Here is a 115,343-nt window from a genome sequence, read left to right on the forward strand (position 1 = left end):
CTCGTGTTGAGCAAATGCCCTACAACGTGGATTACAATACTATTCTGGCAACATCGGGTGCGGCAATTACCAGCGACCCGGCCGCCTCGGGAGGGAATTCAACCCATCTCGGAACGGTTGCCATTAATTTTGTGGATTATGAAGAACGCCAAAAAGGCGTGTTTGAAGCCATGGAATACATGCGGAATGATTTGTCCGGGCTTGTTGCCGGCGCAAAAATCACCGTAGAAAAACCACAGGACGGCCCGCCCACCGGACCTCCGATTAACCTTGAAATCTCCGGTCCTCAAATGGATCAGCTAACACGCATCTCAAACCGTGTGCTGGAGATTATGGAAGAAGATTCCATCTTCGCTAAATTGGATGGACTTGAAACCGATTTACCGGAAGCCAGACCGGAAGTGAAAGTCGAAGTGGACCGTGAAAAAGCAGCACTTTTCGATTTAAATACCAATGAAGTTGGGATGACGGTGCGACAGGCCATCAACGGTGTAGAGGCTTCAAAGTTCCGGGATGGAAAAGAAGAATACGAAATTATTGTCCGCCTTTCGGATGAGTACAGAGATGATCTCAGCACCCTGGCAGATCTGACTATATTCCAGGAAGGAATTCAGGTCCCTCTTTCAGAAGTGGCCACCTGGGAAGTGAGTGATGGCTTCGGCGGAATCCGTCATAAAGAGTCAGAGCGGGTTATTACCGTTAGTGCGGATGTTCGCTCCGGTTACCAGTCAAATGCCGTGTTAGCCGAAGCGCAGGTGCTGTTACAGGATTACCTGGATGGACTTCCCGGCGGCTACTCGTACGAATGGACAGGGCAGCAACAGGATCAGCAGGAGTCGTTTGAGTTCCTGGGCAAAGCCTTCTTGATAGCTTTATTCCTTATTGCGTTTATTTTGGTTTCACAGTTCAATTCAGTAGCCAAGCCGGTCATTATTTTAAGTTCGGTGATTATGTCCACCGCCGGAGTATTTTATGGATTGGTGACCTTCCAGATGGCCCTTGGTCTGATGGCTATACTTGGAATTATATCGCTGGCCGGGGTAGTGGTGAATAACGCCATTGTACTTATTGACTATGTTGATATTCTGCGAACCCGGGACGGACTCGACTTACGCAGCGCCTTGATTGAAGGCGGGAAAGTTCGTTTCCGGCCGGTAATTTTAACGGCTATCACAACAACTCTTGGCTTGGTACCGCTGGCAATCGGTTTCAACTTTGACTTCATAACCTTAGTCAGCAGCCCGATTACCTTCTTTTCAAACCTCAGTGAGTACATTTTCTGGGGTGGTGAACAAGCAGCCTGGTGGGGCCCTATGGCTATCGCCGTTATTGTTGGGTTGATTTTCGCCACTGCCTTAACGCTTATCCTTGTGCCTGTACTTTACAGCGTCATTGAGCGAGGCAGAAGAAAAGTGAATACCATTATGTTCGGAACAACCGAGCCGGGTATTATAAAAGACCAAAGTGAGTTGAATGGCGAATCTAAAGGCAAACCTGCTTTAGAACCTTCAGCCGGCTAAAGCTCGAAAAACGAATAGTTAAAGCCCGTCATCTTTTTAAAAGGAAGACGGGCTTTTTTGTTTGTGAAAACTTTTATCTTATAAGAAAAATTAAAAACAACATTCTGTGATACAACGACTACAAACGGTATTTTTGGCACTGGCATCCATACTTAATCTTTCGGTTTATTTTACCCCTATTTACGAGAAAGCTATGAACGATCCCCAGCTCTGGATTGGCATTGGCCTGGCAAGTTCGTTGTTAGTGGCTTTGATCATAAATGTCTTTTCCATCTTCCTCTATAATAACCGGAAAAATCAGATAGCTTGGGTGAAACGAGCTGCGCTGCTGCAGGTAATCGGACTTGGGTTTTGTGTGGGGGTTTTATTTTCGTTGGGAGGAATCGGAACCTACCTTTGGGATGAAGCGCTTGGAACCGGGCTTGTAATTGCAGGACTCCTGTTTCAGATTTTAGCACTTCGTTTTATTAAAAAAGATGAGGAATTAGTCCGTTCAATGGATCGAATCCGATAGGAGTATTTTGAGTCAGGATTATTCAAAAGCTAAAGTTTATCTGATCCTTATAGTTGGGCTCACCACCTTTGGCTTTGCCCCCATTTTAGTGAAGTTTGCTACCGAACATTCGGCCCTTTTGTTAGTGGCCATACGTACGGTAGGCGCTTTTCTGATGCTGCTCCCGTTCTATATCTATCAAAAAAAGAGCGACAAATACGATGTAAAACCGGTGGGCAATGAAACCAAATGGATGGCCTTTGCCGGTATCGCTTTAGGACTCCACTTCATACTTTGGATCAGCTCACTTTATTACACCTCGGTGGCTTCAGCTTCGGTGCTGGTTACCATCCACCCCATTATGTTGATTGTAGCAGAACGGGTATTGTACAAAATGGAGTTTGCTCCCACCGTTTGGATTGGAGTGTTTATTGCTTTTGCCGGATCCGTTCTTCTGGGAATCTCTGATTACAATACGGAGTCAACCTTTGCCAACCCCTTGCTTGGAAATGCGATGGCTTTCGGGGCAGCGGCCATCTTTGCCGTTTATTTTCTGATCGGGAGAAAAATCCGGCAAAATCGATCCTGGCTTGGGTATGTATTCCCGGTGTATGGTTATGCGGCAGCAACCTGTGTGGTCATTTTGCTGATTGTGGAAGGAATTCCCCAGCACATTTCCCCGGTGGTGATTTGGGTAGGGCTGGGATTAGCCATAGGCCCGCAGCTGATGGGCCACGGTTCCCTGAATTATGCCGTTAAATTCGTTTCGCCGACACTACTTTCCACCTTAATTCTGACCGAACCCGTATTTGCGACCGTACTTGCGTTTTTTATCCTCGGAGAACTTCCGGCGATTCTTTCTTTTGTGGCCATTTTTGTGACCTTAGTCGGGGTAGTGCTTACCTGGAAAAAGAAGCCGAAGCATAAGAGAGAGATCGAAGAATAACCCGGCTATTTCAACTCATTTTATCCAATAAGAAGAGTTAGTTTGTAGAAATTTGATATAGAGAATATCGGTAAGTCAATACAAATCAGTGGTAAAAGACATTTCGCGAACCTTTTCGGTTATTTCAACGTTAGAAATGCTGAATTAGATTAAACATTACTAAGAATTCAGGAATTCAGCTTAAATAGGTGTATCATTACTTCCGGCAGATGGAATTGTGACTTCATTATAGAATTGATTTCAAACAATAATGAAACCAACATCACTTAATGCTATTTGAAAGAGACAACATTATTGGAGTGTCTAAGTATCTGCTCCTCACCGGCTGTGGAGCTATGCTTTTCTTAAGCTGTTCGCAATCTTCAGACACACGCGAGAACAGCGAAACCCTCCCTGTTTCTGTAAGTGAACCCGTTGAGAGAGATTTTGCAGAGATTAAAAGGAATGGCGTACTCCGTATGATTACCAGCTACAGTTCGGGCTCCTATTTTCTGTATAAAGGAGTTCAGGTTGGTTTTGAATACGAGCTGCTGAAAGCCTTCACAAAAGAAAATGACCTTGCCCTTGAGGTTGTGATTACCGGCCCCGATGAAAGTCCCTATGACCTGCTCAATAGCGGTCGCGGAGATATTATAGCGGCCAATTACACCATCACCCCCGAAAGAAAGCAGGTGGTAGAGTTTACCCGTCCGTACAACATGGTTGATCAGCTTATTGTCGTTTCGGATGATCTGGGTTTTAAACCGGAAAGTATTTCGGATATGGAGGGAATTCCCATCAGCGTTCGCCGAAACAGCTCGTATTACGTTCGCTTAAAAGAGCTTAAAGATGAAGGCTTCCCGGTGAACATCAACATTATTCCTGAAGATATGGACACCGAGTCGGTATTATTTCAGGTAGCCGATGGTACGTATGAAGCTACCGTTGCCGACGACAATATTTTTGATGCGGCCGATAAATACATGAATGGCCTTATAAAAGGACCACTAATTGCCGAAAGTGATACCATTGCCTGGGCAGTCCGCAAAAATGCCCCCGATCTCGAATATCAGCTAAACCGTTTCCTGTACAAGCATTTTCGTTTTGATGAGGATGGGGTTCCCAAACGCTCTGCATTTCTGAATGTATTAAGGAAAAAATACTTTGAGTCGGGCAACCAAATAGCTGATTATTACAGCCCTAATTATCAGGGAGAGCAATATGGCACCATTTCTCCCTATGATAATATGATTCGTGAGGTAGCCGATGAAATGGATGTCGACTGGGTGATGCTTACCGCTATAGCTGCGCAGGAATCGAAATTTAATCCAAGCTCGGTGAGCTGGGCAGGAGCTGTCGGGATTATGCAGGTGTTGCCAAGGTTCTCAGAAATCTCATCCGACTCATTGTACATCCCGGAAGTGAATATTCGTGAAGGGGCTAAAATTCTGGCTTCTCATCTTGATCACTATGCTTATATGGATTCTACCAATAAATGGTCGTTTGCCCTGGCTGCATACAATGCCGGTTCCGGCCACCTGGCTGATGCCCGCCGGCTCACTATCGATCACAATAAAAACCCGAATGAGTGGGAAGATGTGTCGGAGTCTTTACTAAAGCTGATGCAGCGCAAGTACTACCAGAATGCACGCTATGGCTTTTGCAGGGGTATCGAAACGGTTCGGTATGTAAATGAAATTATGAACCGGTACAGTACCTATCAAACCATATTGGCGCATAACAGAGAAAAGACCGCAACGGGAACCGGAGTGCTGGGTTTAAAAACCTTTAATTAACCTTCAGCACCAGTATGGTGATGTCATCGTACTGAATGCCATCCGAAAAGTCCATAATGTCATCGATAACAGCATTCATTATTTCGCTTGATGATTTTTCAAGATGGGATTGAATGCATTGAATAAGCCTTTCTTCTTCGTACTCTTCGGTTTGCTCGGGGTTCATCGCTTCGGTAACGCCATCTGTATAAAAAATCAATGTATCGCCGGCTTGCAGGTCAATGGAGGCAGAATCATAAGGCATCATGGAAGGCATTGCGCCTAAAATCACGCCACCCGCATCAAGTTCAACCGGTTCTTTACTGCCTTTTTTGAATAGCATTGGGTTGTTATGGCCCGCATTCACATAATCAAATTGCTTGCCATCAGCTGATATTTTTCCCCAGAAGAAAGTAATGAATTTGTCAGCCGGTGTGTTTTTATGGATGATATCATTAATGCTTCCGGTTGCTTCAGCCAGCGTTATGTCAATGGGGGCTAAGGCATGTAACATCGATTGCAGGTTGGCCATCAACAAAGAAGCCGGCACACCTTTGCCGGTTACATCGGCAATGGCGAGTATATGTCCGTTGTCAGGAGTTTCAAGCACATCGAAATAGTCGCCACCCACCTGACGGGAAGAAATGTTTGTGGCCTCTAAATCAAAGCCTTCGATAGTTGGAATTGGGGAAGGAAGCAGCCCTTGCTGAATGGTTTTGGCAAGGTTGAGTTCCTCTTCCATTCGCTGTTTTTCTATCCGCTCTTCGAGCAATAATGTCTTTTGGATGGTAAGTAATGCCAGGTTCCCCAGCGACTGTAAAAAGTTGACCTGCTCTTTACCATAAGGCTCTTTATTGGCAGGAGCTCCAACCCCTACAACACCAATTTTTTCATTCTGAAAGCGGAGCGCAATTAGCAGTTTGATGCCGTTTTTCTCCAAAAAGGGGCAGTCATGTTCTTCATCACAATAGAAAACATCTTCGAGTTCAAAAAGGGTATTCAGCTCTTTATCAGTAGGCTGTTCCTTCAACCCGCTGCTGGATACGATAGATTTTTCTCCGTCAATATCCAGCACAAAAAAGAATGTTCGGATCAACATTTGCCCCAGCATGGCAAACTTAAAGGTTCGGGCAATTTCATCCCGGTCCACCATCAAATTGAAATCTTTACTGAGTTCCAGAAGGGTGTTCAGGTCGTGTACTTTACGATCGAGCTTCCGGTTTATCAGTCGAAGCTCCTGGAACATTCTGGAGTTAGCTATGGCAACCGAAGAAATAATAGTCAGGCTTTCGATGAACTCCAGTTCGCTGGCTGTAAGCGGCTGCTTATTTCCCTTTGGCCCCAGACACAAAAAACCAAGGTGATGGTTGGTGGTTCTCAGGTTAAAAAAGATACTGCCTTCAGCCAGGCCCAGTTTTTTTGAAATCTCAGGAAATTCTTCCGCTTTAAGTACCGTACGATCCAGCTCGGCCTCAGGAAATTCAAGCTGAACTGAATCATCCTCATCAAGATTACTCTTTCCCTTAATCTTGCTTACCAGGTAAAAATGGTTCGAGCCTTTGTTGATGAGAATCATACCCTTGGGTACCAGTAGCTTCCCCATGGTAATCAGCAAAAGATTGTTCAGTACAAAATCCGGTTCCTGAGACTCGATGAGCATCCGGCTGGTTTCCAGCAGGGTGCGAAGCTCAAATCGGCTTTGACGTTCTTCAGTATTCGAAAGAGAGGTTTTAGTATCCACGATGCGTCAAAGGTTTTTGACCATACGTATTTCGTTGGTATGTCCTTTGCGGTTATACTGTACCTGATCCATGAGCTTACGGATCAGGTAAACGCCCATGCCGCCGCGTTTCTTTTCTTTGATGCGTTGCATAAGGTCGGGTTCACTGTAAGTGCTGGGGTCAAAACTATTCCCTTCATCCATCAATGAAATCCATAGCTGGTTGGCGTTGGAGCCAATTTCTATATTCACTTTTTCGGTGGGGGAGTTTTTATAGGCGTGTTTAATAATATTTGTGTAGGCTTCATCCACTGCCAGCCTTATTTCTGAAATATCTTTTTGGCTGAGCCCGATATTCTCGGCATGGGCAGCTACAAAATCCCGCACTTTGGCGAGATGCTCTGTAGAAGCTTCAACAGAAAGGGTTTGTATGTTATTATTTCCAGCCACTCTCTTGGTTATTTAATTGTCAAAGCTTTCTAAGGCTTCTTTTTCATCTTCCAGGATATCATACAAAGTTGGAAAGCCCAACAGATCGAATACGTTATAAACGCGGTCGTTCATATTTGTTAGTTTGATGTCGCCGCCTAAACTTCTCACATCTTCGATGTAAGCCATAAAAACACCTAAACCGGCACTGGCTATATAATCCAGGCCGGAGCAGTTGACGATGATAGCATAGCTTTCTTCATCAATTAACGATTTTAGTGCGTTCTCAAGCTGAGAAGCAGTATGCGCATCAAGCTCTCCACTGATATCCAGTATACTTACGTGATCATGTTGGCGTGTAGCAATACTGAAATTTTTCATTCCACTTTTATTGAGGTTGGTGAATGATGTTGAAGCTGCATAATAACGTAAACCGTAGAATTAGGAAAGTTTTTCGGAGTGGAAGGTTACGAAGTTGGAATAAAAAAGATGCAAAAAAATAGCCCCGCACATTTATCTAATGTGCGGGGCTGACTATTCATCAAGAGAGACGCTACTTGAGCGCATCTGTAATTAAGCAAATGCTTGGGAGAGATACAACTATAAATTATTTAAGCTTAAAATAGTATCAGCTTCCTGATCTCTGGACTTTAGAAACCCAGTAGCCGGTATTCAATTCACTACCAAGTTCAGCCCCAAATTCTTCAGCTTCAGCTTTCTCAGCGAAAAAGCCAACCCGAAGCCGGAACCAAACATCACCGGTTTCTTCTTTCCCTATTTTAACCGTATATACATGAGGATAATCACGATCGGTTAAGGTATTTTTATATTCGTTAGCCTCTTCTTCCGACCGGAAAGCTCCAACCTGAACTACATATGTTCCGTCTTCAGCAAACTGAGGACCCTGTTGCTCTTCCACCATTTCCTGTTGTTGCTGGGCTTGTGCAATACTGTCTTCCCGGGCCTGCATCATCTCAGCGATTCTTTGTTCCTGTACTTGTCTCAGAGAATCAAGCCGGGCTTGTTCAGCGGCTCTTCGTTCTTCTTCGCTTGGTCCGCACGCCTGGAAACTCACCAAAGCCACTGCCAACAACAATGTGTAGATGCTTACTTTTTTCATAAGAATAGTAGTTAGTTGATAATTATCTGTAAATGGTATTCCCGAAACGAATTAAACTTACATTATCCCAACCTGTTTCACAAATATTCACGGGGCAAAACTTTCAGAAGTATCAGATTAGTCCGTATCTTATATAGACTGAATCTAAATGAATATATTTTGGTTCAGCAACTACATGAAAAACTCTCTGTTAAAAATATCCGGATTAACGAAGTCATTCGACCAAAGCGGGCCCGTTGTAAACGATGTCAGTTTTGAAGTTGGTAAGAATGAAATATTCGCACTTTTAGGCCCCAGCGGGTGCGGGAAGACTACAACCCTGCGCCTAATCGCAGGTTTTGAACAATGCGAAGCCGGCGAAGTACACATCGAAAATGAGCTGGTTGAAAGTACCCGGAAACGCCTTTCTCCACAGAAAAGAGAGATAGGTTTTGTGTTTCAGGACTACGCACTTTTCCCACACATGAACGCGCTCGAGAATGTGGCTTTTGGCCTTCGGGAAGTAGAGAAAAAGAAGCGTCCGGTGTTAGCTGAAGAAGTGCTTTGCCGAACGGGTATGGAAAAGTACAAACACCGTATGCCTGATGAACTCTCCGGTGGGCAGCAGCAGCGCGTAGCGCTGGCCCGGGCTATCGCCCCCAAGCCGAGGCTCGTGCTAATGGATGAGCCTTTTTCAGGACTCGATGCCATGCTCCGCGACACCACCCGAAAAGAAGTTCGTGCTATTCTGAAGAAATCAGGGATGAGTGCAATTCTTGTAACTCATGATCAGGAGGAAGCCCTTTCTTTTGCCGACCGGATCGCAGTTATGAATAACGGGCAGATTGAGCAAATCGGGACTCCGGAAGAGGTGTACTATCATCCCAAAACACAATTTGTAGCCCAGTTTTTAGGCCGAACGAACTTATTCCGAGCTCATGCTGACGGATCTGATAATGTAGAAACCCGGCTGGGTCCGGTTAAAATAAACAAAGAAGCTGAAGGCCTGATTTTATGTTCCATCCGCCCGGAGCACCTGACCATTGAGCGGTGCAAAGAAAATGGAAATGAAAGCGGCATCATTGTTGGGCGGGAGTTTCGCGGGCACGATATTACCTACCACGTACTTTTTAAGGGAGATAAGTACATTGTTCATACCGATAACCGGCTTCTGTTTGATGTGGACGAGCATGTAATTGTGAAACCTCTGGAGCCGGCTGTAGTATTAGAACAGAAAGCCTGAACCGAAATTAAAATCTAACCGAAGTATTATGTCATTTTTTGGATTTCTTTTGTTACTGCTGATCGCCGCTATTTGTGGAGGTATAGGGCAAAGCATCAGCGGATATAGTTTTGGAGGCTGCCTGATCTCAGCCGGGGTTGGTTTTATTGGTGCCATTATTGGCAAGTGGATTGCCAGCGAACTGGGCCTTCCTGAACTTTGGACTATTGAAATCAGCGGAAGTCCCTTCCCCGTTATTTGGTCTATCATCGGGGCCGCATTATTCACCGCTATTCTCGGCGCTATCATGAGGGGCAAGGAAAAAGCAATCTGACGTTTTCACTCTTATCATAATTGATAAGATTTGTGAAGCCCCTTCCATTTGCCGCAGGTATTTCGTAATTAGCAGCTTCTTATTAATGCTAAAATCGGGATATATGTATAAGTCATTTATTTATGCGGTGATTCTTTTTCTAAACATAAGCGGGTTTACAGCCTTAGCTCAGGTAAACGATGAACTGCCAAAGCGGAGTGATAATCTTGAGGTGCTTTCTCATGTGCCACTGGGAGCTCCTTTAAGTGTTACGGATATTGTAATTGAACAGGAATTAAGCCGCCCATATGCTTACGTGGGAAGGATGCAGGCCGAGAAAGGCTTCGACATCATTGACTTATCAAATCCTGAAAAAGCAGAGGTAATTTACCGCTGGCGAATGCCAAATGAAGAGCTGCATGTTGGGCTGGGCGGAATGGATCCCAAATACTTCAAGCATAAAAACCGCTACTATGTGGTACAGTCGCTGCAGTTTTTTCAGGGCGGACCAAATACCGATGCCGGCGCCGTTGTCGTTGATGTAACCGGATTACCGGATGTGAGCAAAGTGAAAACGGTGGGTTATGTTCGGAATGCAGAACACCCGGGTGGCTTCCACAATATATTTATGTACAAGCATTCTGATGGCCGGCCCCTGCTGTTTGCCACCACCTCTGGAGATGATGCCTATGTATATGACCTTGGGAAATTTGTTGAAGGGAAAGAAGATATCCTTGCCGGAACCATTCCCAACCCGGACACTCCTGCTCGCATGGCCGGTGCTTCTTTAGGGTATCATGATTTTTATGTAGGATATCATCCCGATAGCCAGCAAGATCGCTTTTATGGCGGTGGAGCCGGCGGTTATTTTGTATTTGATGTGACTGAGATGGATTCGGTCAGCTTGCTGGCTTCAGTGACCGGCGTGAGCGGAGTTGTTTGGGGACACACGGTTACCCCATCACCGGATGGCCGTTATATTGTCGGGGAAACAGAATACATGCACGCCCCGCTGCGCATTTTTGACCTGAAGCCCGCTCTTGACGGTGACGTTCAGAACATCAGCGATCCCATAAGTTCCTGGAATTTTGACTATGAAAACCTGGTGCACAATCACGAAGTAAGGTGGCCGTATCTATTCGTGTCCGGTTATGAAGATGGCTTACTGGTTGTGGATTTATTCAGCCCGGATGAACCGAAAACGGTTGCCTATTATGATACCTTTCTTGGGAAGCATCAGTCCGGAATGTGTGGGGATAATACCTGTAACGGAGCTTTTGGAGTAGATGTGCGCAATGAAGACGGCCTCATCGTAGTTAGCGATATGGGAACCGGATTCTGGGCATTCCGGCTGGACGACTTCCAGGGCTGGAACGGCCGCGGCTGGGGACTCCCGAATATCTCCAGTGCTCAGAACTGGGATGATGGTCCTACAGAGAACTAATTTCTCAAAGTAAAAGTATTAGATCGGTTATGATCAGGAAAAGAAACCTCATTATTGCCTTACTGCTTATTGGTTCGGCTTTAAATGCAGAACTTAAAGCCGGTACCGACGCAGGAGATATGTACCCACCTTTGGTATGTGCAGAGCGTGGCTCTGAATATTACACCATCGACCTGGTAACCACCAAGAATGTACCCGGTACAGGTTTGGCCAAGGGCAAGGCCGTCATGAAGTTCAATCCTAATCCATTTGGTATTTCCATCACTAAAGACGGCTCCTACCAACACCGGCTGGATATAAAACTGAACAAAGTGAACAAACCCCAAAAAGGAACCTTTGTGGCCTGGGTCACAACTCCCAACTTAGATAACATTAAGACGCTGGGTACCTTGGATAAAAACCTGGAAACAAGCGGCACAGTGAACTGGAATAAATACATTGTGGTAATCACATTGGAAGAAGGTGTTCCGAAAAGCGATTCTTCTATGTGGTCGGGGCCTATTGCCTTTCGCGGACTATCCCGGAGTGGACTTATGCACACCATGGCCGGCCACGGCCCATTTGCCCAGGAACCCTGTGCTAAGTACGGATATTATTAATGCAGAAGTTATACCCTAAGATTTCATTCCTGCTCATGCTGTTTGCAGGGCTTTCCTTTTCAATACAGGCACAGCACGAGCATCATAATATGGCAGGTCATTCCATGAATATGGATACTTCCAAAGCCGTATGGCGCATGCCTCCGATGAACATGGAAATGCCCATGCTGCCCGGAATGCACAATGAGTTGCCACCAGTTGAACCTTTTATCGCCGGTTTGGGCCTTGCCAAAGAAGATATTCCCTTCGCAAAGCCCCGTGAAATTCTGGAGCTGGCCGATGGAGATACCGTTGCCTTACAGGCTTCTATTGTCCGACGGAATTTAGAAGGAAAAGATTACGTGATGTATGGCTACAACGGTCAATATCCGGGGCCGCTGCTGAAAGCACCTCAGAACAGCACCGTGGTGGTAGAATTCAATAACCAGATTGAATTTCCGACTACGGTTCACTGGCACGGGTTAAGGCACGATTACCGGTTTGACGGAACCATGTTTTCACAAGATCCGGTGATGATAGGTGAGTCTTTCACTTACGAGTTGTTTTTCAGGGATGCAGGGGTGTACTGGTATCATCCTCATGTGCTGGAATATATTCAGCAGGATCTTGGTCTGTATGGGAATATGCTGGTGGCTCCGCCCGAGGAAGATTATTACAATCCGGTGAACCGGGAAGAAATGCTGATCCTGGATGATATCCTGATTGATGATCAGGGGATGATACCCTGGGGGAAGTCGAGTCCTACTCACGCTCTGATGGGCCGTTTTGGAAATGTGATGCTGGTGAACGGAAAAACGGATTACAAGCTAAATGTTGACAGAAATGAAGTGCTGCGGTTTTACATCACCAATGTGGCCAACACCCGAACCTTTAATATGGTATTTGAAGGGGCGAAAGTAAAAGTGGTCGGCTCTGACGTCAGCAAGTTTGAGGAGGAAGTGTACACCGAGAACGTGCCAATTGCCGTGGCCGAGCGCTACATTGTAGAGGTGTTGTATGAGGAGCCAGGGACTTACCCGATCCTGAATTCCATTCAGGCCATCAATCACTTTCGGGGAGAGTTTTATCCTCATAAGGATACCCTTGGGATGGTGACAGTTTCCAACAAAAAAGCAGAAGAGTCTTTTACCGAAGCGTTCAACACTTTGCGGGTAAATGAAGATGTGAAAAAAGACATCGCCGAGTTTGAGCCTTATTTTGACAAGCCGGTGGACAAAGAGCTGGAGCTTACCGTAGCCGTTAAAAACCTGCCGATCCCCATCATGCAGTCTATGCAGCTGGACACCGCCTATGTGCCCCACGTGGAATGGAATGACACCATGCCGATGATGAACTGGCTTTCTACCGGGAAACAGGTGGAATGGATTTTACGTGACCCTGCAACCGGCAAAAAGAACATGGATATCTACTGGGATTTCAAGAAAGGGGATGTCATCAAGCTTCGCATTTTTAATAACCCGGATACTTTTCATCCCATGAATCACCCCTTTCACATTCACGGTCAGCGCCACCTGGTGTTGAGTATGGATGGCGTGGAAAACCCCAATATGGTCTGGAAAGACACCTCGATAATCCCCGTCGGTTCTACGGTGGATTTACTGGTAGAAATGTCGAATCCCGGAAAATGGATGATGCACTGCCATATCGGCGAACACCTGGATGCCGGAATGATGCTGGGTTTTGAAGTAGGAGAAACTCCCTGATAAATCGAGCGGAATGCAAAATAGGCTACACTTGAACATTCAATGTTGAATGTTCGATATTCAATGTTCAAGTGACCCGCGATGCCTAAAAAATCGAAGCTCAAAGCCAATACCCGATTTGAGAATGAAAATCATTGAAGATCCCAATGATAAGCGGATTTACATCCTCAGAACTAAGGAGTTATTTGAGCATGAAGCTGTTTATCAGGCGCAAGTAGCAGAGAAGAATAAAGAGTCGGATAGAGTCTTAGAATTGCATGCTGAGGGTAAAAGCTACCGAGATATTGAAGAAATAACAGGAGTCTCAAAGTCCAAGGTGGGTAACATTGTTAAAAGTAACAGTTCATAGCTGTCCATGCCTATTTAGGTATGGGCATTTGGACGTGGACAGTAAGGTTTAAGGGTCAATTAAGTTGTATAAACTTGTTTTTATTTAAATAGGGTTTATATTATATGTTAGTTTTTAAATGCTTACATACTTTTATTGTAATTAGCTAGCGGAGAAAAAATGAGTGATGCTAAATCGGGGGATGCTAAATCGGGGGATGCTAAATCGGGGGATGCTAAATCGGGGGATGCTAAATCGGGGGATGCTAAATCGGGGGATGCTAAATCGGAGGAGGCAAAATCGGGTGAGTCTTCCTTTAAAGGAATGTTTAGTCGTCTTAGTGTTAATGACAAGCTATCAGAATCATTAAAATTTCAAATTAGTTTACTGGAAAATAGGTTTCTTAGGATTGTTATAAGTATTGGATTAGCTTTTTTAATATTAAAAACTATTGATACCTCATACGAGACATCTTACTTGAAAGGAAGGCAAGAGTCTTTTGAGCAGGCAGTTCAAGTGCTTCTTGATGATAGAGACGTTTTAATAGAAGAATTAAATGACGAAAATTTTCAATTAAAAGAGGAGATTCTTAGCCTTAAAAAACTAAGATTAGAGAACGATAGCCTAAAATTAGAATTGAAAACATATAAAAATAAACATCATGGGAATTAAAATTGGAAACATCGACATCGCTAATGCTATAATTGAGCTAGAATTTCAAACAAAGATCAATACAATAATTATTGAAAATATTTTGAATCAAACTCAACATAATATGACATCAGGTGATATTAAAGATATTAGAAGAAAGGCTGCTGATGCTATTAATGAAAAGTATGGAGCTAATACTATCACTTTAAATGATTAGCTTTAGTTATGCTTAAAGAGCATTTAGAAGCAGTAGAAAAGGCTATACAGTTTAAAGCAAAGATTGCTTCAAATGCTGGGCACTCTTTACATAAAGGTACGCCTAGAGAAATTTTTATTCGAGAATTTTTGGAGGAACATCTAGGTAGTAATATAAATATTGGTACAGGTGAGATTATAGATGCGAATTCATATTCAGGCGAGATAAGAAATCAAGTAGATATACTATTATATCGAAGTGATTATCCAAAATTATCCTTTGGTGGAGGCATTAATGCATTTCTTATTGAATCCATTATCTCTACAATCGAAGTAAAATCTATAATAACCAAGGAAGGTCTTGAGCAGGCAATAAAAGCTACCAAAAGACATAAACAACTTGAAAGGAATTTAAATTTCAATATAAAAGCCGGATATATACCTCCATCATGCTTTAGTTATTTAGTCGCTTATGACGGTCCTAAAAACCTAAGTACTATATATAATTGGTTAATTGATATTAATAAAGATTACAATGTAGCCTACAATCAAAATTTACCAATTGATATAAAAGACAGAACAAAAATTATAAACCCAAGTATTGATGGGATATTTGTTCTTGGTAAGGGGTTTATATATTTCAACAACTCATTGATATCAGTGCTTAGGGATGAGCAATTAGAAAAGAACAAAGATAAAAAGTGGGTTATAGTTGAGCAAGAATCTAATAATTTACTTCCTCTATTTCTCTTCTTAACGAGTGCTATAAGTGGGTTTGAAAAATCAAGCTTTAGCGCTTATAAGTATTTAAAGCACTTAAGAATTGATAATATAGAATTAGGTGATGGTAGCTCTGAGAAACTTAAATTATTATCTAAAAGTAAACTGGATCCAACAAAAGTAACTATAGATCTTGCGAATTGCTTTGGACTTTGGAATCAAGACTACTTAGTAGACGAAAAAAGTATTAATTTAAATATAGATAGACTTAAAGAGGCAGAATCTGGTGCGTTTTTAGTAGAGTTACCTCTGCACCCTTTTAATGTAAATAGAGATTTAAAATTTCTTATTCCAGAATTAGAGAGAAAGGAGGTTATTGAGGTTGAGGGTTTTTATTTACAAAATAGAATCGAGGTAAATTTAGTAGCTAAACTAATCTCAAAAAAAGTACCTAGTACTCACTCTCAACTTGCTTCTAAAGAATTAGAGCCACCTTTTTATTCAATAATCTTGAATAAATTATAATGGAAAATTTTACTTATACCTGTACCCATACAGCATAAATTTTCTTAAGTCATTTATTAATAATTACATATTATATTAATAAGTAACCCCGCCGGGAATCGAACCCAGATCTAGGACTTAGGAGGTCCCTATTCTATCCAATTGAACTACAGGGTCGGTTTAGCCTGAACAATCATTCCTGAAAATATACGTACCTAAACGTAACTAATCAGCTTCAGGCAAGTAGAAGTTCACCGATAGTTTACACAAAATATAATTCGATAGGGATGCAAAAGATTTCCGTTCTTTTTCTATTTATGGTACTGGCCGGTACTGTTCAGAGTCAGGCACAAACACAAATTACAGGTAAAATAGTGGATGCGGAAACCGGAGATCCGCTTCCGGCTGCACACATTATTGTGAAGGATACCTACCGGGGAACCATTTCAAACCGGGATGGGGAATTCAGCATCATCGTTCGGGAGTTTCCGGTCACACTGGTTGCCCGTTTTATCGGTTTCGAAAGCCAGGAGAAAGTGGTGAACCAGGATTCCGGTCCGGTTGATTTTCTTTTAAAGCCCTCTGTTGCAACGATGGGAGAAATTGTGGTAACCGGCGAAGACCCGGCCATCGCAATAATGAGGGAAGTCATCCGTAGAAAGAAAACCTGGAGGGCGAGTCTTGAAACTTATAAGGCCGAAGCTTACACCCGCCAGCAGGTTAAAAATGATACCTCCATTGTCTCCATTTCGGAGAGTATATCCGTGGCGTATTGGGATAAGGAGCGTGGCTCCCGCGAGGTGCTCAAATCCAAGCGGCAAACAGCCAACATTGACGCCGCTGATAACTTTGCCGGGGTCAGTTACCTTCCCAACTTTTATGATGATAATCTGGATATAGCCGGCTTTGACATGGTGGGCGTCACTAACCCGGATGCGTTAAAGTATTATGAGTTTCAGCTTGAAGATATTCAGTCGCTGGATGGACAGGTTGTGTATGAGCTGTCTGTGACTTCAGATCGAAAACTGCAGCCACTTTTTGAAGGAACCATTTTTGTGTTGGGTGAAGAGTATGCTTTGCTTGAAGTAGATTTAAAACCGAACTCCGTTGTGGTGTTCCCCCCGCCGGTGCAGGATTTCAACCTTACCTATTCTCAGCAGTTCAGCAATTTTGGCGGAGATTATTGGCTCCCGGTTGATGTACGCATTGAAGGGTTGATTGAAGTGGGACTGGTCGGCTTACGATTTCCCCCCATTGGGTTTAAGCAGGTGGCGAAGATGAATAATTACGAGGTGAATTTAGATCTTCCGGATTCGCTATTCAAAAAAGAGAACAGGTTCACTGTTGATTCTACCACCATCAATTCCGGCGATTCTCTTTTTGTGAATGAAATTGACATCATCCCGCTGGATACCCAGGAAGAAATGGCTTATGAAAAAGTGGACAGCAACGCCACCCTTGAAAAAGCATTTAAGCCCACCGGTTTCTTTACCCGCTTTATTGACTGGGAAGAGGAAACGGAATCAGATGGATCATCAACCACGGTAAGTGCCGGCAGTTCGGGCAACTCAGGCGGTAATAATGGTTCCTTCTTTACTAAACTGACTCGTAATCTGAGTCCACAGGCGAGGTTTAACCGTGTGGATGTTTTTTACGGCGGTATCAAACATGAAAGACGATATGCAGATAACCGGCTGTCATCAGAAGTTTTTGGCGGGTACAGTACCGGGTATGGCGATGGCACTTTCTCGTACGGGGCAAAAATGGGATGGTGGCCGCTTAAGAAAACCCGAAGGTTTGCGATGTCGCTGGCCTATAGCGCAACCACAAAAACCCGCTACAACTCCGACATGTACATGCCTTTAATGACCAGCATCCCCAATCTATTCGGCTACGCTGATTATTTTGATTATTACAGGAATGAAGGAATTGATTTCGTGGCTGCATATCGCCCAAGCGGAGTGAATGGTTCCATCCGCCTTAATTATATGTATGAAAATCACGAAGCCATTAATTACAGCAACAGTTATGATATAGTCGGAAGAGACTTAATACAACGCCCCAACAGCTATATCGATGAAGGAACGTTGAGTGCAGTCAGGCTGACTTTCAGTAATGGAGAGGATAGAAAAGCGTTGGGTGCTATCGGGGCAGATGATTTCTCCATTAGTGTAGAACAGTCGGCGAAAGCAATCGGAAGCAGTTGGGATTATACCCGGTTCAAGATTGATCTGTATCGCAGGTATGAAACCTTTTATCAACGCCGGTTCTTCCCGAATACGCTGGACATGAGATTGAACGCCGGAACCTATATCGGAGATTTGCCCATCCAAAAAAATGAGGCGCTTGATGTAGCCCTGGGCGTTGTCACTCCATTTGGGGCATTCCGGGCCAAGCGATTTATTCCTTATGAGGGAGCGAGCTATGTATCGCTTAATGCCGAGCACAACTTTAAGAGCGTACCGCTGGAAATGCTGGGGTGGAGAAAGGCCACTCAAACCGGGCTTAGCATTATCGCTTTTGGAGGAATCGGACGAACGTGGGTGCAGCAGGAGCAGGTGGATGAATTCAATACCCGTTACGGATTCCCTCCGGTTACTACCGACGACTGGCACATGGAAGCAGGACTTTCCCTGAGTAATATATTTAATCTCTTCCGCGCCGATGTTGCCTATCGTATTGACAACCCTGGAGTGTATGTGGGCATAAGCGTTGCAAGGTTCTTCTAATACAAGTTTTGGTTTTTGTTTTCAGTGGGTTGTCTGATTTCAAGAACCTCCAAGCTTCCGGAGGACCTTGGAGCGTTCGCTGGCTTGATAGAAGCTTACATCAATCTAACCCCTTACCCGCAACGCTTCCAGGACCTGCGGACGCTGAAAGGTTGCTCCCGGAGCTATTTGTGTAAAAATCACCCCAATAAAAAAAGGCTCGCTGCATAAGCAACGAGCCTTAAATTTGTTGTCTGAAAATCAGCTCAGATTACATTCCCGGCTGGTATTTCAGGGTGCTGACAGGATGTGATTCTGCACGTCGGTTTCTTTCGCAACCGGGTGTGTTGGCATCCATTTCAGCTTCGGTACACTCAACAGGAGCTTTTCCTAAACCACGAGATTCGATGCGGTCTTCAGAAATGCCGTTTTCTGTGTAGAAGTCTACAACAGAAGTTGCACGTCGAAGGCTGAGTCGTAAGTTATACTGATCGCCACCCACGTGGTCAGTGTAAGCGTCAACGCGTACACGGAAGGCAGGAGCGTCTTTAAGAACTTCAACATTATCCATCAGTGCTTCAGCTGCATCAGCTCGGATGTTAGAGCGGTCAAAGTCGAAGTTGATAGTAGTGAAAGAATCTTCAGTCAGGTAAACAGGGTCGCTGTCGTCGGTAGGGTTGGTACCCATATCGATTTCCTGCATGTCAGTAAATCCGTCGCCGTCAGAATCTGCGTTGTTAGGATTCGTGCCATGAGTCATTACTTCATCATAGTCATTGAGTCCGTCACCGTCAGAGTCGGCATTGTTAGGATCTGTTTCGTGCTCGTTGATTTCATCGCCATCGCTGAGCCCGTCGCCGTCAGAATCTGTACTGTTAGGATCGGTGTTATAAGAGTTAACTTCGTCACCGTCACTCAGGCCATCGCCGTCAGTGTCAGAGTTCAGAGGGTCTGTTTCGTAAGTGTTGATTTCGTCCGCATCAGTAAGTCCGTCGCCATCAGAATCTGCTGAATTAGAATCAGTACCTAATTCTGCTTCTTCGGCATCGGTAAGTCCGTCGCCGTCAGTGTCTACTGGTTCCTGGACAACTGGTTCGTCAGAACCACAGCCATACTGTACTACGGTACCACCTACTAAGAAAAGTGTGAGAACGAGAAGATGGATAGTTCGCTTCATATTAAGATTTCTCCAATTCAATTAATTATTAGGGTTATAATATACACTATTTTGAATGAAAATAATGATACTGGGGTGTGTATCAAAAGAAAAATTAGCTAAAAAAAGTTAGCATAAGTTTCATACTACCGGTATCTTTGATATTCGTTTGGGGCTATAGCTCAGCTGGCTAGAGCGTCGCGCTGGCAGCGCGAAGGTCCGGGGTTCGAATCCCCGTAGCTCCACATAAGCCTTTTTCGCTTTGGAAAAGGCTTTTTTTATGCAACTCAGTAAATTATTTGGGTTTTTAATCAGCAGGTTCATAAATATTAGAGTTAACCGGATCGCTTGTTTGTATGCTGCTTATACTTTAAAATGAGCATGATTTATAAAAACGGGAGTTACAATGAAAATGAACAAGAGATCATTAAAAATTTGTCTTGCACTTTTTGTACTTGCACTCATAGGTGTTGTTCCCAATAAATTTGCATCCGCACAGGACATCACCTTAAATGTTGAGCCGGGTCCAATTCTGGATAATGCCCAAACACTAAGCCTTACCGGTTTAGGTATTGATACCGAAGGTCAGGGGCCGGTGTTGATATCTGCTACCATGGAAAATCTCTCCGATGAAACCATAGACAATCTGTATTTTGAACTGATTGTATCGGCCGGCAAAATAGGGAACATCGTTGAAGTAACTCAAAATGCCTCCCGTCCGTTTTCCCTGAAGCCATTTCAGTCGGTTTACTTCACTAATAATGATTTAGCGAACGAACGCATTCCCGGCATTGACCAAACTTTTTCTTTCACGGGCGGACTAACAACAGAAGGGGAAGATTTTCTGAGTGATTTATCCGGCTCTACTACGCTACCACGTGATACATATACGCTGGAACTGATTTTGTTCAGAGTAACAGATGCGCAGGGAAGACAGAACCTGGCCAGGGATATAGCCGAAATTGGCGGGGGCAGTATGACCGCAGCTTCTTTTGAAGAAGGAAACATCTACCTGAAAACACCGGGCGATGTGGTGGGGACGGAAAGCGAAATCACCAATCCTTTTCCTCAATTCAGCTGGGAAGGAGAGAATAATGTTTCTTACCGGCTGCTGGTGGTAGAGCAACGCGGGCAGGATAGCCCCGAGTCGTTGCTTGCCAGTGCCAAAAGTTCGGCTCCGGTAGGAAATGGCGGCTCACTGCTTTCCTTTGAAAATCTGGATGTAATCGTACAGGCCAATTCTTTTCAGTTTCCTTCATCGGGCGTGCAGCCATTAGAGAAAGGTAAAACCTATTACTGGCAGGTTGTAACCACGGTGCAATCCAGTGGTGACACCGAGGAAGTATCATCAGAAATATGGAGTTTTGTATTGAAAGATGCCGGCCAAGCTACAGCAACAGCGCCTATTTCCGCAGAAGTACGACGCGCAATTGAGCGATTAATCGGGCAGGATGCGTATCAAAGGTTGAAAGACAGAGGGTTTACCCTGGAATCGATACAGTACGACGGACAGGAATTTACCGGTCCGGCCGCCTCATTAAAACTGGAAGAGTTGCTCCAGAAAATAAGAGATGAAGAAATTATCGTGGAAGGAAACTGAGGGATCACATGAGTATCATTAAAAAGAAATTGTATGCTTTTATCGTACTGCTTGTTGTAGCAGGGTTTGCACTGCCGGAAATTGTCCGGGCTCAATCGGAACGACCAATTGCAATTGTAAAACGGTTCAAACCTGATGTTACACTTAAAAACCTTGAAGTTGATAAGTACATTGAGCTTAACCTCGAAGAGAACAAAGGTGAGAGACTGTTTAACGGTGATTCTCTCATTACGGATGAAGAAGGTTTTGCCCTGGTCGTATTTATGGATGCCAGCGTGGCTAAGGTGAAACCCAGTTCATTGTTGATTCTGAACGGTTCCGTAGCCACGGCTTCGAAGGCCATGAATACCCGGATTAATTTGAAGAACGGGGAAATATTCTTGAATGTGGAACCACAGGGAGGCAATGATTTTGAAGTGGCCACCAGCCGCTCGCTCGCTTCGGTTCAGGGAACTGATTTCGGTAGCCGTTTTGATGGTTTTGTATGGGTGGAAGAAGGGCAAGTTGATGTGACAGCTCTTAATTCCGGCCAAACGGTATCTTTGTTTGAGCAAATGTATGCCCAGGTAGATGAGCAGGGCAACAGTGTTGAGTCGGGTACACTGACACCGGAAGAATTGAATGACCTGGGAGAAGGGTACGATGAAATGGAGAACGATCTCGTTCAAAAAGAAATCATCCTCAGGTTCAGAGACCAAAACGGACAGCTTCGGGAAGTAAGAATCGATGTGTTTGAGGAAAGTGATAATTAAATAGATTCGTGCGTAGGTTTCGGATAGTTTAAGATTAATAAATACATATACAGTGATTGGGGTAGTAAAAAAAGGACTAATGCTATTGCTGTTTTTAACAGCATCAGGGGACGTGTGGGCACAATTCACCATTCAGCACCAGGCGCCGGTAGCCCTTGAAAGAAATGAACAGAATAGGCTGGAGTTTCGGGTTCCCGGGATTTCGGAAGCTGATTTTCAACAGGTAAATCTATTTTATAGGTATGATGGTGATTTTGGGTATCAGCAGCAGGAAGTGGAGTACAGAAACGGGGTTTTTCAGGCCTTGTTCACTGTCCAAAATTCCAATGCCAGTTCACTGGAATACTATTTTGAGCTGACACTTAATTCCGGAGAGCAACTTTACTATCCCAACAACCTGCCGTCAGAAAACCCGGTTGAGGTAGAAATTGTTGAAAGCCTGGAGGAGCAAAAGCCAAAGCTGGAAGGGGTCGATTATACGATTCTTTCTCCCCGGCCGGGTAATGGTGTTACAAGAGATGATGTAGTAATAGCCATCGCCCTTTTTTATGAGAAGTCGGACCTGGAGCCCGGAGAATTTCAGTTGCTGATAGACGGGCAAGACGAAACCTCAGAAGCTGACACCTCCGCATATTATATATCCTATGTACCGGATGATTTATCGCCCGGTCCGCATACCATATCTCTTGAATATAAAACGGAAGATCAGAGCTATTCAGTTACCGACTGGAGGTTTGCAGTGGTTGCACCGGGGCAGGCTTCCTTTCGGGGATTTGGCCCGAGCCGTGTTCCGCAAGGGCAGGTTGAGCTGACGGCCAGAAATCAGGTGATAGCCGGTGATATAAATAATGCCTACACCGGAAGGACAAGCATTTCCGGCGCGTATGGAAAATTCCGGTATTCGGTAAATGGGTACCTGACTTCGCAGGAATCGGTGCGACTTCAACCCCAAAACCGATATGGTATTGATTTAGCCTATGGGGACTGGTGGGACTTTGAAGCCGGGCATGTATATCCGGTATTGAGTCAGTTTACAATTTCTGGCCGGCGGGTTCATGGGCTGAATACATCACTGCATTTACTGAATGATAAACTGAATCTGCAATTTATCTACGGGGAACTGGATCGGGAAATCACCAATCAGTACGACAGTCTTATTGTTGAAGAGGTAACCATAGGGGCTGATTCTGTGGTTGACCGTAATTATTTGCTGACCTATCAGGATGGTGGAAGAGGAACGTTTCAGCGAAGGGTTATGGGGGGAAGAATAGGAATTGGAAACGAAGAAAAGTTCCAGCTTGGCTTCCACCTGTTGAAGGCACAGGATGACACCACATCCATATTTAATGTGCGGGATTATATGGATCTTGTAAACTCAAATGTGATTCTGAACAGCAATCTCGATCAGCCTGCAAGGGATACACTGCTGGCTAACCCTGATCGGCTGGATGTACGAGGTGGAAATATCAAACCTCGCGATAACCTTGTGGCCGGTACTGATTTAAAGTTGGGCTTCAATAACAACCGAATTCGGTTTGAGTCGGAAGCGGTGATCAGCGCACTGAATAACAATATTTATGACGGTCCGCTTACCGTGGAACGAGCGGAGGAATTAGGTTTTGATGTTGACCAGGGTATGGCAGATTTACTGGAACAGTTGTCCTGGCTTATCATCGTCAATGAGAATATGAACACGCTGCCCTTCAGAATTTCCGAAGATGAAAACGGGGATATTTCAGGAGATGCTTTTTTCCCGACCAGTATTTTAGCGGGTAACAGCGAGCTTTCATTCCGGTATCCCAATAACAATTTCAGAGCGCAATACCGCTGGATTGGTCCCGGTTTTAATTCCCTGGCTAATTCCACCATCCGAAAAGATGTGGCGGGGTTCACCCTCACCGACCGGATGAACTTTTTGGCTAACCGCTTGTACCTGACGCTGGGATATGAAAACCTGAACGATAACGTGAGTGGCACCCGCGATGCCACCACCAATACCATCACCTATCGAACCAATGTAAGCTGGTACCCGGTTGACCGTAAACTGCCGAGGGTTAGTGCCGGCGTACGGTATAGAACACGAGACAATGGCATTGAACGCCAGAATTTCTTACTCCCCGATGATTTAGTGAAAGCAGCTGTGCAAAATATCCGTCAGGAAACCAGAACCATTAACGGGCAGGATACCCTGATCACCCTGGTTACTCCAACCCCGCGATCAAATTATACCGTGAATATCAATACGTCGGTGACGCAGCAGTTTAACTGGATGAATGCCCGAAATGATGTATCTCTAAGCTTTTCGAACCTCAAAACCACGGACGAAGTATTTGCCTACGGAGATGTATTAAGTACGTCCTTTTCGTTGAGCCTTAATTCCCGCTTTTCTGAATTGCCGCTGGAAACACAGTTTGGCATCACCACTAACAGTACGGAAGCAGGCAGTGGCCAAAATGATATAAATATATTCGGAATTTATACCTCCGGTAACTACCGGCTGATGGAAGACAATCTGATTTTGAACGGCCGGCTGGCCATCACTCAGAATAAAACAGCATCACGAATGATTGAAATTCGGGATGATCCTAATTCCGAAGTCCTCAACGACAATCCGCGAGACAACTATTTTGTGCTGAGTGATGAGGTTACCAAGAACACCTATTCTACATTTGTTTTACAGGCTGGAGCACGCTATAATTTCAATGAGTATCATGCTTTGGTTTTTGATGCCAATCTTACCAATGTAAGCGGCCAAAACCGGGCAAACGATCGCATTGTTCAGCTCAGATATGTATTCAGCTTTTAACTAAATGGCCCCCAAGAAGAAAAGACTTACTTCCGTTGCTCTTATTGCCATTGCTGCGTTTGTTGTGTCTTTTGTGCTCATGCTGATCAGGCCTATTCAGGTAACAGAGCTCAAGTATTATGATCAGCTTTTTGAGTGGCGCGGCCCTCTGGATGTATCGGACTCTCCCATCGTTTTGGTAGCTATTAGTCAGAAAGCCGATGAGGATATCCCCCAGAAATTTCCCTGGCCTACCAACCTTCATGCCCGGCTGGTTGAGAACCTGAACCGTGCCGGAGCCAAAGTGATCGCCTTTGATGTGGTATTTAATAATCGGGACCTATACGAATATAAAAATGATACCACCTTTGCGGAGGCTATCAAAAAGCATGGCAATGTGATTCTGGCCGGCGACCTTCAGCGAACGGTTTCTCAGTATTCGAATGAAATATCCACCTTATTCCCAACACCGGTGCTGCGTGTCAACAACCCAAACCGGGTAGCGCTGGTGAAAGTGCATCCGGACATAGACGGCGCTATCCGTTCTTATCGCTTCGGGCAAGAGCACCAGGAACAAGACTATTACCGGTTGGGACTTGAAGCACTGAGGTTGTACCACGAAATTCCCTATGAAGAAATTGACCCCATCGGGCCAAACCCTGGCAGCGATTACTTTACACTTGGTCCTTACGAAATTCTGAAAGACCGGCCGAACTCTTTTCTCATCAATTACTATGGGCCGGAAAGTACCTTCCCGGAAGTGTCATATGAAGAAGTGATTGACGATTCGGGCTACACTACTGTATTTGAATCGGAGTTAGGTGGGGTGAATACCTTTGATGATCCCGATATCGGTCATTTGGCAAAAGGTACTTTTGAAGATAAGATTGTGATTGTTGGCGCCACCATGCCCTTATTGAAAGATTTCTATACCACTCCTTTTGCAAACGAAGGCAACAATCCGCGGCCGGGATACCAGGTTCATGCCAACGCTATTCAAACCGTTTTAGATGGCAACTATATCGAGCGGTTTCGAGGATGGTACACGCTGCTAATTATGTTTTTTCTGTGCCTTGGAATTACTTCTGTGAACAGGGTTGTGGGAGCTTCCTGGGGCATTACGGCTTCGGTGGTTTTGGCGGCCGGTTATTTTGGGATTACGTACTGGGCATTTATGAGCCACAATGTGTTGATGATGATCACCGGTCCGCTGATTGCCATCATTATAACCCAGGGCGGTATGGTAAGTTATGAGTATTACATTGAGCAGAAGGAAAAGCGGCGGATTAAAGGCATGTTTGCTTCCTATGTTTCTCCAGAGTTGGTGGACCGTATGATTGCTTCGGGTGAAGAGCCTCAGCTTGGGGGTGAAGAAACACACATGACCGCCTTTTTCAGCGATGTGGTAGCCTTCTCCACCTTTTCCGAGCAGCTGGAAGCCAAAGAGCTGGTAACCCTGATTAATGAGTACCTGAGCACTATGACAGACATCCTGAACAGTCGCGGAGGTACGCTTGATAAATATATCGGGGATGCCATTGTGGCCTTTTTTGGCTCGCCCGTCCCGATGAAAGATCATGCATACCAGGCGTGTGTGGCCTCTCAGCTCATGCAAAAAGAACTGAGTGAACTGCGTATGAAGTGGGAGAAAGAGGGATGGTCGGATTTAGTTGCGAATATGCATCAGCGTATTGGTATGAATACCGGGGTGATGGTAACCGGAAATATGGGGTCGTCCCGGCGCTTTAATTATACCATGATGGGAGATAACGTAAACCTTGCTGCCCGTTGCGAAAGCGGGGCCAAGCAATACGGAGTGTACACCATGGTAACGGAATCGACCAAAAAAGAAGCCGAAGAGTACGGGGATGATTGCCTGTTCCGCCTGCTGGATAACATTGTAGTGAAGGGGAGAACTAAACCGGTGAAAGTGTATGAAATTGCCGGCTTACGCGCTGATGCCGGTCAGGAGCAGCACGATTGTATAGGGTTGTATGAACAAGGATTGGAGTACTACTTTAATCAGGAATGGGATGAAGCAATAGAGAAGTTCAAAGAGTCCCAACCGCTGGAGCGCTATGAGAGAAATCCGTCGGGGATATTTATTCGGCGTTGCGAATTGATGAAGGAAGAATCGCCGGGCGATGACTGGAATGGCGTGTTTATTATGAAGAGAAAATAGACAAGCAAAAAATGCGGAGAGGGAGGGATTCGAACCCTCGATACCTCGTTAGAGGTATACTCCCTTAGCAGGGGAGCGCTTTCAGCCACTCAGCCACCTCTCCGTTTTTGAAGGGCAACAAATATAGCGACCTTTCCACACTAATAGCAACCCTGATAAAGCTTTAATCTGAGTGTTTTCGGGAAAGGTTTTTTTGCTTTTGAAGCCTTGTTTTAAAGTTGAAATATGATGATAACTGTTCTACTTCTCGTCAGAATCTAACACATAAATTTGAGAGAGATTTCGTCCTTCCTGTGCATAATCGAGTCCATATCCCAACACAAAAGCATTTGGAATCTCAAAGCCCACATAATCGAGCTGAACATCGTGATGGGTGGCTTCTTTTTTGTGCAGAAGCGTACAGACAGCCACCGAAGCCGGGTTGTTTTCTTTAATCCGCTTCACCATATAATTCATGGAAAGACCGGTATCCACAATGTCTTCTACCAGGATCACATGCCGCCCTTCGATTTTGGCATCAATGTGCTTCAGCTCCGTTACCTGTCCGGATGAAACCTTCTTATCGCCATAGCTGCTGAGCTTCATGAAATCCACCTCACAGTCGATGCTCACATGTCTCATGACATCAGCAAGGAAAATAAAAGCCCCGTTCAGGATGCCGATAAAAATAGGCTTCTTACCCTCATAGTCCTTATCCAGCTGATTGCCAAGTTGGTTCAGGCGCTCGTCGATCTGGTCTTTGGTAATAAAAATTTTGAATTTTTCACCGTTACAAGTCACTGTATCCGGTTGGTAAAAAGTAGAACTCATACTAACTGAAATTTATCGTCAAAAAAGTAGTTGATGTGGATTCGCATTTAGCCAATTCAGAGATGGCTCCCTGCTCATTATTAGTTGCGGGAACAGGATATAGAATAGCATAAATAGTACTATCTGATCCGCACAATACCAAAGCTTTTTCTTTAAAATGTGAGGGGATTTTTCGGTTTGTCAGATGGTCGGATACTTTCTGATGCCCGGCCATCCCCAAAGGCTGTAAGGCATCGCCATCGCTCCAGCTTCTCAGCGTCAACGGCCAGGAAAGTTTGGACGCATCCAGCTTCAGCGCGGATTTGCCGGAAGGCTTCTTTGTTCTTTTCAGGGTGACGCCATTCAGGCTATAGCCTTCTTGCGCAATTTTTTTTGAGATCTTTTGGGAGATTTCGTCAATACTTTCATCTTGCTGAAGGTGAATCCCGTTCCGTTCGCGCGTCAAAACGAGGTCTCCTACTTTCATGCTTTTTCCGGGTTGCAGAAATTCAAGTTCGGTTAAGGCTTCAAGCTGACCTTTGGAATAGGCGCCTTCCAGCCCGAATTGATCGAGCATTGTTTTGAGTACAGCTGGTTTCAGGATTTGCGGAAGCTGAGCGTATTTCTTCAGGTTGATGCTGTTGTTATTCGTCACCTGCTCAGTGATTTCCGTGATACTCGCTTCAAATAATTTGCCCTGTTCCGGGAGGTTCAGAATGTTTTGCTTCCAGCCGGGGAGCAGGTTGTCTATTTGTTGGGCGAATTCATTCCGGATGAAATTTCGCGCATAATCAGAACTTTTATTGCTTTCATCGGTGCGGTAGGGAATAGCTTCTGCTTCGCAAAAAGCGAGAATATCTTCTTTATCAAACTTGAGCAGGGGACGAAATAGCTTGCCATCCCACTCTCTCATTCCCTGCCATGCAGCCGGTCCGCTTCCCCGAAACAGCTTCTGCAAAATAGTCTCCACCTGGTCGTCCTGATGATGAGCGGTTACGATCGCCTCTGCACCGGAATCACTTTTCAAATCCCGAAAAAACTGATACCGTTGTCTGCGCGCCCAGTTCTGAAAGTTCTCACCTTCTGCCTCCTTTGGATTCAGCCGAATGGAACAGCATTCAAACCCCCATTGAAAAGCCAGCTGCTCCACCAGTTCCTGATCCTTATCCGCCTGCTTCCCTCGCTTGCCATAATTCACATGAACCACCAGCGCCTCCTGCTCCAGCAGATGAAAAAGATAGAGCAAAGCCATCGAATCGGGACCGCCGCTTACACCCAGAATGAAAAAAGCATCCGGATCAAAATAATCAGCCAGGCTCTGAGAAAGGTGTTTCTGAATTTTTTTGGAAATGGATTTTGCCATAGAAAAAAGTAGGAAGAAATTAGGAAAGATGAACACCCAACAAGGAACACCCAACTTTGAACTTTGAATGGGTGGTTGAAGTACTTTCCTCATTAAACGTTCAATGTTCCTTGTTGCATGTCCCTTTGGTCATTATGATTTGGTACTTGGAATTTGAAGCTTGGAATTTGGATATTCATCCCCTTGAAATAAACGAAGTAATAAAACCTCACTTCATGTACCCCAACCGCTCCTGGATTTACCATCACGATGAACCACTGACCCGTTATTCGCTGGGGCAGGAAGGCGATAATCCGCTGATTTGTTTTGGGGTGAATCCCTCCACGGCCAAGCCGGGAGATTTGGATCCCACCGTGGCATCTGTAGCCCGATTTGCGATGGAAAACGATTACGACGGCTGGCTCATGTTCAACCTCTATCCGCAGCGGGCCACCAATCCGGATAAAATGCACAAAAACTTCCAGAAGAAAATTCACGAGAAGAATGTGGAAGTGATTGCGGAACTAACCAACCATCTTTCTGCCGACATCTGGTGTGCCTGGGGTACGCTGATCGAAAAACGACCGTACCTGTCGCGCTGCCTGCAAGATATTTATGATGCCATCTCAGGCAACGGCAACCGGTTCTATACCCGCGGACGCATCTCCAAAGCCGGACACCCTCACCATCCGTTGTACCTGAGGAAAACGGCTCCCATGGATGAATTTGATGTGCAGCGTTATGTGGAAGAAGTGATTTAGAGGGAATTCTAAATTCCAAGCACCAAATCCCAATGACCAGATTTGATTAATCAATTCACATGGGAAGTCTATAAGCCATGGGTACAAGTAGCTGGTCTCTTACTATAGTTCGCTCGCATCCACCAAACAGATCTCGGCTTTCGCCGCGGGGTGATGATATACTTTAATATTCCCTGTTAGATGTTCTAAGAATCATCGTCGGCGAAGTTTAACGAAGATCCGGGATATCCTTGTTCTATCTGTATATCAAAAAAAGCGTCCTTTCCCCTTAACCAAAGGGGAAAGACAGAAAGGGGTCCTATAGCGAAGGGTAACACTGCCAGAATAACCAGATCTTTCGCTACTTGAGGATTATAGATGTCAGGTAATTAAAAATTCGATATTCGCTAAGCGAGGGGTTAAAGCTCATTCGCTTGTCCATAAGACAGATCTGCCTCACTTCAACATTGAATGTTGAATATTCCTTATTCAATGTTCCGCAGGCAGATCGTTCTTGCAAAAACGGTTATAATTGCTTCAATTCCATGCATTCAACACTAATCTAATCCGGGGATCATGGGAAAGAAAACAATACTGCTGCTTTGTCTGCTAACAGCGGGCAGTGGACTATATGCACAGGAAAAACAAAACGGGGAAAAAGAGTCCAAAACAGACTACACAGAGGCCATTGTTTTGGTGGAAGTGTGGATGGACGCCATGCAGAAGTTTGATGAAATACCCGGCATCAGTGCCATAGCGCTGGAAGACCAGGAAGTGATTTGGAAAGGGGCCTACGGAGAAGCAAATCCGGATGAGGATGTGAAAATGGAAACCAACACCATTTGCAGCGTGTGTTCCATATCCAAGCTATTTACGTCTATCGCAATTATGAATTTATATGAAGATGGAAAACTGCGGCTGGATGACCGGCTGGAAGATGTGATGCCCGGTTATGACCTTGAACAGCAATTCGAGCTGAGTGGCCCTATTACCATTCGTAATCTGCTTACCCATTCTTCCGGTTTACCGCGCGAAAATGCCTATTCGCACTGGACTGACACCAGCCTTGAATTCCCGACCAAAGAGGAAATTCTGAAATCCCTGAATGAACAGGAGACGCTGTATCCTTCGTCCACTTACTTTCAGTACAGTAACCTGGCAATGACTTTGCTGGGATATATTGTGGAAGAAGTATCCGGGCAGACTTATGATGAATATGTAAGAGAACACATCCTGGAACCATTGGAGCTGGACGATACCCGTCCCGATATGCCGGAAGATTTATGGGGCGGTCAGCTCGCCGTAGGCTATACCGTTGAAACCATAGAAGGCAAACAGCATAAATTGGATTTGTTTGATCCCAATGGGGTAACCCCGGCAGCGGGATTCAGCTCTACAGTAGAAGACCTGGCGGATTTTGCTGCATGGCAGTTTCGGCTTTATGATGCGGAAGAAGAGGAGATCCTGCATCCCTCCACCATTAAAAACATGCACAACATTCACTGGATGGATAGCGATTTTGGAACCAGCTGGGGACTGGGATTTTCAGTGTATAAAGGTCCCGGCGATAAGAAATGGGTCGGCCATGGAGGCTATTGCCCCGGTTACCGAAGCACGCTGATGATGAATCCGGAATCAAAAAGAGCCTACTCGGTGATGACTAACAGTAATAATCCCAGTCCCGGAAAATACGCACGGGGCATCCATGCTATTTTATCCAAAGCCGGGAGTATTGAAGAGGCCGATGAAGAACTGGCTATGGAGCTGAAAGCATATGCCGGTTATTATGAGGGACAGGTTGGTCGAGGCATCAGCTATGTAGGCACCTGGGGTGATAAGCTGGTGAGGATGGGGCTTCCGGCCGATAACCCGGGAGATTTTTCCAAATACCGCCGGGTGGATAAAGACCATTTTGTACGTATCCGCGATAACGGAGAAGATGGCGAAAGCATGCGGTTCATCCGCAATGACAAAGGTGAAGTCATCCATATGAAGTACTACGATAATTATATGTCAAACAAAATAGAGCTGGAGTAAATCCCGGACTCAAAAAGTCTAATTTAGCCCCCCTACGTCATTCCGGGCCCACCTGTTTTACCCGAATATCAATAAAGGCGTCCTTTCCCCTTAACCAAAGGGGAAAGACAGAAAGGGGTCTGCCTGCTAAGGACAACACCGTTACATTTACTCCGATTTGCAAAAACTTCGACATTCAATGTTGGATGTTCAATATTCCACCGGCAGATCCTTCACTCCGCTCAGGTTTGTAGATAAATGGGTGTTGTTAAACTTACCCACTCGTCATCTCTATGATTTGCGAATGATCGATAGACCGAATAACCGATTTACGATTTCAATGTTGGATGTTCCTTGTTGGATGTTCATATTCCCTCATTCTTCAACAATCTCAAACTCTATAACACAAGCCATGCTCCGCTATTTCTGTGCTCTTCTGATTATTACAACTGCCTGTACTTCTGAAACCAAGCCGCCGATTGAGTGGGGCGAGTCGCCATGGCCGGAAATACGGAAGGAGCGGATATCTACCCTGTTACCGCAGGCCATGGAAGCAGCCGGAGTAGATGCCTGGATTGTGATCTGCCGGGAGAATAACAACGACCCCATCGCGGATCACATTGGGGGGGAGAATGCCGGAGGTACGGCGGCCTTTCTATTCTATCGGGATGAAGACGGTTTTCATTCGCGGGTATATTCGCCCGTTGGGGAAGCTACCGCCCTGGATGAACTGGATATTCATGATGAGGTAATTCCGGTAGAGCGGGGCCGGTCCGCTATGGAGCAGGCAGCAGATTTCATCCGTCAGAAGGATTTCGAAACCATTGCGGTAAACTCATCTGCCTCCAACGCCCAGGCTGACGGACTCAGTTTCACTCAGCGGCAGTCACTGGAAAAAGCATTAGGTGCTGAGCTTTCCAGCCGGCTTGTATCATCGGATGAGCTGATTTATGAGTGGCTGTCGGTGAAAACGCCCCGTGAGGTAGAGATCATGACCAAAGCTGCAGAGCTGACAGCCCAATGGCAGCTTGAAGCTTATGAAATCATTGAGCCCGGGGTAACCACCGATGCCGAAGTAGCGGCCTTCATGGATGCAAAAATGGAAGAGTACGGAGTGGGCGAGGCCTGGAATCCCACGCAGAATCCAAATGTGAACTCCGGCGCCGACCGCGGACACTCCCACGCCACTGACAAAGTGATTATGCCCGGCGATGTAATCCAAACCGATTTCGGGATTAAATTGTATGACCGGTGGGTGAGTGACATCCAGCGTTTTGCCTATGTATTAAAAGAAGGAGAAACCGAAGCCCCGGAAGACATTCAGTTTTACTGGGAGTCGGCCAAAGCCGGAAACCGTGCGGCTTTCAACGCTATGAAACCCGGCATGCGCGGGGAAGATGTAGATGCCGCCCAGCGAAAGCTCATGGAAGAAAACGGATCGGAATATGTGATGTGGAGTACTGGTCACCCGGTGGGGTATGTAGCTCACGACACCGGACCCAATTTAGGCGGTTCCCATATCCCGGGGCAGCGCCCCTCAGCCCAGAAGTTCCTTAAGCCCGGGATGGTGTTTGCTTTCGACGGTTTCCACAGCTGGCCGCTCACCGACAGCACCTATAAAACGATTTCGGTAGAGGAAATGGCGGTGATAACCGAAGATGGCGCCGAGTTTTTGATTCCTCCTCAGGAAGAGTGGATTTTGGTGGAGTGAGTTCAAGTTCCAAATTTCAATGACCAGTGATCAGTGATCAGGATCGAGGTTTATGGGTTTTATAAGACCAGTCATTGCGAGGAGGCTGTTGGGTATGATTGGTTTGGGATGTATAACGACGAAGCAATCTCCCTGATTAGGATCAAAGTTCGTTACAGTCCCTTTGCATTAAACCCATTCGCAAATCGCAAATCGGTCCATCGATCATTCGCACATCAAAGAGATTCTTCGTCAACTGCTATGTTCTCGTTCCGAAGGTCCACCTTCGGAACGCCATCCCGGAAGCTCCTGCTTCCCTTCCCTTGATTTGAGCTAAGACTTGGCCTGCAGGAGAATACCTTTCTTCTCTTTTATTTTAAGACCCTACCATAACGCAGAAAATGTGATTTCCCACAAGCCGGAATATTATAGCCTCCTCCGGGGGGTGACCGAACAACAGGATTGGGAACCCTGGCTCATTTTCATGTTAAAGGCCGTGGAAGTAACCGCCGAAAAAACCATGAAGCGGATCGATGACATACGCATCCTGCTGGATGAAATCCTGGAAGAAGCCAAACACAAGCTGCCCGACCGGGTGTATTCCAAGGAGTTGATTGAGTTGCTCTTTGAACAGCCTTATTGCAAAGTTAAATTCCTGGTAGACCGAAACCTGGCCAAGCGACAGACCGCAGCCGACTATTTAAAAGAACTGGAGAGGGCCGGAATTTTGAAGAGCAAACAGGTGGGACGCGAAATGTTATACCTGAATACGCGTCTCTACGAGCTGCTTTCCTCCTGATATGTCGATGATTTCGACACGTTTTGAGGATGTGTCGATGTAGTTGAATTCCCGCATCTTTTAAACCACCGTGCCCGAGCAGGTCGGTTGGCAATCCGCCGGTGGGCGGATTTCTTGATGTGCTTATATTTTAAAAAACTTCCTAAACATTTATCTATTTTAATTTTAGATTATTTACTGTTTGGAATAAACAATTATCAGAATGACTTTTAAAAGGTGGATTAAAAAGATAGGACTTTCAGAAGGATCGGCTAGAAATTATTCAGGAGCCATATTTGGTTCCATTTCAAATTGGGCAAGAGAAGCCGGGTTGATAGATTCAGATTCTTCTTTAATTGAAATTTCTGACCCAACAGAGTTTGAAAAGTTATCAGAAAGAATTCAGCGTCTTTCCATTTTTCAAGAGCGAAATGCTAAGGGCAATAATATGTACAGCAATGCTCTGGATAAATATTCAGAATATTTGAGAGAAGCCTCAAACGAATTGGCACAAGACCTCGAGAACATAATTACGGATATTTCTTATAGTGAGACTGATAAAATAGCTCTTGTCAAATACCGTATCGGACAAGGTGCGTTTAGAGACAACCTTATATCGTATTGGAAGGGGTGTGCTGTGACCGGATATAAAAAACATTCGATGTTGATAGCCTCTCATATTAAACCTTGGAGAGAGTCAAATAACCAAGAAAGACTGGATAAATATAACGGCTTATTGCTTACCCCAAATTTGGATAAGGCTTTCGATACCGGGTTTATTTCATTTGATGGGAAAGGTAAAATTTTAATTTCGGAGTTTTTTGAAAGTCCAAAAATTTTAGGGATTGAGGACGATATGAAGATAAGGTTTGAAAAGTCGCATCAGCCGTATTTGGAGTATCACCGAGATGTGGTGTTTTTCAATCTTTGAGTTGAGGCTCCTTTTCAATTCCCAGAGCAATTATCTATGGAAGTGAAAAAAGAAAAAATTGAATTCTTCCAAGATAAAATTCTTGAGTGGTATGAGGAAAATGGCCGCCATTTCCCATGGAGAAATAAATCTGCTACAAATTATGAAAAGATTATTTCTGAAGTTTTATTGCAAAGAACCAGGGCAGAAACGGTAGCTAATTTTTTTCCCAAATTCATTAAGAAATACCCCTCTTGGAAGAAATTAGGTGAAGCAACAAAAGAAGAATTACAAGAAACGTTAAAACCGACTGGCCTGTACAAACAGCGAGGCACACGACTTTATAAATTAGCTCAAGAAATGAAAGAGAGAAAAGGTCGATTTCCAGTAAAAAGGGATAGGGTTGAAGAAATGCCGATGATGGGACAATACAATGCCAATGCGTACGAGCTTTTCATTTTGAAAAAGCCATCTCCTCTTTTAGATGTAAATATGGCCAGAGTTCTGGAACGTTTTTTTGGTGAAAGAAAGCTGGCTGATATTAGGTATGATCCTTATTTGCAGGAACTCTCCCAAGAAGTGGTTGAAAATCCTCAGTCAAAAGAGATTAATTGGGGTATTCTAGATTTTGGGAGCCTAGTATGTGAAGCAAAATCTCCCCTTTGTGAAAAATGTTTGCTTTCTGAGCAGTGTATCTATTTTGATAAATTATCAAAATAGCATTTTTAAGATGACATGCTTTGACACTGTTAGACGTTAAATTATTACGCACAAATTTTAGTTCCCAATAGGGAGAAAGCCTTTATAATGCTTATTTTAGAAGGTTTTGCTAATTGCTCCTTTCTTTATATTTAAAGTAAAAGCCCAAAGTATGTCATCTAAAAAGGTTTACATAGATTTGTTTGCAGGATGTGGGGGAATGTCGCTTGGCCTTTATAATTCTGGTAAGTGGGAAGGGTTGTTTGCTATTGAAAAAGACCCGATGGCCTTTGAAACTCTTAAGCATAACCTTATTGATAAAGTCGATCATTTTAGGTGGCCTGAATGGTTGAAACGAAGGCATTATAGCATTACAACTATACTGAATAATTATCGAGATGAACTAGAAAGCTTGCAAGGTCAGGTTGACTTAGTTGTAGGAGGACCACCATGCCAAGGCTTTTCTAATGCAGGAAGAAGAAAAGAAGATGACAAGCGAAATGACCTTATAAAGGATTATGTGAGGTTTGTAAAGCTTGTGAGGCCAAAAGTGATCTTTTTCGAAAACGTGAAAGGTTTTACCCAAGAATTCCAAAAAAATAAATCAAAAGGCAAGAAGTACTCCAACTATGTTTTAAAAAGGCTCAATGCACTAGGGTATGATGTAAAAGGCAAGATGATAGATTTCTCTAAGTTTGGAGTGCCTCAAAAAAGAACAAGATTTATTCTTGTTGGAGTGGATAAAAAATTGAATAAAAGTTCTAAGAAATTCTTTAGCCAAATTGAAGCTAATGTAGATAGTTTTTTAGCTTCTAAGGATCTTTCTGTTCCAGTAAAACTTGAGGATGCTATTAGCGATCTTTTGATGGAGCATGGAACTGAACAATCCCCTGATACGAAAAGCTTTCAGGCAGGTGTTTATGATAAACCCAATTCTGACTACCAAAGATTATTAAGAAAAAGCAAACGGCTTAAAGGAAAAGTTGCCGATAGCCATCGCTTTGTTAATCACAGATCAAGTACAGTGGAGCGGTTCAAGGTTATTCTCAGTAAAGCTGAGAAAGGAAAAGATTTGGATGAGGATATCCGAAAACAATATTCAATAAAAAAACATACGATTATTCCTTTAGATAAAGATGATGTAAGCCCTACCCTAACAACTTTACCTGATGATTATATTCATTATTCGGAGCCAAGAGTACTTACTGTTAGAGAGTATGCACGAGTTCAATCCTTTGATGATTGGTATGAAATAAAAGGAAAATACACTACTGGGGGAAAGAGAAGAACAAAAGAAGTTCCTCGATATTCTCAAATTGGAAATGCAATACCACCCCTTTTTGCCGAACAAGCAGCTAATTCTTTAGCCAAATTAATTTAGTCCAAATGGAAGAACTAGAATTTAGGATAAGCTCCGGTTTAAAAGATATAATTGGCAAAGACTTAATTACTGATGATTACATAGCTGTATTTGAGCTTGTGAAAAATTCATTCGATGCCTATGCAACTGAAGTAACTGTACGATTCGAAAACATCGAGGATGGGAATGGAAAAATTACCATTATTGATAATGGTAAAGGGATGAATTATGATGATCTTTTAAATAAATGGCTATTTGTTGCTTATTCTGCAAAAAAAGAGGGGACGGAAGATGAAAACTATGACTATAGAGATAGAATAAGTGACAATAATTTTTTTGCTGGAGCTAAAGGTATAGGTCGTTTTTCTTGTGACAAGCTGGGTTCGGAATTGATGCTTGAGACTACTAAGCAAGAAAAAAATCCTAAAACTGAAGTTTTAATAACCAATTGGGAGAAATTCGAAGAAAATAGTCAAGAAGAATTTATTAATGTCAGTGTTTTACATGAAACGAAGGATCAGAATAGTTTTGGGTTAGATCACGGAACAGTATTAGTAATAGAGAATCTTAGAAGTAACTGGGACAGAGATAAATACCTAAAATTAAAAGACTCACTAGCCAAATTAATAAACCCAAAAGAAGCAAGAGGAGATCAAAAATTTAAAATTACTCTGGAAGTTCCTGAAGAAGAAGAGAGAGATAAGGATTACGATGATTACTATGAAATTGTAAATGGTGAAATTAAAAACTTCATTTTTGAAACATTAGAACTAAAGACCTCAAAAATTCGGTCAAGAATAATAGATGATGGAACAAAAATCGAAACAGAATTATTTGATGGGGGATCACTGATATATCGTATTATAGAGGAAAATAAATTCACTAGATTAGATAATATAGCTTGTAATTTATATTACTTAAATCGTTCTGCTAAATATACTTTCACTTCTAAGATGGGGGTACAGTCAGTAAACTATGGACATGTTTTTCTTTATAAAAATGGCTTTAGAGTATACCCATATGGTGAACCTGGTGAAGATCCTTTTAAGGTTGATGTAAGAAAAGCCCAAGGATATAAGCGCTTTCTAGGAAACAGGGAGCTTATGGGTAGTATTGAGGTTTATAGTGAGAGTGAAGAAATAAAAGAAACCTCTAGCAGAGGCGATGGACTCAAGAAGACAGATACTTATGAAGAGTTAGAAGAATTTTTTTGGTTGAACCTTAGAAGACTTGAAAAATATGTAGTAGAAGTCCAAAAGTGGGGATTAAGTATTGAAGATGAAGAAATTAATGATTTAGATTTTAAATCAAGAGTTACCGATTTAATTGCTAGATTAACTAGCAGTGATGAAATTATTAATTTTCATGTGCCCGACAATTTTTTAGAAATTCTAGAAGTAAGTCAGGAAGGAAGTGCCGAATCTGTTGTTAAGAATCTCAATAAAATTGCCTTTGAATCTGGAGATGAATCCTTAATTGAACAGGCTGAAAAAGCTTCAAGTAAGTTAGAAGAAATACAAGAAGCAAGAAGAGAAGCTGAAAAACAAGCTGACAAAGAAAAGAAAAAGGCTGAAGAGGCAACTAAGAAATTAAGAGATCAAATCTCTGAAAACCTTTTTCTTAAATCAATCAACACTTCCGAATATGAAGAGGTTATAAGTTTACTTCATCATGTTGGTATTTATGCTGGAACAATAGACAATAATTTAAAAGGCATTTCACTAAGAATTCAAAATGATATTGAGTTATCAAGTTCTGAGTTAAAGGATATAATTAGACTAATAAGTTTTGAGACAAAAAAAATACTTAATGTTGTAGCTTTTGCAACAAAGGCTAATTTTAAACTAAAGACAGAAACTATAGAAGTCGATTTGAATAATTATATTCAAGAGTATATAAGTAATATAATTCCAACGGTTACAGATAAGACTCTAAATATAAAAATTGATTCAAAGACCAGCGATCAATTCAAGAAAAAGCTTAAGCCAATTGAACTTAATATTGTAATCGACAATATCGTAAGTAATGCTAAAAAAGCAGATGCCGATAATTTGACTGTGTCCATTGACAAAAAAGAAAGTAATTTAGTTATTAAATTTATTGATGATGGAACAGGGATTGATAAATCAATAATTAATCAAATATATAACCAAGGATTTACTACAACTGACGGATCAGGGATTGGTTTATATCATGTCAAACAGATTATAAATGATATGAAAGGAACAATTTCGGCAACAAATAACCCAGATAGCGGGGCTTGCTTCACACTAACCTTTAAATAGTTAGAAATGAAAATAATAAAACTTTTTTGGATTGATGATATGGCTCCTTGGGCTAAGAGTGCTCAAGACAACCTAATTATTGTAGCTAATAAATATAAAATTAACTTAAAGGTTATCCCAGCTTTAAATGGTGAGGATATGGATATCACATGGAAAGCAGAAAATTATGATTTTGATTGTATCGTTATGGACTATCATATGGAACCGTACAATGGGGATAAATACATTAAGGAAATTAGAGAGGAGGAGCATCTTGAACACATCCCCATCATTTTTTATAGTCAAGATAATTCGACAGATTTGGATGAATTAGTTGAAGGTCTGCCAAATATTATAACTGTCTTTCGTCCAAATTTAGAAGATAAAATTAAAGAAATGTTTTTTTAATTCGGTACGCATTTCAATAATCTCCTATCTCTGGAATAACATTTCTAATCCCACCCTGTGGATTTTCCACATCTCCTTTATATCTCGGAATAACGTCAATTTGTGTATGGAAGACATTTTGTACGGCTGCTTCATCCATATTGAAACCATTTGAATCCAGAAATTTGCTCACAATTATTCCAGACTTGGTGTCTTTAGCCTTAATCTGACTCATATTATAACTGCGCGTTTCCGGTTCATGAACGTCTGCCATAATCAAAAACTCTCCTGAAATTCCTCAAACTTCTCATTGTGATATTCCAAAGCTTGTCCTGAGGGACGAAATGATTCTTCAGGCAGTAGAATGGATTCATTGCTCAGCTCCCAAAGTTCTCCGATTTCATTTTTCTGGTCTTTCAGCCAGCGGGAAAATTGAATTTTAAAATTCGGATTCACAGTAAACATAAAGGTATCAAACATCCAGTGATGTGAACGGCATAGAGAAATGCCGTTTCTTGGATCGTCATTTCTGCTTTTGCTCCAGGGAATGATGTGAGCTCCTTCAACCAGTGTTTTTCCTCCCGGCGTAACAACCCGGTTTCTGCAGAGGGCACAAGTATAGTTATAATTACTTCTTACAATTCTTGAAAATCCCTGTTCTCGGACCTGATATTTACCCGTCCGGTATTTCTGTTTATCGGTTTTATCTCCATGGAACTTTACGAAAGGCTCGGCGGCAATTTCAACCAGTCTTCTCGTGTATTGATATGACTGAACGTTGGCTGAACTAATCTCTAAAACTTCTTTGGCTATCTCATCAGAAAAATAGGTGTGGGCAAGAAAAGAATGCAGCTGATGGTTCGTCTCTGAATTTAGGAATAACTCAAAAAAGCTTGGGTCAATCACGGCATGGGAAACACGTTCCTGAAGTCCGCCAAGCGACGGGGCATTTGAATATTCAGGATAACCCTGATTGTATTCAAGCTTCCAGAAATCCTCACTTTTCATATAAAAGAAAGGCAAAGCGATTGTTGTTGACCGTTCTTCTCCCATAATGGCATTCCAGTACGTGAAAAAGGTTTCAACCAGCTCCTGAGTCAATGTTATCTGATTGCTTGCAATCCATCCCTGTTCTGCTCCATCCAGAATACTAAGCAGTAAAAAAGGTTTATGTGGAGCTCTGCCTTTGGTACGTTCATCCCAGTATTTAGGGTTTTTATCGCTGTTGAGATTTCTAAACAGCTCCAATATGTGAGCAGGGATTTTTTCCATGTGCCCAATGATAGCTTACTGTTTTCAAAAAGGCTAAATCTTATCTGAAAAAATCATCAAGACTTTTGAAAATTTCTATTTAGAAGAAAATTCCAAAACGTATAGACGAAAATATTTTTTCACATAGATGCCTTTTTAAAAGCATCTAAGAGTTTTTGAAAAGAGTATAGATTGAACTGCATGTATCCCATCACCCCCATAAGCAAAGCCTATGACACGGCTGGAACCATTCTCTCCCGAATACTTTTATACCCATCAACTAAATGAATGAAGAATACCAAACGAACCCCGGATTTACCAGATGAAAAAGTTAATACTGCTTGCACCTGTTTTATTTTTAATCACAGCGTGTGGCGATAGCAAATACAGCACCAATGATAAAAATGTAGTGGGGCAGGAGATCAGCTACTCCACCGATGAGATTACCATGAACGGGTATATCAGTCAGGACGAAAACAACTTTGCCAAGCGCCCGGGGGTGCTGGTGGTGCATGAGTGGTGGGGCCACGATGAGCATGCACGCCGGGCAGCGGATGAACTGGCCAAGCTCGGCTATGTAGCCCTTGCCGTGGATATGTACGGAAACGGCAAGCAGGCTTCCCATCCTGATGATGCCATGAAGTTCTCCAACAACGTGATGAGCAATTTCGACACGGCCAAAGCACGGTTTAATGCGGCCCTGGAAACCCTCAAAAACCGGGGTAATGTGGATTCCACTAAAATCGGGGCTATCGGCTATTGTTTTGGAGGAAGTGTGATCCTGGCCATGGCCAACTCCGGCTCCGATCTGGATGGCGTGGCTGCTTTTCATGCCGGTCTCCAACTCCCTGTGATGCCTCAGGACAGCCTCTCCTCCCGCATCCTGATCTTAAATGGCGCCGATGATCCCTTTGTGACGGAAGAGCAGGTGGCCAACCTGACCGGTGCTTATGAAGAACTGGGCGCAGACTATCAATACATCAATTACGACGGCGCCCAACATGCCTACACTAACCCCGCCGCCGATTCCCTCGGCCAGAAGTTTGACCTCCCGCTGGCCTACAACGCCCAGGCCGACAGCCTGAGTTGGGAGGAGATGAAGGGCTTTTTGAATGAGACCTTTTCCGGCGACGAGGCGGAGAAGTAATCAAACATTTACTTAAAGAGTAAGGCCCGTCCGCCAGCCGGGGACGGATAAGATAGTATAACAACGCCCCTGTCATCTTGAACGTAGCGAAGGATCTGCCGGTGGAATATCGAATATTCAACATTCAACATTAAATGTTGAAGTTTTTGTAAAGGCAGGCCAGGGATGACGGGTGATGAGGGTAGGTTGTATTCCTTTACACAAGCGAACGGGTTTCAACCCTTCGCGGTGGTTGATCGTTGGGTAAAGTCTTAAAAACCAAATCGAAATCGGTCGTTCGGTCTATCGATCATTCGCAAATGAGGGGCGTTTTGGGGTCTTTAATTGTGGGGTGTTGTCCTTAGCTGGCAGACCCCTTTCTGTCTTTCCCCTTGGTAAGGGGAAAGGACTCCTTGGTTAGTTGGTGGCCGGGAATGGGAGGTCACGGATCAGCCGGTGGAATATTGAACATTCAACATCGAACATTGAATGGTGAAGTTTTTTTCAAAGGCAGGTCCGGGATGACAGGTGATGAGGGCAGGATGTATTCCTTTACGCAAGCGAATGGGTTTCAACCCTTCGCGGTGGTTGATGGTGGTTATGGTCGTAGAAAACCAAATCGCAAATCGGTCATTCGGTCTATCGATCATTCGCAAATCAGGGGCGTTTTGGGGTCTTTAATTGAAGGGTGTTGTCCTTAGCTGGCGGACCCCTTTCTGTCTTTCCCCTTGGTAAGGGGAAAGGACTCCTTGGTTAGTTGGTGGCCGGGAATAGAAGGTCACGGATATGCCGGTGGAATGTTGAAGTTTTTGTAAAGGCAGGCCAGGGATGACGGGTGATCAGGGCAGGATGTATTCCTTTACACAAGCGAATGGGTTTCAACCCTTGCGGTGGTTGATGGTGGTTATGGTCGTTGAATACCAAATCGCAAATCGGTCGTTCGGTCTATCGATCGTTCGCGAATCAGGGGCGTTTGGGGGCTTTAATTGATGAGCGTTGTCCTTAGCTACCAGACCCCTTTCTGTCTTTCCCCTTGGTAAGGGGAAAGGACTCCTTTAATGGTTGGTTGCCATAAAAAAGAGATCCCGGATCTTCGCTACACTTCGCCTGCCTGCCGGCATAGGCAGGTCTGGGATGGCGCGTGATGAGGGTAGGTTCTATTCCTTTACACAAGCGAATGGGTTTCAACCCTTTGCGGTGGTAGATGCCGGAACAGGTGGTTTCACACAAATAGTAGCACCATGGCGGCGTAGGAGATGACGGCGAGGGTTCCGGCGAGGATGGCCAGGGGGAATTGGGTTTGCACGTGGTCCATCAAATCACAGCCGGTGGCGAGGGAGGAGAGGATGGTGGTGTCCGAAATGGGGGAACACTGGTCTCCGAATACGGATCCGCCGATTACCGCTGAAAAGCATAGGGTGAGGAAAAATACGTCCGGTACCACGGCCCAGGCCAGCGGGATGGCGACCGGAAATACCACCGCATAAGTTCCCCAGGAAGTGCCGGTTGAAAAGGCGATCAGCATGCAGAGAATCATCAACAGTCCGGGCAGAAGGAAGGCCGGGATTACATCGCCGACGGTATCGACCACATAAGCGGCGGTTCCGACGGCATCAGCCACTTCTTTAAGGGTGACGGCCAGGGCCAGGATGATTGCCCCGATGGTGACGCCTTTACATCCGTCAATAAATCCATCAACGACCTCTTGAAGGTTCATGCCTTTGGCTAAAGCGATTCCAAATCCAACCAGTACCGCAAGCACAAAAGCCTCTGCAATTAACAGCACAGAATCTTCGCCCATGTCCAGGAAAAAATAGGTGACAACATAGGGGATGATGGCAACACCAAGCAATGTTCCAATCGGGCCAAAAAAGTCGATGAGTCCGGGGTTGTAGTCTTCGGGAACAGCACTTTTGGTAAGCTCATCGGCAGCCATGGGGGTAGCACCTTCACGATCGAGGCCTTGTCCTGAGCGGGCGCGTTTGATGGCGGCTCTCATTTTCTTTCCGGGTACGAAAGGGAACTTGTCCCACGCAAAAGCAAGGGTGAGCAGGATGGCGAAAATCGCATAAAAGTTATAGGGCAGGGCAGTGAAGAAAAAGGCGATACTCTGCTGAGTCGTTTCCAGAAAAGGGAGGGTTCCGATGATGAGTCCGCCCACGTAAAACGGCCAAACGTTGAATGGAATCAGGGTTGCGGCCGGGGAAGCTGTGGAATCGACCATATACGCCAGCTCTTCGTGCGACACATTGTGTTTGTCGGCAACGGGACGAACCGTAGCTCCAGTCAATACGGTACTGATGGTTCCTCCCTGGTGGAAAATGAGTCCCATCAGCCAGGTGAAGAACTTGGCGGTTTGAGGTCCGCGCACCATTTTCTTGCTGGCCCATACGGCAAATTTCTCCGCACCGCCGGTTCGCGTCCAGATGCCAATTAATCCTCCCAAAGCCCATAAGTAAACGATGATAATCAGGGCAAAACTTTCAGTTCCAACGGAGGGAATCAGGAAATCCTGTACGATATTGAGCTTGCCGGAAATCACACCGCCCAAACAAATCCCGATGAACAGCGAGCTAACCACTTCGCGTGTATAAAATGCCAGAACAATAGCTACCAGCGGCGGCATGATGGACCAAAATCCGTAATGTCCGCTTTGCTCAGGAAAAACCTGGTTCACTCCGGCATACACCCCGGCGATAATCAGCGCGATGAATGCACCAACGCCTATCTTGCGGCGGGTTTTGGGATCTTTCCACTTCTCTTTGGTTCCGGCAAAATCATTACTCATAGGTTGGGCTGTTTGATTAATATCGCAATGGATGGTAGCGAATGAACACTGAACATTCAATAAAGAACATAAGAACATAAGAACATCGAACAAGGAACAAGGAACAAGGAACAAGGAACAAGGAATATTCAACATTGAATGTTGAATGTTGAAGTTTTTGCAAAGGCAGGGCAGGATGTTTTCCTTTACGCGAGCGAATGGGTTTCAACCCTTCGCGGTGGTTGATCGTGGTTATGATCGTTGAAAACCAAATCGCAAATCGGTCATTCGGTCCATCGATCATTCGCAAATCAGAATAACTGTTGCTGTTGTGGTGTAACGGAGGCTTTAATTGTGGGGTGTTGTCCTTAGCCGGCGGACCCTATCTCTGTCTCTTTCCCTCCGGCGAGTGTGTAAAAGATTTTGTACTTGTCTACCGCCGCAGGGAAAGAGGACTCCTTGGTTAGTTGGTTGCTGGGAATAGTAGATCCCGGATTTGCCGGTGGAATATTGAACATTCAACATCGAACATTGAATGTTGAAGTTTTTGCAAAGGCAGGGCAGGATGTATTCCTTTACGCAAGCGAATGGGTTTCAACCCTTTGCGGTGGTTGATGGTGGCTATGATCGTTGAAAACCAAATCGCAAATCGGTCGTTCGGTCCATCGATCATTCGCAAATCAGAATAACTGTTGCTGTTGTAGTGTAGCGGAGACTCTAATTATGGGGTGTTGTCCTTCGCTGGCGGACCCTTTTCTGTCTTTCCCCTTGGTAAGGGGAAAGGACTCCTTTAATGGTTAGTTGCCATAAAAAAAGGCGCACCTGATAATCAGATGCGCCTTAAATTTGTGGTACTAATAAATCACAAAAGCTCTGTGATCATTAGTTGAACAGCTTCTTAATCCAGCCGAAGGCTCCGTCGGATTTGCTTGGGCTTGGACGTTTACCGTTGCTATCTCCTTCTTTTCCACCGGAAAGCCCGTCATAACTTGGACGGGGAAGTCCGTTGGCGGATTTCTTCTCTTTCGGCTTTTTACGTCGCTTGCGGTCGCGGTCGTCGTTTTTGCTTTTCTTATTTTTGTTGCTGCTCTTTTTCTTGGAGCTTTTATCTTTCTTATCCGACTTCTTGCTGCGGCCTTTTTTCTCCTTCACTTCTTCAGGAAGGGGAATTTCAGTGGGGGCATAGCCTACTTTCTTCACAATCTCGTCGATGTCATCTTTATCCATTTTGGATACCAGTGACACCATACGGGCGGCTTTCCCATTTCCGACCAGCTCCGCGCGATATTTATATTCTTCCACTTCGTTAGGCACGTCATAATTGATGACCTGCTTCACTTCATTCAGTTCTATTTCAGTGGCAGAAAGTCCGCCAACCAGCAGAATCTTCATGTCGCCGGAAGTAAACTTCCCGAAGCGTTCGTCATAATACTCCTGCTTCAGTCCTTCGTTGATGCTGACCACACCCCATCCTTTTTTACGGATGATGCGGAACAGTCGGTCGGTAGTGCGCTTGGAAGCAGCAAATACCACGATTTTGTCTGTCAGTGTATCTTCAAGGTGAGCAAGCAGGGTAGAGATTTTCGCTCTTGGAGGAACATAAATGTATGCCTGGGTCAGGTCTTCAGGAACGGTAGGCTCTTTCTCATTATCGGAATCAGCCTTAGCTTCCTGCTCGTCCTCTTTTTCCTCTTCCTCTTTATTTTCTTCCGGGTTGAGCACGACGCTTACACTGGCCTCGGCCAGTTTGCGGTTCACTTCTTCCTGATCCAGCTCAAAATCTTCCGCTTCTTGTTCCTGTTGATCGGATGTCTGCTCTTTAGACTCTTCTTTTGCTTCGGACTTCTGTCCGGAGTCGGAATCAGAGTCAGATGTAGCTTCCTTGACGTTGGATTCATCAAACCCATGAACCACCGGATCTTTCAGGAAAGCAGAGGATAGCTGTTGGGTAGCTTTGTTGTTGGATTCAGAGAAAATAAGCGTTTGTGGCTCACCCTCGGTTAACTGCATGATGTCCTTCACCCGGTTCACCAGGTTATAGTTCTCCATGCCGTGGGCTTCGTCAATAATGACGAGATCCACTTTGGGAAGCTTCAGCTTATTCTTATCCAGTATTTCAATCAGCCGGCCGGGGTTTGCCACCACAACCGGTGCTCCATCTTTAATAGCTTCTTCCTGAGCGGTGCGAATTCCTTTCATGGAAAGCGCTGCACTACTTATTTGAGCATGGTAGCCCATGGCCCAAACTTTTTCGTCTATTTCCTTAACTCGCTCAATAGATGGTGTTAGTATTAAAACTCGTATGCCAGAAACCTCTCCGTTGCTTGTCAGTTTTTGCAATGCAGGTATCAAAAATACACCGTCATCACCAGCTTCATGTTTTACAAGCATATGTCTGCCTTGTAGTGCCGGTGGAATAACTTCAGTTTGGAGAGGTGTGGGTTCTTCAATTCGTACGTCGGCCAGCCCACTCATTAATTCGGGGCTAAGGCCAAATTCTTCAAAAGACAATGGTTACACCTCTTTCAATTTTGGCGTTATAGTTCAATTTTCAAAGATCGTGTCTTTAATCAAAAGACTTCACAATATACAAAAAATGTACATGAAGCTCAGGGATTTTGAACATCGAACAAGGAACATCGAATTTTGAACGTTTTAAGGGTGATTCTTTAGCGATGGTTGTTGATGAAAACGAAATCACAATTCGGTTAATCGGTCGTTTGCAATTCAGGGAGATCCCTCAGTCATTCGCTATGCTCATTTCTTCGGGATGACAGGTGGTAATTATAGGTTACTTACGCTCCGTGCCCGGGGGGCGATGCCGCCTCAGACGGCATATAAAATGCCTATATGTTTGTGTCATGCTACACAATGAAATGATCAATAAAACCATGCACTCGCTCCTGACGCTCTGCGTCGGAGCGAAGGTTGTGGGTGGATAAAATAGTGCTACCTTCACTGCAAGACCCTATCTCTGTCTCTTTCCCTCCTGCGTGCAATTCGTGCATTGGATTTGATTCAACCGCAGCAGGGAAAGAGGACTCCTTGGTTATTGTATGAGTAAGAAAGGGAGATCCCGGATCAGGTCCGGGTTGACAGGTGGTAGAGTGATGCTGGGTTGAGGCAGGTTGTAATCAATTATCCAAGCGAATGGGTTTTAACCCTTCGCGATGGTTGGTCGTGGTTACTACAGAATACCATTTCGCAAATCGGTTAATCGGTCCATCGATCATTCGCAATTCAGGGAGCTTCTTCCGCGATTGTCTTCTGCTCTGTAAAAGTATTCGAAAAAAGATCAGCATAACCTATTCTAACACCGCTTTGTTTAAGATAAAGAACGGTCAACCCTAAAATCAGAAGGATGCCCAGCACTCCTATAAGTCCGGCTTCGGGGCCAAAGGAGGCTCCGGTCCACCAATCAGGGCCGCTTTGCTGAATTTGTATCAGTGAGTTACGCACTTCCATTCCGCTTACCCGAAAGCCAAATATCCCGCCCTGGAAAAAATTCCATGAAAAGTGAATACCGATGGACAATCCCAATCGTCCTGTTATAATAAAAGGCACAGCCAGCATCACCCCGGCCAAAACGATGTTAACAACGGCCGTGATGTTGGCGTTGGGGTTCCCGGCATGACCAAGCCCAAAAATACCCGAACTGATAATGACAGCGATTATAGCGGCTTTTTGAGGGGTGATATTGCCAAAAGTGAATCCTTCAGTGATGTTGGGCAGCAAATACCCTCGTGCCATGACTTCTTCATAAAATCCTACTGATGCCATTTGCACAAAAAATATCAAAAGCGGGATAAGCCAAAAAGTTTCTCCACTGCGGTTCCAGCTAAAGCTGGTGATTTCAAGTCCGCCGGTTTGCCACAGGGTAAGAAATATAAGTCCCATTGCCACCGCAGCAATAACAATCCCGGCTGCACATTCCATAAACCAGGTTCTATCTAAGTTTAATCCCGAGAAGCTCCAGGGCCGCCCATCCACATAGCGGAACATGATGTAAAACAGCCCAAGGGTAAGTATGGATCTTCCAATGTAATCCAGAGCTGTATAGGGGATCAGGGATGGAATTACCATCATAAAAACAAACAAGAAGATAAACAGGAGTACCCGAAATAAAGATCGAAGCCGGTTTTCTTCCGAATTAAAAAATGGATTTTGCATGGGTAATGATTGATATAGTGTTTTGGAGGAAGGTAATAAAAATAAGGTGGGAATTGACGGGGGAATAAACGCAGAGGGAATCGCAAAGGACGCGGAGGGAGTCGCAAAGTTCGCAGAGTTGACTATTTCACTAATTAATAGTTACATCTGGAGTGATTGAGAATGAATTGTCAAATATCATAATAGGAACGTCTATAGAAATTCATAAAGAACTTGGGCCGGGGTTGCTTGAGTCTATTTATGAAGAGGTACTATTCTTTGAGCTTGTTCAGAAGGGATTGCATGTTCAAAGACAACTCCCGGTACCACTGCAATACAAGGATAAGCGTTTCGATACGGCATTCAGATTAGATTTGCTGGTGAATAATAAGGTGGTTGTCGAGTTAAAAGCAGTAGAAAGCATAGCGCCAGTACATTACGCCCAACTGCTTTCATATTTAAGGTTATCGAATAAAAAGTTAGGCCTGCTGATTAATTTCAACGTTAAACTTTTAAAAGACGGAATTCACAGAGTTGTAAATAACTTATAATACTCAGCGATCTTTGCGTTAACATAGCGAACTCTGCGATTAAATAAGATATCATGAAGAGATACGTATTAGAAGCCGATAAATTTATCATTGAGGAAGCATTTGGTGGGCAGACCGATGCTGAAAGCCTCTTCAATCCAAATTATAACGTCATCCCCGGTAATACGATGCCTATTGTTGTGAAGGACGGGGATAACAGGGCGGTGGTTAGTTCGGTATGGGGACTGAAGCAGGAAGAGGCTGATGATGACTTTTTTGAAATAGGGCAGGAAGAATTTGCTGTAAATGAAAACCTGAAGCAGCTAGCTAAAACCTCCCCCTGCATCATTCCGGTATCCGGGTTTTATAAGTGGAAGGAAACCGTGGACGACCCGCTGCCTTTCTACCTGCGGGTGCTTACAACAGAGGTAACCGGTTTTGCAGGAATCTACACTTCCTTTGAGCAGGAAGACGGCCGACTTATCCACTCATTTGCAGTAATCACCATGCCGGCGAACGCCTTGGTTGAACCGTTGGATGACCGTATGCCCGTTATACTTGAAGAAAAAGATTACGGACGCTGGTTGAATGGAAATGCTCCTGAAATGTTAGAAAATGGGTTCTCAGGAAATCACCTGCTGCCGGATATGTCCGTTTTTCGAGTTCCTGAGTTAGTGAATGACCCTTCCAACAACTCCAAAGAGCTGGTGCAGCCAATCCCAAAACTCCGCAACTACGACGGGCCGGAAGACGACTGAAGAATTAAAAATGTTAAATTCAAAATGAAAAATGAGTTCAGGCTATTCTCAATTTTTCATTTTGAATTTTTAATTCCCTGAAGAAGTTGTGCCGGGTTTGCCTTCGGTGGGGTTGTCGTAGTAGCGGATGGTTGGGTAGGCAAAATCGATGTCGTCGTGCTCATCAAAGCGGTCGAGAATGGATTCCCAGATTGCCTGTGAAACGCCCCTTCTTCGTCTTGGATCCGATAAATACCGTATGGAAAGGTTGATGCCGCTGTCTTTAACACTGGTGTACACAATGGGCGTGAGGTACCGATACTGAATGAGGTAGGATTTTTCAGCTTTTTTGACTTCCTCCCGGGCCTGTTCCACAAATTCATGCATATTCTCCTCAACCACTTCTTCCAGGATTTTCTTGGCTTTTTTCCAGTCGCTTTCAAAGGTGACGAGTACGCCCATCTCATTCCAGATAAACTCAAAGTCGCTGGTATAGTTGGCGAGGTCTTCGGTAAATACTTTGTGATTGGGAATATGAATGACCCGTCCCGTGCTTTGGTCGGCATCCACCCAGTTTCCTATTTCCAGAATAGTGAATTTAAACACCCGAATATCAATGACATCCCCTTTGGAATTCCCTACCTGAATGCGGTCGCCGATATCAAAAGGCTTTCGCCATATTAAAAACATCCAGGCTGCGATGTCGGTTACCGGATCTTTAAGGGCAATGGCGATACCTGCAGAAAGCAGCCCCAGAAAAGTCCCCAGGGAGCCCAGCGCCAGAAACCAGATTTGCCCGATAATAAGCACGCCGATAAAAAAAGCGATGTAGGTAATGTTCTTCCGCCATTTATAGATGGCTTTCTTGTCTTCTACATTTCGCTGGAGAACACGGACGGCAATAATACGGATAACCCAGAGGATGAGGATGATGGCAACGGTTTCCACAAGTTGTACCGCTATACTGGGTGAGCTTGCAATGAAATCGGCGATTTGATCTGTGAAGTCTTGCATCCGTGTTATTTAATTAATTTTGATGTCCCAATGCTTGGGATAGTATGTAAAAATGGATATCTTTGCACCCTTCTCAAAAAGTTAAGAATCTAATTACATGCTTTATAATATTATTGTAGGAGTTATTGCTGTTATTTGCTTCCTGTTAATCGTGGTTGTTTTACTGCAACCGGGACAGGGACAAGGAATTTCCGGAATGGGTGGCGGAGGCGGCCTCGGTGGAGGCGGTGGTCTCGGAGCCCGAAGAACAGCTGACTTACTGTCGAAATCAACATCGGTACTTGCAGCCCTTTTTCTGGCACTTTGTGTGCTCGCTAACTTCGCGATTGATCGCGGGGAAGTAGAACGGAGTATTTTACAGGAAGGCGGAGGTGTAAATGCACCTATTGAATCTCCTTCTCAATCAGCTCCGGCTATTCCTCAGCAACAGCAGCAGGATAATAGCCAGGACAATTCCGAAGACAACGGCGACAACTAACAGCCGGTTACTTCAAGAAATTTAAAGCCTCGTTCTTAGTTGAGCGAGGCTTTTTTTTTATTGGCACGATTACAGGGCGTGATCGCTTTCCTCCCCTCAAAAAAAGTCTTGCTTTGTGTGGCAGATTTGATCCTTTTTTCTATTTTATTTCGCATTGTAAAACAGAGGCAGCTCTTAAATTTGAAAATAAACGGAGATAGATAATGAGACGGGTTTTAGGAATAGCGTGTGTGGTATCAACAATGATAATTACAGGTTGTATGATGCCGGGGGCAGAAATGCTAAACAAAGTGCCCATCAATTCAGTGAGTGTGGAAGTACTGGATCAGGAAGGTAATCCTATTCAGGGAGCACAAGTAGAAGCTTCAAATGGCCGGAAAACCACCACAGGTGCAGACGGTACCGCAAAAATCAGGTTCGGTTCGTTGGGTATTCACAATATTGCAGTATATGCCGACAATTATATGCCGAATAATATGATTGTGACCATGCCTGCTGATAACAAGAAAACGGTTACCGCCCGGCTGACCGGAGAGGTGCAAATGGCATCCCTGAATTTCGGGATTAACATGAACGTGAATATGTACCCGATGATGTTTAACTACTTGTTTACAGGATACGGGTATGAGCTGGAGGTAGAAGATTACCCGGAAGGCGGTTGGACTCAGTGGCAGATTTCGGATGGTGAAGGTGAAATTGGCACCATCATGAAGAAGGGTTTCCTGAAAGAACTGGATAATGGCCAACAGTGGTGGCAAATTGTGATGTTTGAGGAAGATGAGGACGAACCGGTTTACATAGCGGAAGTACTGTTTTCGGAAGAAAGACAGCAAATTGTACGTTTGCGTGAGAAAATGGGAGACTCCGAACCCCAGGAGAAGCCGGTGTCGGAAGGCTGGTATTCGCAGCCTCAAAAGCTGACGCAGGAATCTATTGAGGGAGCCGTTGCAGCAAAAGGAGTTTCAGTTCAGGTACCCAAAGGCACCTTTACGGCCGACCTTATTGATTTTGGCGTAGCTCCGGAGATTTCCCTGAAATTGTGGAGAGTGACTTCAGAATCCGTGCCGGGAGGTGTGGTTAAATCTTCAACCATGGAAGGTGAAGAAGTGATTTCCTCACTGGAATTAATTGACTACGGAACCAACGCCGAAAGTATGCTGAATAGCTTCTGAAAAACTTGTTTGAGATAGTTTGGTGAATCAGTCCTGTGTTAGCGCACAGGACTTTTTTTATTCAGCTTTTTTTAACACAAAACTGTTCCGAATGACCGGTTAATTTTCTTTATTAGGCTAAAGGTGCCAATTTAATTCAAGCAATGATGTTTGAATGCTAAAGGAGAGCGGTATGAAAGTCACTATACAAGCTACGGTTGATGCGGATATTCGCAAGGTGTGGGACTGCTGGACCTTACCGGAACACATCATAAACTGGAATTTTGCTTCTGATGACTGGCACTGTCCAAGCGCTGAGAACGACTTGCGCCCCGGCGGTACGTATAACGCCAGGATGGAAGCTAAAGATGGTACCATTGGCTTTGACTTTGAAGGAGTTTATGATGAAGTGATCGACCAAAAGAAAATCAGCTATACGCTTGGAGATGGCCGAAAAGTAGTCACCGACTTTGACCAGGAAGAAGGCAAAACGAAAATAACGACGGTTTTTGAGGCTGAAACCGAACTTCCTGTTGATATGCAAAAGGAGGGCTGGCAATCTATTCTGAATAACTTTAAAAAATATACCGAGGCCGGATAGCTTCAGAGTTAAAAATTAAAGTCCAGTTCGATCTGCCATTCCCCGGATTCCTGTTTTTCCCACAAAATCACATATAACCCGCCATTTCCTCTGCGTTCAGCACCGGTAAAATACCGGCCAATTTCGAGCACGTTGCTTTCAGAGATTCTCCAAAGCCGTTCCTTTTCAAGATCTACCTGGTAATTCGGATTTTCCATGTAGGAATATCGCTCGGCAATTTCCTGGCGTCCTTCTGATTTTCGCCCGTTCCCAAAATAGGTAGCGTCTTCGGTATAGCTGACTTTGATGTGAGCTTCCGGATTGTGTTGGTTAGCAAGTTCGACCCATTTCTTACGTTCCTGGTCAAATAACCGGTCTGATACAGAGCTAATCTGAGTAGTTTCACTTTCTAAAGTCAGGATAACATCAGTTTCCTTTAGCCAGCTTCCCTCCACTTCGCGCCAGCCGGTTAGCAGCATTAAAGAATCCGCTGAGGTGAAGAGCTTGCCAACGGTTATATATCTGAATGTATCATGTTGAAAGCTTTGAATAGGAGAATATCCCTGAAGGTTATGAATCTCTTCCTTTTTGAAGACTTGCATTATGCTTTCAGCATCACCGGTTTTTATTTTTGAATAGATAAGGCTCCGGTCATCCCAATAAAAGCCGGATGTTGAGTCACCCATTTTGATCGCATCTACCCATTCTTGCTGAAGAGATTGAAGGTCGGGCTGGGCTTTCGCAGTTATTCCTGCCAATAAAAACAATAGAAACAGAAAGAGTGCTTTTTTCATCACGGAGTAGGTTAATTATACTATCTGATTAGTATAGTCACCCGTTTTTTAAATACCAAATGACTTCAAACTGGCAGAAACTCTCAATTTCGGTTATTTACAATGATCCTGAAGCAGCGCATCAGCAGATTCACTTCCCAGCTGTTTTGCCGTGGTGAAATTAGAACAGGCGCTGACATTTTCATTAAGCTGAAGGAAGGTTTTGCCCCGGTTGATGAATACTTCGGTATTGCCGGAATCCAATCTTGTTGAAAAATTATAATCAGAAATGGCTTCGTTGTAATTGCCCAAACTGTCGTTGGCCTGTGCCCGCATATAAAATGATTGGGACAGAGTAGAATCGAGCCCGATAGCATAAGAAAGCGTATTGATGGCTCCCTGAAAATCTCCGCTTTCAAACTTGGCCTTGCCCAAAAAGAAGAAACCTCCGGGATTGGCAGGTGCCATGGTTACCAGCTTCTCATAATCACGGATAGCTCCTTTGTAGTCATAAGAATATAACTTGGCTTCTCCTCTAAGCGCATATCCGTATGGATTGTTGGGGTCGGCTTCAATGGCATTATCCAGCAATGGAATAGCGTCTTTAAAGTTCTGCACATAATAGGCTGCACTGTCTTCGGGAAAACTGCGGGTCATGGTCAGGCTTAACCCAATGTAGGCTTTGTTGTAATCATACCCATATTCCAAAGCGTTTGTAAAAGCCGTTTCGGCTTCCTGAAACTTATCCTTATCCAAAAGCTTATAGCCCTGACGTAAATAATTAACCCGGTCTTTTTCTTTAGCACAACCGAAAGTTACGGTAAGCGCCAGCAGCAGTATGACTAATCTCATTGATCTATTATTGAATGGATGAACAGTGGATGATAATACGGAATAGCTGAAAGGTTGGATGTTAGAAAGGGCTTACTTGATCTGAAAAAATGTGAACCAAATTATCGGTTCTTTTCTATTTCAATATCACCGTGAGCTTCTTTAATAGGCAAGCCGAAAAAAGTTACTTTGTTATTGAAAACAGAAATTCTCAAAGCATCTCTCGCACATCCTTGTGAACAGAATTCTGAAGAAAGTTTAAAATCTAACGCTATCTCATTTTTATCTCTTCCATCAGGATAGAAATACAATTTAAGATTCTTTCCAACTTCAAGATTGGGAGTAGTAGTAGATACTGAACCAAACTTATTAATCTGGTCATTAGAATCATATTTATTATTCAAGTACCATGAACCCATGCTCTTTATCCAAATTTCAGCTCTTTCACCCACTGTTGCATCTTCTCTTAATTCAACCATAAGATTCAATCTTATTGACTCGTTTGTTTGAGTAAATGTTGTTCTCTTTTCAGGGAGTTCATTATTAGCAGCCTGAATTTTTGGATCTTGGGATTCAGTATTATCACTTTGAAATTTTGATACACCCCAAAACAAAAGTATCAGACCCAATACGACTAAGTAAGCATTTCTCCTTCGATCTTTAAAAACTCTTTCACTTCTCATAATTGCACGATTTATATGATGGTTTTATAAGATAAACAAGTTAATTAAATATGGATAAGTATATGTAAAATAGATCATTGTCGTTGTAACAATCTGCTCTGGGTGTGAGTTGAGTTAAAAGAAAGCATTTACTACTTCCCGATACAAAACCGGGAGAAAATAGAATCCAGCACATCTTCATTGGTGATTTCTCCGGTAATGGTTCCAAGTTCTTTCAAAGCTGCTCTTAAATCTATGGACAAAAAGTCGCCGGTCATGCCCTGATCCAAAGCTCGCAAAGCTGATTGAACATGATCCTTCGTTTTTTGGAGGGCATCGCGGTGGCGGGTAGAGGTGACCAACAGGCTGGAGGCATCGTAATGCTTGTTCTCCAACGCGCGGTCTTTAAGCAGCTGCTTCAGCTCTTTGATTCGTTCGTCCTCAAGGGCCGAAATCTTTAAATCAAATTCGGTGCGCCATTCCTGCTCTGCTTCAATATCTGCTTTGGTACCAATGAGGATAAAGGGAGTATCTTTTGCCCGCGATTGAAAATCCGCAATTTCCTTCCGCTCAGTTTCTGAGAAAGGTTGAGATAAATCTTTCAGGTAAATCACTAAATCAGCCTGTTCAAAAGCCTTTTGAGACCGTTTCACCCCTTCTGCCTCCACAATGTCTTCGGTTTCCCGGAGTCCGGCGGTGTCAATAAGCTTGAATAGTAATCCGTCGTAACTCCAGTCGGCATCGATGGTGTCGCGGGTGGTTCCGGCTATTTCGGTTACAATCGCGCGGTCACTTCCCACCAGGGTATTCAGTAAGGTGGACTTCCCGGCATTGGGCCGGCCAATGAGTACTGTTCTAACCCCGTCTTTCACCAATCGACCGGTTTCATAGGTCTCAAGCAGTTCTGTGATTTCGGCATCCAACTCCTCCAGTAGCTTTTGAAGCTGTTCCTTGTTGGCAAACTCTACATCCTCCTCTATAAAGTCGAGCTCGAGTTCCACCATGGCGGTGGCATCAATAATTTGCTGCCGGAAACTTTTGATATGTTCGCCCAAGCGCCCTTCCAGCTGCTGGTGGGCGGCATCCACCGCTTTCGAGCTTTTGGCATGAATGAGGTCGGCAACGGCTTCGGCCTGATCCAGATCCAGTTTGCCATTCAGAAAAGCGCGTTGGGTAAATTCTCCGGGCTCGGCCGACTTCACCCCGAGAGCTAAAATGGTTTCGAGTACCGACTGCGTAACCAACACACCGCCGTGGCAGGATATTTCTACCGTCTCCTCACCGGTGTATGATTTTGGGGAATGAAACAGAGTCACCAGTACCTCATCCACAGGCAGTCCTTTACTGTTCATGATCTTCCCGAAATGAACGGTGTGGGAGTCCGGTTTTGTTAGGTCTTTGCCTTTAAAAGCCTTATTTACCAATGCAATAGCATCTTTGCCGGAAACCCGGATGACAGCAATTCCGCCTTCTCCAACCGGTGTAGCTATAGCAGCTATTGGTGTTTTTTCTGTAATTTCATTCATATTTAAAGATATTCATCTGAACAAAAATAATTCTATGAAATATACACATCTCATCACAGCCTTTTGTTTTGTTCTCATTTCTAATCACGCAATTGCCCAGGAAAATTACACCCCCGACAGGCCGGGTATTGGCAATGGCTCTTATGTGGTAGAAGCCGGTATTTTTGGCCTGGAAACGGGCGTTCAGCTTTCAACGGGGAATGCCGTTAATCAGTTTGATATCGGGCAAATGCTGTTGCGCTTTGGGGTGATGGAGAACCTTGAACTTAGAGCCCTGCTGAATTCCTATTCCACCCAATACTTCGACCAGACCGATGCCGTCAATTCAGGTTTTCAGGATTTAGGCCTCGCTGCGAAGTATAAGTTATATGAGACTGAGGATGGACAGACGAGGATTTCAACCATCGGTAAAATCAGCGTGCCGGTGGGGGCGTCTGCATTTACGAATGATGAAATAGTACCCACCTTGTTTTTGGTGGGCGACCAATCCTTAACAAATAATCTGAGTCTTTCATCGAACCTGGGTTATACTTTTGGGGTTGGAGACCTCAGCGATAATTGGTTGTTTACATTGACCCCGGGATTTAGCTTCCCAAATCAACAAAACTTAAGTGCATATGCGGGTTATGCCGGAATCTATGACGGGAATAATGTCAACTTACATTATGCAGAAGCCGGGTTGGCGCTTGTGGTAAATGATGGAGCCCAGCTGGACCTAAACGCCGGCTATGAGCTTGAACAGGAGTCGTTTTTTATCGGGATTGGTTTTGCCCAGGGCTTTGCCACCGCTCGTAACTAATTAACAACCGGTATCGGAATGGAGCAATTTGTATTAGCATTGGATCAGGGCACCACCAGTTCAAGGGCTATGCTTTTTAACAAGAAAGGAGAGATTGTTTCCGTAGCCCAAAAAGAATTCAGGCAGATTTATCCTGAACCGGGCTGGGTTGAGCATGATGCTTTGGAAATTTGGTCAACACAGGCGGGCGTGGCAGCTGAAGCGGTTGCTTCAGCGGGAGTGAATGGAAAAGCTATAGCCGGAATCGGGATTACCAATCAGCGGGAAACGACGGTGGTTTGGGACCGTGAAAGCGGAAAGCCGATCTACAATGCGATTGTGTGGCAAGACCGCCGGACCTCCGATTACTGCGACAGCCTGGTCGAAGCCGGCCACGCAGATATGATACAGAAGAAAACCGGCCTGATCGTCGATTCCTATTTCTCAGCCACCAAAATAAAGTGGATACTTGACCATGTTGAAGGAGCCCGCGATAAAGCAGAACGTGGAGAACTCGCATTCGGAACCATCGACACCTGGCTGATTTGGAAATTTACCCAGGGAGCTTTGCATATCACCGATGTCAGCAATGCTTCCAGAACCATGCTGTTCAATATTCATTCCATGCAGTGGGATGAAGAATTGCTGGAACTCATGAACATCCCCAAAAACATGCTGCCGGAAGTGAGGGAATCGAGTGAAGTGTATGGGGAGACTAAAGCCAGTCTATTTTCAAGCACTATTCCGATAGCCGGCATAGCGGGGGATCAGCAAGCGGCTCTGTTCGGGCAAATGTGTACAGAACCAGGAATGGTCAAAAATACCTATGGAACGGGTTGTTTTATGCTCATGAACGTGGGAGAAGAACCGGTGAAGTCCGAGAATAACCTGCTTACCACCATAGCCTGGAAAGTGAATGGGGAAATTAATTATGCGCTGGAAGGCTCGGTATTTATTGGCGGAGCAGTAGTGCAATGGTTGCGGGATGAGCTGGGCATTATTCAGGAATCCAAAGACATTGAGTACCTGGCGAATAAAGTGGAAGATTCCGGTGGAGTATATCTGGTGCCTGCTTTTGCCGGACTTGGCGCTCCATACTGGAAACAACATGCCCGGGGTATGATGGTAGGGATGACCCGTGGCACCAACCGTTCTCATCTGGCACGGGCCGCCCAGGATGCGATCGCTTATCAGGTATTGGATTTGTTACATGCCATGAAAGCCGATTCAGGAATCGAGGTAAAGGAATTGCGGGTTGATGGAGGAGCCACCGCCAATAATACTCTGATGCAATTTCAAAGTGATCTTCTGGAAGGGGTTCCCGTTATCCGACCGGAGGTAACAGAGACAACCGCATTAGGAGCAGCATATCTTGCAGGACTGGCCGTAGGATTTTGGGAAGACATCGGAGAAATCCGTGAGCTTTGGAAGGCAGATAAAGAATTCAATCGGCAGAAAGACCCGGCTGAGGTTGAAAAATTAACCAGGGGCTGGAAGAGAGCAGTAAAAGCAGCTATTGCATGGGCCGATGATCGCTAAATAAAAAAGGCTTCCTCGATTGAAGAAGCCTTTTTGTTAAAGGAGTCGAGATTTCAGTTACCTCACATTACCCATCAATTTACGAATAGGCTTGCTGAGTAACAGCATCACAAGTCCACCACCCACTGTAGTTATCACAATGATCCAGAATAAATCCGGCAACAAAGATGGGTCGGCCGCAATGTCTTCCTGATTAAATTGTCCCGCAACCCGACCAGCAATCAGGTTTCCAAAAGCGATGGACATAAACCAAATACCCATCATTTGTCCTACTAATTTTTTTGGAGCTAACTTAGTTACAGCACTCAACCCTACCGGACTCAAGCACAATTCACCGATAGTATGGAAGAGGTAAGTCATAATCAGCCATGTTGGAAGCACCTGATTTCCTTCCACTACATAATAAGAGGCAAACATCATCACCAGAAATCCTACTCCAAGAAAAATCAATCCTAAAGCAAACTTAACGGGTGTGGAAGGTTCAAGACTGCGTTTTGCGAGCCATACCCACAGCCATCCGAAAACCGGAGCCAGTGTGATAATAAAGAATGCATTCACCGACTGAAGCCAACTTGCCGGCATAAGCCATCCAAACATCTCACGATCAGTATAGCGCTCAGCAAAAAGGTTTAAAGATGAGCCTGCCTGTTCAAAGCCCGACCAAAAGATGGCAGAAAAGACAAACAATGCAGCAATCACGCCAATCTTCTTTTTCTGGTCTGTGGTTAGTTCTTCAGCTACAAATACATAAACGAAGTAGGCGATTACAAGTCCAAATATGGTTACGCCTGAAGCATCGGCAATGGCGACAGGGTCAATGGTTATAACACCACTCATTACAAGGCCTATAAATAAAGTCAATGCAGTACCGATTATCCAGAGGGCATACTTAATACGAGAATGCCTTTTAGCCTGTTTTTCAGGATCATCGAGTTGCTCCGGCTTTGTGCCAATATCGCCAAGATAATTCTCAGTAAGTTTGTACTGAACTAATCCAAGCACCATTCCTACTCCGGCAAGGCCAAATCCATAATGCCAATTAATGCCTTCTCCTAACCATCCTGTTGCAATAGGGGCAATAAAGGCACCAATATTAATACCCATATAGAATATGGAAAACCCGGCATCTCTCCGGGCAGGTTCGTCATCGGAATATAATCCACCGACAATAGAACTGATATTGGGTTTTAGAAAACCCGTTCCAATTACAATTAAAACTAAACCGAGGTAGAACGTTTGATCTGTTGGGATGGCCATGGAAAAGTGTCCGGCTGCGATAATGATACCACCGTACCAGATAGCGTTTCTTAGCCCCATGAACTTGTCAGCTAACCAGCCACCGGGAAGAGCTAACAGGTAAACGAACATAGTATAGAGTCCATAAATAGCGGTTGCCGTTTTGTCATCGAGTCCAAGTCCGCCGGTATTTATTGCGTCAACCATAAAGAGCACAAGGATTGCACGCATGCCGTAGTAACTGAATCTTTCCCACATTTCAGTGAAAAAGAGGGTTGCGAGTCCACGAGGATGTCCGAAAAAAGAAGTTGAGTGACTGTCTTGTTCGTTTGCCATAAAATGGAAATTAGGTTAGTGTGAAAGCATAAAGTGCGTGATGATACCTAAAGAGCTACTCGGTTGCAAGAATGGATTGAATTCAATGTGATATCTAACGACTTTGGGACTCTAAATTATCTGTTAACTTTTCCAAAGTTATTAAGGAGACAAAACTCCAAACATTTTCCCTATCTAACTTTGGAAAAGTTACGATCAGGAAAAGGTAAAAAGGGAATCTAAAAAGGAAGACATGCATAAAATTAAGATCAGCAGCTTATACGAGGATATTGAACGGTCTTTAAATCAGCTGAAGAAAGATCCTTCTCCTGTATTGGATGCACGGGCGGTGGTGGATGATGCCCTCACCAAAAATGAGGCGTTTTACGGTATTAACACCGGTTTTGGAATCCTCGCCTCTAAACGAATTGGAGACGACCAACTTAAACAGCTGCAACGAAACCTGATTTTATCTCATGCGGTGGGAACCGGAGACCTGATCCCCAAAGAGGTTTCCCGGTTGATGCTTCAGCTCAAAATTCATGCGTTGGGAATAGGGTTTTCCGGAATTTCTAAAGAAACCTTTGACCGACTCATGTATTTCATTGATCATGATTTAATCCCGGTGATACCTGAGAAGGGCAGCGTGGGGGCATCGGGTGATTTAGCTCCGCTTGCTCATATGTCGCTGCCGCTGTTGGGTTTTGGTTCTTTCTGGAATGAGGATGGAACCGATACGATTCCTGCAGATCAAGTTTTGAAAAAGCATACCCTGCAACCGATTGAGCTTCAGCCCAAAGATGGACTATCCTTAATAAACGGTACGCAGTTGATGAGCGCTTATGGGGCATTTGTGCTGGAGAAAGCTCTAAAACTATTGAAAAGTGCGGATCTGTTGGGAGCCATGAGCCTGGAAGCATTGCAAGGCAGCATCAAACCTTTTGATGAGCGCATTCATGAAATTCGCCCCCATACCGGACAGCAAACCGTAGCCCGGAATGTTCGTCATTTGCTTCAGAATAGTGAGATTTTGGAATCGCACCGAAATTGTGGGAAAGTGCAGGACCCATATTCCCTTCGGTGTATTCCACAGGTTCATGGAGCCAGCCGGGATGCCATCGCTCATTGTATTTCCACGGTTCAAACCGAAATAAACTCGGTAACGGATAATCCGCTGGTTTTTCAGAACGGGGATATTATCAGCGGGGGTAATTTCCACGGACAGCCATTGGCACTGGTGTTGGATTACGCCGCTATTGCATTGGCTGAACTGGCAAGTATTTCAGAGCGGAGAACCTATTTACTGCTTGAAGGACACGATGGGTTGCCTACCCTGCTTATGGAAGAAACCGGGATAAATTCCGGCTTTATGATTCCTCAATATACATCTGCGGCGCTGGTGTCGGAGAATAAGGTACTGTGTCATCCTGCATCCGTTGACTCTATTCCGACCAGCCTCGGACAGGAAGATCATGTAAGTATGGGAAGCATCGGGGCACTGAAGTTGCTGAATGTATTCAAAAATGTAGAGCAGGTGCTGGCTATCGAGTTGTTTACGGCATCCCAGGCCCTTGATTTCCGAAAACCGCTGAAACCGGGAGCTGGCGTAGATCGTGCGCACAAATATATACGTGAGCAGATTCCGCATGCGCAGGAAGATCATTTTTTTAAGGATGAGATTAACGAAGCGGTGCAACTGCTCATGCAATCTGATTTACTGAATCCGCTTGGGCTGGAATGATGAAACTTAAAGGCTTCAGAATCGTGTAGCTCCCATGGAACTTATCATACTAATTATCGGCGCACTGTTAATGCTAATTGGTTTGGCCGGAGCTTTTCTTCCGGTCGTACCCGGACTTCCTTTCAGCTATGTGGGATTACTGATCCTGCAGTTTTTATATGCTCCTTTTTCTCTCACATTTCTACTGGTGTGGGCGGTGATCGTAATCGTAGTGGGGTTTGTGTTGGATAACGTGATCCCGGCTTGGGCAACCAAAAAATTCGGCGGATCTCCCTATGGTGTCACCGGCTCTGTAGTAGGCCTGATTGCCGGACTCTTCTTTCCTCCCATTGGTTTCGTGCTGGGACCTCTGGTTGGTGCTTTTCTTGGAGAACTTATCGCCGGAAATAAATCCGATAAAGCCTTGAAGTCGGCCTTAGGTTCATTTGTAGGATTTATGGCCGCAACCGGTTTAAAAGTGATGGCAGCCGGAGTAATGGCGTATCACTACTTTGCGAACGTATCCATTTAAAGATTAACTGGTCCACGAACGAGTAGAAAAGCTCTACTTCGAGTTCTCTTTTCTCGTAAACTGTTGTTTAAGTGCATAGCCTGCAATCAGGAAACATAGAAATCCTCCAAAGCCAAACAAGAGGCGAGCCAGAGATAGGTTGAAATCTGCACTTAATAAGGGAATTCCTCCCGAAAAACCTGGGTCAATCCCAAATAATGCTACCCAGCTGCCTACGGTTCCCATCGCTGCTACCATGATTGCAGCAAGCAGATTGTTGTAGCGCGACTTTTCTCCTAAATAAATCAGCACTCCGGTCAGAAAAAATATCAGGCCACAAATCCCGATCACCCATAAAGGAGCATTCACAGATGAATCATCTACAAGAATCACCTCAAAGGAAATAAGGATAATGCCAATTCCTGTTCCCATGAAAACCCATGAAAATGCTCTTGGCGGTTTTCTGTTTTGATCTGCCATAAGTATCTGTATTGTGGTAGCTGAATATCGCTAAAAAAAGAAAAGGCTTTCACATTTCTGTAAAAGCCTTTAATAAAGGAGATATTATGTAAGGAAATTAGTTTTCGATCGTCATTTTCTCTACTTCCAGTTCGGTGTCAGGACGCTGATTTTCATCCCCTTTCAGGTACTCATTAAACCACCGCATCGCCCGCAGGTTATAATCAAATCGGGCGGTTGCATGACGGTTACCATGTCCTTCTCCCGGATAAAGTACCAATCGAACGGGAGTATCAGTCCGTGTTTTGATGTGGCGGTAGAGCTCATAAGACTGTCCGGGATCAACCCTTGTATCTTCTTTCCCGTGCATAATCAGCAGCGGGGTTTTTGCATTGTCCACATGGTAGATTGGGCTGCGCTCAAGGTATCCCATATAATCTTCCCAGATTCGCTTACGGGCATGCACGTAATACAGCTCTTCAGGAATATCACTGGTTCCCCATTTAGACAGGTTGTTGCTGATACCAACAAACATCACTCCGGCAGCAAAACGATCGCTGTATTTGGTGCTCATCCATGCAGTGGCATAACCGCCATAGGAACCGCCGGTTACACCGACTTTAGCTTCATCCGTCACGCCTTCTGCAATCAGGTAATCAACCCCTTCTACGATGTCATCGAACTCGGCTCCGGCTAAATCGCCCTGGCTGCTCATGGCGTACTCAATCCCGCGTCCGGTACTTCCGCGATAATTGGGATAGAATACAACAAAGCCTTCTGCAGCACCCATTTGTCCGGCCATGGAGTAGGAGGTCAGCCAGCCGTTATCGTAGTGAGCTTCAGGTCCGCCATGCACCACAGTGATGGTTGGGTAACGCATTCCTTCTTCATAATCCAGCGGGTAAATAACAATTCCCTCTACTTTCATACCATCTTTGGTGGTGTAAGTAACCGCTTCTTGGTTTCCTTTTGGAACTTCGTCAAGCCAAGGGTTGCTGTTGGTTACTCTTTGGGGCTGATTATCTCCTTTCTTCATCAGGTACAATTCACCGGGATGATCCGGAGTGTTGGCGTTGAAAACATGAGTTCCGTTTCCGGCATGGGCAAATGAATTCAGAATAGCTCCGCCGGTAGGGACAATCGCTTTCATCTGGCTGCCGTCACTTTTAATGCTTCCAAATTCTGACCAAACTCCTTTGCTGGCTAAATAGTGAATGGTGTTGGCGTTCGCCCATTCTATTTGTTCGAAGCTGCCCTTGAAGTCTTCTTTAAGTAAAGTAGTTTCGCCGGTGGCAGCATCGGCAATCTTCAGTCGGCCGGCAATAGGATCGTTGATGGTGGCAGCGGCAATCATAGCCAGTTTCTTGCTGTCTGGGCTCCAGGTAATTTGCCCGAGCTTCCCTTCGTGGTCAACTTCGGCAACTACATCACGCGTTTTGTGATCAATAATTACCACTTTCTGGCTCATGTAGAAATCATCAACCAAAGGAGTAGGAGCAACGGCTACGGCAAGTTTTTGCTGGTCCGGACTCCACACGGCATCATATACAGAACCTTCAACCGGAATGCGGTGGGGCTCATGTTCTGCCATGGCAACATTTTGGATGTAGGCCCAGGTGTTCGTCAAATTCTCTTCATAAACTTCCGGGCTGTAGGGAAGCGGTGACTCGCTTTCATCTTGAGGTTCTGCAGACCTGAATACGATGTGATTACCATCAGCTGCCCAGCTGTATCCGGCAATATTTCGTTCAAAGGAATACAGCTTCTTAGACTCTCCGGATTCAGCGTTCAACTCATACAATGAATTAGTTTCATCTCCTTCTTTTTTCGCCAGGTAGGTAATATTAGTGCTACCGGGCCTGAAGGCAATGCCACTCACGTTCATGTCGGTTATTAAGGGTGAAGTCTCCCGGCTCGAAACATCCATTATGTACAGATGAGTACTGGGCAAGGCGTTTTCTTTCATGGGGTCGGCCGGTACGGAAAGCGTGTAGGCGGCAGTGCTTCCGTCAGCTGATAAGTAAACAGAGCCGACATTTTTAATTTTGGCAACTTGTGTTGGGGTGAGGCCGTTCTGGGCCAGCCCAAGCTGCATAAATCCAACCGTAAACGCCAGAATAAGCGTTGTTAGATAGCTCGATTTTCGGAATGAAGAACAAGTCATTGGTTTCCTCCTGATTATGATTGATTGAGTTGAGGGAATATACTTAATAAGCCCACTCATCTAAAGACTTAGGTGAAAATTGAGTGCAATTTGTAAAGCTGATTTTAAATGCTTAAATCCGGTCATAATTCAATTTTGGAGACCGTATGAAATACAATACATGGATTAATGTAGCATTAATAATAGCAGCCATTGGGGTTTCCGGGTGCACCGAAACAGACCCCGATAAAAAAGTAACGGTAATTTCGGGAGCAACTTTATTTGACGGAACCGGAGCTGAAGCCATTCAGAACAGTATGGTGGTAATAAGGGGAGGAGAAATCGACTGTGTGGGTAAAGATGGAGATTGCTCAGTACCGCTGGGGGCAGAAGTTATAAATGCAGAAGGGAAATACATCACTCCCGGACTTGTGGATGCACACATGCATTTTTTCCAAACCGGTTTTTTTGACAGCAGGCCAGACGCGATGGATATCACCAACGAATATCCATTTGCAGAAGTAGCGGCCTATCAGAAGCAAAACCCTCAGCGCTACTACAATTCATACCTCTGTTCAGGAATTACGGCGGTGTATGATGTAGGTGGAATGAGCTGGTCCATCGATTTGCAGGAGGCGGCGGAGAATAACCCCAAATCCCCTCATGTAGCGGCAGCAGGTCCATTGATTACTCCGGTTCCCGGCGCTCCTTTCGATCTTCCTTCAGACAAAGTATTGGTCACTCTTGATTCGGAGGAAGCAGGAGTGAAAACGGTTCAGTATTTATCTGCTTTGGGAAGTACAGGTATTAAATTCTGGACCTTTGATGAAGATAGCGATGAATATATGAAGCGTGTTAAGGCCACAGCTGATGAAATTCGGCGGCAGGGAAACCAAATGATCTCCCATGCCACAACGCTTGATCAGGCCAAAGCGGCATTGCGTAATGGTACCAAGCTGTTGGTACATAGCGTGCAGAATACGGAGGTTGATGACGAGTTCATCAAATTGGCGAAAGAAAATGGTACGTACTACAACCCAACCCTGATTGTAAGTGCCGGGTATATGCTTGCATTTCGTGCAGCAGCAGATATTGCCCCGATTCCGGTTACAGATCCCAATGGCTGTGTGGATTCTAAAACCATGGAGCTCATTACTTCAGCAAGTCAGTTTCAGAACCATCCGCGACTATCCGGAAATATGAAAAACCGGCTTCAGTCTTTTAACCCTGAAACGGACATGACCCGGGAGATGCTTTTAACGAATCTTAGGAAAGTGTATGAGGCCGGCATCCCCATTGTTGTTGGTACTGATGCGGGTAACCCGGGAACTCTCCACGGAATTTCTATTTATGATGAAATGGAATACATGCAGCAAGCCGGGATTCCGGCCAAAGACTTGATTGTGATGGCCACAAAAAACGGGGCCGAATCTATGCGTCGCGGAGATGATTTCGGAACACTTGAATCCGGGAAGCTGGCTAACCTGATTTTACTTGAAGAAAACCCCGCCGATGACATCTCGAATATGCGGTCATTAACCCACGTGATGATCAAAGGAAAGCTGATGGATGTTGGGGAAGTTCAGACGGAATAGCCTCCGAAAGTAACTTTTCCAAAGTTGTAAGGAGAAGTTGTTGTATCGATATAGTAGTTTAACTTTGGAAAGGTTAACTAAGGGCTTTAATTCGGAAAGGTTAAAAAGTTAGAGAGAACGATGATTAAGCTTGAACCAAATAGATATTATCATATTTATAATCGGGGAAACAATCGGGAAAAGCTTTTTTATACCGAGGCCAATTATAGATATTTTTTGACCAAATTTCGCCAACATTGTTTTCATGTATTAGAAACATATGCCTATTGTTTGATGGGGAATCACTTTCATGTATTAGTTAGTGTCAGGCCGGTAAATGAGCAACAAGCTTTATTTGAAGAAAGAAGCTTGAACACGCGAAAGTTGCGCTCACCATCAAAGCATATTGCGCATTTCTTTAGTTCTTATACCCAATCAATAAATAAGCAAGAAGGCCGGGTAGGGAGTTTGTTTCAAAAGAACTTTAAACGAAAAGAGATTGATCCCGAAGATTACTTTAGGCAAACAATTGTTTATATACACCTGAACCCCTTAAAACACGGATTTTCAGATGATATTAAAGCTTATCCGTATTCTTCATATCCCGTTTATCTGAACTCAGAAGAAACATTTCTAAACCGGGAAAAGACGTTAGATTTATTCGGAGGGATTAAAAACTTTTATGTTGCTCATAAAATGGGATAGCCCTCCTCTGACTAACTTATCCAAAGTTAGAAGGAGAAGTTGTTGTATTGATATAATGGTTTAACTTTGGAAAAGTTATTACGGGGCTCATACCCTAACCTTTCCAAAGTTGTTTAAGGTATAATGTAATTCCAGAATATTAGCTTAACTTTGGAAAGGTTAACTAAGGGCAGCATCTTTTGTATATCAATAATAGCAGTTCACCAAATAGTAGAACCATGAAAAGCCATCTTTCTTTACTTCTGATTATTCCCCTGTTCCTTTTTTCGTTTGACGCAATAGCTCAGGATAAGCTGTTGGGTAAAATCGACTTTCCTAATTCCGGAGCGGAAGCAGCGCAGGCTGATTTTACTGAAGGGGTGAAGTTTCTGCATAATTTTGAATACGGGGATGCCGCCCGTGCTTTCAGGCGAGCTCAGGAAAAGGACGCCGACTTTGTAATGGCTTACTATGGGGAGGCCAAGTCTCACAACCATCCTATCTGGATGCAGCAGGATCGGGTAGCGGCGATGGCCATTCTGAGCAAACTTGGAGAAACCGTTGAAGAGCGGCAGAAAAAAGCGACTACCCAAAGAGAAAAAGATTTATTGATGTCGCTGGAAGTGCTTTATGGTAATACCGAGGAAGCAAAAAACCTCTCCAAGGAAGAGCGTGATGATTTGTACATGGAATTCATGAAGGAACTACATGAGAAATATCCCGATGATCATGAGATTACTGCATTTTACGGGTTGTCGATTTTGGGAACCGCACATGAAGGGCGCGATTTTGCCATTTACATGGAAGCCGCCGCTGAGCTGTTTGACGTATGGAACGCTAATAAGGAACATCCCGGTGCCGCTCATTATCTCATTCATTCTTTTGACGATCCTGTTCATGCTCCGCTTGGCTTACCGATGGCAAAGGCCTACTCCGAGATTGCTCCTGCAGCCGCACATGCCCAACATATGACCTCACACATTTTCCTTGCTTTGGGAATGTGGGAAGAAACCATTGATGCAAATATCGTGGCGAGAGATGTTCAGCAAACTCGCCAAAAAGAACTCGGGGAAAACTTAACCGTTTGCGGTCATTATACCTGGTGGTTACAATATGGATACCTTCAAACCGGAGAAGAAGAAAAAGCCCGTCAGGTTCTGTTAAAATGCTACGACCGAATTCAAAAAGAACCGACAGGTGGAGAAAAATGGCACTTTTCTGTGATGCGCGGTCACTTTATTGTTGATAGTGAAAGCTGGGTGGAGGTCGCGGAATGGACGGCAGATTATGATGAAGGAAACAGAGCCGGTCAAAACTATTTCTTCACATCTGCGCTGGCAGCTATAAAAATGGGTAATCTTGAAAAAGCACATCAAAACCTGGATAAATTAAAGGAAGTACCTGAAAGTCCGGATCGAAATATTCAGATGAATCAGATAAAGAGTTTACTGCTGATTGAAGAAGGAAAGAATGAGCAGGGACTTCAATTGTTGAAAGAAACGGCTGTGGCCGAGTCTGAATTACCCATCGACTTTGGCCCGCCAACTATTGTAAAGCCATCCTATGAGTTATTAGGTGATGTGTTGCTGGACATGAATAAATACGAAGAAGCCATTGCCGCTTACGAAAAACAATTGGAGCGTACACCTAAACGTAGGAGGTCGGTGCTCGGCAAGGAGAAGGCTAAGGGGCTGGCTTCGCGATAAATCTACGCAAAACACCTTTCTAACTTGAAATTTTGCCGCATTATTATACCTTAGAGTAAGGGTTAACAAATGGAGTGCGGTATGAAAAAGGTTGCTTTGCTTACGTTCGTAGTAGTTTGTATAACGGCAGTGTCCGGTTATTCTCAGACTGAAGAAGGGGCTTATCTAAACATAGACTACCTGAAAGTTGAGACGGAGAAACTGGCCGAGTTCGAGAAATTCGTTAAGTCAAAGTGGATGCCTATTTTAGATTCAGAAGTGTCATCCGGAGATTTGACCGCTTGTTATTTTTATAAGGTTGTCTATCCTGGTGGAAGCCTGAGTAAATACAATTATGTTTTGGTTCGTACCTATCAGGATCTGGATGCTATTATGGCTAAAGGAGAGAGGTTTAATGAATTACTTTCAGCCGGAGGAAATAAAGTATTGTCAGAGTCACTGGTTCTGGCTGATTTTCAGTATTCTGAACTTTGGAGAACGGAGGCAGGCGTGATGAATATCATGGACGCCGCACCCGGCAGATATGCCGTTGTAAACTTTATGCGGGTGAAGCCCGGGATGGAAAATCAGTATCTCGCGCTCGAAAATGATATTGCCCGACCGTTACATGAAGAGCGAATTAATCAGGACAAGATGCATAACTGGCGAACCTATTCGTTAATGAAGCCCGGCGGAGCTAATTATGAGTTTAATTTTATTACGGCTGATTTTTACGATAAAGTCAGCAATATAGAATATGGTTTCACCAACGAGATTATGCAAAGTGTGATGCCACGTGCTAATTTCACCGAGACAATGAATGCTATCATCAACACCCGTGAAATCATGAATAGTGAACTGTGGAAGTTAATATCTTATCAGGAAAAGTAGGGAACTGCGGTACATGACGGACTCCGAAAAGGCGAAGCTCAAAGAAATCATCAGCTCAAGAATAGAAGAAACAAAAGAAGAGATCACTGAGCTTCAGGAGCTGGTGAAACCCATTCCATTGGACGCCTCCATCGGCAGGGTTTCGAGGATGGATGCCATTAATAATAAGACCATAAATGAGTCGTCGCTGAGAGAGAAAACCCAACAGCTCAAAAAGCTGGAACGTGCTAAAGAGAATGCAGAAGCCGATAATTTTGGCCTTTGTTCGCGATGTGGAGAGGAAATTCCATTCGGCCGTTTAGAGTACATGCCTCATACTACCCGATGCGTGAAGTGTGTAGGTTAGCCGTTCGGCTTTCTTACAATTTTTGAGAGATACTATTGCTAAATATTAGCCGGTTAAGTAACATCGGCAGCTTTGAAAAATGTAATTCTATATCTCATACCGGCCCTGATCTGGGGCTCCACCTGGTTTGCCATCACCTTTCAGGTTGGGGAGGTTGACCCTATTGTTTCGGTAAGCTACCGGTTTTTGTTGGCCGGATTGATACTGCTGGGATATGCTATAATCAGGAGATTAAATCTTCGCTACAGCCTGTCCGAACATAAGTTCATATTTCTTCAGGGTGTGTTCTTGTTTGGGTTTAACTACTGGATGGTATATCTCGCTGAGCAGACACTTACAAGTGGATTGGTGGCTCTTGTTTTTTCTACTATGCTGTTCATGAATATTTTCAACAGTCGTATTTTTCTGAAGAATGTTATCCCCTGGAAGGTGTATGGCGGGGCAGTTCTTGGGTTAACGGGTATCGTGATGATTTTCTACCGTGACCTGCTGAGCTTTTCTTTCTCTGATGCTGCTTCCATTGCGCTGTTGCAAGCGGTTGGTGCAGCATACATTGCATCTTTGGGTAATATCATTTCGGCAAGGAATCAGTCAGCCGGTTTGCCCGTAATCCAAACTAATGCTATAGGGATGACTTATGGCGCAATTGCAATGGCTGTGGTCGCTTTGTTGGCTGGATATGAATTTTCATACAGTGTAGCGTTCTCCTATAGTCTTTCCCTGCTGTACTTGGGCGTGTTTGGGTCCGTTTTTGCATTCGGGGCTTACCTGAGTTTAATAGGTCGAATTGGCGCCAGCCGGGCGGGATATGTTCAGCTGGTAGTTCCCATCATCGCCCTCATATTATCCACCATATTTGAAAACTATAGCTGGACGATAACAGCCATGGTGGGGGTGGCTTTCATTATCTCCGGTAACTTTATTGTACTGGAACGTGGTAAAACAAAGCAGGCGCCTCTTTCACAAAGAACTTGAGTCTCTTTTGTTAAATATTGTGACAATGGTAATGCCTGAGATTACCGCGTTGATCTATTCAAAGGGATGTAAACAGTATTATTGGTAACTTCACACAAAATTTATATTTGGTAGGTAGATTTTAGATACAATTTTAGTAATGCATTTAGTTTTAAGATAAAAAGGTATTAAAACCTACTAACTAACCTTCAAAACCATGTTTAAGAAAACGTTTAATCCCGTACTGCTCTTCACAATAATTGGATTTTTAGCTTTTGCCTGTACGAATAAGAATCAACAATCCAGCTCAAGTAATGTGTCTTCAAATACTCTTGGGCAGGCCGGAGTTGTTGATGAAGTGTCTGAGCCTAATATTCTTCAAATTGCCCAAAGCTCTGAAGACCATACAACCTTGGCAGCAGCTATTGAGGCAGCAGGAATTCAAAAAGTATTGGTTAATGCCGGCCCTCTTACAGTTTTTGCCCCTGTAAATGAAGCCTTTGATGCTCTTCCTGAAGGTACAGTGGAAGAACTGCTAAAGCCTGAAAACAAGAAAAAATTAGCTAACATTCTAACCTCACATGCCTCGCCTTCTTCTTTGAAAATGAGTCAGTTAACCGATGGGTTTCAAATTTACCTTGCCACGGGCCAATATGTACAGGTAGAAAAGAAGGATGGGGAAACCTATGTAAACGGGGCTAAAATCTTAGGTACCGTAAGTGCTACCAATGGAATTATTCACGTAGTTGACAAGGTCTTTTTATTCTAAACAAGTTCACCATGATTGATATGCTGAATCCGGTAAAGCGGGTTCGGCATTTTTTATGTGGTTCTGTCTAACAACAAAAGGAGAACCTTAAGGGCCCGATTCCCAAGTAAAAGAAGAGAATCGATATTGTGCGTTTGAACATTGATGTTCAGACATTATATTGAGCGCAATCATATCATCTGCAAAAAAACCTGATCTAATGGATGCTAACGCTACTGCAACGGCTCAAAAAAATGTATGGCGGGAACTGAGAACGAACATCTTTGAAACGGAAGTCTGGCTTCGGGCGGCCATAAAGGAGTTCCTGGATGAATTCGATTTAACACCGCAGCAGCTTTCAATACTCAGAATATTGAAGGCAGCCAATAACGAACCGATGTCCACCAAGCAAATCCAGGAGGAAATGATGGACAAAAGCTCGGATACTTCCCGCCTTGTGGACAGGCTTATAAAAAAAGACCTCGTTCGAAAAAGAAAGGATCCTAATGACGGTCGCTTGATTCAGGTGTTCATCAAATACGAAGGCCTTCGTTTATTGGCACAGATCGAAGATCGTATTCATACCCTCGATGAAAAGTTCACGCTGCTTTCCGAAGAAGAAGCCGAGCAGCTGAACTGGCTGCTCGAAAAAGCGCGTTCTTGAATTTAACCCCTCTATCCTGTACTATCGGTCAATTATTTTAAAATTCAGGCGGAGGAATGTATTAGATGAATAATGCGATAAACTGGTTCGAGATACCGGCCAACGATATTGGCCGGGCAAAAAAATTCTACGAAACAATCTTTGAGTTTGAAATGCCGGAACTTGACATAGGAGATGGTTTACGTATGGCACTTTTCCCGGCTACTACCGGAACTGTGGGTGGCACTATCATTGAGAATAAGGAATGGTACTTTCCGAGTGAAAGTCACGGCCCGCTTTTATACCTGAATGCCAATCCCAATTTACAACACATTCTTGACCGGGTGGAAGAGGCCGGGGGGAAAGTCATGATCCCAAAAAGACTTATCACCGAAGATAATGGCTATATGGCCGTGATACTGGATAGCGAAGGAAACCGAATAGCGCTCCATTCCAACGAATAACACCTACCGGTAGAACTCTTTATTCTTAAGCTGAACCGAGGCCGCGTAATAAGCCGCGCCCACAATACTTGCATTATTAAGCAGGCTGGCAGCCTTAAACTTGGTCTTTATTTTGATGTAAGGAAAGGTTTTATCAGCTTTTTTGGAAAGCTGCCCGCCAAGGATGAAAAGATCGGGATGAAAAAGCCGCTCATACTGCTCTAATACCAGCTGTAGGCGTTTGCCCCAGGTTTTCTTTCGGATTCCTTCTTCTTTCCGGACCCGGTTCGAGGCTCTTTCTTCAATGCTAATTCCCTTTATTTCAACCTGACCTAATTCAGTGTTGGGAACCAACGTGCCATCCACAAAAATGGATGAGCCAATTCCGGTGCCCACCGTCAATACAATTACGGTTCCGCGCTGTTCTTTGCCAACGCCAAATTTCATTTCCGCTAAGCCAACAGCATCTGTATCGTTAATTACGCTGACATTGCAGCCGGTGATTTCAGTAAACAGGTGGTCGGCATCGGCATCCACCCAGCCTTGATCCATCCGGGTTGTGGAGAGTACGATTCCTTTGCTGGTCGCTGCCGGGAAGGCGCATCCGATCGGGCCATCCCAGTCAAACTTCTTAACCACCTTGTGCAGTTTTGAGATGAGCTTATGCGGGCGGGTATCATCAATTTTGTCGGTTGTTCGTTTCTTGGATACAATCTCTCCTTTGTCTGTATCCACGATGGCACCTTTGATGCCGTAACTTCCAATATCGATCCCTAAAACTTCCACAAATCCGGTGTTTAATTAGTTCGGGACAAACATAGCGAAAAAATGTTTAGGTACATAGCAGGGACGCAAAATCTTGTGACCTGCTATGTGCCTGTGAAAAAGGTGAATGAATTACTTCTCGACTACTACCCAGCCTTCTTCATCTACCATCCGTTTGGCGTATTTCCATTTGATCTCTTTGGTTTCGCCGCTGCTCATATTCTGGACGGTTACATAATCATTTCGTCCGGGTTCATCAGCAACTTCAACCGGCTGACGTTTTGCATTTCCACCCTGTGGTTTCTGCCCTCCATTTTGCTGAGGCTGAGCCGGCGCCTTGAGTCCCATACCGGTAGAGTCGGCGTGCTGGGTTTCCATCGAGGAAGTGTCGAAACGTGATTTCTGCTTCTGAGCTTTCTCAAGTTTGGAATCCTCGGCCTGCACTTCTGGTACTGCCTTCCATATCAATGAAATAGCTTCCTGGTTGATGTCGTCAAGTAACATCTTAAACATGTCAAATGCTTCACGTTTGTATTCCAGCAACGGATCTTTCTGAGCAAACGAACGCAATCCGATACCTTCTTTAACGGAATCCAGCTCGCGCAGGTGTTCCATCCATTTTTGATCGATAATGGAAAGGATGGCACTTTTCTCCAGAGATCGTGCAACTTCACGTCCTTCATTTTCAAGAGCTGATTCTACATCCACCACAATGCGCATGCGGCGAATTCCGTCGGTGAAAATAACCTGAACTTTATCGGGACGATTTTCCGGATTGGCTTCCGTAATTCGCTTCATTACCTCATAAAGCGGTTTGGCCATTCGTTCTTCTTTCTTACGATAAGCAGCAATAGCTTTGTCGATAATGTGATCGGCCAGATCCCGCTCGTTCATGTTGAACCACTTCTCACGATCATAGTCCACATCTACAGCAAGGTGGCGTAAAACAGACTCATGAAGTCCGTCATAATCGCCGGCAGCTACATGTTCTTCCACCGTCGACTCGATCAGGTCATCCAGCATGTCCATGATGTCTGTTCGCAGCTGATCCCCGGAAAGAGCGTGCTTTCTTCGGGCATAAATCACGTTACGCTGATTGTTCAGTACGTCATCATATTCCAGCTGTCGTTTACGGATGCTGAAGTTATTTTGCTCTACTTTACTTTGAGCTCTCTCCAGCGACTTGGTAATCCATGGATGAGTAATAACCTCGCCTTCTTCAAAGCTGAGTTTATCCATCACATTGGCTACCCGGTCGCTCATAAACAACGCCATCAGGTCATCTTCCAGCGATACATAAAACTGTGATTCACCGGGATCACCCTGACGACCAGCACGTCCGCGAAGCTGTAAGTCAATACGGCGCGATTCGTGACGCTCGGTACCTAAAATAGCCAGTCCGCCTTTTTCCTTCACGCCCTTGGCAAGCTTGATATCGGTACCACGACCGGCCATGTTGGTAGCTACGGTTACGGCTCCGATTTCACCGGCTTGTTTTACAATTTCACTTTCCTTGGCGTGCTGTTTCGCGTTCAAAACATTATGCGGTATGCCGGCGCGTTGCAGCATACGGCTCAGCTTTTCAGATACATCAACACTGGTAGTACCCACCAATACCGGCTGACCTTTTTTATGGTACTCGCGGATTTTCTCAACCGATGCGTTAAATTTCTCCCGCTTGGTTTTAAAAACAAGATCCTCTTTGTCATCGCGGGCAATAGGCTTGTTGGTGGGGATGACAACCACATCAAGTTCATAAATCTCGTTAAACTCACCTTCTTCTGTTTCCGCAGTACCGGTCATACCGGCCAGTTTGTTATACATTCGGAAATAATTCTGAAGGGTAATGGTAGCATAGGTCTGTGTGGAAGCCTCAACTTTTACTTCCTCTTTAGCCTCAATCGCCTGGTGCAAGCCATCGGAATATCGACGTCCGGAAAGTACACGTCCGGTGTGCTCATCCACGATGTTTACCTTGCCATCCTGAACGATGTATTCCTCTTCCCGTTCAAAGTTAGTGTAAGCCTTTAGCAGCTGATTTACGGTGTGGATACGGTCTCCGCGCTCAGCAAATAACCGGTGCAGATCGTTGAACTTGCGCTCTCGTTCCTGCCGGACTTCCTGCTTGGCCTCTGCTATTTTCTTCTCTTTATACTCTTCACTGAAGTCGTCATTTTTTTTGATTTCATTCAGCTTCTCTTCTTCGAGCTCTTCAATTTCTTTTTCGATGACGGCCGTTTCTTCCCCTAAATCCGGGATTACGAAAAAGTCTTCATCTTCTCCTTTTTTGGTGATGAACTCCCGGCCTTTTTCGGTCATTTCAATGGAATTCATCTTTGGATCCACCGCGTAAAACAAGTACTCATCCACCACAGGCATGTTTTTGGCGTTATCCTGCAGGTAGAAAGACTCGGTACTCTGAATCAGTTTCTGAATTTTAGGATCCTGCTGAAGTTTTCGCAGTTGTGAGTTTTTCGGGAAACCGCGAACGGCACGGAAGAGGGCGAGCCCGGCTTTTTCTTCATCGCCTTCATCGAGCAGCTCTTTTCCTTCTTTCACAAGATTGGCAACCAATTTCTTCTGGGCATTAACCAGCGATTCTACACGAGGCTTCATTTCCACGTATTTCCCGGACTTGTTGTCCTGCGGTACCGGACCAGAAATGATAAGTGGAGTACGGGCCTCATCAATCAGGATGGAGTCAACCTCATCAATAATGGTGTAGTGATGTTCGCGCTGAACCAACTGCTCCTGTTCAACTACCATGTTATCGCGGAGGTAGTCGAAGCCAAATTCGTTATTCGTTCCGTAGGTAATATCAGCTTTGTAGGCTTTTCGTCGCTGCTCGGTACTGGGTTGGTAGCGGTCCACACAATCCACATGCAAGCCGTGGAAATTAAAAATAGGTTCATTCCACTCGGCATCACGCATGGCCAGGTAGTTGTTCACCGTCACAACATGTACGCCTTTTCCGGCAAGGGCATTCAGGTAAGCCGGGAATATGGCGACCAGTGTTTTACCTTCACCGGTTTTCATCTCAGCAATGCGGCCCTGGTGCAGTACAATCGCACCTATTAGCTGTACATCATAGGGCACCATTTCCCAGGTAATTTCATTGCCACCCACTTTCCAGGATTTTCCGACAAATCGTCGGCAGGTATCTTTAAGCACGGCAAAGGCCTCGGGCAAAATGTCATCCATAACCTCTTCGATGATGTCCAGCTCCTGCTGTTCCAGCTCTTCCAGGTGCTCCGCCATTTCGCGGTGTTCGCCAGGCCCGATGTTCTCAATATCATCAAGCTGCTTCTTAATCTCTTTTATCTCGGCAATCGTTTCGGCCGTAGCATCTTTTATTTTTTGCTTAAACTCTTCCGTTTTGCCTTTAAGCTCATCATCGCTGAGCTGCTTCATTTGCTCTTCGTAGCTCTTGATTTCATCTACGATAGGCTGAATCTTTTTAATGTCCTTCTCACTCTTGGAACCAAAGACTTTGGTAATCACCTTACCAACTTTATCTAATATATCCATAATGGGGTACTCGTACTCTGCGAATAATTTTTAATGTGAAGGTTGAAGTTAACCTTATATAAAGGGCGGTTCAACTGTTTGCACGTTAATGATTACAAATATCCTGCCATAATTTATTTTGGCAGAACTATTCAGGTAAAACAGCCTATCTGTTCGGTGTAAGTTTGACCTCGTACCCGATGCCCCGTTGGGAATGCCTGGTTGAACCTCTGGTTCAGAGGGGTTGCTATAGGTAAGACATTGCCATAAACAAGGAACCAGAGGTTCTGTCATGCATTACGAACCGGAAGTTCGTAACGAGGAAAAGATTAACAAAAAGTCCTTCCGGTGATTTTATTTTCTTAATCTAAACATCATATGATGAACAATTGCTTAGTTATAGAATCGCTTCCAATATTTTATTATTTATATAATTTTATAATTTTTACTAAATAATTAATGTTTATTAAAATAATAGCGTTCAAAAATATTGCATTAGTATTGTATAGATTAAATTTTATAAATAAATTTGAGTATTGTTAATCTTCATAAAACTCACTTGTCATGATTTCAAAAGAATTCACTCCTAAAAGAACGGTATGTAAAGTAAGGCTTACGATCCCCGCCGAATGGGCCGAAAAGGAAGTGGCCGTTGCCGGCGACTTTAACGACTGGGATACGGCTGCTGAAAAACTGGAAAAGAAAAAAGATGCCTGGACCACCACGCTTCGCCTGAAGCCTGAGAACGAGTATAAGTTTAAATACTTTATTGATGGCGAGCGCTGGGAAAACGACGATGCTGCGGACAAATACGTGCCTAATGAATTTGGTACCGAAGATTCTGTAGTCTCGATTGGGGAGTGATAATAGAACCCAGATTTTTGCTGGAACATTACCGGGTTTATTTTACTTTGTATGATTCGGTGGGTTTATCACTAACTAATGCGAGATTGAATTTTGTTCGATTCAGAACTTTTTGAGAATCATTTAGCTACGTCCTGGCTGGGACGTAGCTTTTATTTTTTTGAGGAATTGCCATCTACTAACTCCTATGCGAAGCAACTTAATGGCGAGAATTCTCAACATGGAGCGCTGGTTTTAACCGATGATCAAACCGGGGGGCGGGGGCAATATGATCGCATATGGAAGGCAGAGCCGGGAAAAAACCTGACGTTCAGCCTGGTTTTTGAGCCTCAAAAAGCCGAACGGTTTACCTTGCTTACTTTAGCATGCGCTCTGGCTGTTTCAGAAATTGTGAATGCCTGCGCAGAAGTTGATACCAAACTGAAATGGCCTAACGACATCCTGTGCAATAACAAAAAGCTCTGTGGTATTCTTACCGAAACTCAGTTCTCCGGAAATAAGCTGGAACGTGTGGTAGTTGGCCTTGGCTTAAATATAAACCAAGTTGAGTTTCAGGGAGAGCTGGCTGAAAAAGCTACCTCTTTAAGGAAGGAATGCAGCAAAGAGTTTTCAAGAGAAAAGGTGTTGGCCGATATCCTTCAAAAAATTGAATACCGCTACCGGTTATGGAATCAATTTGATGCCGACCTGGTGAAACAGATAAACCGGGCACTGATTGGTTTTGGGGAATGGACCCGGTTGGAAGTAAATGACGAACAGCTGGATGGCGAGTTTAAGTTTCTCGGAGTGAATGAATCGGGGTCACTCATCGCGCTCAATAAAGATTATGACATCCGAAGCTTTTCTCACGAGCAGGTGCGAGTTCAGGCATAATATACCTTTGCATATTAATGCATATAAGTATTTATGAGGCTGATTCTGCTCAAGCGTTTTGGTTTTGGATCTGGTTTAAGCGTCTGTTTGGACTAAAGGTAATTCTAAATTGGTTTTCCTGTTCAAATAAAGCACAAGCGGACGCTTGCGCTATTTGATGACCAAAGATGGGATAGTATAAAACAAAAAAAGCCTGCTTGTTCATTCAAGCAGGCTTTGCAATAAAATTAAAAAAGCAGGGCTTTAATTAAGCACTAAGCTTTTCAGCAGCTTCGAATACAAACTCTTTGATGGCGCCAAAGGCTTTAAGAGTTTTCTCGATGTGTGCATCGTTATGAGCTGCGGTAGGGATGAGGCGAATCAGGACCGTTCCTTTTGGAACTACCGGATAGGCAACACCACTTACAAATACGCCGTGTTCTTCACGAAGCTTGCGCATAATATCCTGGCAAAGGTCCGTGCTTCCTTTGGTCAGAACCGGAGTTACGGGGCTTTCGGATGGAAGAACCGTATATCCCAGATCACGAAGTCCTTCGCGAAGTTTGAGTGTATTACTCCACAGTTGTTCTCTCCACTCAGGATGATCTTTAATCATCTGCAGGCGTTTACGTGCGGTAACAGCCATTGGTAGTGGGAGTGATTTTGCAAATACCTGACTGCGTGAATTGGCTTTGAGGAATTCGATAACACGAGGCTCAGAAGCAATAAAAGCTCCGATCAGGGCAAATGATTTTGCGAAAGTACCGAAGTAAACATCGATTCCATCCTGAATGCCAAGGTGCGTTCCTGTACCGGAACCGTCTTCACCCATTGTTCCAATACCGTGAGCATCATCTACCAGCAAGCGGAAAGGTACTTCTTTTTTGAGCTCAATAATTTCTTTAAGAATACCGAGGTCTCCGGTCATGCCAAAAACACCTTCCGTTACAACAAGGATGGAAGAATTGTCTTTGCGCTTTTTGTCGGCACGGTATAGTTGTTTTTTGAAGCTTTCAATGTCGTTGTGCTTAAACACAGACTTGTCGGCCATGGAAAGCTGCTTACCATCTACAATACAAGCGTGGCTCAGCTCATCGTAAATAAGGAAGTCATTGCGATCTACCAGGGAGTGGATGGTACTCATAATGCCCTGATAACCGTAGTTGAGTAGCTGAGCAGATTCTTTGTGTACAAAAGCTGCCAGTTCTTCTTCCAGTTTTTCATGCTCGGTAGTGTTGCCGGTCATCAGCCGGGCACCCATTGGCGCGCTCAGGCTGTATTTTTCAGTGGCTTCTGTGTCCACTTTTTTAATTTCCTCGTTGCTTCCAATACCGAGGTAGTCGTTTATACTCCAAACGACCATATCCTTGCCGTTGAATTTCATTTCCGGTCCTAAAGGTCCTTCCAGTTTAGGAAAAGTGTAGTACCCGTAACCTTCAGAAGTGAATGGGCCAAGTGGACTTGGACGGCCCTCAAGCTTATCAAATAAATCCATAAATATGCGCTGAGATTTTCGCTGTAATTGTGATTAGAATGGCCTTTCTGGCCATGTTAAAAGCGTGCTAAATGTACGCAAATATCCCCTTATCTCAAAAGAACCGACACTTCGGTAACATGCAGTTAACATTGCTGTAATCCGGACGCCAGAATGAATGGAACCGAAACCGCCCCTTACAGATACAGAAAAGCCCGAAGGTGAATTCGGGCTTTAAATTCCAGGAATTTGGCTGAAGGTTAATCCAAATTCGGGCGAACGATAAATAAGCCGGTTTCGATATCACTTAAAATAACCATTCCGCTTTCAAAATAGGGGTAGTTACTCCAGGTTCCCTTAAAAGAGGAGGCATCAGTTGCTGGCTGAGTGTCGAAATAGGCGATTCGCTCAAGGTTGGCGTTTTCTACATCAGACAGGTCAAGAATCTGTAGCCCGGAGTTATAATTAGTTTCATAGGCATAATTTCCTTTCACATACAGATTGTGATCAATGGAAAAGGTGTTGTGCTCGTAATATCCTACAAATTCCGGGTTCTCCAGATCACGCACGTCCCAAACATAAGTCTTTGTGCCACGACCGAGGTTTCGCTCATCAAGTTCATCATTCATTAAAAAGTAAGACTGATCTTCAGTCAACCAACCCTGGTGCGAGTACTGCATATCAGCCTGGCGCTCAAAACCGATGGTGGTTGGGTTCTCTTTGTCTGAAACATCAGCGATAACCACATTACCTTCGGCAGAGTTAAAGCATATTTCTTTACCCTGGTGCTCAGAATCAGGTCCGTTGTAAATTACGCACTGGGCATCGTGAATATAACCTGGCGCCACACGATAAAAGCCCGGTTCGGTATCGATATAGCAACCGGAATACGTCGGGTTTTTGGGATCACGAATATCAATCATGTGTAAACCGGTGCTGTCCCGGCTTCCGCACATCATGGATTGCGTTACGCCGGCGGCATAAGCAAAACCGGTTTGCTCGTTTATAACAATGTTGTGGGATGGCCCGAACTGGTCGTATAAAGCATCATGCTCGAGCAATATGGGTGAGCCGTCGTAGTCGCGAAGTTTGGTGAGGTCCAGCACCTGCATTCCATGGGGCTGAGCATCACTAACCACGAATGCATGATTGTCATACACTTTCACATCGCGCCAGGAAGAGCCCTGAGTGATTGATTTGGATCGTGCTGTGGTTCCAAGCCCGAGATTACAGGCCGGATATTGATCGAGCGGAAGCGCTTTATACTTTGCATTAAGGTTCGATTCCGGCATCCGGCCAACCACTACCGGGTTCTCCGGATCAGAAATATCCACAAAAGACATGCCGTTCGTCAGGCCAACCAATGCATATTCTTTATCGGTTTGTGGATCGGTCCAGCCCCAAATATCATTTAAATACACCCCGGATGACTGTCCGGTAAGCTCAAATATGGAAACATGGGCAAATAAATCCACATTGTCACAAGCATAATCCATGGCGGTGCCATCTTTGCAAGGAAAGGGGGCATCACTTTTTTCTTTTGTTTCGGAAAGGTCACAGCTTGAAAAAAACAGGGCCAAAACGGTGATGGCGACAGGTAAAGAGGAACGGTTAAACATAAGGCGGTTGATTAATCTCTTAGAATGTTCAGAAATATAAACGATAATTACTCAGAAAACATATTCAATGTACACTGGTACAAATACTATGTATATAACTTCAGGCCCAAATATAATATTCTGTTTAAGGGCTTAATAAGATTTTAAATGTTATTTCAGTTACTTTTGATCTTGAATAAATTAAGGTAAGGAGCAAATATGTTCTTGTTAATGCGTTACATCGCCAAGCTGCTAAAGGCACTGGCTTCCGAAACCTCGCCGGGGCAGATAGCAGGTGGTATCATCCTTGGAATGATAATCGGGCTTACCCCCCTGTCGTCGTTGCATAATCTGTTAATTGTTGTGCTGATTCTGGTACTTAAAGTCAATATCGGGATGGCTATTCTCTCATTTACCATTTTCAGCGGAATAGCTTATCTCGCAGATCCGCTATTTCACAGCTTTGGAGTTTGGTTGCTGGAGCTGGAAAGTATGCAGGAAACCTGGACAGCAATGTACAACAACGAATGGATTGCTCTTACCGAATTCTATAACACCGTAGTTATCGGGAGTTTTGTGACCGCTATTTTACTATGCTTTCCTGTTTTCCCGTTGGCCCGGTATGGGGTTTTGCAGTACCGGGAGCACATTCACGCCAAAATCCAAAAATGGAAGATTGTGCAGGCTTTTAAGGGCACTAAGTTCTACAGCATTTATCAAACAGTAAACAGGGTGAGAGGATAAGGCGATGAGAATAGGCGGAATAATTACGGTTTTAGTACTGGCGGGCATTGGATTTGCCGCAACTTATTTCATTACCGATGAGTGGGTGGAAGGGCAAATTGAATACCAGGGTAGCATATTGAATGAAGCCAAAGTAGAGCTGGATGGTTTTGATTTCAGCTTGTGGGATCTCCACATAAAATGGAGCCGTTTGCAGGTGGCCAACTCCAACAACACCATGCAAAACACCTTCGAAACCGGGGAAACAGAGTTTAGCATGGAGTTCTGGCCTCTTATTCTCCGCAACAAAGTAATTGTAGATGACGTGAGGCTGACAGGCTTTCAGATGGACACGGAACGCGAAACGGATGGTTCGTTTGAAATACCGGAGGAAGTTAAGAATGAAGAGCCGGGATTTGTGTACAGTGTGGTTAGTCAGGTGACCAGCGAGGCAAAAAAGAATGCCGAAGTTAAATTTACGGATGTTCGGGACGACCTGAATGTGGACAGCCTGATGGCAAAGGTGAATATTCAATCCGTTGATAAAATTGATTCGCTAAGGCAGGGAATTCAGCAGAAGTATGCCAAATGGGACAGTACCTTTAAGAATACAAAGGTGAATGAAGAGGTTGCCAAAGTTCGGAGTACGGTTGAATCCATCAACCCAAAAGAAATTAAAAAGCCCAAGCAGGTGGTAGAGGCCATTGAAAATGTACAAAAGCTTCGAAAACAGGTAGATTCACTGAAAACCCGTGCCGAAAAACTGAAGAAAGACTTTGAACAGGATTATGGAACTACCCGAAATGATATTGACCAGGTAGATAATTGGATCAGGGATGATTACCAGCGGGCTCTCAGTGTAGCTAAATTACCGGATCTGGACGTTCAGAATATTGGGAAAGCCTTATTTGGTCAAAATTTGTTAGGTGACTATGCCGCTTATCTTGAATACGTAGCTATTGCCCGGGAGTATGGAAGCCGGTTGGTTGGGGAAGAGGATTCGGTGCAGGAAATCCCAAGATATGAGGGGCTGGATTACGAGTTTTCGGATAAATATGATTATCCGGGATTCTGGTTTAAAAACATTGAACTGTCCGGTAAAACAAAATCGGATATCTCAATTTCAGGCACGGTAACCGATATCAGCAGCAGCCAGAAAAAGACCGGTCAGCCGGTGAAGTTTAATGTGCAGGGGCAGGATGAGAATGAGGTTGCATTGACGGTAAACGGCGAGTTTAATTATCTGGAAGAAGAACCGCGCGAAAGCTTTAGGGTGAATTATTCCGGCTTTACCCTATCCAAAGCAAGGTTGTCCGGCTCTGATTTGTTGCCGTATGAACTGAAAACCGGAACGGGTGAACTGAATGTTGAGATGAGCATCATTGACAAGCGGATTGACAGCCGCATCGATTATATCGCCAAAAATATCAGCTTTGATTTTGCTGCTGCTGGAAAACCCAAGAACCGGGTGGAAACCCTGATCCGTAATGCCATTGGAAGTACCAATCAGGTTGATGTTACGGCACTGGTAGATAATGTGGACGGTCCGTTGCGGGTACGGGTGCGATCCAATGTGGATGATTTATTCATGAATGCACTGAAGAAAACGGTAAGCCAGGAAGTGGAAAACGCGAAGCGTAAAATCAGGGCGGAAGTGCAGAAGCAGGTTGCCGGTAAAAAGCAGCAGCTGGAAAAGCTTAAAGCCGAAAAAGAGGCCGAGCTGCGCAAACGCTACGAAGAACTTCAGGCCAAAGTAGATGAGCAGTTGCAAGTTGTGGAAGAGAAAAAGAAAGAGCTGGAAGAGCGCAAGAAAGAATTAGAAGATTCGCTGAAGGACAAAATCAAAGACAAGATTGGGATTGATTTCTAAAATCTCAGGCTAAGTCCGGCTGAAAGTGCCGTTCGCCTCTGATTGAAATCAGAATCATCGAGTGGAAAATAAAGTCGAAAGTCGCCGCTGAAAAAGAAGTTTTTATAAATCGGAATGTCTGCTCTAAAACCCGTAGCAAGATTTAAGTAGGTTTCTTTGATTGTAATCAAAGGCTCCGCCTGTATGTTAGCTGGTAACATTCCTGAGCGGGTTTGTTCAATTACTGTTTGATTGAGATTCAGCCCTGAATACACACCTAAAACCACGGGAGTGTCAACCGTTTGCAGCTTTATCGCTGATCCAATAGCATGTCCTTTAAAATTATATTGGGGGCAATCCAGACAGGCATAGGTGTCGAGTCGTTCGGCTTCTCTTCGTAATGAACCTGTAAGTCCAACACTAAGCTCTGATTTTTCGAAATTGAGAAAAGGGTGGAAGGCCTCAATCTCATACATCACCGTGTGATCTTGTTCATAGTCAGGATTAAAAGAATGGCCACTAATTCTTTGTATGCCTGTTTTTAAATTTATCTCCGGAGAAAAAGACTGGGCGACGATTTGACCCGGAATCAAAAAGAACAGGATTATGGTTAAGTGCTTCATCGCGATCACCTGAGTTGCCGTTTCCTGAAATATAAAGAGATTATTTAGATAACAACATCTTTTGCTTTCATGAATTGTATAGCTGCTCTTTTGGGAAAGAATGAAAAGCACAAAGAACCTCCAAGCGTCTGAAGGACCTTGGAGCGTTCGCCGCCCAAACAGGATTACGATATCTACCCAACCACATTCCCGCAACGCTTTCAGGACCTGCGGACGCTGAAAGGTTGCTGCTGCCGTTTTGGGCTGTACCTTTTTTGATACGCCCTTTCGCTAATGGCTATGTTATTTAGATAGCAACATCTTCTGTGTGAAGGTAACTTCACCGGCTCTCAGCTGATAGAAATACACTCCGCTGGATAAACCGGAAGCATCAAACGTGGCCATATGTGAACCGGCACTTTTCATGCCATCTACCAAAGTCACAACTTTTTGTCCAAGTACATTATAAACGGACAGGGTAACATCAACCGCATTTTTTAACTCATAACTAATGTTGGTGGTTGGGTTAAACGGATTTGGGTAGTTTTGGTGAAGTTTGAAATCGTCGGCAATCGCAGGATTTTCGTCTTCGTTGGATGTAGGAGTTTCAAAGGTCTGATTGGTGTTCACTGAGCCTTTAGTGTTAGATTCGGTGAATGCCCAGCTAAAGTCCTTGTATGCTGAACCGGTTCCTTCAAGAGAAAGTGAACTGCCCACAGAGCTGTTGCCGGGCTGTTCCACCCCAATGTCCGTACTTTCCACATCCTGGGCAGGGCCGTCAACCGCAGTAAAAGTTCCTTCATAAGAAAGAAACTGAATGAGTTCGCCGCCAATATCCAGGCTCATGCCATCCGGGCTGCCGTTTTGTAATCCGTTTACCGGAAGATCCACATAGAAAATGGAAATACCGTTTTCAGTATCACCGGCGGTAAAGTCGTTGCCGGAGTAGGTGGCATAAACGGAGCCGCCGTTCCCATTGTACAGGCTTAGCGTAACATCAGTGAGGTCAGCGAATTCCGAATTTACCGCAATTTCTACAAATTCCCCCTGATCACCGCCGTCATTATCATAATGCATTTCATTTATCCAAGCAGCTGAGGGTGTTTCTCCATCATTATCCCGAATGGTAATCTCAGTGGAGTTCGCAGACCCAATCACCGCTTGTTGTGGCCCGGAAACGTTTTCTAATCCCAATGAAATGGTTTCGTCTCCTTCTTCCAGGTCATCATCAATTAAGGTGAGGGTCACCGATTGTCGGTCTAAGGATCCGGCCGGGAAGGTTACGCTTTGGCTGCTAAAGGCCTGGAAGTCATCGCCGGATGTAGCGGTTCCACCCGAGTAAACCACATCCACCGTAGTGGCTGTATCTGCATTTGGGTTAGTGATGGAAAGCTCGATTTCTATGGCTCCGTCTCCTTCACTGAAGTTCAAAACAGAAGCTGAAAACTCCACGTTAGTCTGACTGATTTCACCTTCAAAATAAGCGCGCTCTACCAAGGATGGGTCAATCACAAATGGATTCACTTCATTCCCTTGTATATCCGCGATGGCACACGTCCGCTCGTATTCCGTGGTTGAAACCGCGTCCACAGAATTCCAGTTGCGGAGAAAATCTTTCTGAATTTCAAAGAAAATAGGGTCGGCATTGTCGGCCTGGGTTTTGTACATGGTATAGAAGTAGAAAACGGCACGGGCAATATCACCTTTTACGCTTTCGCGGGGTTCCCAGCTGGCCGAATAGGAAGTGTTAGGGTGTGAATCCCTATACTCGCTGTATTCATCAACTACATTGCCATCAGGATTGGAAAGATCCTGATCAAGACGCCACCAGGTATCGGTTTCCTGATCCGGAATTTCATAAAAAGGGTGATTTCCGCGGGCGCTGTTGGCGCGGGAATAGGCCGGAAAAAGATGATGCATATCGGAACGAGCAGGCTCAGTTGAAGCTCCCTTACTTTGCGGCCAGCTGTGTTCTGCGTTTACGTCTTTTTCAAAAGCATCCGTACTTGGATCGTTATTGGGATCGAGATAGATTCTATAGCCGGTATAAATCGTGGTCAAAGAATCATTCTTATTATCAATTTCAGAATAGAGGATATCCCGGGCGTTATCATAATTGATGTTATCCGTGGTTCCGTATTCCTGTACCAATGCATCCAGCAGTTCCTGACCGGAGAGTTCAGGAAAAATCTGAGTGCCTTGTGTCGGACAACTTTGAGAAAATGCGGAGGTGGAGAAAAGCAGTGAAAACACAAAGATTAAAGCCGCTGCTTTTTGGGTGATGGAATTTGGGTATGCCATGCCTTCCGGTTGGATTAGATGATCGTTTTTAAAAAGAAGTGGTGACGGCGCGATTTACGGTTGTGCCGGTGGAAGCTTCCCTGTCCTTATTACCGGGAATTACACATCGGCCATAATATAAGATTTCTAAGCGGGAGTGGGGTAAATCTTTTGTTAAGGAACCATCAGGTATTTGAATCCGCCAGGTATTCATGAACATATTTGATGGCCATGGAACCTTCCCCCACAGCAGAGGCCACACGATTCATGGCTCCGGCACGCACATCACCGGCCGCAAAAATGCCGGGTGAGCAAGTTTCTAACAGAAATGGCTGCCGGTCCAGCTTCCATGTTTTTCTAAAATTATCGTATCGCTGCAGATCTCTCCCGGTTTCAATAAATCCGCGTTTACTTTTAATAACATCCGCTTTGATCCAGTCGGTATAGGGCCGGGCACCGATAAAAATGAAGAGTCCATCTGCCTCTACATCTCTGTGGTCGTCTTTCTGATTATTGAACAACACCAACTTCTCAAGCTTTCCATCACCACAGGCTTCTTCCACTTCGGTGTGGGCTATCACTTCGATGTTTTCCGTATCATTAAGCTGATGTATAAGGTACGAAGACATGCTTGAAACCAACGATTCTCCGCGAATCAAAATCTTCACGTCTTTTGCAAAAGTGGATAAATACATAGCAGCTTGCCCTGCTGAGTTCCCACCGCCTACGATATAAACCTGCTTATCCTTGAAAGCATGGGCTTCCGTCATGGCTGCCCCATAATAAATCCCGGCGCCCGTAAAATCGGAAATCCCTTTACTTTCCAGCTTTCGGTAATTAACCCCGGTGGTAACCACCACCGCCTTGGCATTAATCTCAGAACCGTCCGCCATTTTTACGGTTTTGTATTGATCGGTGAGTGAGATGTCAACCACTTCCTGCGGAGATAAAAACTCAACGCCGAAACGTTTCGCCTGGGTGATGGCACGACGGGCTAAATCAGATCCACTCAGTCCTTTTGGGAATCCGAGATAATTTTCGATCCGCGAGCTTGTTCCCGCCTGCCCGCCCGGCGCCCGCTTTTCGATAAGCAGCGTTTTCAGTCCTTCCGAACCTCCGTAAACGGCGGCGGCAAGTCCGGCAGGACCGGCACCAATGATAGCTACGTCATAAATGGTTTCATTTGCGGTGGGATTTCTTCCCAGCTTCTCAGCAATGGTTTTAGGGGAGGGTTCGGTAAAATGACTTCCATCTTCAAAAAAGATAGCAGGGAGGTCGTTGGTATTGATTTCGTAATCATCCAGAAGTTCCCGGGCTTTATCATTGGTTTCGATATCGAGCCAGCGGTAGGGAATCAGATTTCCGGAAAGGTAGTCTTTGACAGCATGAGACTTTGGCGAGTACTGATAGCCCACCAGTCGTATTCCATGAAATTCCGGTTTGAAATCAGCCAGCCATTCATCCAGTTGGTCATCCAGAACGGGGTAAAGTTTTTCTTCGGGAGGATCCCAGGGTTTCAATAAATAATAATCCAGCTGCACATCGTTGATGGCTTTGATAGCGGCTTCCATATCGGAATAAGCAGTCAGTAACACGCGCTTGGCATCGGGGTAGGTTTGCCTGGCCTTTTCCAGAAACTCGACTCCCATCATCTCCGGCATGCGCTGATCGCTGAGAAAGAGTGCCACTGTTTCACCCTTTTTCTTCAGCTCAGGCAACGTCTCCAGTGCTTCTCTGCAAGAATCAGTACTCATAATCCGATACTCACTGCGGTATTTGTTGCGCAAATCTCTGGTCACCGCACGAAGGACCTGGGCATCATCATCAATTACAAAAATTATTGGTTTACTCATTCCTGAAGGAATTAAAAATTTAAAATTTAAAATTAAGGACGAGGCTATAATTAAATGCTGAGGATAATTTTAAATTTTTCATCTTTAATTTTGAATTATTTAAGTGGAAAACAGAGTTCGAAGATGGTTTCGCCGGGTTTGGATTGTACGGTGATGGTGCCGTTGTGCTTATTTACAATTTTACGGACAAAATCGAGACCGAGGCCGGTTCCTTCTCCTATACCTTTGGTTGTAAAAAAAGGATCGAAAATTTTGGTATGAATGTCCTCCGGGATGCCGGCCCCATTGTCTTTAAAATAAATTCTAAGGTCTCCGTTTTTGGCCTCAGCAGAAATCTCGATACGCCCTTCTTTCTCTATCGCATCAACGGCGTTGTCGAGCAGGTTCATCCATACCTGATTCAATTCACTCACAAACCCACAAAACTCCGGTAAATCATCGGGTATGTTTAATTCTACCGACACCTGTTTTTCTTTTATTTGATGATTTAAAATGCTGAGCGTGCTTTTCAGTAACTTTTCCAGTTCAACCGGCTGCTTCTCATTTGCCTGATCCATATGCGAATAGGTTTTCACCGAAGAAACAAGGTCAGAAATGCGACGTGATGCATCCTCAACCTCAGCAATCATCTTTTCGGTAACAAACACATCTTCAATCCATTTAAAAACCGGAGTGAGCATGGCTTCATCACCGATGTCTTTGATTTGTTCAAGAGACTCTACATTGAACCCGTGTTCAGCAAATGTTTCTGCCAGTTCATAGGTTTCTTCAATGCCGTGGTCTTCCATCCAATCAGCCAGGTCATCTTCAAGCGATGTTCGTTCCATCAAAGAAAGGGAGGGAATCTCAGCATTCAGCTTATTGAAAATCACCTTGTTTATGGCATCCACTTGCTCTTCTGAAAGTTTGAGCTCCATCATGCCTTTAAACTTTTCGGGTTTGGCGTGAAGGTTTGCTTTCAGGGAAGTAGCGCTTCTGACCATAGCCGAAGCGGGATTATTCAGCTCATGGGCTAAACCGGCAGATAGTTTACCCAGGGCCAGTAATTTCTCGTTTTGTTGCTGCTGGGTAGTGAAATGACGAATACGATCGGAGAGGGCATGTACAAAAGATTCGATTAGCTGATAATGAGAAGCGATTTCAGGGAATTTATCTTCGTGGGTGATTAAAACAGTCGATTCCTCTATTACAGTTACATAAGCCAGAGACGATTGAAGTCTTGAAAAGGGAAGCTTTCCGGTGAGGTCGCCGGCTTCAAAAGTATCGATAACGGTAAATTGGTCTCCACGCTTAAGCTGCAGCCGAATGTTTCCTTCAAGCAGCAGGTACATCTTGTTGATTTCGTCACCGGGCTTTACAATCACCTCATCCGGTTGGTAAGTGCACACTTCCGACAACCGAACATACTCCCGAATCTCGTCTTCCGGAACCTCGGAAAACTGAGGAAACGATTGAATACCTTTTACGATATAGTCGTCCATCAGGGCCTCATGTATAGTTCATCGATATAACACCAGCGCCATTCTTCACCGGGTTCGACAGAGCGGATGATGGGATGATGAGATTCCTCGAAATGAGCTCGGGCGTGTTTGTTTGGGGATGAATCGCAGCAGCCCACATAGCCACAAATCATGCACATGCGCAGGTGAACCCACGAACTGCCCTGCTCTACACAATCCGGGCACACATCTTCCGAGGTATTTGTAACTTTGATCGTATTTTTGTGGGAGCAAGCCATAAGCGTTTATTTAGTTCAGGAAAGTATCAACAAAAGCCTTCAATTGATTATAATCCAATTCACCGGAATATCGCTCCCCGTTCACAAAAAAAGTAGGAGTGTCGTCAACGCCACTTTTAACACCTCCCCGGAAATCAGCGGTAACCCGACCGGCAAATTCATTGGTCGCCAGGTTTACCTTAAAGCGATATAGATCGAGCCCGATATCTTCCGCAAATTCAAGAATTCTGGTTTCACTCAGCGTTCGGTTGTGTTTAAAAAGCAGGTTGTGCATCTCCCAGAACCGATCCTGAGCACCGGCGCACAAAGCCGCCTCAGCTGCTAACTGAGCATTCGGGTGTTTTTTGCGAAGCGGGAAATTTCGGAATACAAACCTCAGCTCCTGCTTGTACTTCTTCAGCAACATCTGCGAAAAACGATATCCCAGCCGGCTGTATGGGCACTCATAGTCACCGTATTCGAGCAGTGTGAGTTTTGCATCCGGGTTACCCAGCATATAGTCATCCTCTGATATTTCAGCATATAAATCGCTCATCGGTCAAAAGTCAGGTTAAGCGAAGTGCTTTCGGATGGGCCTTCTTCGAGGCTGAGCTCAGCTAATTTTTTTCCGGCCTGAGACATCGGCAGACAAACAGCTGTAGCCCCGGCTTCTCTAAGGGCTTTATGTTCGTCACTTCGCATGGTCAGGGCTACAACATCTCCCTTATAGCCATATTGGCGGAGCAATTTTGTGGCTTCCACTTTAGTGCCCGGGTTTGGGATAGCCAGCATGATGGCTTTAATATTTTCAAGATTGATGTTCTCCCATAATTCGGGATCGCGGGCATCACCATACACTACCCGTCTTTTGCTTTGAATATTTTCTTCCAGCTTGGCCGGATCCGCATCCATACCAATTACTTTGTGGCCGTAATATTTCATGTACTCATAAGCGGATGAACCGGCCTGCCCCATTCCAACCACCAGGTAATTCGCACTACCAAGTGAGACAACCTGCTGCCCCGGATGCTTGACATCCCGTTCGTACTTCAGCAGGGAAAGCTCAAACCGACTCCAAAGCGCATTCACATTTGCAGAAAGCGGAGCGTTGATGGCATAAGAAACCGCCACAAGCAAGGCAAAGCTGGTAACAACGGTTTCCGGGATGAAGCCACCAGAAACGGCTACAATTCCGGCTATGAGGGTGAACTCGCTGTAAGAAGTGAGCGTGGTGGTGACCAGAAAGGAGTTTCTGGATCGCAGTTTGAATCCCACCAGCAAAAAGAAGTAGAGGATGGATTTGATGGGGAGTAAGGCTAAAATCACCACGCAGAATATCAGTTCGTTATAACCCGGTAATCCTGCAAGGCCCACTTCCAGAAAGAATCCAACCAGAAAGGCCTCTTTGAGTCCCCAAAGTTTGTGGGTGAGTTCATCAGCAAGTTTATGGCCGGAAAGCAGGGCTCCTGCCACTAAAGCTCCCAGTTCGGATGAAAGTCCCAATACTTCAAAAAGAGCACCGCCGCCGATGGCTAAAATTAAGGCGAATAAAAGCTGAAGTTCATCATGTCCGCTCGCAATTAGGGCTTTAATTAACAGCGGGCGGAAAAGGGGCAGAGCAAGCAGAGCCAAGCCCCATATGGAAGGCACGCCGCCACCAGTTAAAGCCAGCAAAGCGATAGCTACAATATCCTGCAAAATCAAAATACCGATAGAGACACGGGCGTGGAAAGCGCCGAGTTCGCCTCGGTCTTCCAGGGATTTGGCGGCCAGCACCGTACTCGAAAAGCCCAAAAGGATACCAATTATGACAGCCTCAACAAGCTCGTATCCGAACAGGGAGGCAATCAGTCCGAATACACCTGCGGTTAAGGCAAGATGGATGCCACCCGCGCCCAACACTTCCGGTCGTAGAATACTTTTAAGCCGCAGGTGAAGACCTACCGTAAACAGTAGAAATAAAACCCCGAGATGCCCGATCTCGTGAAGGGTGTCGGTGGTTTCAAATCCGAAAAGAGAGAGAATAATACCGGCACCGAGAAAACCGACCAGTGGCGGCAACTTAAGTCGCGATACAGCCATCCCCAGAACATAGGCTGCTGCCAGCCAAAGAATTTCCATGTTTGTGAATTAAAGATTCAAAATGAAAAATTAAAAATAGGTGTCCAACCAATTTTTAATTTTTCATCTTTCATTTTGAATTTAATAAGGCATTAATATGCTTGATCTCATCTTCATTCACAAGGTGTCCCATGCCCGGGTATAGTTTTTTGGTGACATCTGCGCCCAACTGCTTTAGAAGTTCTTCGGTCTCATTAACGCGTTCTTTGGGGATATGTGGATCAACATCACTGCAGCCTAAAAAAGCCGGGGTTTTTTGAAGGTCGCCTGTATATTGGTCGAAATCGACAGATTCGCCGATCACACCTCCACTCAATGCAATCAAGCCGGCATACTTTGCAGGGTGACGCGCTATAAACTCAGAAGCAAGGCATGCACCCTGAGAAAATCCCAGAAGAAAGATTCGGTCTTTTGAGATGCCATCCGACTCGAGTTCCTCAATGATGTCATGAATTTTCTGAAGGCCGGAAGACAGGCCGGGCTCGTTCCTGTCGGTTGGGGCCATAAAGGAATAAGGATACCAGGTATGCCCGTTTGCCTGAGGTGCCCGATAGGTGATTTTTTTATCGGTTTCGAATGCGGAACTCAGGTCGAGTATGCTGGGAGCGCTGGCTCCACGGCCGTGAATCATAATCATGGCGTAATCGGCCTCTGAAGAAGGAACTCCGGTTTCAGCTACGAGTGTGTTTTGATGAGGACCTTCGAAATTTGTGTCTTCTGTTACGCGGAATAAACTCATGAATGCAATTGTAATTGGATTGGACTTGGTAATCATTTTCTAACTTAGAGACACAAAATCTTGTGTCTCTAAGTTAGAAATGTGTTAGGATGTTGCCTTTGAGGGTACCCTAATCCCGGGCAGGATTTCTTCAATCCGGTCCCGTTTGTTTTCTAACCACGGGGGAAGAATCAGGTGTTCTCCCAGGTGTTCAAATTCTTCGTCTACGGTGTAACCGGGATCATCAGAAGCCATCTCAAAAAGCACGCCGGCCGGAACTCTGTAGTACACAGAATTAAACCAGTGACGGTCGATAATTTGAGTTGGGTGAAGCCCGCGCTTATCTACTTGTTCGCGAAGTTGATCCAGTTCTTCCTTATTCTCAGTCCGGAAAGCGATATGGTGGACGATACCCCGTCCATTTTGTCCGTGAATAGGAGCATCAGCGACTTCGATAATCACCGAATGCCCAATTTCAGCATCGGTTTGATATAAATATAGGTTGCCTTCATTCGCCACTTGCTCGAACTCGAATAACTCATTAAGGAGCTTTTCGGTGTGCTCACGCTCAGTCAGGTACATGCGCGCTCCCCAGAATCCCTGAATGGTTTTGTCGAAGTGAACGATATAATCCACATTCTCCACTTTTTCTTTTGCCTGTCCTTCAAACACCAGATCCAGTTCCATGCCGTCGGGATCGCTGAAACGAAGTGCGGTTCTTCCGAAAATATCTTCCATTGTATAATCAACACCGTGATCAGTGAGGCGAGATTCCCAGTAATCTTGTGTTCCTTCAGGAACCTGTAGTGCCACATTCACAACTTCACCGGTTCCGGCTTTGCCCTGAACGGCATTCGGCCATGGGAAGAAGGTTAAACTTGAACCCGGATTGGCAGACTGATTTCCATAAAACAAATGATAGGTACCGGGGTCATCCTGATTCACCGATTTCTTTACCAGCCGCATCCCCAAAACCTGCGTATAAAATTCGGCATTGCGCTGAGCATCTCCGGCCAATGCTGTAATGTGATGTATTCCTTTCTGATGTTTCATTGCTTCTCGTTTATTTGGCGTTCATTAAACCAACCACAAGATACAACGAATCATTCAATAGTTTAACATTAAACTAATTTGTTATTTTCTATCGCCTGTATAGATGCGCAGGTTGCCGGGGAACAAAGCGGGGCTTGTTTCTTTTATATCAGTAAGGAACAGAATCAGCAACCTTAAGTGATTAGAATTATGGATTTATTAGCTCAATCGTACATATTGATGGATGTAAGCATCGCTTTGGTCTTGGGCGGTGTTTTAGGGCTGGAGCGAGAATGGAAGCAAAAGCCGGCAGGTTTAAGAACGAACATGATTATAGCGGGATCGGCAGCGTTGCTGGTCTCTTTGGGAAGGGTCGTGGTTCAGGATTTTGGCACGCTGGCTGCAACCGAAAGCTTTGGCGTTGATCCCATTCGTATGCTTCACGCGGTGATTGTGGGCGTAAGCTTTATTGGAGCCGGCACCATCCTGAAAAGTACCTCAAAAACCATGGTCCGGTACCTGACTACCTCCGCAACCATTTTGATGGCAGCAGGAATTGGAATTAGTATTGCCTTAAAACAATATATGCTGGGAGCCGGAGCCACTCTTATTTTGGTGACGGTTAACTTCCTGTTCACCCGACTGAATAAATGGGTTTATAAAATTTCAGATTATGAGAGTCCTTATGTTGAATAGTTTTTTAGTTATACTACTATTTGTTAGCATTGAGTGAAGAGAAATAGAGTAAAAAAACTATGTCAAGACCGAAAGAAATAGATGCCAAAGTAGTAGAACATATTATCAGGTTTGGGGGAGATATTGATAAAGAAAAGCCGGTCGATTTTTTCTTTTATTTTCCAACCGAATATGCTGCCAGTCAAGTAGAAGTCAAGTTGTTAAATCTCGGTTTCAGTACAGATCTGCATTACCTGGATAAGAATAAAAAGTGGTCATTATCAGCTAATAAGATAATGAAGATAAGTACGGATCGGATTTATGAATTGGGCCTGTGGTTCAATAAGATAGCTGAAGAACAGGGCGGAGAATATGATGGTTGGGGAGCTCCAATTTGATTCCTTTATTCGTACTTTAACAATTCTAAAAGCTACTCAAAAAAGTATTAAATGAACATCTACGCCATCATTATTCTGGCAACCATTGCCATCGATTTTATTCTTGATATCACTTCCAACTACCTGAACCTGAAATCTCTATCAAAAGAACTTCCTGAAGAATTTGAAGGAGTATATGATGAAGATACCTACGCCAAATCCCAGGAGTACACCAAAGTAAGAACCAAGTTTGGCTTTCTGACGGGCGGTTTTGACCTGGCACTGGTATTGGGGTTCTGGTTCTCGGGCGGATTCAACTGGCTGGATCAGATTGTTCGGGCCTGGGGGTTTGGAGAGCTGGTAACGGGTTTGACCTATATCGGGATTTTACTGCTGGCTAAAACCATCCTGAACCTTCCATTCAGTATTTATTCTACTTTTGTGATTGAAGAGCGATTCGGCTTCAACAAAACCACCCCGAAAACTTTTGTGTTGGATATGGTGAAAGGTCTGGGGCTTGGATTATTAATCGGGACCCCTCTGCTTGCCGGAATTCTCTGGTTCTTTATGTATGCCGGAGATTTGGCCTGGCTGTATGCCTGGGGGGCGGTCACTGCCTTTACGTTGATTATGCAATATGTGGCCCCGACCTGGATTATGCCGCTGTTCAATAAATTCACCCCACTTGAAGAAGGGGAACTTAGAACCGCTATTGAAGAATATACCGAGAAGGTGAATTTCCCACTACAGGGGTTGTTTGTGATTGACGGTTCCCGTCGCTCCAGTAAATCGAACGCCTTTTTTACCGGCTTCGGGAAGAATAAAAGAGTAGGGCTTTATGATACGCTGGTCGAGAATCACACCGTACAAGAATTAGTGGCAGTTTTGGCTCACGAAATCGGGCATTACAAGAAAAAGCACATTATAAAAGGGATGATAACCAGCGTTGCCCAAACAGGAGTGCTTTTCTACTTGCTTTCGGTGTTTCTAAACGCCCAGGGGTTGTTTGATGCGTTTTATATGGAGCAGATGTCGGTTTATGCCGGACTCATCTTTTTTGGAATGTTGTATGCTCCCATTGATATGATTTTATCTGTATTCATGCAAATGATTTCCCGCCGGCACGAATTTGAAGCCGATGCTTTTGCAGCTGAAACAACCGGGGAGCCCGAAGATATGATTTCAACGCTTAAGCAGCTTTCGAAGGACAACCTGAGCAATTTAACCCCTCACTCGTTCTACGTATTTCTGAATTATTCCCATCCGCCGGTTCTGGAGCGAATTCGGGCAATCAGAAAAGATAATCAGGAAAGGTGACTCCCATTTACATCTGAGAGGCTGAATGACAACCGGAAGAGTACGCCGGGTTCCGTTTTTCGGGATTTATATTCATAGTCTGCTTCCAGCTGATGCGCCAGCGTTTGGATCAGCACCATCCCGAGAGAATCTTTTGTTTCCGGATCGGCATCATCAGGAAAGCCAACCCCGTTGTCTGTTATCTGTAGGGTAATTTGTTGGTTATTCTTTTGAAGCTGAACGGAAATCAGTCCTTTTTGCATATCCGAAAACGCGTGCTTGATGGAGTTGGTCAGCACTTCATTCACAATCAAGCAGCAGGGTACCGCCTGATTAATGTTCAGGTTGATGGGCTCAAGATTGAATTTAGTCTCAATTTTAGAATGATCATCCATGGTTTCGAGAATGGCATGAACCAGGTTTTTTAAGCCGGCATCAAAATCCATATTTGAGAAACTGTTGGACTGGTAAAGTTGCTCGTGAATATTGGCCATCGATTTAATGCGAAGAGTACTGTCTATCAATTTTTTTTGGATTCGTTCATCGGTTTCTTTGAACGACTGCATCTGAAGCATTCCCGATATTACTGCCAGGTTGTTTTTTACCCGATGGTGAATTTCAGCCAGAAGGGTATTTTTCTCGTCCAGCGAATTCTCCAGCTCCCCCTGATGGCTCAACAGGTTTAGCTTCAGTTCTTTCTGGGATTCAATGGTTTCCTGAAGTCCGCTAAACAGCATGGGCATAAATACCACGGCGACTATACTCAACAGAATAGAATTAGCCGAAATAGCAAGCCAGGAGGCCACCTGATAGCTTTCACGAAGTGGATAATCGACAAGGCGGTTGTGAATTAATAACGCCTGTACCACACAAATAAGGATATTGATGAAAATGGTAAGCACCCCCGCGCGGGTAGGCAAAATCAGCAGGGAGAAAACCGTGGCTCCGAACAAATAAGTAAGCCCGGCCCCAAGTTCACCCATAAAGAAAATAAGGATGGCAGCTACCGAGTAAATAAGGGTAAGAAAAAGATATTTACGTTGATTGATCCGGAGTCCGCTGTATAACGATATGGTTGTAATTGCTACCCCAAAAAAGATATACGCCACGGTCAACGACTGGATGCCAAGCGCAAATACCACAATGGAGGAGGGAATCAAAACAATGATCCCCAGCGGGAAAAGATAGATGATGATGGTGGTAAAGAGCTTGTTTCTCCAATACTCCAATCCATCGGACCGCGTAAGGCTGCCCATGCAGTTCTTGCGAACCCTCAGTTTATAATTCTCCCAAAGCTTTGCCATTAAATTCTATTATGTAAAAATGATAAGTACGGCTAACAGTTATTCTATTTTTACTGTTCCGGCTAATGCAAATTCAGTTGACAATAGAATGAAAGCACCATCCAAAATCAACCTAACCTCAATTTCATTGCTATGTTACATACTACTACTTATCGGCGAATAAGGAGTAAGCATTAGAAAAGGATGCACACCTCACTTGTGATAACAAATAAGGGAGTATCCTGAGATTTTGTTTATTTTGGGGTGAATCAAATAAGCACCGATTATCCATGAAAAAACACATTGAGACAATAGCCATCCATGGCAGCATGAAGGAACAGGTTGGGGAGAATGAACCCATTGTTCCGGGAATAGAAATGTCTACCATTTACGAGCACCGGAAATCGGGCAGGAAAGATGAGGACTGGAAATACACCCGCCATTCAAACCCCAACCGTGTACAGCTGGAAAATGTGATAAGAGATCTGGAACACGGAGATCATTGTGCGGCATTTTCATCAGGGATAGCGGCTATCTCCTCGGTATTTCAAACCATAGAATCCGGGGCACACGTGCTGGTTCCTGAGGATGTGTATTTCGGTACCCGAAAGCTGATCTGGGAGTTTGCCGAACGTTGGAACCTGGAGGTTGATTTCATTGACATGACGGATTTGAGTACCGTTTCATCATCCCTTAAAGAGAATACCAAACTGGTTTGGATGGAAACCCCGTCAAACCCACGACTCCTCATTACCGATGTGGTGGAAGTAAGTAAAATCGCCAAAAACCATGGAGCCATAGCGGCCATCGATAACACCTGGCCCACACCATTCAATATGCGTCCGCTGGAGCTTGGGGCAAATATTGTCATTCATTCCACCACTAAATATTTAGGAGGACACAGCGATATTTTAGGCGGTGCCGTGATCACCAAAGGGAATGAAGAGTTGTTTGAGCAAATCAGAAAAGTTCAGGTAGTACAGGGCGCCGTTCCCTCTCCGCAGGATTGCTGGCTGCTGAGCCGGAGTATCCGTTCGTTTCCGTATCGAATGCGTGCTCATAATGAGAATGGCCGAAAAGTAGCTGATTTTCTGAATGATCACCCAAAAGTTGAAAAGGTATTCTATCCCGGTTTACCCTCTCATCCCGGACACGAAATAGCCAAAGCCCAGATGGATGACTTTGGAGGGATGATCTCATTTCTGATTGACGGAACGGCCGAAGATGCCATTAAGGTTGTTGCAGGAGCAAAAATGATCAAAGCCGCTACCAGTCTCGGAGGCATTGAGAGCATCTGGGAACACCGCAAAAGCAGTGAAGGGGAAGAATCGCCAACCCCGGATAACCTGATTCGCCTGAGCGTGGGGCTGGAACATCCCGATGATATTATTTCAGATCTGGAATTAGCCTTATCTTAAAAACAAAGTAATAGAAAGCCCGTTGGGTTCATCAAAAGAGTGTATCATTTAAAACCATATTCATGTTCAATAAGATTTTTTCTGTATTTCTGATTTCTATCACTGCTATTTCCATGGCGCAGGCTCAAAACCGGCCAGATATGTTTGACTGGAAGCCACTTTCGGAGGCTATGGAGCTGGCTGAGCAAAACGATAAAAAAGTGCTGGTGTATGCCAATGCCGTGTGGTGCACGTATTGCAAGAAGATGGAGAAGGAAGTGTTTACGCAGGAGGCGGTTCAACAAAAAACCAAAGAGCATTTCTATTCCGTTTGGATGGACATTGAATCGGATGAGAAACTGACTTTTCGCGATCAGGAAATGACGCAGATTCAGTTCAGCCGTGCGATGAGAATCACCGGAACCCCCACCTTCATTTTCTTTGATTCAGAAGGAGAGATTATAGCCGGTCAGCCCGGATTTATCCCGGAAGAAATGTATCTGCAAATCCTCGAATTTGTAGGAAGCGATGCCTACCTCGATCAAAGCTTCGGAGAGTTTGCGGGGGTAGAGGCGGAGAATTAGATTGGGGTGAGTCTTCCCTCAAAATCCTTTACATTCCTGCCGTGGAATTGTTTACAGGAATAAAAACAAAAGGAGATGGGAAGAACAATTAAAGCACCAACGGGAACCGATCTGAATTGCAAAAGCTGGCTGACGGAAGCTCCTTTCCGCATGATCCAGAATAACCTTGACCCGGAGGTAGCCGAAAAACCGGAAGAGCTGGTGGTGTATGGCGGTATTGGTCGTGCTGCCCGCAATTGGGAGAGCTTCGATAAAATCCTGGATTCGCTGAAATCCATGAGTGACGAAGAAACCCTGCTTGTTCAATCCGGTAAGCCGGTCGGCATTTTTCAAACTCATAAGGATGCCCCGCGTGTTTTAATCGCGAACTCCAACCTCGTTCCAAAATGGGCCAACTGGGACCACTTCAACGAACTCGATAAAAAAGGCCTGATGATGTACGGGCAAATGACGGCCGGCTCATGGATTTATATCGGAAGCCAAGGCATCGTTCAGGGAACCTATGAAACCTTTGTAGCCATGGGGAAAAAGCATTTTGACGGGGATCTATCCGGTAAATGGATTCTCACGGGCGGACTCGGAGGCATGGGTGGCGCTCAGCCGCTGGCAGCCAAGATGGCCGGTGCAAGTATGTTAGCTGTGGAATGCCGGGAAGACCGGATTGATATGCGCATCCGAACCGGGTATGTAGATCAGAAAGCGACTTCTTTGAACGAGGCTCTGGAGATTATTGAACAGTCTGTTCAGGACAAAAAGCCGGTTACCGTTGGCCTTCATGGAAACGCTGCAGACATTTACCCCAAACTGCTGGACAGAAAAATTATGCCGGATGCGGTGACCGATCAAACCAGCGCCCACGATCCGCTTAACGGATATCTGCCACTTGGTATGACGGTTCCTGAATGGGAAAGCAAACAGAAATCCAATCCTAAAGAAGTAGAGCAACGGGCCAAAGAATCTATTTCAGTGCAGGTTCAGGCCATGTTGGGCTTTCAGCAGCAGGGTATTCCCGTTTTTGATTATGGCAATAACATCCGGCAGGAAGCTTATGATCAGGGTGTAGAAGATGCATTTAATATTCCGGGATTTGTGCCTGAGTACATTCGTCCATTGTTTTGTAAGGGAATTGGTCCTTTCAGGTGGGCGGCTCTTTCCGGTGATCCCGAGGATATCTATAAAACCGATCAAAAAGTGAAGGAGCTCATTCCTGATGATCCTCACCTCCACAACTGGCTGGATATGGCCAAAGAACAAATTCACTTCCAGGGATTACCTTCCCGCATTTGCTGGGTGGGATTAGGTCAGCGTCATAAACTGGGACTGGCCTTCAACGAAATGGTGAAAAACGGAGAGCTGAAAGCCCCGGTCGTTATTGGACGCGATCATCTGGATTCCGGTTCCGTTGCCAGTCCAAACCGGGAAACCGAAGGCATGAAAGACGGTTCAGATGCCGTATCCGACTGGCCGCTATTGAACGCTTTGCTTAACACTTCATCCGGAGCCACCTGGGTTTCCTTCCATCATGGCGGGGGCGTGGGGATGGGATTCTCGCAGCACGCAGGACTGGTCATTGTTGCTGATGGAACCGATGATGCCGCGGCACGGTTAAATCGTGTGTTATGGAACGACCCGGCCAGTGGGGTTATGCGTCATGCCGATGCCGGATATGAAATTGCCATCGATTGTGCCAAAGAACATCAATTGAAATTGCCATTTTTGGAATAATTGGCAGAAATATCATCCGTGGGGACGTATCATGATACGTCCCTACGGATTGATTATCATATTGTAAATCTAACACCTATGCCTGATTTATTAATACAAAACATATCGCAAATTGCTACGCCCAAACCCGGGGTAACCCGCGGGTCGGAATTGCGCAGCCTGAATGTAATTGAAAATGCCTCGATATTTATATCTGATGGCGTGATTCAGGCTATCGGGCCACTTTCGGAGGTATTGAAACAAGTGGAAGGGCACCCGGTAATTCTGGATGCGGAAGGCAAAGCAGCCGTGCCGGGCTTTGTGGACTCCCACTCCCATTTGGTGTTTGGGGGAAATCGGGCTGATGAATTCGCCATGCGTTCGGCGGGTATGAGTTACGAAGAAATTGCCGAACAAGGCGGTGGAATTGTATCGACGGTAGAGGCCACTCAACTGGCAACCAAAGAAGAGCTAAAAAACATTGCCCGCATTCGTTTGCAGAAAGCGTTGAGGCAAGGCATCACCACCATGGAAATAAAGAGTGGTTACGGGCTGAACCTCGATAACGAGCGCAAGATGCTGGAAGTAATCAACGAACTGAAAGAAGAGCAGCCTATTGAACTAAAAGCCACCTTTTTGGGAGCTCATGCGGTTCCCAAAAATTCTACCAAAGAGGAGTATGTGGAAGAGGTGCTGAATATGATCCCGGAAATTGCCGAACTGGCCGATTACTGCGATGTGTTTTGTGAAGACGGCTATTTTACAAAAGATGAGTCCAGAAGCATACTGGAAAAAGGGATGGAGCATGGACTCAAACCTAAAATTCACACCAATCAGTTCAATGATATCGGTGGGGTGGAAATGGCCCTGGATTTGGATGCTGTCTCGGTAGATCACCTGGAAGTGCTGTCTGACGAAGATGTAGATCGCATCGCCGGATCTGATACGGTAGCCACTATTCTGCCCGGAGTTTCCTACTTCCTCAACATCCCCTATTCCCCGGCGCGTAAGCTCATTGACAGGGGCGCACTGGTAGCCCTGGCTACGGATTTCAACCCCGGTTCATCTATGACTATCTCCATGCAGCTGTTGATGAGCATGGCTTGTACGAAAATGGGGATGTCGGTAGAGGAAGCGCTAAGTTGCGCCACCCAGAATGGAGCCAAAGCCCTGGAAAGGAAGAAGCTGGGCTGTATTGCTCCCGGTTTCCAGGCCGATATCCTGTTGCTCGATACGGATAATTACAAAGACCTTGCTTATTTCTTTGGGGAAAATCACGTGCATACGGTCATCAAAAAAGGAGAGAAAGTATGGGAATCGAGAGGCTGAAAGCTATTCTAAAACCGGTTTCCAAATCGCTTAAGTCAATGCGCTCTCATGATCCAAACGACCACTGGCTGGTTCAGGAGATGTTGTTTGACGCGAACGATTACGACCAATCAACCCACGTGTTGATTGGCTGCCCGCAACATGAAGGAGTGTTGAGAAACAGTGGAAGAACCGGAGCCGCAGAAGCTCCCAATAAAATCCGTGAGCAGCTGTTTAAGTTACAGGTGAAAAAGGACACCGCCATCCGGTTATTTGACGCCGGCAATGTGAGTACTGATTTATTCGATTCTTCAGAAGTCACCGACTTTCCCGACCTTGATCAAAATCCGGATGTATTGGAAGAAATTCACAACAGGTTAAGCACGGCTGTGATTGAATTTTTGCGGGACGGCAAGAAGGTGATTGTGCTGGGCGGGGGGAATGACATTTCCTATGCGGACGTAAGAGCACTGGCCGAAACGAGCAGGGAAATTTCCGCCATCAATATCGATGCCCATCTGGATATGCGCGAGGCCGATGAAATGACCAGCGGCACACCTTATCAAAAACTCATTGACGACCATTATTTGAGTCCCCATCGACTTTATGAGTTTGGGATACGGCCGGAATCCAACGGAGCTTTCTATATGGATAATGCGGACAAACTTGGAGTGAATGTCCATCTGTTGGCTGATATTCTGCAGGAAGGAGTAAGCCCGGCCTTTCAGCATATTCTGGGGCAAATCGGGCAGCGGCCTTTCTTCCTTGGCTTGGATATGGATTCCAGTCAGGCTTCGGATGCCCCGGGCGTAAGCGCATCTTCTCCGGTTGGATTTTCAGGAAGGGAAGTGCTGGAATGTATTTATCAGGCCCGACAAAAAGAAAACCTGAAGGTATTTGAAATCACGGAAGTGAATCCAAAATACGATATCGACAACCGCACGGTGAAGTTAGCTGCGCAGTTTGTTTATAAGTTTATATTTGGATAATTGTTAAAATTAGGATTTTTAGATAAGACGAACGTAATAAGTTGTTTGGGGTATATAATTTTCATTATTTGTCACTAATTCTCGGATGTGAGAAAAAAAATAAACTTTTTTATGAACCCGAATGTTAGTATCATAGAATCGAAGAAAATAAGACCTGCCACGCCTCTCCATAGTGACGCGCACCCGGGCGGGTTTTTTATTTTATACAACTTAGGTTATGCAATTTGATAAATCTCCTCTTAGCATAACGCAACAAGTTGAGCTATTAAAAGATCGGGGCTTGACGATAAAGGATGAAGAAAGAGCTGAACATTATTTGTCATACATCAGCTTTTATCGTTTAAGGGCATATACCTACCCTTTCCAGGATAATGAAGATTCAGATCACCCTTTTATCAAAGACATTACGTTTGATGAGGTTTTGGATTATTACATTTTTGATCGTGAATTACGATTGATTGTTTTTGATGCAATTGAGAGAATAGAAATTGCTTTTCGTACTCAAATAATTTACCAGTGTTGTATGGCTCATCAAAGTCACTGGTATGAAGATGAATCTCTATTTCGTAATTTGCGACACTTTGAGTCAGACTTAAAAGCAATTGATGATGAGCTGAGGCGCTCGGCAGAGGTTTTTATAGAACATTATTACAACAAATATTCAAACCCTGAACGTCCGCCGGCATGGATGACTTTAGAGGTAATATCTTTAGGAACTCTTTCAAAACTATACCACAATTTAGAATTGGGGAAAACAAAGAAGACTATTTCAGGTAAATTCAATTTGGGACATCCATTTATTTTAGAGAGCTGGATGCATGCCATTAGTAATGTTCGAAATATTTGTGCTCATCATGGCCGATTGTGGAACAGGAAGTTGGCTGTGGCTCCAAAACTCCCAAAACTAACATCTCTTCCTTTCATCAGAAATAAAGATATTGACGAGCACAAATTATATGCCTTGCTTTGTTGTATGGCATATTTAATGGATGTAATTAACCCTGATCATCACTTTAAACAACGACTGAAAGATCTTTTTAACCGTTATGAAATGATTGATTTGAAAAAAATGGGTTTTCCTGAATACTGGGAACAAGAAGCACTTTGGAATGGCTGACTTATCAGGCTCGCAATTAATTATATTGCTAAATGATCAATCTATTTCATCTCATCTCTCAGAATGACTAAGGCAAGATTGACCTAATTGAATAGAACACGGATAACGCAGAAACTGCGGATTTTCACAGATATTTACTTTAAAACTGCGAGCATCTGCTCAATCAGTGTCATCCGCGTTCCATAAAAAGTTAAAAGAGACTTACTCCCAAACTACGGTAGTCCCCTCATCTTTGCCGTCTACCACAATCTTTTTCAGGTTGCCTTCCTTGTTCATGTTGAAGACAATGATCGGGGTTTTATTTTCTCGGCAAAGGGTAAAGGCGGTAAGGTCCATAACGGACAGGCGACGTTTCAGCACATCATCGCCGGTAATGGTATCGAATTTTTGAGCGTCTGCATTTTTTTCGGGATCGGAATCGTAGATGCCATCCACGCGGGTACCTTTCAGGATCACGTCACTTTCAATTTCGATGGCACGAAGGGAACCGGCCGTGTCGGTAGTGAAATAGGGGTTTCCTGTTCCGGCTCCAAAAATAACCACACGTCCTTTTTCGAGGTGACGGATTGCTCGGCGACGGATATAGGGCTCAGCGATAGCTTCCATGCGGATAGCACTCATCAGCCTAGTTTGTACATCAATTTGTTCGAGGGCATCCTGCAGGGCCATGCTGTTGATCATGGTGGCAAGCATCCCCATGTAATCTCCCTGAACGCGATCCATGCCCTGGGTGGCTCCCTTCACCCCGCGGAAGATATTCCCTCCGCCAATCACGATAGAAACCTGAACGTCGGCTTCCTGAATAGATTTAATTTCTTTTGCGTAACTACTTAGAATATCGGCATCGATGCCATGCCCTTGCTCACCTAAAAGTGCTTCGCCGCTGAGTTTGAGAAGCACTCTGTTGTATTTATTTCCCACGATTTCCTCGATTAGTAATTATAAGACAAAAAAAAGGCTGTCAATTTTGACAGCCTTAATGTAAAGAAAATTTATTAGTCGTTTTCGCCCAGTTGCAGCCGGTGAAAGGATTTCACCAGGGGAGCATCATTCTGCTCCAGGTACTGCTGTACGGAAACGCTGTTATCTTTAACAAACTTCTGCTCCAGAAGAACACGTTCTTCGTAGAAACGGCGAAGTTTACCTTTGGCAGCTTGCTCAGCGATGTGCTCAGGCTTGCCTTCGTTCAGAAGTTGTTCTTTGGCGATTTCAAGCTCTTTCTCAACCAGAGAAGAATCAACGCCGTCTCGGGTAACAGAAAGAGGCTTCATAGCTGCAACCTGCATGGCTACATCTTTACCGATTTCTTCGTCGGTAAGGTCGCCATCAAATTCAGCCAATACGCCTAACTGGTTTCCGGGGTGGATGTAAGAAATCAGTGTGCCTTCAGTTGTGGCCAATATCACATTGTTGATTTCAATTTTCTCACCGATTTTACCCACCATCTCTTCCAGGTGCTTTTCAATAGTCAATCCATCAAGCTCAATCTTCAGAAGATCGTCAGCATTATCGATGTCATTTTCGAAAGCAGCGTTCAGGAACGACTCGGCATCATCCTGGAATTCCTGATTTCGGGCTACAAAGTCAGTTTCACAGTTGATTTCAAGCAGAGAAGCTTTGGTTTTATCATCGTTGATGCGGCTCAGGATCAATCCCTGGTTAGCTTCACGATCAGATCTCTTTTCAGATACTTTTTGTCCTTTTTTACGAAGGATTTCAACAGCACGGTCAAAATCACCATCTGCTTCAGAGAGGGCTTTTTTACAGTCCATCATACCCGCTCCGGTCATGTCACGAAGTTTTTTTACGTCAGCAGCAGAAATGCTCATTATTCTGAATAGTATTTTTGGTGTTGGAAATTTTTATTCTTCTTCATCATTGCTGTCAGCATCCGCTTTCGCTTCGGCTTTTTCAGCTTTGTTGTCGTCTTTCTTGGAAGACTTTTTCTTGCGGCGGGAACGTAACTTGGTTCCTTTAGCAGCGTCTTTAACGTCAACGTCATCATCTTTATCGTCGCCTTTGGCTTCAGCAGCAGCTTGCTCCATTACGTCTTCTTCCTGCTGTGCTTCACGCTCAGCTGTACCTTCAATAATAGCATCGGCAACCTGAGTTGCTACCAGCTGGATGGTACGGGCTGAGTCATCGTTACAAGGAACGATGTAGTCAGGGATATCCGGATCACTGTTGGTATCAACCATAGCAATGATTGGGATGTGGAGTTTAATTGCTTCGCTAACGGCAAGGTGCTCTTTAATAATATCTACCACAAAAATGGCACCGGGAAGGCGACCCATGTTTTTGATACCGCCAAGAGTGTCATTCAGTTTGTCCTGCTCGCGTTGCAGCATCAAACCCTCTTTCTTGGTGAGTTCTTCAAACGTACCGTCAGTCTTCATGCGCTCAATTTCCTCCATACGGGAAATACTTTTACGAACGGTACTGAAGTTGGTAAGCATACCACCTAACCAGCGATGCGTAATGTGTGGCATTCCACAACGTAACGCTTCAGTTTTGATGATTTCGGTAGATTGCTTCTTGGTACCTACAAAAAGGATAGTTTTACCGGCACGAGAAAGTTTTTGAACTTCGTCGAGGGCTTCCTGTAAATATTTCTGAGTTTTCTTCAGGTCAATGATGTGAATCCCGTTTCGTTGCATGAAGATGAAATCCTTCATTTTTGGATTCCATCGACGGGTTAAGTGACCGAAGTGTGCGCCTGACTTAAGCAGGTCTTGTATTGATGCAGCTTTTGGCATTGTAATAAGTATGTAAGTTTAGGTTAATCCTCTGTGTGGGTCATTCCCGAACGTTAATCCTGAGTCAATTAAGCTCAGGACACCAAACGCAGGGTCGCCACACATGTGTGATTGTGTTTGAAAAAAATTGGTCGCGTAAATATTAACGCTTAGAGAACTGGAATTTCTTACGAGCTTTAGGCTGACCGTATTTCTTACGCTCTACCATTCTGTCGTCTCGGGTAAGAAGTCCGTGTCCCTTAAGAACATCGTGAAGGTCTTCATTCTCTCCGTCCAAAGCACGTGCAAGAGCATGAGAAATAGCACCGGCTTGTCCGGTACTTCCACCACCGCGAACGGTGATTTTGATGTCATACTTGCCTTCCGTTTCAGTAACGCTCATTGGAAACAGCGCAATGTTACGGCGTGCTTTTACCGGAAAATATTCTTCAATGGGTTTGTGGTTGACGAGAATGTCGCCTTTACCCGGTTTGATGTACAAACGGGCCGTTGCAGTTTTTCGTCGTCCTATGTAATTCGCTTGTGCCATTATTGATTAAAGCTCAATGATTTCTGGTTCTTGTGCAGTATGCGGATGTACGGGGCCTGCATAAACTCTCAAGTTGGTGGCAATTTTATTGCCCAACTTGGTTTTAGGAAGCATGCCCTTCACAGCAGTAGTTACCAAAGAGGTTGGATCTTTCTCCAACATTTCGGCTGCTGTTTCAAATCGCTCTCCGCCCGGGTAAAATGTGTGACGGAAGTATGTTTTGTCCGTCATTTTCTTACCAGTCAGCTTCACCTTTTCAGCATTGATAACGATTACGTTATCACCTGTATCCATATGTGGGGTGAAGGTAGGCTTGGTTTTACCTCTCAAAATTTTTGCTACTTCGCTACTCAGGCGACCCAATGGCTGATCTTCAGCATCAATGAGTACCCAGTTCTTTTCAATATCACTGGGTTTGGCCGAGTATGTTTTAAAACTTAATGTGTCCACGATTAAACTCTTTTATTTCGTCAAATTGGAAAGTCGAATAAGATAGAAGTAATTCTTGTAGATATCAATATCAAAAAAGCAGAAATGTTCACTTCTTTGAGTGAAATCCAAAAATAACCATTTTCCCGGCAGCACATCAAAAGTGAATAGCATTGATACCTGCATATTCATGTTAAATTATTGTATCTCTGATTACAATTAAATACTATCACGGCAGTACGATTGATTATGAAGTTTAAGCGTCCAAAAAACATACATATGAATAAAGTCTCATCGGTTCTTTTTGCCGCCGTTTGCCTCTTCCTTTTTTGTGCTGGCTGTGAGCAAACGTTCCAACCGCTGGATAAAACGGACGATGTGTTTACCATTTACGGGGTGCTTGATGTGCACAGCGACACCCAGTGGGTGCGGGTGATGCCCATCGGTGAAACCTACCTTCCGCAGGATCCTTCGATCGGATCAAGTGAAGTACGCCTTACCCGCGAAGCGACCGGAGAGACGGTAACTCTTAACGATTCACTTTTTAAGTTTAGCGGGGACACCTACGTTTGGAATTACTGGCTGCCGGATTCCGTCTTTACCAATGAAGTATATACCCTCGTTGCTGAAAACGAGGAGGGCGAGCAAAGCAGGGTTACCCTGGAAACCCCCTCTCCTCTGGAACTTCCTGAAGTTGAAAAGCGGGGTGGAGAAACCCGGATCTCAGGTCCGGCAGCAGATTCGTTGGTGGTAGCGTCCGTGAATTACCTGGTTCAGCCGGTTACGGATATGGGCTGCGGTCAGGAGGTTGAGATTTCAGTCTCGCAACTGGATCACACCTTATTAAACTCAGAAGGTGGTTATTTCTTCATCGTTCGCGGAAGCTCTGCCATCGTAGATGAACTGGGTACAAGTAATTTCATCGTAAACAGAACGTCGGTGGAAGTTGTGACGGCTACCGACAGCTGGCCCGATGCGACAAGCCTGGAGGACATCGAAGTGGCTCTGCCGGAAGTGGTCTCAAATGTTGAAAACGGAACGGGAGTTCTGGCGGGTGTAGCACGGCGTGAAGTTATCCTGACTCCACGGCAACCCCCGTGTAAAAACGAAAAGTAAAAATATCCAACGCATAAAAGGCTAATTAACTCAGCTCAATACACAATGTCGGAACTGAAAAAAGGTATTTTTCTATTGTTTATTCTGCTTCCCCTGAAAGAAGTTTATGCCCAGAATAATGCGGTAAGGGGTATTATTTCAGACCGGGGAACCGGAGAGGCTCTGATAAGTGCCACCGTTTCAATCCAGACTTTCTCCGGGGAGATAGTGAAGGGTACGGTAACGGATAACAACGGGCATTACCAGATAAACAACATTGACCGGGGAGATTATATTTTCAAGGCGAGCTATGTGGGGTACCAAACCTATACCGATACCATACGGGTAATTAATTACGGAGGGGCCATTCTTAAAAACATAACACTGAGTCCTTCCAGTGAGGAGCTTGGAGAAGTAACGGTTTCTGACCGAAGTCGGGGCGATAATGCCGGACAAACCCGTATTCAGCCCGAGACTATTGGCCGGGCACCAACACCGGCGGGCAGTGCAGATTTAGTGAGCTATATTCAAAGTCAGCCCGGCGTTTTGGCTACCGGAGACCGGGGCGGTCAGCTTTTTGTACGGGGAGGTACTCCTTCTGAGAATATGGTGCTGATGGACGGTACCCTGATTTATCAACCTTTTCATATTGTCGGGTTTTTCTCGGTATTTCCGGAAGACGTAGTTTCTTCAGCCGATTTTTATGCCGGTGGATTTGGCCCCAAATACAGTGGACGGTCTTCATCGGTTATGGATGTGAGGCTGAAAAACGGGAATTTGTATGAGACCGGGTGGTCGGCATCGGTGAGTCCCTTTATTTCTGATGTATTTGTGGAAACGCCGATTAAAAAAGGGAAAAGCTCGCTGCTTTTTTCCATGCGCGGTTCTTTAATTGAGGAAACGAGCGATGCGTATTTACAGGAACAGCAGCCGTTAAAGTTTAACAGCCAGCTGATGAAATTTAACAGCACCACCAACGAAGGTCTTGGCTGTTCTGCTCTTTTAATGCGAACCTACGACCGGGGCAAGCTCAATTTTGATTCGGATCAATATTTTAAATGGAGCAATGTAGTTGCCGGAACCCGCTGCTTTGGAACTGCCCAGGAATCCTCCCTTTCATTTATGGAGCTGAATTTCGGCCTTTCCAACTTTAATAACGAAGCGGGCGGTGGTGGCGGAGGGCGCAGAACGTCCAACATCTTCAAATCGAATCTGGATCTCAGTTTCGTTAACTATGTGAGCGATATCAAAATTGAGTATGGTTTCTTTGCTAACTATCGAACGGTGAACTTCGACATTCTGAACAGATTCAACTCTTTAGATGCGAACGAAGAATCATTTTTAACAACCGGATTATATTTGGAAAGTGAGGTTCCGGTAGGGAAATACTTATCCCTGAAACCCGGACTTGTTGCCAATTCATACATGATCAGGCTTGACGGTACCCTTGAACCCCGGTTTCGGTTCTCTTTAGACTTCACGGATGTTTTTAACGGGGAATTTCATGGAGCAGCGGGCGTGTATCTTCAGCCTTTAATTGGTTTGGCTGATTTACGAGATGCCGGCACCGCTTTTACAGCCTGGATGTTGCCACCCGGTTATGAAACCACGCTCAGAACCACCCATTACTTGATTGGGTGGAGACAAACGGTGACTTCCGGTTTCGACTTCACCGTAGAAGGCTACTTCAAAACCATTGAGGATACTCCGATTTCAGTGTGGAACCCCGTAGCACAATTTACAACCGAACTGGAATACGCCGATGGTACGGTACGTGGAATTGATGCCCGGCTTAATTTCAGTCACAAAGCTTTTTATGCGGCCGTGGGTTATGGCTATTCAATCACAGAATATGAAACTTCTCAGGATCACTTTGTGCAATGGTTTGGCAAAGAGACGCAGAGATACAACCCTCCTCATGATCGTCGCCATCAGTTGAATGCACAGCTTGGTTTTGACTGGGGTAATTTTTCAGCCAATCTGAACTGGATTTACGGCTCGGGCTTACCCTACACTCAGCCTAAAGGATTCGACAGCTTTTTTAATTTAGATGAAGGAGTTCCGGAAGTGAAAGATGAATACGGAACGCCAAGAATACTTCTTGAAAAACCTTTTCAGGGGAATATGCCCGATTTCCACCGGTTTGATGTATCGCTCCAGCAGCAGTTTCAGCTTCCCTCAGCTAACCTGAATGTACAGCTTGGGGCCATTAACCTGTACGATCAACAAAACTTATTCTATTACGATGTGTTCTCCCAGAGAGGAATAAATCAGTTACCCATCGTACCTTATGTAGCCTTGAAGGTGGAGTCAAAATAAGCTTCATCTCCTTAGCGAGTTTTTTCTCATTGCGGCGCTCTGCGGCGCAATGCCCACCCGAGGCTCTGCCTCAAATTCTGCATTCATATCTTTACACTATTTCCCTGTTAACTAACTTGAGGCGGAGCCTCACAATGAGGTTCCGCAGCGGAGTGGCGGAACCAGTCTAAATGGTAAAGTTGAATCTATCATCACATTCAATAAATCTCATAGATACTTGATAAAGACAAAGCCCAAAAAGATTTGTACCTTTGGGCATTAGGAGAAAGAAAATCTAAATCGAGTAAAAAATGAGCGACAAACTGAAGCAAACCAGAGTTGAATTTGAAACCGGTTCGGGCAAAGCCTACCTGCACAGCCTCCCAAAACTGAAAGAACTGGGTTATAAGAGTATTGACAAGCTCCCCTTCTCTGTAAAAATATTGTTGGAAGCCGTACTCCGCGAATTTGACGGATACGCTGTTACTGAAAAAGACATTGAAGCACTGGCGAATTATAATGCCAAAGATCCGCAGGGCGAAATCCCTTTTAAACCATCTCGTGTGGTGCTGCAGGATTTTACCGGCGTTCCCGCTGTTGTTGACCTGGCGGCTCTCCGGTCTGCAATGAAACGAATGGGTGGTAAAGCTACAGACATCAACCCGCAAGTACCTGTAGATCTGGTGATTGACCACTCTGTGCAGGTTGATATGTTTGGGCAAGATGCCGCGCTGATGTTCAACGTGGAAAAAGAAATGGAGCGTAACAACGAGCGCTACGAATTCCTGAAATGGGGTAAAGAAGCTTTTGATAATTTCCGTGTGGTACCTCCGGGGCGTGGAATTGTTCACCAGGTAAACCTTGAGTATTTAGGCCGCGGTGTTTTCACCCGAAAAGAAGAAGACGGAACAACAACGGCATATCCGGATACGCTGGTGGGAACTGATTCTCACACAACTATGATTAACGGACTCGGTATTCTCGGCTGGGGTGTTGGCGGGATTGAAGCGGAAGCTGCCATGCTTGGCCAGCCTATTTCCATGCTGGTTCCAGAAGTAACCGGAATGAAACTGACCGGAAAACTTCGTGAAGGTGTAACGGCTACCGACTTAACACTGACGGTAACCCAAATGCTTCGTGAGCACGGCGTAGTAGGTAAGTTTGTAGAATTTTACGGCGACGGGCTCAGCAATATGAGTCTGCCCGACCGTGCTACCATCGCAAACATGGCTCCTGAATACGGAGCAACCATGGGTTTCTTCCCAATCGACAAAGAGTCGTTGCGGTACATGAGAAGAACCGGCCGTTCGGAAGAGTTGGTGCAACTGGTTGAAAATTATACCAAGGCACAGGGCTTATTCAGAACGGATGACACTCCGGACCCTGAATTCTCTTCAACCCTCGAACTTGATTTGAGCACTGTTGAGACTTCCCTTGCCGGACCAAAACTTCCTCACGACCGAATTACCCTCGGTAATATGAAGAAGGCTTTTGAGAATTCATTGACCA

103 protein-coding genes, 3 tRNA genes and 1 riboswitch (2 of these 107 running past the window's edge) are annotated in these 115,343 nt (G+C 44.7%); of the genes, 64 read left to right on the forward strand and 42 right to left on the reverse strand.

Annotated features, from left to right (window positions below):
- The 4 genes from NM125_RS08430 to NM125_RS08445 all read left to right on the forward strand — a co-directional run.
- Positions 1-1,520: the end of an efflux RND transporter permease subunit gene (locus NM125_RS08430; protein WP_255134465.1), read on the forward strand. The gene continues 1,978 nt to the left of window position 1, outside the view; 1,520 of the gene's 3,498 nt are visible here — the last part of the coding sequence; its start codon lies beyond the left edge, outside the window; it ends in the stop codon at positions 1,518-1,520.
- Between the two features lie 106 nt (positions 1,521-1,626).
- A complete protein-coding gene (locus NM125_RS08435; protein ID WP_255134466.1) occupies positions 1,627-2,034 on the forward strand; it encodes a DUF4293 family protein in 408 nt (135 codons plus the stop codon).
- A 7-nt stretch (positions 2,035-2,041) separates the two neighbouring features.
- Positions 2,042-2,959, forward strand: coding sequence for a DMT family transporter (locus tag NM125_RS08440; protein ID WP_255134467.1), 918 nt, complete (start codon positions 2,042-2,044; stop codon positions 2,957-2,959).
- A gap of 269 nt (positions 2,960-3,228) precedes the next feature.
- The gene (locus tag NM125_RS08445) at positions 3,229-4,734 is read left to right on the forward strand and encodes an MltF family protein (protein WP_255134468.1); all 1,506 of its coding nucleotides are present in this window, start codon (positions 3,229-3,231) and stop codon (positions 4,732-4,734) included.
- Here NM125_RS08445 and NM125_RS08450 read toward each other — a convergent pair.
- The 4 genes from NM125_RS08450 to NM125_RS08465 all read right to left on the reverse strand — a co-directional run bounded on the left by NM125_RS08450 (position 4,727) and on the right by NM125_RS08465 (position 7,982).
- Complete coding sequence (locus tag NM125_RS08450) at positions 4,727-6,454, reverse strand: GAF domain-containing SpoIIE family protein phosphatase (protein ID WP_255134469.1); 1,728 nt, start codon at positions 6,452-6,454, stop codon at positions 4,727-4,729. The two genes, NM125_RS08445 and NM125_RS08450, sit on opposite strands and share 8 nt — an antisense overlap.
- 6 nt (positions 6,455-6,460) lie before the next feature.
- Complete coding sequence (locus tag NM125_RS08455; protein WP_255134470.1) at positions 6,461-6,883, reverse strand: ATP-binding protein; 423 nt, start codon at positions 6,881-6,883, stop codon at positions 6,461-6,463.
- A 12-nt stretch (positions 6,884-6,895) separates the two neighbouring features.
- A complete protein-coding gene (locus NM125_RS08460; RefSeq protein WP_255134471.1) occupies positions 6,896-7,243 on the reverse strand; it encodes an STAS domain-containing protein in 348 nt (115 codons plus the stop codon).
- A 247-nt stretch (positions 7,244-7,490) separates the two neighbouring features.
- The gene (locus NM125_RS08465; RefSeq protein ID WP_255134472.1) at positions 7,491-7,982 is read right to left on the reverse strand and encodes an SPOR domain-containing protein; all 492 of its coding nucleotides are present in this window, start codon (positions 7,980-7,982) and stop codon (positions 7,491-7,493) included.
- Positions 7,983-8,157: 175 nt separating this feature from the next.
- On the opposite strand from NM125_RS08465, the gene NM125_RS08470 reads away from it, so the two are divergent.
- The 9 genes from NM125_RS08470 (at position 8,158) to NM125_RS08510 (ending at position 15,661) form a co-directional block, all read left to right on the forward strand.
- Entirely contained in the window at positions 8,158-9,204 is a 1,047-nt protein-coding gene (locus NM125_RS08470; RefSeq protein WP_255134473.1) for an ABC transporter ATP-binding protein, read from the forward strand.
- Between the two features lie 28 nt (positions 9,205-9,232).
- Complete coding sequence (locus NM125_RS08475) at positions 9,233-9,517, forward strand: GlsB/YeaQ/YmgE family stress response membrane protein (protein ID WP_255134474.1); 285 nt, start codon at positions 9,233-9,235, stop codon at positions 9,515-9,517.
- Between the two features lie 103 nt (positions 9,518-9,620).
- Entirely contained in the window at positions 9,621-10,940 is a 1,320-nt protein-coding gene (locus NM125_RS08480; RefSeq protein ID WP_255134475.1) for an LVIVD repeat-containing protein, read from the forward strand.
- 29 nt (positions 10,941-10,969) lie between these two features.
- Positions 10,970-11,539 carry a hypothetical protein gene (locus tag NM125_RS08485; protein WP_255134476.1) on the forward strand — a complete coding sequence of 190 codons (570 nt, stop codon included), beginning with the start codon at positions 10,970-10,972 and terminating at the stop codon, positions 11,537-11,539.
- Positions 11,539-13,242, forward strand: coding sequence for a multicopper oxidase family protein (locus tag NM125_RS08490; protein ID WP_255134477.1), 1,704 nt, complete (start codon positions 11,539-11,541; stop codon positions 13,240-13,242). The genes NM125_RS08485 and NM125_RS08490 overlap by 1 nt, the downstream gene beginning before the upstream one ends.
- Before the next feature lie 124 nt (positions 13,243-13,366).
- The gene (locus NM125_RS08495; RefSeq protein WP_255134478.1) at positions 13,367-13,591 is read left to right on the forward strand and encodes a hypothetical protein; all 225 of its coding nucleotides are present in this window, start codon (positions 13,367-13,369) and stop codon (positions 13,589-13,591) included.
- A gap of 159 nt (positions 13,592-13,750) precedes the next feature.
- On the forward strand, positions 13,751-14,242 hold the full coding sequence (locus tag NM125_RS08500; RefSeq protein ID WP_255134479.1) for a hypothetical protein: 492 nt from the start codon (positions 13,751-13,753) through the stop codon (positions 14,240-14,242).
- Complete coding sequence (locus tag NM125_RS08505) at positions 14,232-14,438, forward strand: hypothetical protein (protein ID WP_255134480.1); 207 nt, start codon at positions 14,232-14,234, stop codon at positions 14,436-14,438. Before NM125_RS08500 ends, NM125_RS08505 begins: the two co-directional genes overlap by 11 nt.
- 8 nt (positions 14,439-14,446) lie before the next feature.
- On the forward strand, positions 14,447-15,661 hold the full coding sequence (locus NM125_RS08510) for a DUF6602 domain-containing protein (RefSeq protein ID WP_255134481.1): 1,215 nt from the start codon (positions 14,447-14,449) through the stop codon (positions 15,659-15,661).
- Between the two features lie 83 nt (positions 15,662-15,744).
- On the opposite strand, the gene NM125_RS08515 is transcribed toward NM125_RS08510, so the two are convergent.
- A tRNA-Arg gene (locus NM125_RS08515) sits at positions 15,745-15,817 on the reverse strand.
- Positions 15,818-15,927: 110 nt separating this feature from the next.
- Between NM125_RS08515 and NM125_RS08520 the strand changes: the two genes are divergently transcribed.
- Positions 15,928-18,369 (forward strand): DUF5686 and carboxypeptidase-like regulatory domain-containing protein, encoded by a 2,442-nt coding sequence (locus NM125_RS08520; RefSeq protein WP_255134482.1) that lies wholly within the window; start codon positions 15,928-15,930, stop codon positions 18,367-18,369.
- Positions 18,370-18,619: 250 nt separating this feature from the next.
- On the opposite strand, the gene NM125_RS08525 is transcribed toward NM125_RS08520, so the two are convergent.
- Positions 18,620-19,525: an OmpA family protein gene (locus tag NM125_RS08525; RefSeq protein WP_255134483.1), complete on the reverse strand. Its 906-nt coding sequence runs from the start codon at positions 19,523-19,525 to the stop codon at positions 18,620-18,622.
- Positions 19,526-19,675: 150 nt separating this feature from the next.
- On the opposite strand from NM125_RS08525, the gene NM125_RS08530 reads away from it, so the two are divergent.
- The 5 genes from NM125_RS08530 (at position 19,676) to NM125_RS08550 (ending at position 26,823) form a co-directional block, all read left to right on the forward strand.
- Positions 19,676-19,749: transfer RNA gene (locus tag NM125_RS08530), tRNA-Ala, on the forward strand.
- Positions 19,750-19,916: 167 nt separating this feature from the next.
- Positions 19,917-21,104 (forward strand): hypothetical protein, encoded by a 1,188-nt coding sequence (locus NM125_RS08535; protein WP_255134484.1) that lies wholly within the window; start codon positions 19,917-19,919, stop codon positions 21,102-21,104.
- 8 nt (positions 21,105-21,112) lie between these two features.
- Positions 21,113-21,856, forward strand: coding sequence for a FecR domain-containing protein (locus tag NM125_RS08540; protein WP_255134485.1), 744 nt, complete (start codon positions 21,113-21,115; stop codon positions 21,854-21,856).
- Positions 21,857-21,968: 112 nt separating this feature from the next.
- Entirely contained in the window at positions 21,969-24,662 is a 2,694-nt protein-coding gene (locus tag NM125_RS08545) for a hypothetical protein (RefSeq protein ID WP_255134486.1), read from the forward strand.
- Between the two features lie 4 nt (positions 24,663-24,666).
- A complete protein-coding gene (locus NM125_RS08550; protein ID WP_255134487.1) occupies positions 24,667-26,823 on the forward strand; it encodes a CHASE2 domain-containing protein in 2,157 nt (718 codons plus the stop codon).
- A gap of 14 nt (positions 26,824-26,837) precedes the next feature.
- Here NM125_RS08550 and NM125_RS08555 read toward each other — a convergent pair.
- From NM125_RS08555 to tilS, 3 genes are all read right to left on the reverse strand, one after another.
- Positions 26,838-26,926: transfer RNA gene (locus NM125_RS08555), tRNA-Ser, on the reverse strand.
- Between the two features lie 137 nt (positions 26,927-27,063).
- Positions 27,064-27,633 (reverse strand): hypoxanthine phosphoribosyltransferase, encoded by a 570-nt coding sequence (gene hpt, locus NM125_RS08560; RefSeq protein WP_255134488.1) that lies wholly within the window; start codon positions 27,631-27,633, stop codon positions 27,064-27,066.
- A gap of 1 nt (position 27,634) precedes the next feature.
- Entirely contained in the window at positions 27,635-28,975 is a 1,341-nt protein-coding gene (gene tilS, locus NM125_RS08565; RefSeq protein WP_255134489.1) for a tRNA lysidine(34) synthetase TilS, read from the reverse strand.
- 215 nt (positions 28,976-29,190) lie between these two features.
- On the opposite strand from tilS, the gene NM125_RS08570 reads away from it, so the two are divergent.
- The 9 genes from NM125_RS08570 to NM125_RS08610 all read left to right on the forward strand — a co-directional run bounded on the left by NM125_RS08570 (position 29,191) and on the right by NM125_RS08610 (position 39,819).
- The gene (locus NM125_RS08570; RefSeq protein WP_255134490.1) at positions 29,191-29,715 is read left to right on the forward strand and encodes a DUF1643 domain-containing protein; all 525 of its coding nucleotides are present in this window, start codon (positions 29,191-29,193) and stop codon (positions 29,713-29,715) included.
- A gap of 555 nt (positions 29,716-30,270) precedes the next feature.
- The gene (locus NM125_RS08575) at positions 30,271-31,731 is read left to right on the forward strand and encodes a serine hydrolase domain-containing protein (RefSeq protein ID WP_255134491.1); all 1,461 of its coding nucleotides are present in this window, start codon (positions 30,271-30,273) and stop codon (positions 31,729-31,731) included.
- A 391-nt stretch (positions 31,732-32,122) separates the two neighbouring features.
- Positions 32,123-33,421, forward strand: coding sequence for a M24 family metallopeptidase (locus NM125_RS08580; protein WP_255134492.1), 1,299 nt, complete (start codon positions 32,123-32,125; stop codon positions 33,419-33,421).
- Positions 33,422-33,803: 382 nt separating this feature from the next.
- Positions 33,804-34,199, forward strand: a complete 396-nt coding sequence (locus NM125_RS08585) for a Fic family protein (RefSeq protein WP_255134493.1) — start codon at positions 33,804-33,806, stop codon at positions 34,197-34,199.
- Positions 34,200-34,228: 29 nt separating this feature from the next.
- Positions 34,229-34,325, reverse strand: a riboswitch (SAM-I-IV-variant riboswitch).
- A gap of 76 nt (positions 34,326-34,401) precedes the next feature.
- Positions 34,402-35,109, forward strand: a complete 708-nt coding sequence (locus NM125_RS08590; RefSeq protein ID WP_255134494.1) for an HNH endonuclease — start codon at positions 34,402-34,404, stop codon at positions 35,107-35,109.
- A gap of 36 nt (positions 35,110-35,145) precedes the next feature.
- A complete protein-coding gene (locus NM125_RS08595; protein ID WP_255134495.1) occupies positions 35,146-35,808 on the forward strand; it encodes an HhH-GPD family protein in 663 nt (220 codons plus the stop codon).
- Between the two features lie 151 nt (positions 35,809-35,959).
- Complete coding sequence (locus tag NM125_RS08600) at positions 35,960-37,168, forward strand: DNA cytosine methyltransferase (RefSeq protein ID WP_255134496.1); 1,209 nt, start codon at positions 35,960-35,962, stop codon at positions 37,166-37,168.
- A gap of 5 nt (positions 37,169-37,173) precedes the next feature.
- A complete protein-coding gene (locus NM125_RS08605) occupies positions 37,174-39,432 on the forward strand; it encodes a sensor histidine kinase (RefSeq protein ID WP_255134497.1) in 2,259 nt (752 codons plus the stop codon).
- Positions 39,433-39,438: 6 nt separating this feature from the next.
- Positions 39,439-39,819, forward strand: coding sequence for a PleD family two-component system response regulator (locus NM125_RS08610; RefSeq protein ID WP_255134498.1), 381 nt, complete (start codon positions 39,439-39,441; stop codon positions 39,817-39,819).
- A gap of 13 nt (positions 39,820-39,832) precedes the next feature.
- Here the strand turns inward: NM125_RS08610 and NM125_RS08615 are convergent, their stop codons facing one another.
- Positions 39,833-40,072 (reverse strand): hypothetical protein, encoded by a 240-nt coding sequence (locus tag NM125_RS08615; protein ID WP_255134499.1) that lies wholly within the window; start codon positions 40,070-40,072, stop codon positions 39,833-39,835.
- Between the two features lie 2 nt (positions 40,073-40,074).
- On the reverse strand, positions 40,075-41,070 hold the full coding sequence (locus NM125_RS08620) for an HNH endonuclease (RefSeq protein ID WP_255134500.1): 996 nt from the start codon (positions 41,068-41,070) through the stop codon (positions 40,075-40,077).
- A gap of 301 nt (positions 41,071-41,371) precedes the next feature.
- On the opposite strand from NM125_RS08620, the gene NM125_RS08625 reads away from it, so the two are divergent.
- Positions 41,372-42,196, forward strand: a complete 825-nt coding sequence (locus NM125_RS08625; RefSeq protein ID WP_255134501.1) for a dienelactone hydrolase family protein — start codon at positions 41,372-41,374, stop codon at positions 42,194-42,196.
- Positions 42,197-42,624: 428 nt separating this feature from the next.
- On the opposite strand, the gene NM125_RS08630 is transcribed toward NM125_RS08625, so the two are convergent.
- A complete protein-coding gene (locus NM125_RS08630; RefSeq protein WP_255134502.1) occupies positions 42,625-42,825 on the reverse strand; it encodes a hypothetical protein in 201 nt (66 codons plus the stop codon).
- 572 nt (positions 42,826-43,397) lie between these two features.
- Entirely contained in the window at positions 43,398-44,963 is a 1,566-nt protein-coding gene (locus NM125_RS08635) for a Na+/H+ antiporter NhaC family protein (protein WP_255134503.1), read from the reverse strand.
- Between the two features lie 408 nt (positions 44,964-45,371).
- Here NM125_RS08635 and NM125_RS08640 point away from each other — a divergent pair, with 408 nt between their 5' ends.
- Entirely contained in the window at positions 45,372-45,557 is a 186-nt protein-coding gene (locus tag NM125_RS08640) for a hypothetical protein (RefSeq protein ID WP_255134504.1), read from the forward strand.
- 267 nt (positions 45,558-45,824) lie between these two features.
- On the opposite strand, the gene NM125_RS08645 is transcribed toward NM125_RS08640, so the two are convergent.
- Together NM125_RS08645 and NM125_RS08650 are read right to left on the reverse strand one after the other, a co-directional pair.
- Entirely contained in the window at positions 45,825-47,453 is a 1,629-nt protein-coding gene (locus tag NM125_RS08645; RefSeq protein WP_255134505.1) for a DEAD/DEAH box helicase, read from the reverse strand.
- Between the two features lie 729 nt (positions 47,454-48,182).
- Positions 48,183-49,112, reverse strand: coding sequence for a CPBP family intramembrane glutamic endopeptidase (locus NM125_RS08650; RefSeq protein WP_255134506.1), 930 nt, complete (start codon positions 49,110-49,112; stop codon positions 48,183-48,185).
- A gap of 152 nt (positions 49,113-49,264) precedes the next feature.
- On the opposite strand from NM125_RS08650, the gene NM125_RS08655 reads away from it, so the two are divergent.
- Both NM125_RS08655 and NM125_RS08660 read left to right on the forward strand, forming a co-directional pair.
- Positions 49,265-49,642: a GxxExxY protein gene (locus NM125_RS08655; protein WP_255134507.1), complete on the forward strand. Its 378-nt coding sequence runs from the start codon at positions 49,265-49,267 to the stop codon at positions 49,640-49,642.
- Between the two features lie 53 nt (positions 49,643-49,695).
- On the forward strand, positions 49,696-50,379 hold the full coding sequence (locus NM125_RS08660; RefSeq protein ID WP_255134508.1) for an SOS response-associated peptidase: 684 nt from the start codon (positions 49,696-49,698) through the stop codon (positions 50,377-50,379).
- Positions 50,380-50,448: 69 nt separating this feature from the next.
- Here the strand turns inward: NM125_RS08660 and NM125_RS08665 are convergent, their stop codons facing one another.
- Entirely contained in the window at positions 50,449-51,372 is a 924-nt protein-coding gene (locus NM125_RS08665) for a mechanosensitive ion channel family protein (protein ID WP_255134509.1), read from the reverse strand.
- A 97-nt stretch (positions 51,373-51,469) separates the two neighbouring features.
- Here NM125_RS08665 and secG point away from each other — a divergent pair, with 97 nt between their 5' ends.
- The 3 genes from secG to NM125_RS08680 all read left to right on the forward strand — a co-directional run bounded on the left by secG (position 51,470) and on the right by NM125_RS08680 (position 53,602).
- Positions 51,470-51,850, forward strand: coding sequence for a preprotein translocase subunit SecG (secG, locus tag NM125_RS08670; RefSeq protein ID WP_255134510.1), 381 nt, complete (start codon positions 51,470-51,472; stop codon positions 51,848-51,850).
- A gap of 242 nt (positions 51,851-52,092) precedes the next feature.
- Positions 52,093-53,022, forward strand: a complete 930-nt coding sequence (locus tag NM125_RS08675) for a carboxypeptidase-like regulatory domain-containing protein (protein ID WP_255134511.1) — start codon at positions 52,093-52,095, stop codon at positions 53,020-53,022.
- A gap of 172 nt (positions 53,023-53,194) precedes the next feature.
- Positions 53,195-53,602, forward strand: a complete 408-nt coding sequence (locus tag NM125_RS08680) for an SRPBCC family protein (RefSeq protein ID WP_255134512.1) — start codon at positions 53,195-53,197, stop codon at positions 53,600-53,602.
- 8 nt (positions 53,603-53,610) lie between these two features.
- Here the strand turns inward: NM125_RS08680 and NM125_RS08685 are convergent, their stop codons facing one another.
- From NM125_RS08685 to mnmE, 4 genes are all read right to left on the reverse strand, one after another.
- A complete protein-coding gene (locus tag NM125_RS08685; protein WP_255134513.1) occupies positions 53,611-54,375 on the reverse strand; it encodes a YybH family protein in 765 nt (254 codons plus the stop codon).
- A gap of 93 nt (positions 54,376-54,468) precedes the next feature.
- Positions 54,469-55,206, reverse strand: coding sequence for a tetratricopeptide repeat protein (locus tag NM125_RS08690; RefSeq protein WP_255134514.1), 738 nt, complete (start codon positions 55,204-55,206; stop codon positions 54,469-54,471).
- A gap of 101 nt (positions 55,207-55,307) precedes the next feature.
- Positions 55,308-55,868: a hypothetical protein gene (locus NM125_RS08695; protein WP_255134515.1), complete on the reverse strand. Its 561-nt coding sequence runs from the start codon at positions 55,866-55,868 to the stop codon at positions 55,308-55,310.
- Between the two features lie 131 nt (positions 55,869-55,999).
- Positions 56,000-57,373, reverse strand: coding sequence for a tRNA uridine-5-carboxymethylaminomethyl(34) synthesis GTPase MnmE (gene mnmE / locus NM125_RS08700; RefSeq protein WP_255134516.1), 1,374 nt, complete (start codon positions 57,371-57,373; stop codon positions 56,000-56,002).
- Positions 57,374-57,407: 34 nt separating this feature from the next.
- On the opposite strand from mnmE, the gene NM125_RS08705 reads away from it, so the two are divergent.
- Both NM125_RS08705 and glpK read left to right on the forward strand, forming a co-directional pair.
- Positions 57,408-58,172: a transporter gene (locus NM125_RS08705; protein WP_255134517.1), complete on the forward strand. Its 765-nt coding sequence runs from the start codon at positions 57,408-57,410 to the stop codon at positions 58,170-58,172.
- 18 nt (positions 58,173-58,190) lie between these two features.
- Positions 58,191-59,690, forward strand: coding sequence for a glycerol kinase GlpK (gene glpK / locus NM125_RS08710; protein ID WP_255134518.1), 1,500 nt, complete (start codon positions 58,191-58,193; stop codon positions 59,688-59,690).
- A 57-nt stretch (positions 59,691-59,747) separates the two neighbouring features.
- On the opposite strand, the gene NM125_RS08715 is transcribed toward glpK, so the two are convergent.
- Positions 59,748-61,262: a peptide MFS transporter gene (locus tag NM125_RS08715; RefSeq protein ID WP_255134519.1), complete on the reverse strand. Its 1,515-nt coding sequence runs from the start codon at positions 61,260-61,262 to the stop codon at positions 59,748-59,750.
- A gap of 232 nt (positions 61,263-61,494) precedes the next feature.
- Here NM125_RS08715 and hutH point away from each other — a divergent pair, with 232 nt between their 5' ends.
- Together hutH and NM125_RS08725 are read left to right on the forward strand one after the other, a co-directional pair.
- On the forward strand, positions 61,495-62,982 hold the full coding sequence (gene hutH / locus NM125_RS08720; protein WP_255134520.1) for a histidine ammonia-lyase: 1,488 nt from the start codon (positions 61,495-61,497) through the stop codon (positions 62,980-62,982).
- A 34-nt stretch (positions 62,983-63,016) separates the two neighbouring features.
- On the forward strand, positions 63,017-63,493 hold the full coding sequence (locus NM125_RS08725) for a DUF456 domain-containing protein (RefSeq protein ID WP_255134521.1): 477 nt from the start codon (positions 63,017-63,019) through the stop codon (positions 63,491-63,493).
- A gap of 33 nt (positions 63,494-63,526) precedes the next feature.
- On the opposite strand, the gene NM125_RS08730 is transcribed toward NM125_RS08725, so the two are convergent.
- On the reverse strand, positions 63,527-63,952 hold the full coding sequence (locus NM125_RS08730; protein ID WP_255134522.1) for a hypothetical protein: 426 nt from the start codon (positions 63,950-63,952) through the stop codon (positions 63,527-63,529).
- Positions 63,953-64,049: 97 nt separating this feature from the next.
- The gene (locus NM125_RS08735; RefSeq protein ID WP_255134523.1) at positions 64,050-66,095 is read right to left on the reverse strand and encodes an alpha/beta hydrolase family protein; all 2,046 of its coding nucleotides are present in this window, start codon (positions 66,093-66,095) and stop codon (positions 64,050-64,052) included.
- 146 nt (positions 66,096-66,241) lie between these two features.
- Here NM125_RS08735 and NM125_RS08740 point away from each other — a divergent pair, with 146 nt between their 5' ends.
- The 9 genes from NM125_RS08740 to NM125_RS08780 all read left to right on the forward strand — a co-directional run bounded on the left by NM125_RS08740 (position 66,242) and on the right by NM125_RS08780 (position 74,063).
- Positions 66,242-67,669 carry an amidohydrolase family protein gene (locus tag NM125_RS08740; RefSeq protein ID WP_255134524.1) on the forward strand — a complete coding sequence of 476 codons (1,428 nt, stop codon included), beginning with the start codon at positions 66,242-66,244 and terminating at the stop codon, positions 67,667-67,669.
- A gap of 120 nt (positions 67,670-67,789) precedes the next feature.
- Complete coding sequence (locus NM125_RS08745; RefSeq protein ID WP_255134525.1) at positions 67,790-68,353, forward strand: transposase; 564 nt, start codon at positions 67,790-67,792, stop codon at positions 68,351-68,353.
- 218 nt (positions 68,354-68,571) lie between these two features.
- Positions 68,572-70,038 (forward strand): tetratricopeptide repeat protein, encoded by a 1,467-nt coding sequence (locus tag NM125_RS08750; RefSeq protein WP_255134526.1) that lies wholly within the window; start codon positions 68,572-68,574, stop codon positions 70,036-70,038.
- A gap of 81 nt (positions 70,039-70,119) precedes the next feature.
- Positions 70,120-70,908: a hypothetical protein gene (locus NM125_RS08755; RefSeq protein ID WP_255134527.1), complete on the forward strand. Its 789-nt coding sequence runs from the start codon at positions 70,120-70,122 to the stop codon at positions 70,906-70,908.
- A 13-nt stretch (positions 70,909-70,921) separates the two neighbouring features.
- Positions 70,922-71,254: a TraR/DksA family transcriptional regulator gene (locus NM125_RS08760; RefSeq protein WP_255134528.1), complete on the forward strand. Its 333-nt coding sequence runs from the start codon at positions 70,922-70,924 to the stop codon at positions 71,252-71,254.
- A 72-nt stretch (positions 71,255-71,326) separates the two neighbouring features.
- Positions 71,327-72,229: a DMT family transporter gene (locus tag NM125_RS08765; protein ID WP_255134529.1), complete on the forward strand. Its 903-nt coding sequence runs from the start codon at positions 71,327-71,329 to the stop codon at positions 72,227-72,229.
- A 196-nt stretch (positions 72,230-72,425) separates the two neighbouring features.
- Entirely contained in the window at positions 72,426-72,977 is a 552-nt protein-coding gene (locus NM125_RS08770) for a fasciclin domain-containing protein (RefSeq protein WP_255134530.1), read from the forward strand.
- Between the two features lie 199 nt (positions 72,978-73,176).
- The gene (locus tag NM125_RS08775; RefSeq protein WP_255134531.1) at positions 73,177-73,620 is read left to right on the forward strand and encodes a MarR family winged helix-turn-helix transcriptional regulator; all 444 of its coding nucleotides are present in this window, start codon (positions 73,177-73,179) and stop codon (positions 73,618-73,620) included.
- A gap of 65 nt (positions 73,621-73,685) precedes the next feature.
- A complete protein-coding gene (locus NM125_RS08780; RefSeq protein WP_255134532.1) occupies positions 73,686-74,063 on the forward strand; it encodes a VOC family protein in 378 nt (125 codons plus the stop codon).
- Positions 74,064-74,066: 3 nt separating this feature from the next.
- Here NM125_RS08780 and ppgK read toward each other — a convergent pair whose 3' ends face one another.
- Together ppgK and secA are read right to left on the reverse strand one after the other, a co-directional pair.
- Entirely contained in the window at positions 74,067-74,828 is a 762-nt protein-coding gene (gene ppgK, locus NM125_RS08785) for a polyphosphate--glucose phosphotransferase (RefSeq protein ID WP_255134533.1), read from the reverse strand.
- Between the two features lie 111 nt (positions 74,829-74,939).
- Positions 74,940-78,335 (reverse strand): preprotein translocase subunit SecA, encoded by a 3,396-nt coding sequence (gene secA, locus NM125_RS08790; RefSeq protein WP_255134534.1) that lies wholly within the window; start codon positions 78,333-78,335, stop codon positions 74,940-74,942.
- 543 nt (positions 78,336-78,878) lie between these two features.
- Between secA and NM125_RS08795 the strand changes: the two genes are divergently transcribed.
- Positions 78,879-79,178 (forward strand): isoamylase early set domain-containing protein, encoded by a 300-nt coding sequence (locus NM125_RS08795; RefSeq protein ID WP_255134535.1) that lies wholly within the window; start codon positions 78,879-78,881, stop codon positions 79,176-79,178.
- Between the two features lie 93 nt (positions 79,179-79,271).
- A complete protein-coding gene (locus tag NM125_RS08800; protein ID WP_255134536.1) occupies positions 79,272-80,051 on the forward strand; it encodes a biotin--[acetyl-CoA-carboxylase] ligase in 780 nt (259 codons plus the stop codon).
- A 247-nt stretch (positions 80,052-80,298) separates the two neighbouring features.
- Here the strand turns inward: NM125_RS08800 and NM125_RS08805 are convergent, their stop codons facing one another.
- Positions 80,299-81,525: an aminotransferase class I/II-fold pyridoxal phosphate-dependent enzyme gene (locus NM125_RS08805; protein ID WP_255134537.1), complete on the reverse strand. Its 1,227-nt coding sequence runs from the start codon at positions 81,523-81,525 to the stop codon at positions 80,299-80,301.
- A gap of 239 nt (positions 81,526-81,764) precedes the next feature.
- Positions 81,765-83,123: a choice-of-anchor B family protein gene (locus NM125_RS08810; protein ID WP_255134538.1), complete on the reverse strand. Its 1,359-nt coding sequence runs from the start codon at positions 83,121-83,123 to the stop codon at positions 81,765-81,767.
- Between the two features lie 198 nt (positions 83,124-83,321).
- Between NM125_RS08810 and NM125_RS08815 the strand changes: the two genes are divergently transcribed.
- Both NM125_RS08815 and NM125_RS08820 read left to right on the forward strand, forming a co-directional pair.
- A complete protein-coding gene (locus NM125_RS08815; protein ID WP_255134539.1) occupies positions 83,322-83,846 on the forward strand; it encodes a TIGR03546 family protein in 525 nt (174 codons plus the stop codon).
- Positions 83,847-83,850: 4 nt separating this feature from the next.
- On the forward strand, positions 83,851-85,695 hold the full coding sequence (locus NM125_RS08820; RefSeq protein ID WP_255134540.1) for a TIGR03545 family protein: 1,845 nt from the start codon (positions 83,851-83,853) through the stop codon (positions 85,693-85,695).
- Here the strand turns inward: NM125_RS08820 and NM125_RS08825 are convergent.
- From NM125_RS08825 to NM125_RS08865, 9 genes are all read right to left on the reverse strand, one after another.
- Positions 85,692-86,408, reverse strand: coding sequence for a hypothetical protein (locus NM125_RS08825; RefSeq protein ID WP_255134541.1), 717 nt, complete (start codon positions 86,406-86,408; stop codon positions 85,692-85,694). The genes NM125_RS08820 and NM125_RS08825 overlap by 4 nt on opposite strands.
- A 171-nt stretch (positions 86,409-86,579) precedes the next feature.
- Positions 86,580-88,577, reverse strand: coding sequence for an endonuclease (locus tag NM125_RS08830; protein ID WP_255134542.1), 1,998 nt, complete (start codon positions 88,575-88,577; stop codon positions 86,580-86,582).
- Between the two features lie 164 nt (positions 88,578-88,741).
- Positions 88,742-90,409 carry an FAD-dependent oxidoreductase gene (locus NM125_RS08835; RefSeq protein WP_255134543.1) on the reverse strand — a complete coding sequence of 556 codons (1,668 nt, stop codon included), beginning with the start codon at positions 90,407-90,409 and terminating at the stop codon, positions 88,742-88,744.
- A 95-nt stretch (positions 90,410-90,504) separates the two neighbouring features.
- Positions 90,505-91,890: a sensor histidine kinase gene (locus tag NM125_RS15900; RefSeq protein ID WP_284700156.1), complete on the reverse strand. Its 1,386-nt coding sequence runs from the start codon at positions 91,888-91,890 to the stop codon at positions 90,505-90,507.
- The gene (locus tag NM125_RS15980) at positions 91,890-92,147 is read right to left on the reverse strand and encodes a UBP-type zinc finger domain-containing protein (RefSeq protein ID WP_349294171.1); all 258 of its coding nucleotides are present in this window, start codon (positions 92,145-92,147) and stop codon (positions 91,890-91,892) included. Before NM125_RS15980 ends, NM125_RS15900 begins: the two co-directional genes overlap by 1 nt.
- A gap of 10 nt (positions 92,148-92,157) precedes the next feature.
- On the reverse strand, positions 92,158-92,682 hold the full coding sequence (locus tag NM125_RS08850; RefSeq protein WP_255134544.1) for a DsbA family protein: 525 nt from the start codon (positions 92,680-92,682) through the stop codon (positions 92,158-92,160).
- Entirely contained in the window at positions 92,679-94,247 is a 1,569-nt protein-coding gene (locus tag NM125_RS08855) for a cation:proton antiporter family protein (RefSeq protein ID WP_255134545.1), read from the reverse strand. The genes NM125_RS08850 and NM125_RS08855 overlap by 4 nt, the downstream gene beginning before the upstream one ends.
- Positions 94,248-94,317: 70 nt before the next feature.
- Positions 94,318-94,986: an alpha/beta hydrolase gene (locus NM125_RS08860; RefSeq protein ID WP_255134546.1), complete on the reverse strand. Its 669-nt coding sequence runs from the start codon at positions 94,984-94,986 to the stop codon at positions 94,318-94,320.
- Between the two features lie 84 nt (positions 94,987-95,070).
- On the reverse strand, positions 95,071-96,018 hold the full coding sequence (locus tag NM125_RS08865) for a VOC family protein (protein ID WP_255134547.1): 948 nt from the start codon (positions 96,016-96,018) through the stop codon (positions 95,071-95,073).
- 189 nt (positions 96,019-96,207) lie between these two features.
- Between NM125_RS08865 and NM125_RS08870 the strand changes: the two genes are divergently transcribed.
- The 3 genes from NM125_RS08870 to NM125_RS08880 are packed head-to-tail and all read left to right on the forward strand — an operon-like array spanning position 96,208 to position 98,366.
- On the forward strand, positions 96,208-96,693 hold the full coding sequence (locus NM125_RS08870) for an MgtC/SapB family protein (RefSeq protein WP_255134548.1): 486 nt from the start codon (positions 96,208-96,210) through the stop codon (positions 96,691-96,693).
- Positions 96,694-96,752: 59 nt separating this feature from the next.
- Positions 96,753-97,070 carry a ribonuclease E inhibitor RraB gene (locus NM125_RS08875; RefSeq protein WP_255134549.1) on the forward strand — a complete coding sequence of 106 codons (318 nt, stop codon included), beginning with the start codon at positions 96,753-96,755 and terminating at the stop codon, positions 97,068-97,070.
- A 51-nt stretch (positions 97,071-97,121) separates the two neighbouring features.
- On the forward strand, positions 97,122-98,366 hold the full coding sequence (locus NM125_RS08880) for a M48 family metallopeptidase (RefSeq protein ID WP_255134550.1): 1,245 nt from the start codon (positions 97,122-97,124) through the stop codon (positions 98,364-98,366).
- Here the strand turns inward: NM125_RS08880 and NM125_RS08885 are convergent.
- Positions 98,354-99,649 (reverse strand): sensor histidine kinase, encoded by a 1,296-nt coding sequence (locus tag NM125_RS08885; protein WP_255134551.1) that lies wholly within the window; start codon positions 99,647-99,649, stop codon positions 98,354-98,356. The genes NM125_RS08880 and NM125_RS08885 overlap by 13 nt on opposite strands.
- Before the next feature lie 269 nt (positions 99,650-99,918).
- Here NM125_RS08885 and NM125_RS08890 point away from each other — a divergent pair, with 269 nt between their 5' ends.
- From NM125_RS08890 to NM125_RS08915, 6 genes are all read left to right on the forward strand, one after another.
- Positions 99,919-101,046, forward strand: a complete 1,128-nt coding sequence (locus tag NM125_RS08890) for a trans-sulfuration enzyme family protein (RefSeq protein WP_255134552.1) — start codon at positions 99,919-99,921, stop codon at positions 101,044-101,046.
- A gap of 62 nt (positions 101,047-101,108) precedes the next feature.
- Positions 101,109-101,609, forward strand: coding sequence for a thioredoxin family protein (locus tag NM125_RS08895; RefSeq protein ID WP_255134553.1), 501 nt, complete (start codon positions 101,109-101,111; stop codon positions 101,607-101,609).
- A 75-nt stretch (positions 101,610-101,684) separates the two neighbouring features.
- A complete protein-coding gene (hutU, locus tag NM125_RS08900) occupies positions 101,685-103,334 on the forward strand; it encodes a urocanate hydratase (protein ID WP_255134554.1) in 1,650 nt (549 codons plus the stop codon).
- Positions 103,335-103,412: 78 nt separating this feature from the next.
- On the forward strand, positions 103,413-104,642 hold the full coding sequence (gene hutI, locus NM125_RS08905) for an imidazolonepropionase (RefSeq protein ID WP_255134555.1): 1,230 nt from the start codon (positions 103,413-103,415) through the stop codon (positions 104,640-104,642).
- On the forward strand, positions 104,624-105,610 hold the full coding sequence (locus NM125_RS08910; protein ID WP_255134556.1) for a formimidoylglutamase: 987 nt from the start codon (positions 104,624-104,626) through the stop codon (positions 105,608-105,610). Before hutI ends, NM125_RS08910 begins: the two co-directional genes overlap by 19 nt.
- Before the next feature lie 217 nt (positions 105,611-105,827).
- Complete coding sequence (locus NM125_RS08915; protein WP_255134557.1) at positions 105,828-106,727, forward strand: Abi family protein; 900 nt, start codon at positions 105,828-105,830, stop codon at positions 106,725-106,727.
- Between the two features lie 201 nt (positions 106,728-106,928).
- Here the strand turns inward: NM125_RS08915 and pyrH are convergent, their stop codons facing one another.
- The 5 genes from pyrH to rplM all read right to left on the reverse strand — a co-directional run bounded on the left by pyrH (position 106,929) and on the right by rplM (position 110,462).
- The gene (pyrH, locus tag NM125_RS08920; RefSeq protein WP_255134558.1) at positions 106,929-107,648 is read right to left on the reverse strand and encodes a UMP kinase; all 720 of its coding nucleotides are present in this window, start codon (positions 107,646-107,648) and stop codon (positions 106,929-106,931) included.
- A 74-nt stretch (positions 107,649-107,722) separates the two neighbouring features.
- A complete protein-coding gene (gene tsf, locus NM125_RS08925) occupies positions 107,723-108,556 on the reverse strand; it encodes a translation elongation factor Ts (protein WP_255134559.1) in 834 nt (277 codons plus the stop codon).
- 33 nt (positions 108,557-108,589) lie between these two features.
- The gene (gene rpsB, locus NM125_RS08930; protein WP_349294172.1) at positions 108,590-109,483 is read right to left on the reverse strand and encodes a 30S ribosomal protein S2; all 894 of its coding nucleotides are present in this window, start codon (positions 109,481-109,483) and stop codon (positions 108,590-108,592) included.
- A gap of 142 nt (positions 109,484-109,625) precedes the next feature.
- Positions 109,626-110,012, reverse strand: coding sequence for a 30S ribosomal protein S9 (gene rpsI / locus NM125_RS08935; RefSeq protein WP_255134560.1), 387 nt, complete (start codon positions 110,010-110,012; stop codon positions 109,626-109,628).
- A gap of 6 nt (positions 110,013-110,018) precedes the next feature.
- Complete coding sequence (gene rplM, locus NM125_RS08940) at positions 110,019-110,462, reverse strand: 50S ribosomal protein L13 (protein ID WP_255134561.1); 444 nt, start codon at positions 110,460-110,462, stop codon at positions 110,019-110,021.
- 258 nt (positions 110,463-110,720) lie between these two features.
- Between rplM and NM125_RS08945 the strand changes: the two genes are divergently transcribed.
- The 3 genes from NM125_RS08945 to acnA all read left to right on the forward strand — a co-directional run.
- Complete coding sequence (locus tag NM125_RS08945) at positions 110,721-111,557, forward strand: hypothetical protein (RefSeq protein WP_255134562.1); 837 nt, start codon at positions 110,721-110,723, stop codon at positions 111,555-111,557.
- A gap of 45 nt (positions 111,558-111,602) precedes the next feature.
- On the forward strand, positions 111,603-113,855 hold the full coding sequence (locus NM125_RS08950) for a TonB-dependent receptor (protein ID WP_255134563.1): 2,253 nt from the start codon (positions 111,603-111,605) through the stop codon (positions 113,853-113,855).
- 290 nt (positions 113,856-114,145) lie between these two features.
- Positions 114,146-115,343, forward strand: partial view of an aconitate hydratase AcnA gene (gene acnA / locus NM125_RS08955; protein ID WP_255134564.1) — the start only. Its footprint extends 1,514 nt past the window's final position; 1,198 of the gene's 2,712 nt are visible here — the first part of the coding sequence; it begins with the start codon at positions 114,146-114,148; its stop codon lies off the right edge, out of view.

This window comes from Gracilimonas sediminicola, from assembly GCF_024320785.1.
GTDB classification, from domain to species: Bacteria; Bacteroidota; Rhodothermia; order Balneolales; family Balneolaceae; genus Gracilimonas; species Gracilimonas sediminicola.

Excerpts from the sequence above, each read along its gene's own strand:
- hutH (WP_255134520.1), top strand. The coding sequence starts at position 61,495 with ATGCATAAAATTAAGATCAGCAGCTTATACGAGGATATTGAACGGTCT.
- NM125_RS08605 (WP_255134497.1), top strand. The coding sequence starts at position 37,174 with ATGGAAGAACTAGAATTTAGGATAAGCTCCGGTTTAAAAGATATAATT.
- NM125_RS08750 (WP_255134526.1), top strand. The coding sequence starts at position 68,572 with ATGAAAAGCCATCTTTCTTTACTTCTGATTATTCCCCTGTTCCTTTTT.
- NM125_RS08575 (WP_255134491.1), top strand. The coding sequence starts at position 30,271 with ATGGGAAAGAAAACAATACTGCTGCTTTGTCTGCTAACAGCGGGCAGT.
- NM125_RS08525 (WP_255134483.1), bottom strand. The coding sequence starts at position 19,525 with ATGAAGCGAACTATCCATCTTCTCGTTCTCACACTTTTCTTAGTAGGT.
- NM125_RS08950 (WP_255134563.1), top strand. The coding sequence starts at position 111,603 with ATGTCGGAACTGAAAAAAGGTATTTTTCTATTGTTTATTCTGCTTCCC.
- mnmE (WP_255134516.1), bottom strand. The coding sequence starts at position 57,373 with ATGAATGAAATTACAGAAAAAACACCAATAGCTGCTATAGCTACACCG.
- NM125_RS08725 (WP_255134521.1), top strand. The coding sequence starts at position 63,017 with ATGGAACTTATCATACTAATTATCGGCGCACTGTTAATGCTAATTGGT.
- NM125_RS08600 (WP_255134496.1), top strand. The coding sequence starts at position 35,960 with ATGTCATCTAAAAAGGTTTACATAGATTTGTTTGCAGGATGTGGGGGA.
- NM125_RS08810 (WP_255134538.1), bottom strand. The coding sequence starts at position 83,123 with ATGTTTAACCGTTCCTCTTTACCTGTCGCCATCACCGTTTTGGCCCTG.
- NM125_RS08580 (WP_255134492.1), top strand. The coding sequence starts at position 32,123 with ATGCTCCGCTATTTCTGTGCTCTTCTGATTATTACAACTGCCTGTACT.
- glpK (WP_255134518.1), top strand. The coding sequence starts at position 58,191 with ATGGAGCAATTTGTATTAGCATTGGATCAGGGCACCACCAGTTCAAGG.
- NM125_RS08500 (WP_255134479.1), top strand. The coding sequence starts at position 13,751 with ATGAGTGATGCTAAATCGGGGGATGCTAAATCGGGGGATGCTAAATCG.
- NM125_RS08910 (WP_255134556.1), top strand. The coding sequence starts at position 104,624 with ATGGGAATCGAGAGGCTGAAAGCTATTCTAAAACCGGTTTCCAAATCG.
- NM125_RS08770 (WP_255134530.1), top strand. The coding sequence starts at position 72,426 with ATGTTTAAGAAAACGTTTAATCCCGTACTGCTCTTCACAATAATTGGA.
- NM125_RS08715 (WP_255134519.1), bottom strand. The coding sequence starts at position 61,262 with ATGGCAAACGAACAAGACAGTCACTCAACTTCTTTTTTCGGACATCCT.
- NM125_RS08815 (WP_255134539.1), top strand. The coding sequence starts at position 83,322 with ATGTTCTTGTTAATGCGTTACATCGCCAAGCTGCTAAAGGCACTGGCT.
- NM125_RS08740 (WP_255134524.1), top strand. The coding sequence starts at position 66,242 with ATGAAATACAATACATGGATTAATGTAGCATTAATAATAGCAGCCATT.
- NM125_RS08880 (WP_255134550.1), top strand. The coding sequence starts at position 97,122 with ATGAACATCTACGCCATCATTATTCTGGCAACCATTGCCATCGATTTT.
- NM125_RS08535 (WP_255134484.1), top strand. The coding sequence starts at position 19,917 with ATGAACAAGAGATCATTAAAAATTTGTCTTGCACTTTTTGTACTTGCA.
- NM125_RS08485 (WP_255134476.1), top strand. The coding sequence starts at position 10,970 with ATGATCAGGAAAAGAAACCTCATTATTGCCTTACTGCTTATTGGTTCG.
- NM125_RS08680 (WP_255134512.1), top strand. The coding sequence starts at position 53,195 with ATGAAAGTCACTATACAAGCTACGGTTGATGCGGATATTCGCAAGGTG.
- NM125_RS08805 (WP_255134537.1), bottom strand. The coding sequence starts at position 81,525 with ATGGATTTATTTGATAAGCTTGAGGGCCGTCCAAGTCCACTTGGCCCA.
- NM125_RS08870 (WP_255134548.1), top strand. The coding sequence starts at position 96,208 with ATGGATTTATTAGCTCAATCGTACATATTGATGGATGTAAGCATCGCT.
- NM125_RS08480 (WP_255134475.1), top strand. The coding sequence starts at position 9,621 with ATGTATAAGTCATTTATTTATGCGGTGATTCTTTTTCTAAACATAAGC.
- NM125_RS08675 (WP_255134511.1), top strand. The coding sequence starts at position 52,093 with ATGATAATTACAGGTTGTATGATGCCGGGGGCAGAAATGCTAAACAAA.
- NM125_RS08730 (WP_255134522.1), bottom strand. The coding sequence starts at position 63,952 with ATGGCAGATCAAAACAGAAAACCGCCAAGAGCATTTTCATGGGTTTTC.
- NM125_RS08890 (WP_255134552.1), top strand. The coding sequence starts at position 99,919 with ATGAAAAAACACATTGAGACAATAGCCATCCATGGCAGCATGAAGGAA.
- hpt (WP_255134488.1), bottom strand. The coding sequence starts at position 27,633 with ATGAGTTCTACTTTTTACCAACCGGATACAGTGACTTGTAACGGTGAA.
- NM125_RS08595 (WP_255134495.1), top strand. The coding sequence starts at position 35,146 with ATGGAAGTGAAAAAAGAAAAAATTGAATTCTTCCAAGATAAAATTCTT.
- NM125_RS08830 (WP_255134542.1), bottom strand. The coding sequence starts at position 88,577 with ATGGCATACCCAAATTCCATCACCCAAAAAGCAGCGGCTTTAATCTTT.
- NM125_RS08610 (WP_255134498.1), top strand. The coding sequence starts at position 39,439 with ATGAAAATAATAAAACTTTTTTGGATTGATGATATGGCTCCTTGGGCT.
- NM125_RS08665 (WP_255134509.1), bottom strand. The coding sequence starts at position 51,372 with ATGCAAGACTTCACAGATCAAATCGCCGATTTCATTGCAAGCTCACCC.
- NM125_RS08820 (WP_255134540.1), top strand. The coding sequence starts at position 83,851 with ATGAGAATAGGCGGAATAATTACGGTTTTAGTACTGGCGGGCATTGGA.
- NM125_RS08570 (WP_255134490.1), top strand. The coding sequence starts at position 29,191 with ATGTACCCCAACCGCTCCTGGATTTACCATCACGATGAACCACTGACC.
- secG (WP_255134510.1), top strand. The coding sequence starts at position 51,470 with ATGCTTTATAATATTATTGTAGGAGTTATTGCTGTTATTTGCTTCCTG.
- NM125_RS08850 (WP_255134544.1), bottom strand. The coding sequence starts at position 92,682 with ATGAGCGATTTATATGCTGAAATATCAGAGGATGACTATATGCTGGGT.
- NM125_RS08490 (WP_255134477.1), top strand. The coding sequence starts at position 11,539 with ATGCAGAAGTTATACCCTAAGATTTCATTCCTGCTCATGCTGTTTGCA.
- NM125_RS08505 (WP_255134480.1), top strand. The coding sequence starts at position 14,232 with ATGGGAATTAAAATTGGAAACATCGACATCGCTAATGCTATAATTGAG.
- NM125_RS08885 (WP_255134551.1), bottom strand. The coding sequence starts at position 99,649 with ATGGCAAAGCTTTGGGAGAATTATAAACTGAGGGTTCGCAAGAACTGC.
- NM125_RS08875 (WP_255134549.1), top strand. The coding sequence starts at position 96,753 with ATGTCAAGACCGAAAGAAATAGATGCCAAAGTAGTAGAACATATTATC.
- NM125_RS08915 (WP_255134557.1), top strand. The coding sequence starts at position 105,828 with ATGCAATTTGATAAATCTCCTCTTAGCATAACGCAACAAGTTGAGCTA.
- NM125_RS08945 (WP_255134562.1), top strand. The coding sequence starts at position 110,721 with ATGAATAAAGTCTCATCGGTTCTTTTTGCCGCCGTTTGCCTCTTCCTT.
- NM125_RS08795 (WP_255134535.1), top strand. The coding sequence starts at position 78,879 with ATGATTTCAAAAGAATTCACTCCTAAAAGAACGGTATGTAAAGTAAGG.
- NM125_RS08460 (WP_255134471.1), bottom strand. The coding sequence starts at position 7,243 with ATGAAAAATTTCAGTATTGCTACACGCCAACATGATCACGTAAGTATA.
- NM125_RS08705 (WP_255134517.1), top strand. The coding sequence starts at position 57,408 with ATGAAATATACACATCTCATCACAGCCTTTTGTTTTGTTCTCATTTCT.
- tilS (WP_255134489.1), bottom strand. The coding sequence starts at position 28,975 with ATGGCAAAATCCATTTCCAAAAAAATTCAGAAACACCTTTCTCAGAGC.
- NM125_RS08540 (WP_255134485.1), top strand. The coding sequence starts at position 21,113 with ATGAGTATCATTAAAAAGAAATTGTATGCTTTTATCGTACTGCTTGTT.
- NM125_RS08895 (WP_255134553.1), top strand. The coding sequence starts at position 101,109 with ATGTTCAATAAGATTTTTTCTGTATTTCTGATTTCTATCACTGCTATT.
- rpsI (WP_255134560.1), bottom strand. The coding sequence starts at position 110,012 with ATGGCACAAGCGAATTACATAGGACGACGAAAAACTGCAACGGCCCGT.
- secA (WP_255134534.1), bottom strand. The coding sequence starts at position 78,335 with ATGGATATATTAGATAAAGTTGGTAAGGTGATTACCAAAGTCTTTGGT.
- NM125_RS08660 (WP_255134508.1), top strand. The coding sequence starts at position 49,696 with ATGAAGAGATACGTATTAGAAGCCGATAAATTTATCATTGAGGAAGCA.
- NM125_RS08470 (WP_255134473.1), top strand. The coding sequence starts at position 8,158 with ATGAAAAACTCTCTGTTAAAAATATCCGGATTAACGAAGTCATTCGAC.
- NM125_RS08775 (WP_255134531.1), top strand. The coding sequence starts at position 73,177 with ATGGATGCTAACGCTACTGCAACGGCTCAAAAAAATGTATGGCGGGAA.
- NM125_RS08590 (WP_255134494.1), top strand. The coding sequence starts at position 34,402 with ATGACTTTTAAAAGGTGGATTAAAAAGATAGGACTTTCAGAAGGATCG.
- NM125_RS08630 (WP_255134502.1), bottom strand. The coding sequence starts at position 42,825 with ATGATCGATAGACCGAATGACCGATTTGCGATTTGGTTTTCTACGACC.
- NM125_RS08635 (WP_255134503.1), bottom strand. The coding sequence starts at position 44,963 with ATGAGTAATGATTTTGCCGGAACCAAAGAGAAGTGGAAAGATCCCAAA.
- NM125_RS08855 (WP_255134545.1), bottom strand. The coding sequence starts at position 94,247 with ATGGAAATTCTTTGGCTGGCAGCAGCCTATGTTCTGGGGATGGCTGTA.
- NM125_RS15900 (WP_284700156.1), bottom strand. The coding sequence starts at position 91,890 with ATGGACGACTATATCGTAAAAGGTATTCAATCGTTTCCTCAGTTTTCC.
- NM125_RS08865 (WP_255134547.1), bottom strand. The coding sequence starts at position 96,018 with ATGAAACATCAGAAAGGAATACATCACATTACAGCATTGGCCGGAGAT.
- NM125_RS08735 (WP_255134523.1), bottom strand. The coding sequence starts at position 66,095 with ATGACTTGTTCTTCATTCCGAAAATCGAGCTATCTAACAACGCTTATT.
- NM125_RS08745 (WP_255134525.1), top strand. The coding sequence starts at position 67,790 with ATGATTAAGCTTGAACCAAATAGATATTATCATATTTATAATCGGGGA.
- NM125_RS08465 (WP_255134472.1), bottom strand. The coding sequence starts at position 7,982 with ATGAAAAAAGTAAGCATCTACACATTGTTGTTGGCAGTGGCTTTGGTG.
- rpsB (WP_349294172.1), bottom strand. The coding sequence starts at position 109,483 with ATGCCAAAAGCTGCATCAATACAAGACCTGCTTAAGTCAGGCGCACAC.
- NM125_RS08475 (WP_255134474.1), top strand. The coding sequence starts at position 9,233 with ATGTCATTTTTTGGATTTCTTTTGTTACTGCTGATCGCCGCTATTTGT.
- hutU (WP_255134554.1), top strand. The coding sequence starts at position 101,685 with ATGGGAAGAACAATTAAAGCACCAACGGGAACCGATCTGAATTGCAAA.
- NM125_RS08550 (WP_255134487.1), top strand. The coding sequence starts at position 24,667 with ATGGCCCCCAAGAAGAAAAGACTTACTTCCGTTGCTCTTATTGCCATT.
- NM125_RS08860 (WP_255134546.1), bottom strand. The coding sequence starts at position 94,986 with ATGAGTTTATTCCGCGTAACAGAAGACACAAATTTCGAAGGTCCTCAT.
- NM125_RS08695 (WP_255134515.1), bottom strand. The coding sequence starts at position 55,868 with ATGAGAAGTGAAAGAGTTTTTAAAGATCGAAGGAGAAATGCTTACTTA.
- NM125_RS08625 (WP_255134501.1), top strand. The coding sequence starts at position 41,372 with ATGAAAAAGTTAATACTGCTTGCACCTGTTTTATTTTTAATCACAGCG.
- NM125_RS08835 (WP_255134543.1), bottom strand. The coding sequence starts at position 90,409 with ATGAGTAAACCAATAATTTTTGTAATTGATGATGATGCCCAGGTCCTT.
- NM125_RS08690 (WP_255134514.1), bottom strand. The coding sequence starts at position 55,206 with ATGAGATTAGTCATACTGCTGCTGGCGCTTACCGTAACTTTCGGTTGT.
- NM125_RS08780 (WP_255134532.1), top strand. The coding sequence starts at position 73,686 with ATGAATAATGCGATAAACTGGTTCGAGATACCGGCCAACGATATTGGC.
- NM125_RS08510 (WP_255134481.1), top strand. The coding sequence starts at position 14,447 with ATGCTTAAAGAGCATTTAGAAGCAGTAGAAAAGGCTATACAGTTTAAA.
- NM125_RS08755 (WP_255134527.1), top strand. The coding sequence starts at position 70,120 with ATGAAAAAGGTTGCTTTGCTTACGTTCGTAGTAGTTTGTATAACGGCA.
- NM125_RS08620 (WP_255134500.1), bottom strand. The coding sequence starts at position 41,070 with ATGGAAAAAATCCCTGCTCACATATTGGAGCTGTTTAGAAATCTCAAC.
- NM125_RS08495 (WP_255134478.1), top strand. The coding sequence starts at position 13,367 with ATGAAAATCATTGAAGATCCCAATGATAAGCGGATTTACATCCTCAGA.
- NM125_RS15980 (WP_349294171.1), bottom strand. The coding sequence starts at position 92,147 with ATGGCTTGCTCCCACAAAAATACGATCAAAGTTACAAATACCTCGGAA.
- NM125_RS08615 (WP_255134499.1), bottom strand. The coding sequence starts at position 40,072 with ATGGCAGACGTTCATGAACCGGAAACGCGCAGTTATAATATGAGTCAG.
- NM125_RS08520 (WP_255134482.1), top strand. The coding sequence starts at position 15,928 with ATGCAAAAGATTTCCGTTCTTTTTCTATTTATGGTACTGGCCGGTACT.
- NM125_RS08650 (WP_255134506.1), bottom strand. The coding sequence starts at position 49,112 with ATGCAAAATCCATTTTTTAATTCGGAAGAAAACCGGCTTCGATCTTTA.
- NM125_RS08445 (WP_255134468.1), top strand. The coding sequence starts at position 3,229 with ATGCTATTTGAAAGAGACAACATTATTGGAGTGTCTAAGTATCTGCTC.
- tsf (WP_255134559.1), bottom strand. The coding sequence starts at position 108,556 with ATGAGCATTTCTGCTGCTGACGTAAAAAAACTTCGTGACATGACCGGA.
- NM125_RS08760 (WP_255134528.1), top strand. The coding sequence starts at position 70,922 with ATGACGGACTCCGAAAAGGCGAAGCTCAAAGAAATCATCAGCTCAAGA.
- NM125_RS08685 (WP_255134513.1), bottom strand. The coding sequence starts at position 54,375 with ATGAAAAAAGCACTCTTTCTGTTTCTATTGTTTTTATTGGCAGGAATA.
- hutI (WP_255134555.1), top strand. The coding sequence starts at position 103,413 with ATGCCTGATTTATTAATACAAAACATATCGCAAATTGCTACGCCCAAA.